The following is a 115,343-nucleotide window of genomic DNA, read 5'->3' on the forward strand; positions in this document are numbered from 1 at the left end:
ACCGGCAATTGCTGCTTATGATATCCAGCAGGATGTCATTATTAAAACGTTAATGTCGGTGCGGCAACTGCCGCAAAAATTACGACGCCATAAATCTGAAAGTGCCAGTAGTCCGTTTGGGCTACAGAGTTTCACTTTGTTGGAAAACTCGCCAACCGAACTTTGCTATGGCTTAAGAGGCCAATTCTGGCGAACCGATTTCGGCCTTGAAGATGTACCGGATATCGACGCCTATTGCGCCGCGCTACGGCCGGGTAGCGCAAAGCTGCTGCTGCGATATCAGGTACAACAACTCGCCCCCGATGAATATGCACTCTGCACGGAAACCTTCATCCACTGCCCTGACAGAGCGACGCGGTTAAAAATGGCCGGCTACTGGCTGGCGATCAGAGCGGGCAGCGGCTGGATCCGAAGAAGGACATTGAAGGCAGTAAAGCTTGCGCTCGAAAAAACGGCCAACAGCGTTTAAGCAGGATAATAATTCCCTCCATTGAGGCTGGCCGCACAGCGGCCATAAAATCTCACTGCGTACACATGCGTTGCTGGCCCGGTGATATTGGTAAAATCAAACGATTAGAAAACAAACAGTGGTTAGGATGACATTGCTGAAAGATGAAAACGTTTAGCCAGTTTCTTTTGCAGAATGATAACGACAATTGGGAACCCCGATGAGGAAATTGCACATACCGCCAGCAACTTATTCACATTTTGTGGTGCCATGCCATGATTAGGTAATAGAAAAGCGGACAGGAAAAATGCGACGGTTGTAATCAGATACATTATTGATGTTTGTAATGAAGAGAATCCAGCTCGTTGCCTGTCATCAGGAAATTGAATCGTAACCGCTGAAGATGAAACCAGACGACTGTAAGATGCACCGAGAAATAAAGTAATAAATAACGCTGCATGCTGATAACCCAGGATGGGTATTAGCAAACTCAGTATAAAGACGATGGTTGAACCTGTAGCCAGAATCAAAGCAGAAAAACGGGTGGTTAACGCGCCTGTAATTTTTGTAGACAGGTAACCTGTAACACCCCCACCGAAGAACAACCAAGGCAACAGGTCTTGCGAAGCGCCCAATTGCTGGGTCATTAGTGGTACCAGAATAGGAATGACCAGCATTGGACTAAACTGTACAAGCGCATTACTGGAGGCGAACAGTACAGTATCCACATCGAGAGACTGCGTGCGGAGCGTGTCGAAAGAGACGGGGTCTTGGGGGATGATGGATACAATCAGTGGCAATGCCAACAAACAAAGTGTACTTATTAACCACAAAGCAACATGCCAACCATAATTTGTGCACAAAAATAATATAGTGGGCACTCCTGCAATGCTTACCATCGAAAATGACGCAATCACCGTCGCCAACATTTTTCCGCGCAAGTTAGTCGGCGCGTTGTTTATCAATATGCTTATACCCACACCCATTGTCGTCCCTCCAACCAGCCCTGCACAGAATCGTAGGGTAAGCAGAAGACTAAAACTGGAGGTGAATGTAGTCAAAAGTGTCAGTAGGCCTAATAGTGCCATATTGGCGATTAAAAAACGTTTCTTATTGAAATGACCAATCCAGTAAAAGGCGATAACTCCCGAGAGGACTGCACCAGATGTGTACATACCGGACACATAGCCTGAGAATGATACGGGAACTGCGAAATCTGCTGCCATAAAAGCAAATACAGGGTTGAACACCATATATTCCAGCGCATTAGTGAACTGGATAAAAGCCATTGCAATGGCTATCCGCATGAGGGCTTTATGATTAAACGTCTGTGTGACCAGTGGCATAGCAAGCAACCTATGGATGAAAGATATCCGAGTTTAACTGCTATCAATGGTGTTCATTGCATGGTAAAAATGGCACTTATTATTATCATATATGGGATAATTGATGCGTTCGGCTCTTGATTTTAATACCCTGAAAGTGTTCATTGCGGTGGTTGAAAGAGAAAGTTTTGTTGGGGCATCGAAAGTCCTTGAAATGCCGACATCAAATGTTAGTCGTTGTATTTCTCAGTTAGAAGAAAAACTGAATCTTCAGCTCATTGAGCGCAGTACCCGACATATGAAACTCACCCAGGCGGGGCACCTCCTCTATACCCGAGCGAAGCCATTACTGGAGGCGCTTGAGCAAACCGAGACAGAATTAACGTTGCGGCAAATGCAACTCAAGGGCCCATTACGTATCTGTATTCCCAATGAAATAGGTCCTGCATTGCTGGGTTCTGTTATTGCCGATTTCGCCTGTCAGTACCCGGACCTGGAGATCAGCTGTGTCACAAATTTGTCAGGTTTCGAATCCCTGCGAGATGATCTGGATTTAGCTGTCATTATTACCCGTGGTCAGATGGATGACAGTGACTACATAGCCCGTCATCTGGTGACTATCCCTTGCACCATCGTTGCAGCCCCCTCCGTCATTCAGCGTTATGGCACCCCTTCTCATATCCAGCAACTTGAAGAATTACCCTGTATTACAACGGTAAGTGCACTGAAAGGTGCTCCCTGGCAGTTTGTCAATAAAAAGGGGGGATTCGAGACAATCAAGGTTAAAGGGCATTATCGGGTAAACAGCGGAGAGATGGCAGGACGCGCTGCGGTATCCGGTGTCGGTTTTGCAATTCTATCGAAACAAGCCTGCCAACCCTACATTAGCGATGGACGGTTAATCGAGGTTAAGTTTGAACAATCGGCAGCCCCATTGCAATTGTTCGCACTTTATTCAGATCGGCGTTACTTGCCCGCTAAAACAAGAGCGCTCATTGATTTCATACATCAGAGATTGAGTCATATACCCTCGACAGATTGTGGTTAAAAAACAGGCTTAACGTACAATAATTTTCGATATCCAAACTGCCCCCCTGTCTATAGAAGGTTCATCCACAGTGATCTTCCGGCTTCACGGCTGGGAAATTTGACATGATCGAGCCGGGATCTGGCTCGCTTCGGTGAGTTTTTACGATTCGAAAGGCTCTGACAGGTCATTGCACTCGTATATAGTTAGTTTGGAATAAATATCACTATTGATGTATTGTCATCGCTATTTCTTCTGCTAACTTCCCTTTCCATAACTACCATTAATAAATAAATTCCTAAGCGACACATTGATTACAGTGCTAACAATCACAGTAAATGGTAGGCTGCCCACCCCGTTCAAACAATGGCATTTTTCAATGTATTGATTTGATACGCTAATACGCGAATTTAACAAAAACAGAACTATCGCATCCTCTTTTTTTGATTATTTAAAAGATTTGTCATCTGTTTTTTTAACGCCGTGATTTACTTGATTATCTAGATATCAACAAAAAAATACTTCATTTATTTTTATGTGTCTGTTGATTTTTTAGTCGCCATTGCTATTGTTGAAGGTGAGTCAAGCACCGCGAAAAACCAACAAATACATTCTATTTTTATACTCACAAATGTATGAGGACCTGACTATGCCCATTAAAAAATATGTCATTCTTGACAGCGACCCTAAAGCTGTCGGGAATAATGATTTCATTCTGCTGGGTTTGAAAGCCATCGGTTTTGCCAGAGGTTGCCCAATGTTATTTGGAGGGACGGCCGATGCAAAAGACGGACCGGTTGACGGCAAGGACTTTGCCTTAAATGTGATAAAAAGAGAAACCTGGGAAGAAACCCTGGAGAATATTGAAGTCAATCAGGTTGTTCGTTATCAGACCTATCCCAATGAGATCAGCGTTTATACCAGCAACAACTTTATCTTCACCGGTCAGGTCACCCTTGGCGGTGAGTTCGCCTGGATACGCAAGGTGAGTAAAGGGAAATTAACGACCTACTTTCAAAATAAACCTTCCGCCACCAAAGATATGTTTGCTCAAGAACTTTTCAGCATGACTGCGGACTCAAACATCCAACCGACCGACGGTGAGTTTGAAGCCTATCTTGGTTCCAACAGCTTAAGCGCCCTTTATTCTTACTGCAAAGAAACCTGTAAATAAATCCGTCATTCATTTATCGCCAATTTTTTATCCGTCGATATTTTCGCACGAACGTGCCAGAATTTTATTGGGTACCTGAGATTATGATCACGCAAGATTATACCTCCGATGAAAAGAATATCGTTAAAGCGGTTATCAACCAGTATAGCAATACCGGCATATTTATTATTGAACCAGGCAATCCATTATTGGTCGACTTCTACGATATCCAATTAAGACTGGCGGGGGTCATTCCAGGCGTTTCGCCGCAATTCACCCAACGCTGGCAACAATCGAAACAGAGTAAAGGTACGGCAGGCCGGCTGAGCGAGGCCGGCAACGGCGACGCCCAGCCGGTTTACAGCATCGTGCGATTGGACTCCCTCGACGGCAGAAGCTATCGCGCTGATGCCATTGGCTCTCTGCCGGTTTCTGCCACCAATGTGACGCAAACGCTGGGTTTGTTTGACGGCGAGGCGATGAATGTTGGCCAGGTAACATTCAACAAAGCCTATATTTACGCTGCGGACTGCGCCATTACCGCGAATGGCGATTATCCGCAAAGCCAGCTCTCCGACGACTTTCCGGTCACGGTCATTTATACCTTTGCGCAAACTATTGGCCAAAATACTTTTTATGGTGCGGAAATCATTACTACGCAAAGCTACCCTAAAAGTATTTACAATGATTCGCCGCGCAGTCTCTATAACCAGGATGCAATAAAAATTTGTTTAACGCGTGACGCTGCAGATTGCGACTATCGTTATACTTACGATGGCGACGGTACGGTACGGGTTCCCATCAAAGGCAATATCACTTATTACGGTACAATAGACATTGTCGAGGGTCGGCCAGTCAATGCCAAAAACATCATTTATCTGATACGCTCGCGCGCCGGCGGCGATCCGGTGACACCTTATAACGATTTAAATATCTTCAACTCGCCCAACACGCAAATTAATAACGATACCTTATCTTGGGATCTGAACTGGTTGAAGTTCAACCAGGTCGACTTTGAATCTGGCGAATGGGTTTATTATGTATTCCGAGTCAATCTGAACGTCGAGGGACGAAACATAATCGCGTTTATTACCAACGCACCAAAAAACATTGAGCCTGATCAGCGTTTTTTAAATACTGCCTCATTAAAACCCATGTGTATCGTTTACGGTTGCCTGGGAGAGAACACGAAAATACTGATGCAGGATGGCAGCGAGAAACTCATTAGCGCCATAAGCACCGGCGAACATATACGGTCGCAACATGGCGGCGCACTCAGGGTCGACGATATCACCACCGGACATGAGCGCCATTATGTTGAAATCACAGCACAAGATGCCAGCAATAAAATACGCACGATTATCGCCAGTTTGGGACACCCTTTTATTACTCAATCGGGTGTGGTCCTCGCGCGTGAACTGTGCCAGACCAGTAAACTTCTTACGCTGGATGGCGAAGCCGAAATTATCAGCATAGTGCAAAAAGAAGGCGACATTAAGGTTTATAACCTGCAATTACCGATAGATACGCCGGCAGATAGCGCGTTTTACGACAATAACACGCTATACGCCAATGGCATATTGGTCGGCGATAACCTGATGCAAAGGCTTTATGAGGATGAATATCATCAACGACCGGTCAATATCCTGAGCAAACTGCCGCAAGAATGGCATCAGGATTACCGCAATCACCTCAACCTGGCGGGTAAATAATATCATGTACCAGGGATACCCGGATTTTCAGCAAATTATCATCAGCGATAGCCAACGGTTTATCGCCACCTATCAGCAAAATGACGCCTATTTCCTATATCCGGGATCCGTCAGTATTCTGGCGGCACATCCGCTGGCCTTCTCGCTGGATATTGTCCGCAGTTACAGTACCGACAGCATTTATGGTTGGTTAAACTTCACTACCGAGCTGCAATTTGCCGGCCTGCAAAGCCTGACGGACTTCAAACAACAATACCCGGATAAAGCCGTAAGGGTGCTGCCGGTGTTACCCGGCAGTCTGGGGTTTGACGTGCCGATCGAGTTCCACAGCCCCCTCCACGGACAAAGCTATGACGCCACCTGGTATTCGGCGCAGTGTATCCAGTTTATTATTTTGCTGAATTCGGCCAGCACCCAACTGATTGAGAAAACGCTGCTCGATGACACCCTGGGTTTTAATGCCCGGCTGGACGGCTTTGTTGAAGGGGTGTCGCCGCGCCTGGCGTATTCCGTCGAGTTTGACCCCCGGGCGCTGATGCTTGAATTGGCCGCCAGCGTTCAGGGCGCCTACCCCGTTGACGGCGGCCGGGTGGCGTTTGACTATGGCCTGTTGACGCAATACCTGTACAGCAATATCGCGCTGCTGCCGCTGAAAATCACCCCAGCATTGCCGATTAACGCCCCCGAGGAAACCTTGCTTTTCAGCCAGGCTTTTCTCGATCGGCTCTATAACCTGCTGGGCTCACCCTATGCCGGCCCCGCCACCAGCAACGCGGCACTGATTTGTCTGACGGTACCGGCGTACGGCGGGCGGGTGATCTTCCCGTTGGAGACGGTGGTGCTGAGCCGCCGACCGCTTTGCTTCATTCTGGATCCTTTCGCCGCCGCGCAGCAAATCGCCAAGGTGTCTCCCGATACCATCATTCACCGTACTACCGCGCCGCCGCTGCCGGCGGGCGAGTTGGAGATCGACGTTTTTTACGCCTTTCCTCTGGGCCTGAAAAACAATGTCTCGATCGATATTCAACTGACCGTGCCGGCCGGTGATATTTACCCTCTTGACCAAAGCCAAACGCAAGTGCTGACGCCAGATAACAGCAGGTTGATCTTCAGGTTTCAAAACAGTGCGCTGGATAATGAAGACTTCTTCTACCAAATTCGCGTCAACTATACGCAAGATGGGGTATGGAAGACCCTGAGCGGTGAACGGCAGCGGTGTGCCGAGCGCGCTCTGGTGCTGGATTATGCCGCGCTGCCCTGCCAGTTTCTGACCATCAGCATTGATCCTGAATTTGCCCGGCAAAGCCGGATTAGCGGTAGTTATCATTCTGCCGGTTGGCTACAGGATCTGGCGTTGACGGCGGCGGCGCCCTATTTCAGTTGCCCGATCCTGGGTGACGATACCTATGCCGACGCGACAGCTTACGCGTTGTCCGGCAGCGAGGCCGTACCGCTCCCGATGCCGATTGTCCAGGCCACCACCATCGGTGCCTACAGCTTCCCGCAGTTTGGTTCACAACAGGCGCGGATCACCGTTCATCTGCCCGCCGAAATGCTCAAAGCCGTGTTGACCTTTCAGGCGCAAAACGACACCCGCACTACGGAACATACCTTCACCCACCCGCAGGACAGCTTCGAATATCAATGGAATGTCACTTCTATTTTTGCTGCCGGATTTCGCTACAAACCCCCTGAGGGCCAATGGTCACCCTACGTGACCGGCGATCAAACGATTGATATCAAGGTGAAAAATAATGACTGACGCTTTGAATCCCCAACAAGGTCTGCAGAATTTTTTCCTGCTCGACAGAGCCTTCGCGTTTCACGATCAAACGCTGCCGCCGGGGCGCTACACCTACGGCAGCGCTGCCCCACAGACGGTGCTGGATACCCCGGCCGGCAAAGTTAGCGCACTGCATTTGCTGACCAGCCCCGGCGGCGGTCTGGCGACCTTTATCGCGCCAAACATGCCGGTCGATACGGCGGCGATCGCGGCCTATATCCGCCAACACTTTGTCCCGGCCCCGGGGGAAATCAGCCTGGAGCAAGGCGATATTCGCCAATCGTTATTCCTGCGTTTTGCCCACCAGCCTGAGTCAGACAGTTATAACGTCGAGTTTGAACAATCAAAAATGCCGCTGACCCACGCCGAAGCCGGCTTGCTGGACAATGCCATTCGTGGGGCCAAAAACCAGGTTTACCTGGTTACGCACGGCCAATTCAACGTCAGCAGCGGCGTCACCGCCAGCCTGGATGCAGACTGGGTCGCGTTTTTGACCCTGGCTTTCAACGAACAGGCGCGCCAACCGGACGCTATCGCCCTGTTGCTCAATCAGCAGATCGATGCCGGCGTGATCATCTTGCTGGAGCAATTTGACAATGCCCCTTCGGAACAGACCCGCGAACTGGTGAGAAACTCACTGGTGAAGACAGCGGCGCAGCTGGTCAGCAACACGTTACGCAACATCCATTCGGTAGATGAGATCCCCAACAAGATCAGCTATGACGTCAGCTACGGCAATAGCGTGCCTCAACGCTATTTGCTGGCGCAGCAGCAAGACATCGCCGTTCTGCTCGGCCAACTGCCCGCCGACAGCATCATCTCTTTTACGCCAACGCCATTGCCGGAGCCCAGCCGACCGGACAAACCGGTCAAGCACCGTCAATGCGTGGTCAGCCTTGGGTTCAATCCTAACGGTTTCAACATCATGTCCATCGAACTGCGTTGGGCGGACCAGCAAACGCCGATGCAGTGGCCCAGCTTCCCGCCGGTGACCTTAAAAACCGAATCGGCGGTCAGCGACATCACCCTCAAAGTGACGTTTTCCGACTACTCCAGCTATGAAAGCCAATTCGGCTGGCAAGACGCTGTCGCATTGACGCCACAAGAACTGGGTTTTTTCAGCGTGATATTTGAAGCAGAACATCTGAAACCCGAATTTAAAACGATTTCAGGCAATGCCACTTATCGGCCTGCAGGACAGGTTAAAAGTCAGAGCTTCAACTTTTCGTTTTCCAACCAGCAGTGGCAAGCCAATTGGTGGATCAACGCCCATTCGGCCGGGTTAAACGGCCGTATAGAGTACCGCTGGCAAGGAAAAACCTCATCGCTATTCCCCAAAACCTACGACTCTGGCCCGCAGCAGGCCAGCGCCAGCCCCATCAAACTGCAATACAACAAGTGATATACACAAGAGGAATTCCCTATGTTAACCACAGCTTTGCAGCAATCGGTCAAAATCGCCGTAACCAAATACCTCGGCATCAAGGAATATGCTTATACCTGTTACGGCGACAGTGTCGACAAGGATATTTATTACGTGGTGCCGGAAATCCCGGTGTTTGTCGCGAGGGAGCCGGAAACCCCGAGCTTTATGTTCTACAAGTATCGCGGCGAAGATACGCAAGGCGGCTATGCGCAATTTACCGTCATGTTGCCGCACCCTGAATTGGACATGCAAGAGAAGATCCGAGCCCAATTGTTTGGCAACATTCAAACGCAGCTGGAAGCGAAATCCACGTTGATTGTTCAGTATGTTAAAGCGGAACAGGCTTACGTGGCGGATCCTGAGAATCCGAGCAAAAAATCGGCTATGGACACGGCGCTGAAAAATACGGGGCTGGACGACGAGCAGGCCGCCAAATTTGTGGCGCTGTACGACAGCAGCAAAGGCAATGACCAGTTCCTCAACCAGTTAATGCCGGAAGACGCGGCTAAAATCAAACTGCTGCAACCGCGGTTTACGTCGGCGCAGGCCTCGCTGATTCTGGATAACAACGATAAATTCCATCGTCAAATCCCCACCACGCTGTCGCCCTCCGGCCTGGGGGATAACAACACCGTGTTTAGCCTGTCGCTAACCGGCGAAGGCGCCACCATGTTCGAAAAAGTGCTGCAAGGCACCGATAAAAGCTCAAGTGTCGCGGTGCGCTTTGACTTCAACCTGGACGCTTCCCTGCCGGCGGCAAAGGTTACGGTCAGTTACGACAGCGAGATCACCAAATCGGTGACGCAAGAGATCTCCTACCACACCTGGTCGGCCGATGAGAAAAAGATTGAGCGCGAATATATCGAAAAAGGCGCCATTAACATCAAATTAGAAACCGGCCTGAGCGCTGCAGAGATGGGCATGACGCCAGAGCAATACATTAAATGGAAAGACGGTCTGCGCGACTGGGGACAAAAACAGGTTGAGCAAATCCTCAGCAGCCAAACCGGGCTGGACATGAGTCTGGAGCTGCTTAATGACGTCGATGGATTTGGCAAATTCAAATCCAGCCTCGACCAGACCAAAAGCTTTACCCGGGTCTACGATGAGAACTCGGTGGTGTCGTTTTCCATTGCGCCGCAGGCCCAGCTGCCGTCGATCCAGTCCATCGTCGGCGAAGAACATCTGGACCAGTACTTTAAAGAGTACGATCTCAATGATCCGTTCTACCAATACCTGCAACCCGAATTCTTTGTCACCGACGATCTGGCGAAATACAACGTCGCCAATATCGTGGTAACCGCCATCTACGACAAGAACAATCAGAGCACCTTGCATTTTTCCCCGGGTGACAGCAAACCGAAAAAAACCGACAAATGGTTTATCAACCCCGAGTTGGGCCGTTCATATAGCTATTCCTACACCGTCAATTTTAGCGGCATGCAAGCCAAGCCCTATCATTCCGGCAAGATCCAGGTCGACAATGAGTTGGTTGTCACCATTAACGTTGCGCAGTGCGGCATCGTTTATGCGGATATAGCGACGCTGCTTGACCCTATGGGATGGAAAATCTTCAGCCAGGTGGTGGTTAAAACGCGATATTCCGATCCGGCGAACAACGTCGATCCCAAACTGGTCAGCCAGGTTGTCAAGGAGTCGTCGCCCCCCACCCCCTTTATTTATCCGATCGGCACTAAAGTCGAACAGCCGATTTATTACTCCGCCGATTACTATGTCCTGGATGGCGACAGCCTGACTTACGTGCCAAGCGACATGGAAACCAACCCGCAGTTACCTGACTATGACGGCATTCGCGGCAACCAAATCCTGATCTCCAACGCCCTGCCGAAGCAGCAGAAATACACCATTATCTTAAAACCTACGCAGAAAGATATTTCACTGATCACCTTCGATATGACGGTGTATTACCCAAAATGGGATTTCAAACAGGTCCAATCCTTTGCCTTGACCGAGTTTGATCCCAAATCGATGACCCAATACCTGACCTTCAACCTGATGCAGCCGGAGAAAGACAATGTGCCGCAAATCAACTACATCGCCGTGGTGTATTTCGGCACCGACAATGACCACAAAGAAGTCACCAAAAACGTGACGAGCAGCATCGTGGTCGTCACGTTTTGAGGGGCTGAGGCAATCCGGGGCAAGCTCGCCTTGCCCTGTTTCCACTGTCACAAACTGGGGAGGTCGCCATGGACAACCAATTGGTCGTGCAAAACATCTGTTTCATTCGCGCCGACCCGGACAGGCCAATTTATTACTACTGCGCCGCCGCACCGGGCATTACCGTGAATGACGACAACCAACCCGCCGTCCAGTTGCAGATATTCAGAAACAGCGACCGACCGGCCACGGTTTACTACGCCACGCTGTCATTGCAAACGCAGTTGGAAAGCAGCCCCGAAGCCGCACGCAAGGCCGCAGACGCCAGCCCGGATATCCCGCGCGATGCGCTGTTATTGCCGTTGCAGGCGATTGCCTGTAGCGCCACGCTGGACATTCCCGGCTTTATTGCCGGCCAAACCAGCAAAACGTCTTTGAGCAGCCAACAGTTTTGCTATCTTTTGGCTAAATTAACCTCGGGCGACGATATCGCCCTGCTGGCGAGCCTGATGCAGGCACCGGCCTCCACGCCGATCGCCGTCAGTTATAAAATCGACTACCTGCAACAGCTGCCGCCGGCAACCTTTGAGCTGGAGGCCCGCTGGGTCCAGGTTTATCAATTCCTGCAAGAGTCGATCGGTTTCAACCTGCTGATTTTTTCCGTCAATATCGAAGAAACCTCGGCGCGACTCATCAGTGAAAAAGTGGTCAGGATCAAAGTCCGGGAAACCGATCCCGACGGCCATATCGAGCAGGCGGCCGCCGAATTGACGCAGATCCTGACCAGCCAGTTTTTTACGCCGGTTTTTGCCCGCGCACCGCAGCAACCTCAGCCTGAGGCCGGTTTTTACCTGCAACGGGTGTCGATTGAAGACGTCGAACAGCGACGCTTAAGCGGCAAACTGAGCGAAACCACGGTGGTGCAGCGGTCGCTTTATCCGCAGGCCCTGTTTGCCGAACTGGTCAAAGGCACCGATTATCAGGCCGACCGGGTGATCACCAAGAGCGATCTGCAGGATGATTTTTTCGCCTTCCGCGAGGTGCGGGTCAACCTGCTGTCCACCGAGCTGGACGACAATATTCAGTTGGTGGTTGCACGCCTGCGTTATGGCGACGACAACCGGCAGTTTAACTTTCGCCGCGGCGATACCGACCCAAAACTGTTTAGAGTGGCCAGCATCCTGGATCCCAAAACCGGCAAAATGCTGTGGCCGGTCGAATATAACTTCGTCGTTTATTTCAATCAGGCGATCGGCGGCGTGACCTCCGTCAGTTCAGGCAGCCTGCAAACCGAATTGAACGATATTTATCTGGATATCGAATCCGTTTATGGCCGCTATGATTTTATGATCAAGGCGGCGAGCCAGTTCGACTGGAGCTGGTATCAATCGGTACTGGTCACGCTGCGTTGCCGTCATATGCAGCGGCCGAACAGCTCCATTTCGAAAAGTTACCAGATTAGCCAAACGGCGCAGCAAGACAGCTATCCGGTCATGCTGCCGGAACCTGATTTGTATCTGTTCGAGGTCAGCAAGGAATACAGCACCGCCACCAACTCGCCCCATATTCCCGCCGAACTCAATGAGCCGACCAGCCAGGATGTCTATCTGTTTTCAACCCTGTATCGCCAGCGCGTGCTCACGCTGTCCGCCAGCATGGATTGGCAACAGGTTGCCATGGTGATCGTTTCTGCCAACTATGCCTATTCACCTACCGATAGCCTGCAACAGGTTTTTCAGTTTACCGAATCCGATGCCGCGCCCCAGCGATTCAGCGCCGATCAACTCGACCCTGAACGGCTCATCGTCGACCTAGACATCTGGTTCACCTACCAACCGGGCCAAGGCGAGGGAAAACCCGCGTACGCTCAATCCGCAACCCTTCAAGACGATATCGACATCGCCAACCTCAATTAAGGAATCGCCATGTTATTACTCAGAGCAAGAACCGAAACCATCAAAAATATTACCTTCTTCGCCGATGACTCCGATGATAACCAGTTCTGGTATTTGCCCGGTGACATCCATATCGCGCAGCAAGGGGAAAGGCCCGTATTTTCACTGATCAAATACACCGGAGATGGCAGTGACCAACAAGGGGGATACATTAACTTTGAGGTAAATACGGCGATTGATGAAGCCGTGCTGGACAGCGCTTTCAGCGACTACCTGCGCAAACTGCACGTTGATCCGAAAAACGCCCGCAAAGCCCAGGTGCCGTATGACAAAGGCACGGTCAACTTTTTTGTGCTGGATGCGAAAAGCACCAACGGCGAGCTGATAAGCGCCCCATGTCCCAGCCTGTTCGGCAATAACAGCGCCATCTTCAGCGCAAAACTGACGCCGCAACAGGCGGTCATTCTGGAAGCCGCCTTTAATCAGGCGCAAGCGCCGGCCGCCGTGGCCTATAACCTGAGCTTTACCGGCATCACGCCGGCATTAAAGGTTGAAGTAGAAGCCCAGTTCGACAGCCTTTACAAAGAGTTCGATGTTAAATTTGGCGCCAACATTCCGATCCCGGTGGAAACCCCCGCCAGTTTTTGGCTGGGCTTTGACAGCGTGATCAAGAAGCTGCAGCAGGATCAAAAGTTGATCATCAAGGTGACCGAGAGCATGCCGAGCGAAGAGGAGGCAAAGGAAAAGGAATGGGCGCTGCAATTCGTTAAAGAGGAGATCCTGAAAAGCTTCTTCAGCGCTTCGCTCAAACCCAACGATGACAGCAATACCCAGGCGAAATCGGCGAGCGACTCGATATTGGATTCGCTGATTTCCAGCGGTAAAGACGGCGAAGAAGGCGGTAAAGGCGGTTTGTTTCCGAGCGCCTCGCTGGAAATAAAACTGGTGAGAATCGAAGAAACCAAGAGCCTGAATTTCAACTACACCTCCTCGAAGGCCCTCAGCCAGTCCGCCGTGCCGCAAAACTTTATCGGCAGCGATATTCTGCATGCGCAAAAGGTTGCCCCCTACTTTATTGAAGTCAACGTCAACGATCCCTTCTTCCAGAAAATCGACTTCACCGTGCTGGGGCCGGACAGTTTCGAGGAATACGGCATCAAGGCCGCAACCTTCTCTCTCACCTACAACCAGAAAATTTACACCGCAGACCCCTTTGTCGCCGATGACGGAAAATGGACCAAGAGTATCGCCCGCAGCAACAACAAAGATGAACTCTTTGTGATCCAAAGCGAGTTTGCCTTCAAGTCCGCCGCCTCATCCGGCTGGGAAGGCCGCAGCAGCTTCCAATCGCCGTCACAGTCGGCTTCAACCTTGCTGAACCTGGATCCCGCAGCGGTGTTGACGTTCAACGAAGTCGCCATCTTCCTCGACAGGAAATTCTCGTGGGAAAATTATAATCAGGTGATCGTCGAGTTGGACTATATCGACGATAAACAGAGCCGGAAAACCAAGAAGTATCCGTTCAGCCAAGATAATAGCGATAGCAAAACCTTTAAATATCGCTGCCCGACCGAGACCCCCTGGGTAGTTAACTACAAAATTCTCTATTTTCTTGTTGGTGGCGACATCGTCACTAAAGACGGCAGTGAAAACCCGCCGGCCATCGTTATCTCGAATCTGGCTTAAGGGGGTGGCGATGGATGAACGTAACGCAGTATTGCCGGCCGCATGGAACGCCCTGATCGGCGCCCTGTGTCGGGAAGCGCCTTATTTACAGGGCGCACTGGCCCCCGAGCTCGCCCGTTTCAGCCAGGCGCGTCTGGCTTCCGGCTGTTTGTCCGCCGCCTTTACCACCAGCCTGCTCGCCTATAACGGCTGTCCGCTCGAGTTTACCCTTTCATCGTCGAAACCCTTGGCGATCGCCTGCACGCTGGATCCTTTTTTGCCGCGCTACGCGGAAGATCGTTCGGTCGATGCTTTTTATCGTCATTACCAGCGCATCACCGCCGCACCGACAGAGGCTTTGCCGGAACCATACCTTGAGGCAGTGAAACGCATGCAGCGGCAAACGGAGGAGCCGCTGCGATTCGGCTCCTGGCTGGGCCGAAAATATGCGCCGGAGGGCGTTAAAACCAAGGTCTATTCCGAGGTACCCGCCGGTGGGTACGACGAAGCCGGCTGGCCCGGCGGCCCGGTGGTTCACCCCAGCCACGCCTGCAGGGAGATCGGGCTGGCGTTGCTGATGGTGGGCTATTATCCGCAACTGCCCGCTTCGCCGCTTGAATACTACTATCAATGGCATAGCGCACAGATAACCCACGCCGATATTGCCGAAGTGATGCTTTTCTTCGGCTGCGGGGATCTGTTTCCCGCCCTGTCGCCGTTACTGGAGCGTGCGCTGCGGCAAACCTTGCGTGATGAAGGTTTTCCTCACACCACTTACGGATTTAGCCTGGTCTACGGTCCGAACGGCGAGCTTGAGAGTTTTACGCTCTTTACCATGGCGCCCAGTTTCTTTGGCGATAATCAGCGGGTATTCCCTGGCGTGGAGGCGCTGTTGGCACCCGGCGGCCAAAGCATGCCTTTGTTGCGGCGCGTCATTGCCGAACGGGTTCCTTTGCAATTCAATGTGGTCGGCTTTTCTGTGGATCGCCAGGGTAATGAGAACATCAGTTGCACCTTCAGCCCGCAAAACGCCCGTTTCGACGCTCAGCCGGTCAGAACGTCGCCATCCTCTGAGCCCGCTGCGCGGCCCGATCTGACGGCGTTACTTGAACAGCAATGCGCCAGCGGCGCCTTTATTTCTCATGCCAGAACGCCGGATGGCCGTTGGCATCGGGATGAAAATGCCTTTGTCACCGCCCAGGTCCTGCGCACTTTGGAGTACACCCGGCAGACCGCGCCTTATATCGAGAAGGCGCTCGATTTCTTGCTCGCCTGCGAAGTCAGGCCATTCCATTTCAGCTTTTGGCCGACCGCAGCCCATCCTTCATGGATGGCGAACCAACGTATCTGCGCTGACATTGACGACACCGCCATCATTACCGAACTGCTCTACAAGTTTGGCCGCATTTCGCTGGCGCAGCTCAGGCAGACAATTTCGCACATGAACGCTTATCAGACAGGCAGGGTCGATCCTCGCCTGAAGGAGGTACAGCATCAATGGGCGGAATGCCAAAGCTTTCATACCTGGATGCAAGACGACAATGACATCCGCCTGCTGGATTGTTGCGTGAATACCAACGCACTGATTTTACTCAATGTACTGAGGGCCGAAACCGGCGTCGTGGCACCGGCCTATCTGCGCATTATTAAGATGTTGAATCAGGCGGTGCAATGGAGCGGCAACAGTTACGACAGGCTCAGTACGCTGACCCCCTATTACGCTCATCCCCACGAATGGCGCGTCGCCCTTGAATACGCCAGACAGCGCGGGATCCCGCAACTCACGCCCGTCATTGACGCATTGGCCCGCTGGCAAGGGCCTGCCGAAGGGCGGGAAAGCCCACTTTACCGCCGGCATGACGGGCGGTTCCTCTGGACCTCGGCCTGCCTGAACCCGTTCAGATCTCTGGCCCATATCCACCACACTGAGGATAGCCATGAATACCTTTCTCAATGATCTGGTCACACTGAACAAAATCATTCTGGATAACGCGCGCGAACAGTTTCCAGACGCCGGGGAAAAACGGTTGCATTACCGCGCCGCGCCGGCCACGCTGGCAGAGGATCTGGCCGCAGAGGTCTGCACCGAGATCGTTTCGGGGGAAACCCGTTACCAGATTGCCACCAGTACGGACGGCACCCACTGGAACATGACGCTGGATTTCGAACTGAGCCGACAGGTGCCGCAAATTCCCTATGTGGTGCTGACCTTCAGTACCTTCGGTAGCGTCGATGAGATGATTTTCGACAAAGTGCTGCTGACCGCCACGGAAAACCGCTACCAGGCGCAGCTTGACCTGGATCGGCTGGAACAGCGCGACGCCCTGCTGCGCGCCCTGTCGGATTACGACGCGCAAACCACGCTGGTGGTCGCCATCGTCACCGATCACGGCATTGTCAACACCATCACTGCGCCCAAAATTTTCTATTTTGCCGAAAACTACTATCCCTATATTTACCAGGGCATAGTGCCGCCACCGCCTCGCCTGCAGTTGATTCTCACTCCGTTGGCCTTTAACGACGTGTGGTACAACTACTATCAGGACTATGTCCGAAAAAATTACCTTTATTATCTGCCGGACACCTTCCTGCTCGCCACCAACGCCGCTGACGACGACAAGCCGATGCTGTCGATTTCCTTCATCGCCCCAGAAAATGCGACGTCGCTGGACGAGATCAAGGTGACATTCGATTACTTTCTGTCGCCCAAGGTGAACCAGGCGCGCGTCGCCGACGCCGCCGAGCAGTTCACGCAAACGCAACCGGACGGCAAGCTGGCGCCATTTGCCAATGCCGACACGCTGACGCTGCAATTGGGCTTGCCCGACGGCAAGACGGAGGAGAAAAATGCGCTGATCAACCTGCAAAGCGGCATCGTGGATTCCTTCACGCTACCCGTCCACCAGTTTGCGCTGATCTGGGATGCGTTATTTGACCGCTCGCCGCAAAACCTGCTGCTCAAGGGCTATCTGGCGGTGCGATTCACCGGTTTTAATCCGGACAACATTCCGGTGATGCTCGCGCTGGACGCCCGATATCAAAGTAAAGTGCGGGAATTTATCAAACAGTCCGCCCCGGTGGACATCAATAAAACCCTTGAATTCAGAAGCGACAGCGGCGCTTACGATCCCTCGGGGCCGAGGCCGATCAAGCGCATTCTGGTGAACATCGCCAACCAAACCATCGAATTGGATAAGGACCATCCTTCCCATTCGGTCAAGGTGAAAATCTCGGTGTTGGAACTGATCCTCAACCCGGACAAAAGCTTGGTTTATCATTATGATCTGCAAGTCTATTACGTCGACGGCGGCATGCGGCCCTATTACGACCAAACCTCGAGTTTTGAGATCATTTACGTTCCGTGAACGGCGCGCCTGCCGTAGGGATTTCAGGTTGTCGCCGGTGCGAACAGCAGGCTGCGCAGAAACAACATGAGCAACTTGCCGGAGGGATCGGCAGCGTTGCCGGTCCGCTGCAAAGCCAGCCCGTGCGCCATCGCCATAAAGGCCGCCGCCAGTTCGTTTTGATCCGCCGGCGGCGCCTTGCCCACCCGTTGAAACAACGAACCGATCACCGCGCCAATTTTTGCCTGATGGACGTCCCAGATATTTTTGTACTCCACGGCAAAGGCCGGACTGCGTTTCGCGTGCAACTGCAGCTCAACCGACAGCATGCACCAGTCGGCTTCGAGATTCAGGGTCGCCGTCCAGGCCTCCAGCGCCGTCAATACTTGCTCCGGCGTATCGATATCACTCTGGGTCAGCGCAGTAAGTTGCGTGGCCTCCGTCTCCATATGGCGTTGTAGCAGTTGCAGCAGCAAGGCTTCCTTAGAGGCAAAGTTGGAATAAAACGCCCCCTGGGAATACCCGGCCTGGCTGGCGATGTCCCGGATTGAGGTGCCGCCGTAACCACCGGCGACAAACAATTGGCGCGCGGTTTCAAGCAACTGCTCACGGGTTTGCTGCTGGCTTTCTTCGCGGGTTAACCGCTTTCTTTCTGTCTTCATTTTCTTCGACTTTAGGCTGTTTTGGCGTAACGGATACGCATTTAAGATATCACTTGATATTTTAAATGTGCACCACTAAATTAAGATATCATATGAACTTTGAAACTCACTTAAGATTTTAATGATGATGAACATGAAAACGGCTTTTGTCACCGGCGCCACCGGGCTGCTCGGCAATAATCTGGTCAGAGAATTGGTTGCAAAAGGCTGCCACGTCAAAGCGTTGGTGCGCTCGCTGGAGAAAGGCCGCCGGCAGTTCGGTTCCATCGAAGGCGTTGAGCTGATCGCCGGCGACATGGCCGATGTGGCCGCCTTTGCCGTGCATCTGCAAGGGTGCGACGTACTGTTCCACACCGCCGCGTATTTTCGTGACAACTACAAGGGCGGCAGCCACTGGCCCGAACTGAAAGCGATCAACGTCGACGGCACGGAACGCCTGCTGGAACAGGCATACCGCGCTGGCATTCGCCGTTTTGTTCATACCTCCTCCATCGCAGTGCTCAATGGTGAACCGGGCATGCCGATAGACGAAACCTGCCTGCGTCGTTCGGAGGATGCCGATGATTATTACCGCAGTAAAATTCTGGCTGACGAGGTGGTTCTGGCGTTTCTGCAAAGCCACCCCGATATGAACGGCAACCTGGTCCTGCCGGGCTGGATGTGGGGACCGGCCGATCTTGGCCCCACCTCTTCCGGGCAACTGGCCAATGACGTGATGAACGGCAAACTGCCTGGCCTGGTGCCGGGCAGTTTTTCGGTGGTTGACGCGCGGGATGTGGCATTGGCGATGATCCTGGCGGCCGAACGCGGCCGACGCGCAGAACGTTATCTGGCCGCCGGGCGGCATATGACCATGCAGCAACTGGTGCCGCTGCTGGGCAAAATAGCCGGGGTTCAAACGCCAAAGCGTACCTTGCCATTACCGATGCTCTATATTGTCGCCGCGCTGCAGGAAGCTTATGCCCGTCTCAGCGGCAAGCCGGTCTTGCTCAGTTTGGCGACGGTGCGTTTGATGGTCAAAGAGGCCAACCGCTCCCATTTCAATCATGCCAAAAGCGAACGGGAACTGGGTCTGACATTCAGGCCGGTAGAACAAACGATCGGCGATACGGTAGCCTGGTTGCGCAATAACGCCGCTGAAAGCTAATCGAACCAGGGGAAAGCCCTTTCCTCCGGTTTATTGCAGTATCGCCACACCCCGAGCCTGAGACAGGTGGGGTCATGCAGGTTAGCCGACCGTTGAGCGCATGGACGCGCGATACGAGCCTCCATGGACGGATTCACGGCGTGTCGGTGCTCTGCATGCTCCTCACCTGTAGTACTCTTAGGCGCGGCTATTTAGGCGGCTTGCGCTTCCACATACTTCAGCGCAGAACGCAATGTGACCTCGCTGAGCGCTATCGGCAGCAAATGAATCGACTCCCCCTGCTGCAACGTGCGTGCAATCAGGCGCTGAACCTGCTCGTCATCGTGAATGTCCACCGCCAATGCGGCCAGGCTGACCGGCAGATCCAACCGCCGGTAAAGCGCGATTAACTGCGTCACGGTTTCCCACTGCTCCAGCAAGGCGCTTTGCACCAGAATACCGTAGGCTACCTTGGTGCCATGCAAGAAGGCATCGGTCTGCGGCAAGGCGGTCAGGCCGTTATGCACCGCATGCGCCGCCGCAATGCGGGTGTAACGATCCCCCAACCCGCCCACCAGGCCGCCGCCGGCGATAATCGCCTCCAGCACGTTGAGGAAAGGCTGGCTCAATTGCCCGTGCGCCAGCGCCTGCAACGCCGCTTCGCTTTCGGTGAGCAGCACGTCGCGCAGGGTCAGCGCAGTATTCAGACCCAGTTGCACGGTCAGCGGCAAGCGTTCCGGTTGCGGGCTGAGCACCGCCGCTTCGTACCATTTCGCCAGCGTATCGCCAATGCCCGCCAGTAAATACGCCTTCGGCGCACGCAGGATAATTTCCGGCTCCACCAGGACCAGGTGATTCGCATCGTTGAAAATTTCGTAGCGCAGCGCCTGCCCCTGATCGTTATACCAGACCGAAAGCGGCGTCCAGGCGGCGCAGGTTGCGGCAATGGTCGGGATCGCCACCACCGGCAGCCCCAGCCGGCGCGCCACCACTTTGGCGGTGTCCAGCACCGCGCCGCCGCCAAGGCCAATCACCACCTGCCGACCCGCCCCCGCCTGTTGCACGATGCTTTGCACCGTGCTTTCGCTGCAATGACTGTTGAACAACACCCTGCGGGCTTCAGGCGCGTCAAACACCGCAGGCAACCAGGGCTTGGCTGCCGCCAGCGCGCGCTCGCCATAAATCCACAGCGCGTTGCCCAACTGTTGCGGCGAATAAAACTGCACCAATCGGTCAATCGCGCCGGGGAAAGCAAAATAGTTGGCGGGGCCGGCGACCACGCGGATGTGGGTATCACTCATGCTCAAGTCCTTATTTTGTTTGCTGTTGCCATCATAGAGACGGGAAAGCCGATGACTAATACTGTTTTGCATTAGCTTATGATTTTTCGTTCATTGTCATCCGACCGGCCGCCGTGGAAACTGGCTGCTTCAATTCATGCCGGTAAAAAAACCATTCCAATGGTAACGATGAATTGTCCTCCCGTTTTTAATGATGCTTGACCACGCAGGGTAAAACTTAATGAAACTGTTCAACACCTCATTACTGGCGTTAAGCCTGTTCGCCGTGTTTCCCGCTATTTCCGCCTCCACTGCCGCACCGGTTCCGGCGGCGATCGCCAACCATCAGGGGCCGATCCGCATTGCGGTGATCCGCAATCTGGGCTCGGACGACAATACCACGCAGTTCGTCACCGGCGCGGTGCAGGAAGGCCGCAAACTGGGGTTTCAGGTCAACACCTTCCTGACCAACGGTGACGACGCCAAATTCCAGGACTTCGTCAATCAGGCGATCAGCCAGAAGTACGACGGCATCATTCTGTCGCAGGGGCGCGATCCTTACTCAACCGCCCTGTTGAAACGCATCGCCGACAGCGGCATCGCGGTGGCAGCCTTTGATACCGCGGTACAGGGCGAGATCCCGGGCGTGACCGTCAGCCAGCAGGATGACGCTTCATTAACCGATCTCTCCTTCGGCCAACTGGTGAAAGACTTCGACGGCAAAGCCAACATCGTCAAACTTTGGGTTGCCGGTTTCCCACCGATGGAGCGGCGCCAGGCGCAGTACCAGAAACTGCTGCGCGACCAGCCCGGCATCAAAGAGCTTGAGTCTATCGGTGCGGTGTCTTCCGACGTTCAGGGCGATACGGCCAACAAGATCGGCGCGATCCTGGCCAAGTACCCCAAAGGTAAGATAGACGCCATCTGGGGAACCTGGGACGCCTTTAGCCAGGGCGCGTACAAAGCGCTGCAGGAGAATGGCCGCACCGAAATCAAACTCTACAGCATTGATATCTCGAACCAGGATCTGGCGTTGATGCGCGCCAAGGGCAGCGCCTGGAAGCTCAGCGTGGCGGTCGATCCCAAGCTGATCGGTGCCGTTAACCTGCGCCTGGTGGCCAACAAAATCGCCGGCGAGAAAACCCCGGCAACCTATGAGTTTAAAGCCGCCGCCATTCCGCAAGCGCTGCTGCTGAGCCACCCGGAAGCCACCAACGTCGCCTCGCTGGCCAAGGTGATCCCTGGTTGGGGCAAATCGGACGATTTCGTTGCCCCCTGGTTCGCCACGCTTGAAGCGCAACAGGCTAAAAAATAAGGAAGGTTAATGGCATCGCAACCGCTTCCCCACCCCGAGTACAGCCGCAACATGCGGCTGATCGGCCACAGCGACCAGGGCGGACGGCCCGATGGCGTACAGGTGATGGTTCACCGGGGCTACGCCTACATCGGCCATATGGTGTCGCAGGGGTTTTCCATCGTCGACGTGCGCGATGCGAAAAATCCGCGCGCCGTTGGCTTTGTGCCTGCGCCGCCCGGCACCTGGAACGTGCATTTGCAGGCGCATGACGATTTGCTGCTGGTGATCAACGCCCGTGATCTGTTTGCCGACGCCCGTTTTGCCGACGAAAAGGTGTATTACACCCGCGCCATCAGCCAGACGGTGTCAGGCAACGACGCCCGCGGCTGGAGCGCCGGGGTACGTATTTTCGATATCTCCACGCCGGAGCGGCCACAGGAAATCGGTTTTCTGGCGCTGGAGGGCATCGGCGTGCACCGCATCTGGTATGTCGGTGGGCGATGGGCGTACGTTTCCGCCCTGATTGACGGCTACAGCGACTATATTTTCCTGACTGTCGATCTTGCAGACCCGCGCAACCCGCAAATCGCCGGGCGCTGGTGGTTGCCGGGCATGCACAGCGCCGGAGGCGAGACGCCAACCTGGCCGGAGGGCAAACGCTACGCCCTGCACCATGCCATTATCAGCGGTGACACCGCTTACGCCAGTTGGCGCGACGGCGGGCTGACGCTGTTGGATATCCGCGATCGCAACCAGCCGCAGCTCATCGCCCACCGCAACTGGAGCCCCCCCTTTGGCGGCGGCACCCACACCGCGTTGCCGCTGCCGGAGCGGGATCTGCTGGTGGTGCTGGATGAGGCGGTGCTCGACAACCAGGAGGACGGCGAAAAGCTGATCTGGCTGTTTGATATCCGCGAACCCGCCAACCCGATAAGCATCTCCACCTTCCCGCAGCCAGATGAACGGGATTACGTCAGCAAGGGCGCGCACTTCGGGCCGCATAATCTGCATGAGAACCGACCCGGCAGCTTTGTCAGCTCGACGCTGATTTTTGCCACCTACCAAAATGCCGGCGTCCGCGCCTACGACATCAGCAACCCTTATCAGCCGAAAGAAACCGGCGCGCTGGTGCCCGCCGCGCCGCAGACCATGATGGATAAACGCCCGGGCCGACCGCAGGTGATCCAGTCCTGTGACGTGTTTGTCGATGCTCAAGGCATTATCTACAGCACGGATTACAACGGCGGTCTGTCCATTATCGAGTATCTGGGGTGAAAATTGGCCGGCGCAATGTCGGCTTTTTACCTGTTTGGGATAGTATGAATGAACAGGCAATGACCCCCAGAACAAGGAGAAGAGATGTTTAGCCATATCACCGTAGGCGTCAGCAATCTGGACAAAGCCGCAGAATTTTACGATGCCATTTTGCTGCCGCTGGGATTAATACAACGCCCGGTAACGCCCGACGGCGGCCCCGCCGCGCGTTGCTGGGTAAAACCGGGGCTGACCTTGCCGCGATTTTACGCCTACGAGCCGTATAACGGTCAACCCGCCGGCGCCGGCAATGGCAGCATGGTGGCATTCACCGCCGACAATGAGAATCAAGTGCTGGCAGCCTATGCCGCAGGCCTGGCGGCCGGCGGCAGCTCCGAGGGTGAACCCGGTGAGCGCGCGAATTACGGCAAAGGTTACTTTGGCGCTTACCTGCGCGACCCGGACGGCAACAAAATTCATCTGGCCTACCGCGGGGACTTGCTCTGATGAAATGTTCGGTATACATCGCCACCAGCGTAGATGGTTTTATCGCCAGAGCCGACGGCGATATCGATTGGCTGCTGCGGCCTGAATACGCCGTATCGCTGCTCAACGGGCTGAGTTTCGAGGAATTTATTGCCGACGTCGATGCCTTGGTGATGGGGCGCAATACCTATGAAAAGGTAAGCGCTTTCCCCGAATGGCCTTATGGCGCCTTGCCGGTGATCGTTTTGTCGTCACACGCGATCGACATCCCGCCTCACCTGCAAAACAGCGTAAGGCGGGAGGCTGGCGCACCTGAGTCAATCGTCGCCCGGTTGGCGAATGAAGGATACCGACATTTGTATATCGATGGCGGCAATTGCGTGCAGCGTTTCCTGCAGGCCGGGTTGATTGACGAACTGACCATTACGCGCGTTCCGCTGTTATTGGGCTCCGGCATACCGCTGTTTGGTGCCGTGGGTGCAGAGCAACGGCTGCGCCTGATCGCCGCGACGCATTCCGACAATGGATTCGTGCAGGAACGTTACGCCGTCAGCGCGCCGAATAGCGGACCCTAAGCCCCCGGCCGCCGAGGGCAATACCCAATGCGGCCAGTGCCAGCAACGCCGCCGCTCCGTAGGTGAAACGCATACCGACGGTCACGGCGACGGCATTGGCGCCGTTGATGTCGGTCGTGTTCGAGGCAAACATAAACAGTGCACCCATGGCGGAGGCACCGGTGATCAACCCAAGGTTGCGCGACAGGTTTATCATGCCGGAAATCAGCCCGCGCCGCTCGGGGGGCGCGTCTTTCAGCAGCGCGGTATTATTGGCGACCTGAAACAACGCATAGCCAAGGGTAACCACGCCAAGCGGTGCCACGTAACCCAAAACCCCTTGCCTTATCGACATCATCGACATGACTCCGGCGCCGGTGGCCAGAATAGCCAACCCCACGGCCGTCATCTTTGGCGCCCCCAGCTTGTCCACTAACCGGCCGGCCGGCACGCCGACCACCGCAGCGGTAATCGGCCCTGCCGACATCGCCAGCCCCGCCTGCGCAACCGCCAACCCCAGGCCGTGCGTCAGGTAAAACGGCCCTACTACCAGCGTGGTCATCATCACCGCCATCACCAGCAGACTCATCATCAGTCCGGCACTCAGCCCCGGCTGACGGAACATAGCCAGGTGAATCAACGGCGATACGGTGCTGTTCTCCACCCATACAAACAGCCCGATACCCAGTGCGGCGGCCAGTAACAGCAGCAGATTAAGCCAACCGAAATCGCCGCGCCCCAGCGTCATGGAGAGCGCATAGCTGGCCAGCGTCAGCCCAAGCAACAAGGTACCGGGGTAATCAAACCTGCCCCGCTGCTTTTGCGGTTCCTGAGCCGGGGTCGGCAGGTAACGGTAAGCGAGAATAAACGCCAACAGGCCCACCGGCAGGTTGATCAGGAACATCGCCCGCCAGCCAAAACCAAAAATCAACGCGCCCCCCAGCGAAGGCCCAAGCGCAGTCCCGATGGCGGACATGGTGCCGAGCAGCCCCATCGCCCGGCCGGTATTGTCTTTACCCAGGGCCTCGCCCACCAGCGCCATGCTCATCGCCATCATGACTGCCGCACCCAACCCCTGGACGGTCCTTGCTGCGAACAGCAGCCCGATGGTCGGCGCAATAGCGCACAGCGCAGACGCAAAGGTGAACAGCGCGATTCCCGCCAGCAGCAACCGCCGCCGGCCGATCCTGTCGCCCAGACGACCCAGAGCGATAATTGAGGTGGTGATGGCCAGCAGATAGGCGATCACCACCCACTGTATCGCCTGGAATGAGGTGTTGAACGCCTGTGCCAGCGTGGGCAAACCGACGTTGGCGATGCTGGTGCCCAGCGACGAGAGCAGCATCGAAAGAGAAAGGCTGGCGAGGATCCACCTTGGGTCTGCGCCGCCGGATTTAACTGTAAATTTCATGTTGCTGACTCCTGAAAGAACCTGTCAGCAGCCTATGTCATCGCCTGACAAGGCGGAAGGCGCAGCAAATGCAGTTTATTAGTGCATCAAACGCCATCTCTGGGTTGTGATAACCAGGACTGGACATGCACGTCATATTTTTCGGAAACAATTCTTTCCTGGCTATAATTAGCGCACTATAAAAAAGACTAGCAACAGAATAATAACCAAAATAAATAGAGCGACGTAGCAATTAACTGACGAACTTTATTTATTGACGAAAATAAAAGGGTTCTGTTAGCATTATTTCCGTATCCTCGCTCTATTTGAAGTTATCAAAAGGAAAGGTAATGGAATGCAATAAAAGAGTGAATGCCAGCGCGTTGGCATTGGGTTGCCTCATGCTGGCCGCATGCGCAGCAAAAAGCCCCGCCGAAAAACACGCTTCCCACTACATTTACCAAATATCAAACGAAAATGATTCGCAAATCAGGACGTTGGTTCACGACAGCATCAAGGCCAGCACGCCGACGTTTGATCAGTTCTACCAGCAGGGCAAATGCGACCGTAGTGCCCATTTGTCCCTGGTGGAGGCCAAAAACAAAGCCGATTACTTATCTAGCGAACAATTTAAAAGCAAACTGGAACTTAATAACATCGTCCTGAATAAAACCTACAAAATTGATTCAAATCAAAATATTTATTCCGTCTTTACGAAAGAAGCCACGGGCGCTTATTGGGATGGCTATAACGGTTTATAATAACCGTCTCTCGCCAGTAAAATGCAGTAAATTAATCGCCACTCTGTTACCCACAGTGGCGATTAATGATTTACCCAACCTCCCGACTCACTGCGCAATAGCCATGATCACACCATACCCTCGCTCGCCACGGCCGTTCCCCGTGGATAAAGCCCGATCTTGACCGCAATCGTCACTACCGCCAGCGCAGCGAACAGCCCCCCACAGAGAATACTGCCCTGCAGGCCCAGCGCATCGATAAACCAGCCGCTGACCACCGAACCGATCGCCACGCCCAAATTGATAAAGGCGATATACAGCCCGGTAGCAAACTCGGGGGCCTGTGGCGCTTCGGATGTCAGCCAGATCTGGGTCACGATCAGGCCGCTGGTGTGCGCGGCACCCCAGAACAAGCAGAGCGCGATCATCGGCCCTGTCTGCGCGCTGCCGTAGCGATACAGCAGCAGATAGGCAGCCGCCAGCACTATCGGGTGCAGTAATGTGGTCGCTATCCGATTTCGGTTCAGCAACTTACCGGCCAACAGGTTACCGGCGACCCCGCCTGCGCCAAAAATCACCAGCAGGATACCCACCATCGGCTCGCGAATGGCGGTTTGTCGACTCAGGTATTCGGTAGCGTAAGCATAAACGGAGAACATGGCGGCAAAAATCAGCACGCAGGCGGCAATATTCAGCCACAGCGCGCCGCTGCGCAGTATTGCCAGCTGTTTGCCGTAGCTAAGTTTTTGCGTAGCGGCGTCGGGGAGGCGAAAGAATAAACCGACGCCCGCCAGCAGATTAACCCATGCGCAAAACAGGAAAGAGGTTTCATAGCTGAACTGGCCGGCGATCCAGTGGGTCAGCGGGATGCCCAGCACCATGCCCATACCGGTGCCGACAAACGCGTAAGCGGTAGCCCGGGTCACCTGCTGTTTGGGATACAACGACGCTGCCGCCACCATTGCCAGCGAAAAATAAATCGGGTGGAACAGCGCCGGCAGGATACGCAGGATCATCAGGGTGCTGAAATTGGCCGCATAAGCCGACAGCACGCTGGCCAACGAGAACACGGCCAACGAAATCAACAGCATTCGCTTGCGGTTGAAGCGCGAAGCCAGCAGCACCAGCAACGGCCCCAGCAAAGCGATGGTCGCGGCAAACAGACCGACCAACCAGCCGGCCTGCGAGGTTGAAATCCCGTAGCGCGCAATGATCAACGGCAAAATACCCACCACGCCAAACTCGATGCAGTAAACGCCGAACAGCCCCAGCGCGATGAAAAAAATCGGCGGCAGGATCTTCATCGTGGCTCTCCCAACCCGTCATACACCGCCTGGCACAGTTCGCCGACAAACGCCCCCGCCATGCCCTCTAGCGCCGTATTGGTGAAGGCCACCACGCTGAGTTGCCGCACCGGATCGACAAACCAGGAATGGCCGTAAGTGCCGCCCATGCGCCAGGTGCCGATCGATTCCGGCGTCTGCGCCGCTTGCGGATCTTTCAGCAGGGTGATCCCCAGACCAAAGCCACGCCCCGGCCAGAACGGCATCGGCAGCTCGCCTATCTGGTTGCTGGTCATCGCCGCTACCCACTCTGTTGGCAACAGCGGCGCGCCGCCCTGGCGTAAGGTTTCCAACAGCCGCAAGAAATCCTCGGCAGAGCCCACCATGCCCGCGCCGCCGGAGGCATAGGCGTTAGCATCTAACGCCCGCGCCGGGGACAGGTTAAAACCGGCCGTATCCTCGATAAAAGGCAAACGATCGGGTTGCTGTAACCGCCGGGGTTCGGGATGGTGGTTGGCGTAAGCCACCGTCAACCGCTGCGCATCCGTGGCAGTAAAGCCGGTGTCGTGCATCGCCAGCGGCCCGGTCACCAACTGCGCCACCGCCTCCGCTAACGGCAAGCCGCTGGCCTGCTCGATCACGGCACCCAGCACGTCGGTAGCAATCGAATAGCGCCACTCGGTTCCCGGCGCCGCCAACAGCGGGGCCGAAGCGATACGCCGCAGGTTCTCTTGCAGGCTGAGCCGGTCATCATCCATACCGTCGGAGACGCCCGCCTGGGCATAGAACCCCTGTTCCGGCTGGAAAAACCGGTAACTCAACCCGGCGGTGTGGGTCATCAGGTGGCGCACCGTCATTGGCGGTTCGCGCCCATCGGCGGTGCGCGGCCGGAAATCCGGCAACCAGCGCGTCACCGGGTCCTCCAACCCCAAACGCCCTTGCGCCATTAACACCAGCGCGGCAGTGGAAACGATAGGTTTGGAGACCGAGGCCAGCCGGAACAGCGCGTTGGCAGCCATTGGCTTGCCGGCCTCTCGGTCCGCCATGCCCGCCGCACGGCGATAAACCCCTTCACCGCCCTGCGCCACCAACACCACCGCACCGACCAGCCGTTTGTCCTCCAGTGCCAGATCGACCGTTTTATCAATAGCCTCGGTAGCCAGCTTGTATTCACTCATGGGTCACGCTCCAGATAGACAGTCAATTCTGTCGCTACCGAGAATAGAGATTGGCGATTAACGGAAAAACAGGCTAGATTTCCCTTCATACCGGACACTCACATCCGTAATAGAGGTAAACATGGATAATCTGGCAGGCGTTTCGGCCTTTGTTCAGTCAGCAGAAACGCTCAGTTTTGTCGCGGCAGGCCGCGTGCTGGGGGTCTCAGCTTCTGCCATCGGCAAAAGCATCGCCCGATTAGAGACGCGTCTGGGCGTGCGGCTGTTTCACCGCAGCACCCGCAGTATGACGCTGACGGCGGAAGGCGCGCTTTTCTTGCAGCGCTGCCAGCGGATCCTCGGCGAAATGGCGGCGGCGGAACAGGAACTGAGCGACACCCGCAGTGCGCCGCGCGGTAAATTGCGCGTCAGTTTGCCCCTGGTGGGCAGCCTGCTGAATCCGGTGCTGGCGGCGTTTATCCGCCAATATCCGCAGATTGAGCTGGAGGTGGATTTTTCCGATCGCCGGGTTGAGGTGATTGAGGAAGGCTTTGACGCGGTGATCCGCGTCGGAGAAACCGAAGATTCCCGGCTGATGAGCCGCCAATTGGGCACCTTCCACCTGCAACTGGTGGCGGCCCCCGGCTATTTGCGTCAGGCGGGTATCCCACAACAGCCGGCCGATCTGCGCCAACACGCCTGCCTGCTGTATAAATTCCCCACCACCGGAAAAGTCGAAAGCTGGCCAGTGGCGGACTGGGACAAAATCCTCGGAGAGGGTCTGCGTGCCAGCGTGGTGTGCAATACCGTCGATACGCTGATTTATCTGGCGGAACAGGGCCAGGGCATCGCCTGCCTGCCCGACTTCGCCGTGAAACAGGCGTTGGCCGGGCAACGGTTGCAGCAGGTTCTCGGCGAGCACAGCCACCATACCGGCAGTTTTAAAATTCTCTGGCCCTCCAGCAAACATCTGGCTCCCAGACTGCGGGTGTTTATCGATCTGCTGAGCGAGCGGCTGTTTCCGGCTTAATCGAGCGAAATGGCTTAAGAGCAATTACGGCTTTGCTTTGCACAAAATTAGCTAAGCCAGCAACGACAGTGCCTGTCGGCGGGCCTCCGCGCGTTAGCTTCTTTCCATGATATTCCATTTTGAAATATGAAAGTCCCGTTCGTTCTTTCGGGGCAAGACAAATCACCACACAATAAAACCTGAATCGCAGGCCGGCTCATAACCGCATAAAAAATCAGGGTTTATACTCTTGTCATCGCTCATAACCGCTCAATTTACCCGTCTGGTGCTGGATACCCAGCCTGATGATCTCGCCCTGTCAGCCGCTCGTCGCGGCCTGATGGACTACTTTGCCTGCGCATTGCCGATCGTCCACGGCGCACTGATCGATACCGGCCTGGCAGCGGTGAAAACGGTGTTCCCGCCGATCGGCATTGAGAACCGCGCCCTGTATTTTGGCTACGTCAGCCACTCGCTGGATTTCGATGATTACCACCCTGCGCTGCGCGGCCACCCCACTACCGTGGTGCTGTCTGCCTTGCTGGCGCTGACCGGCCACCGCGACGATGCCGCCGCGCTGTTAACCGCCTATGCGATCGGCGTAGAAGCTGCCGGACGATTGGGGTTGGCGGCCGGAACCCAGCATTATCAGTTGGGTTTCCACAGCACCGCGACCCTGGGCGCGGTCGCCGCCAGCGCAGCCGCCGCACGCTATTTAGGATTGACCCCGCACCAGACGCAGATTGCACTTGGCCTGGCCGCTACCCAGGCCGCAGGGCTGCGCAGCCAGTTCGGTTCTGCCGCCAAACCGCTGCACGCCGGATTGGCGGCGCGCGCGGCGGTCAATGCCGTGCTGCTGGCGCAGGCGGGCTTTGCCGGCCAGCCGGAAGGCGTGATTGACAGCCTGTTCAGTTCCCACGGTGATGGCCGGCAGCGGCAGGATCTGTTAACCGCAGATTGGGGCGCGCCATGGCGCATCCTGCAACCGGGCCTGGAGTTTAAACGTTACCCAACCTGCGGCGGTACCCACAGCGCGGCCGAGGCCGCCTTCGCCCTGCGTGAACGCTTGCTCGAACAGGGTATTACCGCCGACGGCATTCCTGCCGCCATCCGCCACATTCAGGTCGGTTTTCCGCCCGGCGCGGATACCGCTCCCCATATTCGCCGCCCGGCAAATGGCGTCGAAGCGCGTTTCAGCCTGGAATATGTGATCGCCGATGCACTGTACAGCGGTGCCGTGCCGCTGATGCATTACGGTGAAAACCCCGTTGACCCGATGATTGCCGCGCTGGCGGCGCGGGTGGAACGCCACGCCGACCTGACTGCCCCGCCTGATGAGCGGGATCCGGAGCTGCGTTTCCACCGCGTGACGCTAACGCTGCATGACGGCCGTCAATTCAGTGACACTGTCACCAGAAAGCAAACCGCCGCCCGTCCAACGGACGTCGAAGCCAAGCTGCGCAGCATCCTGCAACTGCTGCCGCAACTGGATAGCGACCGCGTGGTTCGCGACTGCGCCTTGACGCAGCCCGGCGCGCCGGCACGGCTAATCGCGTTATTAAATCAATAATAAATAGAGGAATAATTATGAGTACTTCACCTTCAACACCATCGCGTCAATTACGTCTCGGCCTGTTTGTTCAGGCATTGGGTCACCATGTCGGCGGCTGGCGGGCAGAGGGCGCCAGTGGATCACCGACCGATATTGACTGGTTCACCTGGATCGCCAAAAAAGCCGAAGAAGGCACCTTCGACATGTTCTTCGTCGGCGATGCGCTGGCCACCAGCGTACACCGTCTGCCTTCGACGATGTCACGCCTGGAGCCGCTGACCTTGCTGGCCGCGTTGGCGGTCAACACTCGCCATATCGGGCTGGCGGCCACCGCCTCCACCACCTTCGACCAACCCTTCCATCTGGCGCGCGCCATGGCATCCATCGACCATATCAGCCACGGCCGCGCAGCCTGGAACGTAGTCACCTCTTTCTCCAGCGATGCGGCACGCAACTTCAGCCGTGACGACCTCCCTTCGCACGCCGAACGCTATGAAGTGGCGCGCGAGTTCCTCGAAGCCAGCTACAAGCTGTGGGATGGCTGGGAAAAAGACGCTATCGTGCGCGACAAGCAAAATGGCATCTACGCCATCGACGACAAAATTCACGCGGCCAACCACAAGGGCAAACACTTTTCGGTCCAGGGGCCACTGAATATTGCGCGTTCCCCACAGGGTCGTCCGGTGATTATCGAAGCCGGCTCCTCACCGGCCGGGCAGCAGCTGGCGGCGGAAACCGCCGAGGTGGTCTTTACCGCCGCCGCCACGCTGGAGGAAGGCCAGGCGTTTTACCGCAGCCAGAAAAAATACGTGGCCGAGGCCGGCCGCAACCCGGATCACCTGTTGATCCTGCCGGGCGTGATGCCGATTATCGGCCGCACCAAGGCTGAAGCGCAGGAGACCTGGTATCAGCTGAATCAGTTGGTGGATATCGATAACGGCATCGAGCAGCTTTCCGCCCGCTTCGGCTTCGATCTGAGCGGTTACCCGCTGGACGGTCCGGTACCGGACGTGGGCGCAACCGAAGGCGGCCAAAGCCGGGTGAAACTGTTGACCGATCTGGCCGCGCGGGAAAACCTGACGCTGCGGGAACTGGCTGCGGTAGCGGCAGGTTCGCGCGGACACCGCGTGGTGGTCGGCACCGCCGAAGAGATTGCCGATGACTTCCAACTGTGGCTGGAACAGCAAGGCGCCGACGGCTTTAACATCATGCCCGCCGTGCTGCCAAATCAGCTGGAGCTGTTCGTCGAACTGGTCATACCGGAGCTGCGCCGCCGTGGCCTGTTCCGTGAGGAATACCAGTATTCAACCCTGCGTGAAAACCTGGGCCTGCCGGAACCGGCAATCAACTTCGCCAACGTAAAATCGGCTTAATCTGCAGGGGAATACCATGAAAACTACCGTTAAACGCACTGCGCTGTCCCTGCTGTTGGCTTGCGCCACCATAGCCCCGTTGGCCGCAGGCTATGCCGCCGAAGGCGATGTGCCCTTCAAGGCTGCGCTGAAAGCCACCGCCGATCCGAAACTGCACGACAGCCTGCCTGAGGCCGTCAAAAAAGCCGGTTTTATCGTAGCGGGCACCAACCCGAACACACCGCCGACCACCTTCTACGAAGCGGACAACAAAACCTTGGCCGGGCGTGAAATCGACGTGATGAGCGCCATTGCCGATCGCCTCGGCGTCGCGATCCACTGGAAGGACACCGGCGGTTTCGACAATATCATTCCCGGTTTGAAATCCGGTCGCTACGACGTGGCGCTGGCCAACATCGACGCCAACAAGAAGCGTTTCCAGCAGGTCGACTTCGTCGGCTATTACAATGCCTCCAAGCTGGCGCTGATCGCCCGTAAAGATGCGGCGCTCGGCCCTTACACCGAGCTGGCGCAACTGTGCGGCCAAACCGTCGGCGCCGGTGCCGGCACTTCGCAGGTCACCCGTTTGCAGCAGGCCAGCGACCAGTGCGTCAGCGCCGGCAAACCAGCTATCACCATTCCGATCTTCCCGGATCGCCCGGCCGGCGTGCAGGCGACGATCAGCGGCCGCGTGCCGATGTTCTTCGGCCCGTATGAAGGCCTGCGCTACCAGGCGAGCCATGTTAAAGCGCTGGCGCTGGCCGGCGACATCAATATCGACGGCACCACGGTAGCCATCGCGTTGCCAAAAGGCTCCGAACTGGTGAAACCGGTGCAAGCTGCGCTTAACTCGCTGATTGCCGATGGCAGCTACCAGAAAATCCTCGACGGTTGGGATATCGGTTTCGGCGCGGTGAAAACCGCCGGCATCAACGAAGAGATTGCAAAATGAGTGCGCAACACCCTGCCGATGATGCCGAACTGAGCATCGTCGGTCATCGGCATTACGGGCGCTGGTTCAGCGCTCTGATCGTGCTGCTGATCGTCGGCATTATCGCCAACTCGATGCTGCACAACCCGCGCTTCGAATGGGCGGTGGTGGCGGAAAACCTTACCGAGGCGTCCATCATCAACGGCGTGATCATGACGCTGAAGCTGACGGTGATCTCGGTGATCTTCGGTTTCGCCGGTGGCGTGCTGCTGGCGCTGATGCGCCTCTCCGCCAATCCGGTGCTGGTCGCGGTAAGCTGGTTCTATACCTGGTTCTTCCGCGCAGTACCGATGCTGGTGCAACTTTTCCTGTGGTACAACATCGCCGCGCTCTACCCGCGCATCAGCCTGTGGATCCCGTTTCTGGGCGAGGTCGCCAGCGCGCCGACCAACACCATTATCAGCACCTTCAGCGCTGCGGTGATTGCTCTGGTCATGCATCAGTCGGCCTATGCGGCAGAGATTGTGCGCGCAGGCATTCAAAGCGTGGGCAGCGGCCAACTGGAAGCCGCCAAGGCATTGGGCTATCGCCGTGGGCAGATCCTGTGGCGAGTGGTTTTGCCGCAGGCCATGCGCACCATTTTGCCGCCGGCCGGCAATGAGGTGATCGGGCAGCTTAAAACCACCGCCGTGGTGTCGGTTATCGCCCTGCAAGACGTGCTGTATTCGGCGCAGATTATCTACCAACGCACCTATGAGGTGATCCCGCTGTTGCTGGTCGCCACGCTGTGGTACCTGGTGATGACCTCGATTCTGTCGATTGGCCAGCACTATGTTGAGCGCTATTTCGGTCGTGGTACTCAGGCCACGCGCGGCGGCTGGCTGTCGCGCAACCGCAAGGCTCCAACCGAACTGAACCAGGGGGCAGAACAATGAGCGCAGCCATTCATATCAACCAGGTGCGTAAGTCCTTCTCCGGCACCGAAGTGCTGAAAAACATCAGCCTGCAGATCCCGGCCGGTTCGGTCACGGTGATCCTCGGCCCTTCCGGTTCGGGGAAATCTACCCTGCTGCGCTGCATCAACCACCTGGAAAAGCTCGACGGCGGCACCATCCGCGTGGGTGAACAACTGATCGGTTATCGCCAGAAAGGCAAGCATCTGTATGAACTGAAGGAGCGTGAGGTCGCCGAACAGCGTAAAAGCATCGGCATGGTGTTCCAGCAGTTCAACCTGTTCCCGCACCGCACGGTGCTGGAAAACGTTACGGAAGCGCCGCTGCTGGTGAAAAAGGAAAAGAAAGCCGTGGTGGTCGAACGGGCGAAGGCCCTGCTGACCCGCGTGGGGCTGGAACATCGCATTAACGCCTGGCCGCGCGAGCTTTCCGGTGGCCAGCAGCAGCGCGTGGCGATCGCCCGCGCGCTGGCGATGAATCCCGAGGTGTTGTTGTTTGATGAGCCGACCTCAGCGCTCGATCCGGAACTGGTTGGCGAAGTGTTGCAAGTCATGAAGGGCCTGACGCACTCCGGCATGACGATGGTCGTGGTCACCCATGAAATCGGTTTTGCCCGCGAAGTGGCCGATCAAATCATCTTTATGGATCAGGGGAAAGTGGTCGAAACGGGGACTGCGCAGCAGGTGCTGGATGCGCCTCAACATGAAAGAACGCGTAACTTCCTGGCGACGGTACTCTAAATTGCATCAGGGGGCATTGCGCCCCCTGATCATTGAATTCAGTCGTTTTTTCTGCCGATAGCGGAGAAAACGTTAAACAATTCACCCAGGCCATAAATCGAGCCCAGCAACACGGCTATCATTACCGGCACCAGGATCACCACGGTTGCCAAACTCTCAATCATTTCTAACATCGTTGTCTCCTGGTTTTTTAAACGGAGAAAACCGTTCACAAATGGACGGGAATTTCTCCGAGATACCGCACATTTTATTGTTGGTATTTTCAATTTGTGACATAAATCACACTTGAAGGCGGGTAATGTAACTTACACAGTTACATTAAGACAATGACAAAAAATGCTCTGAGAAAGGCAGGATAAAGCAACGAAACACCGGTGGGACGCTTAAGTGTCCAAGGCGCAAATAATGGCGATAGCAGCCAAATAACGGGAGCAATGATGATAACGCTGAGAATGGCTCGGCCTGCGGATGCACCGGCGATCGCTCGTTTGCACGTACAGGTCTGGCGCAGTACCTACCAAGGGCTGGCGACGCCGGCGGCCTATGCCGCGCTGGATGAGCCAAGGCGGTTGTCCCAGTGGCAAGAAAAGCTGCAACAACCAGGTACAGCACAGGTGCTTTTGGCTGAATCGGCTGGTCAGTTGGTCGGGTTCTGTCTGGTCGACGCCCCTTCCCATCCGCAGTTTGGCGAGCATGCCGAGATAAAATCACTTTTCGTCAGCCACAAACATCAACGTCAGGGCATTGGTCACAGGTTGCTTGGTGCGGCAGCAAGAGAAATGCAAAAGCTCGGCTATAGCAGCATTGCACTGGGGGTGGTCGAAGGAAATGACGGCGCCATGCGGTTTTATCGGGCATTGGGCGGTGCTCCGGCCGGTAACTACATCGATCCCGGTCCGTTATGGCTCTCCAGTAATGTGATTTACGTCTGGCCGGATATTCGCCATCTGGCGGCCGTTAAATAATAAACAGAGCTCAAAATTAAGAATATTTACCTATTCTATTTTTTGCCGGAGGAATACATTCATCTCAACTTCTACCGAGCGATTAATTGCCGTATTTTTAGCCAAGTAATCGATCATTTTACCAGGATAATTCTTATGAACATTAAACGTGTTGCCGGCGTGTTGGTTCTCGTAATGGCTACGCTTTCTGTCACTGCATGCGGGCATATGTCTAACCGCAATCGCAACACTGCAATTGGCGCCGGCGTAGGCGCGCTGGGCGGTGCAGTATTGACCGACGGCAGCACCCTGGGCACCTTGGGCGGCGCGGCGCTGGGCGGTATTATCGGTCACCAAACCAGCCGTTAATGATAACCGAATAATAAAAATCTCAGGCCGGAATATCTGCAACAGCACAGTATTCTTGCCTGATTTAATATTATTTCATTGCGTTTAACCTCTCCCTTGTAAACTTCAGGATTAATTACCTCTCATTACCTAAACGCTCCGCTTAACCACTGGACGGATATTCCGAATGTCTGCCATCATATTGGTGTCAATTCTCTGGCATAACGGAAGAATGATGGGTGGATATTTTCCACTCGTTGCCGACCCAGGCATAGGTGAAAGTATAACGCGCCGAAACGGTTGATTTATCTTTAAAACTGAAGGTATAGGTCCCCGTATCCACGGCTTTGTTACAGCCAATACGTATCGTTCGGCTATCTATCTTGCCAACTGGCTTTTTCTTCAGAAAATGTTCAAAATAATCAATCCGCTCCGCGTCCGTCAGGCGAACTTGATTAGAAACCGTAGGAAGCAAGATGGCATCGCTCAGATAATTATCCGTAACCTTCCTGGCATCTCCAGATTGTAAATCGTCATTCCATTTATCAAATAATGCTTCAATTTGAACCCGATCAACCTTAGCGCAATCGGGGGCCGTTTTGGCCAGGACAGAGCCAGAAATCAACATCAGTATACCTACTACTCCAGGTGATTTTTTCATTTTCATTCCTTTTGTTAGGTTCGTTGCTCCCTATCAGGAATATCAGTGTCAATCTCGATAAACAATTAAATTTTAATATAGTTACTTTAATTTACTATAAATCAGGTAAACATCCCATTACAGGTATTATGGCTGATCCGATGACCGTCGCTTCCGCCCCCTGACGGGTGAAGCCAGGTGCCACCGCTACGGCCCCGGCGCTCGCGCTATCAAGGTAGGGCAGCCGCTTCGGAAATACTCTGCATATTCGCGACATGCAAATCATCATGAACAGGAAAACGGCTATCGGACCCCACGCAAGAAATACATAACTAACAAGCGGAATATGAATTTAAATCATTTACACAATTTATTAATGAATGAATCATAAAGAATTCATAATAAAATCCGCCGTAGACGATTACCGGATAAGCTAATAATCTCTCTTCGTCATTCCTTCAAAAAAAGAAATGGCATTACTGAAGGTAATGACAATACGTCGAACGGCTTCAGACAAGCTCTGATTAGGCTGACAAGTTTAATTCTATTTTCATTATTAAGGATGAGTCATGAAATTATCAAACGTAGTACTTCTCTCGGCAATTCTGGCTTCCTCGGTTGGCATGTCTGCCGTTGTTTCCGCCGCGCAACGTCCCGCCGGCGTTTGCACCTTTATCTACTCGCCGGTTCCCTACGTCACCAAAGACGGCAAAAAAATCCAGGCGCCTAATGCCTGTGTGGCAAAATGGTGGGCGGCTCAGGGCAAATAATTTGGTCTGCGTGCCAACCTATTGCATAACCTGCTAAATAAAGGAATTGGGTCAGTGAGCCCGGACCCAATTCCTGCCTTATTTACCCAATCTCCGTTATAAATAACGTCATTGGTACAGAGAAGATATTATCCCTTCACCTGAGAAACCACGTTCAGCGGTTGAGCGTCCGGCAGAATGTTCATATGCTCCAGTACCTGCGCCATGATCTTGCCGAATACCGGGCCGGCCACCGAACCGCCGAAGTGCTTGCCGGCTTTCGGGTTGTTGACCATCACCACCAGCGCCACCTGCGGATCGCTGGCCGGTGCCACGCCTGCGGTGTAGTTGATATAACCGCCGTCATATTTGCCGTTGGCGCCCATTTTCTCGGCGGTACCGGTTTTAATCGCCAGCCGGTAACCCGGCACTGCGGCGCTGACCCCGCTGCCGCCCGGCAAGGCGTCGCTTTCCATCATATGCACCACGGTTTTCACCGTCTCTTCCGGCAAGATCCGCTGCCCCATGACCGGCGGCGTCACCCGCGTGATCGACAGCGGCCGATAGACACCATAAGAGCCGATAGCGGCATATTCCCGCGCCATTTGCAGCGGTGTAACGCGTAGTCCGTAGCCGAAGGAGAACGTCGCCCGCTCGATATCGGCCCAGCGTTCACGATGCTGCGGCAGATAACCGCTGCTCTCGTTACCGATCCCCAGATCGGTCGGCAGACCCAGACCAAAGCTCTTGTAGACCGCCGGTAGCACGGTGGCGGGCAGCGCCAATGCAATATGCGACACCGCGATGTCGCTGGATTTTTGCAGCACGCCGGTAATGGTCAGTTTGGACCAGTGGCCAACGTCTTTGATCAAGTGGCCGTTGACCCTGTACGGCGTGGTATCCAGCACCGTGTCCGGCTTAATCAGCCTATGCTCCAACCCGACCATCACGACGACCGGTTTTACCGTCGAACCCGGCTCGAAGCTGTCGCTGCTGCAAACGTTGCGAATATCTTTCGCCGGCGTATTGGCATAGTTATTCGGGTTAAACGACGGGTAGCTGGCCATGCCAAGCACCTCGCCGGTACTGACTTTCACCAGCACCGCACAGCCGGAATCGGCCTGGTTGGCCACCACGCCATCGCGAATTTGCGCATAGAGTACGTACTGGATAAATTTATCGATGCTCAGCGTCACGTTCGGCGGTGGCACGGGATCGACGCTCTTGATCACGCCAATCACCGCCCCGCTGCCGTCCTTCTGGTACACCCGCATCCCGTTCTTGCCTTGCAGCAGGTGGTTGAAGCCCAGTTCAATGCCTTCAAGCCCCTGATTGTCCTGCCCGACAATCCCTATCAGCCCGGCGGCATCCTGGCCCATCGGGTAAAAGCGGCTGAAATCCTGCTCGGTGCTGACCCCGGTCAGATGCAGCTTGCTGATGTAGTTCGCGTTATCGTCTTCCACCTTGCGCGCCAGATAGACGAAACGCTTATGGGCGTTGGTCTGAATCAACTTTTGCACGTCCGTCAGCGGCATTTTCAGCACGTTGGCCAGGCTCTGCCAGCGCTCGTTGCCGGTATCGGTATGGGTGTCGAGAATATGCTTGGGATCCAGCACGATATCTTTCGAAGACACGCTCACCGCCAGCGCTTCATCATTACGGTCGGTGATCATTCCCCGGTTGGTCGGCAGCACCTGCGTGCGGATTGAGCGCTGATCCGCCTGGTCCGCCAACTGCTGATGCTCCATCAGTTGCAAGTAACCGACCCGGAACGCCAGCAGGAAAAAGCACACCAGAATACCGGCGCAAATCCAGCCAAACCTCAGTGAGGAATAATTTTTACCGCTCTTTTTTATTAGTGGCGCCACTGTTAACCCTGCGTTTTCATTCGGATTATGTAATTATTTCAGTCTACCCTGACAGAAATATTTAGAAGATTGCAGTTTGTAAGAAAGTAAAAACAAACGCGTTTACTGTTGCACATCCTCACTGTCGTTTAACTCCGGTTTAACTTCCTGACTCTCGTCGGGGTGCGGCGCGTTGGCCGGGTCAAAAATATGGTCAAGAATTGCCCGCGCGGTTGGCCCCGCCACCACGCCGTCACCGCCGCCGTTTTCCAAAATCAATGCCATCGCCACCCGCGGATTTTTATAGGGGGCGAATAACGTGTAGAAAATATGGTCACGCAACCGCACCGGGATCATCTTGGCGTTATAAGTCTGATTTTCTTTCAGACTGAACACCTGCGAGGTGCCGGATTTGGCGGCGATCTGATAAGGCGCGGTATGGAACAGCTTATAACCGGTGCCGTTCGGCAAGTTGGCCATACCGTACATGCCGTTGCGCACAATGCCCCAGTACGGTGACTTGGCATCGCCGATCTGTGCCATTTGCTGCGGCGGTTGGTAGCGACTCACCCGGTTGCCCTGGCGCATGGAATACAGCAGATGGGGCGTTTTCACCCTGCCGTTATTGATAAGCGTGGTCAGCGCCTTCACCATCTGGATCGGCGTGGCGACCCAATACCCCTGGCCGATGCCGACCGACACTGTGTCACCCTGATACCAGGGTTTTTTATGCACCCGCTGCTTCCACTCGCGGCTGGGCAGTACGCCGCGATACTCTTCGTTAAGATCGATCCCGGTCGCCTGGCCGTAACCGAACTGGCTAAGCCAGCTGTGAATGCGATCAATGCCCATTTCAAACGCCACCTGATAAAAGAAGGTATCGGCGGATTCCTCAATCGCCTTGGTGACGTTCAGCATACCGTGGCCACTCTTCAGCCAGTCGCGGTAACGGCGTTGGGTGCCCGGCAGCGTCCAGGTCGGGGCGCCAAAGAAGCTGGTGTTGGGCGTGATCACCCCGGCGAACAGCGCAGAGGTTGCCATATAAGGCTTCACGGTGGACGCCGGCGGGTACAGCCCCTGCGTGACGCGGTTAATCAGCGGTAGATCCGGGTTGGTCAATAAGGTTTTATAGGCTTTGTAACTGATACCCTTAACGAACGGGTTGGGATCGTAACTGGGGCTGGATACCATCGCCAGAATGCCGCCATCGCGCGGATCCTCTACCACCACCGCCGCTCGCTGCCCCTTCAGCACCGACTCGATATACTGCTGCAACGGCAAATCGAGCGTCAGATAGATATTTTTGCCCGCCTGCGGCGGCTGTTCTTTCAGCAGGCGTATCACGCGGCCGTGGTTATCCACCTCCACTTCCTGATAGCCGGTGGTGCCATGCAGTTCCGACTCATAGTAAGCCTCAATACCCTGCTTGCCGATGTTATGGTCGGCGGAGTAATTTTCGCCGATACCGGCTTTATCGAGCCGTTTCACATCGCCATCGTTGATTTTCGATACGTAACCCACCACGTGCGCCAGTTCGGCGCCATACGGATATTCCCGCTGCTGGTAGGTATCGATGGTCACCCCGTCAAAACGGTATTGATTGACCGCAAAACGGGCGACCTCGGTGTCGTTCAGCCCGCTTTTCAACGTCACCGGCCTATAACGGCCGTTGTGGTGCATGTCGTCGCGAAAGGTGGCGATGTCCTCAGGCGTCAGATCGACAATCGGCGTCAGCGCCTGCAACAGCGCGGCCATATTGGCGATTTTGCTGGGAATAACCTGGATCTGGTACAGGGTGATGTTACGCACCAGCGGGATGCCGTTACGATCGAATATCAGCCCGCGGCTGGGCGCAATCGGCAGCATTTTGATGTCGTTCTGATTGGAGCGCGTCTGGTAGAACGCATGTTGCTTAATCTGCAAGTGATACAGGTTGACGATCAGTGCGCCGAAGCAGGCGATCACCAACGCCATCGCCACGCAGGCACGGCGAATAAACAACATTTCCTCAGCGGAATGGTCACGGATTTTTTCTTTTAAGAGGGCCATACGCAGCGCAGTACCTGTCTGACGTCACATTTTCCCCAGATAAATCAGGGCAGTGAAAAGTCGGCAAGCATAGCGTTATTGGCTAACGGCCCCCATTAAAAGGTTGCTAATGAAATGGCATAAATGTTTCAGCATGTTGGAATGTTTCCGGGTGCCTGGCTTTTATGCCGTGCAGGGATTGAGCCTCCCTTTATCCCAATGCTACAATGTGATGCAGATCACACTATTCCATTTTTGCCCGCACTGTTCTCCGGCGCCCTGCCGGCTGCGGCTTTTCACCAAGGATCACGTTCGATGAGTACCATTGCCACGGGTTTGATTATGATGCGCTGGGAACTGCTGAGCGCCGTAATGATGTTTATGGCCAGCCAGTTAAACGTCGTTTGCCGTAAAACCAGCCGTAATGGCATGGCATTCATGTTCAGCAGCCTCGGGCTGTTCACCACCTGCTGGTTCGTGATGGGTTTGATGGGCATCAGCTTCAGCCAGGAAGGATTTCTGCATTTTTGGTCGGTGACCAAAGACGTCTTTTTCGACGTGATGAGCAAAACCCCGACCGACTGGCCAATGCCCTGAGCCGTACTTGACCGCCCTAAGCGCCAGGCAATGGCGCCGACATCTCCAGCAGTATTTTGCCGAATGCCTGCACAGCCGCGCCAGGTTCCGCACCGTTGACGATCAGGGTGAAATCGACGTCGGGTAATTCGGGTAGCCCACACTCGTCCTCGATCACTTTCATCCCCGGCTCCAGATCGCCACTCGCCATGACGGCAATGCCCAACCCCGCCAGCACCGCCGCCCGTAGCCCTTGCTGGCTTTGTGAGGTGAAGGCGGTGTGCCATTCGATGGCCTGACTTTCCAGAGCGGCGATCCCGGCCTCGCGGCTGACCGACGGCGCGGGTAACAATGCCAGCGGCAACGACGTACCCGCCAGGCTGAATGTCTCAGCCGCTACCCACACCAGTTGCGTCCGCCGCAATAGCCTGCCCTCAATGCGGTTAGCCAGCGACATCACGACGGCCAAATCCAGTTCGTTGCCCTTTACCATGCCACAAAGATCCAACCCGATACTGACGTTCACCTCCAACCTGACCGCAGGGAAAGCCCGGGCGAACTGGGATAACAACGGTGGCAATCGTTCCCCCAGAAAACTCTCCGTCAGGCCAAAGCGCACCGCGCCGGAAACGGGTGAGGATTCAAAACGCCGCTGCATGGCGTCAAGCGCCTGCAAAACTTGCCCGGCGTGGCGCAGCATATCTTCGCCGTCTTCGGTTAGCGTCAGGCGGCGCGTAGTGCGGTGCAACAACTGCCGGCCAATCTGCTCTTCGAGCCGACGGATCTGGTGACTGATCGCGGATTGGGTCAGATTCAGTTGCTGCGCCGCGCGCGTAAAGCCGCCGGTTTCGGTAACCGTAACGAAGGTGCGCAGCAGTGTCGGATCAATGTTCATGGCAGACTTACATGATGAAAGTTAATTAATCACGATAAATTAAATCATTTCTATCATGCAACTCATTTATCCAGAATGGCTGTTCGTTTCCATCACCCTCTTTTGTGGAAAAAACTCATGACGCTCTCTCACGCCAGTAAAAACCGACTGGCATTAACGGCAATTTGCCTCGCCGCGCTGATGTTCGGCCTGGAAATCTCCAGCGTACCGGTCATACTGCCGACGCTGGAACGGGTATTACACAGTGATTTCAGCGATATGCAGTGGATTATGAATGCCTACACCCTGGCCTGCACCGCCGTGATGATGGCCACCGGTACGCTGTCTGACCGTTTTGGCCGCAGGCGCGTTTTCATCATCGCCATTCTCGCTTTTGGCCTTACCTCCTTACTCTGCGGCCTGGCCAACGGGTCGACGATGCTGATCCTGGGCCGCTTTATGCAAGGCATGGCGGGCGGTGCCATGTTGATTTGCCAGGTGGCTGCATTGTCGCATCAGTTTCAGAGCGGCAAACAGCGTGGTCAGGCCTTCGGCATTTGGGGCGTCGTTTTTGGCATTGGGTTAGGATTTGGGCCGGCGATCGGCGGCGTTATCGTGGCGCTCGCCAACTGGCAGTGGGTATTTTTGATTCATGTGGTCATCGCCGTTCTGACATTGTTACTGGTGATTTTCAGCGTACAAGAATCCCGCGATCCTCAGGCGGCAAAATTGGACAGTCTGGGGATCGTCACATTGTCGCTGTCGGTTTTTGGGTTGGTCTATTTTATCACTCAGGGAGCCGTGTTCGGTTTCACCAACGTTCGCGCGGGCGGTATTTTTCTTGCGGCAACCCTCAGCCTGCTGCTGTTTATTTGGATTGAGAGACGCAACCCCTATCCGATGATTGAGTTTTCCGTGTTCAGGAATCGGCATTTTTCCGGGGCGCTGATGGGATCCATCGGCATGAATTTCAGCTTCTGGCCCTTTATGATCTACCTGCCGCTCTATTTTCAAATTGGGCTGGGCTATGACAGCCTGACCACAGGTTTGTCGCTGCTCGCTTATACGCTTCCCACGCTTGTCTTCCCCCCGGTGGGCGAGCGATTGGCTCTGCGTTATCGCCCAGGGGCAGTGATCCCCGCCGGATTATTCACGCTGGGGCTGGGTTTCCTGCTGATGAAAACAGGCAGCGGCAGCGAACAGGCCGGCGGATTGGCTATGCTGCCGGGGTTGCTCATCGCCGGCATCGGCCTGGGCATCACCAATACCCCGGTGACCAACACCACCACAGGTTCGGTGTCAAACGCCCGCGCCGGCATGGCGTCCGGGATAGATATGAGCGCCAGAATGATCGCGTTGGCTATCAATATTGCGGTCATGGGGTTTATCTTGCTGGCGGGGGTTTACGCTTACCTGCAACAAACGCTGCCCGAGTCATTGGTTAGCTTGCCACTGCGTTCGGTGGCGGAGCAGATAGTGGCGGGTAATCTCACCGCGTTGAAAACACTCCCCGGATGGGATGCCTTGGCGCCCCTTGCTCAGGCTGCGTTGACGCAAAGTTTTGGCCTGGTGATGCTGTACGGCGGCTTCGGTGCCTGGGCATTGGCTGCGGCCAGCCTGACGATTTTCGCCCCCTGGAAAACCGCAGCCGTAATCCCCAGGTAATCACATTCCGTTATTACTGAATGGTTCATAAAATAAATAAAATATAATCGGGTGGTCTGAGCGTAGCGAGGGCTTATGCTGACCTCAGACAACTTTGTTGCACCCGGCCCAGAGGCAAGCCCTCATGCCCGCACTTTCTTGTTTTTCCCCTGATTAATCCAGAATCCGGCTTAATAGTTAACCGATGTCTGGCCTGGCTGAAGGATACGCCACGCGCCGCCATCAGGAAGCCCCATGATTTCTCCTTCTGCCCGTATTGCCGCCAGCAGCGTCATTGAACCTGGCGTGATTATCGGTGCGCGCGTGCGCATCGGCCCTTTTTGCTTCATCACCGCCGGCGTCGAAATCGGCGAAGGCACCTCTATCGCCTCCCACGTGGTGATTAACGGCCTGACGCGCATCGGCCGCGACAACGTCATCGATCAGTTTTCCTCGATCGGCGAAGCCGGCCAGGACCTGAAATACGCCGGTGAACCGACCACGCTCACCCTCGGCGATCGCAACCGTATCGGCAAATACGCCACCCTGCATCGCGGTACCGTACAAGGTTGCCGCCACACCGCGATCGGCGATGACAACCATCTGCGGGATAATGTGCATATTGCCCATGACTGCATCATTGGCAACGCCACGCATATCGGCAATAACAGTGGTCTGGCCGGGCATGTGGAACTGGGAGACGGCGGTTGGGTCGGCGCGCGTTGTGCGGTGCATCAATTTTGCATTATCGGTGCCCACGCGCGCTTGGCCGACGGCACCCTCGCGGTGCAGGATCTGCCGCCGTTCGTCCAGGCCGGCGGCAACCGCGCCAAACCGGACGGCCTGCATCTGCTGGCCCCGGCCTTTCTGGCCGCCGACGAGCAACAGCAGCGGGTTATACATTCGCTTTACGCTATGTTGTATCACCAGACGATGGCGCTGGAAGACGTGCGGCAAGAAGCCGCCCGTCTCAGCGTGGAATATCCGTTACTGCGGCTGTTCACTGATTTTTTTGCCCGCTCTGTGCGGGGCATCATCCGCTGAACGATATGACCGTCACGCCACTTTATGGCAGCGCACCGCCGTGCCACCCAGATTCACCCGCAGCGATTGCGGCATCTGGCAGCCTTCCCCGGCATACGGACAACGCTCGCGGAAAAAACACCCCAGCGGCAACTGCCGATTGCCCGGCAACTCCCCTTTGCGATCTTCAATAGCGCTGTCGCTCAGCGCACGCCCGGCGCGCGGCACCGAATCCAGCAGCAGCCGGGTATAAGGATGCTGCGGCTGGCGCAATACCTGCGCGGTTGGCCCCAGCTCAACGATCTGCCCCAAATACATCACCGCCACCCGATCGCTCATGTGCTGAACCACCGAAACGTTATGCGAGATCAACACATAGGTCAGATTGCGCTGACGTTGCAGCTCCACCAACAGGTTGAGGATCTGCGCCTGCACCGAGATATCCAGCGCCGACGTTGGCTCGTCCAGCACGATGATATCCGGTTGCGAGGACAGCGCACGGGCGATGGAGATACGTTGGCGCTGACCACCGGAAAACTCATGCGGCAGCCGGTCAATAGACTCCGGACGCAGACCAACCTGTTGCACCAGTTCTGCCGCCAGCGCCCGCCGCTCTGCCACGCCGTTATGCTGCTGCACGTAGACCGGTTCGGTAATAATGCGCCATACCGGCAGGCGCGGGTCGAGCGACGACTGCGGATCCTGAAACACCATCTGCATGCCGCTGCCGAACCAGGAGCCACCAGAACGAGCGCGCAGCAGCTCACCGCTGCTGGGCTTCAACAATCCCATCAGCAGTTGCGCCAAGGTACTTTTGCCACAGCCGGATTCGCCGACGATCCCCAGAGTCTCGCCGCGCATGATGTTGAGATCCAGCCCGTTAAGCGCATGGACATACTCTCTCGGCTTACCGCGCCAGTTATAGCTGGCGGGAAAGCGCAGCCGCACGTCGCGCAGTTCCAGTAGCGCTTCAACGTTCATTTTGCACCTCCAGATCGATAGACTGCGGATGCCAGCAGGCCACCCGTTGCGTCGGGTCAGCGGCTAATGGCGCCAGCTGCGGCGTTTGTCGGCATTGGCCGCTGGCGTAGCTGCACCTATTGCTGAATGCGCAACCCGGCGGCAACGCGCTCAAATTGGGCACCGTACCGGGAATGGCCCGCAGCAGGCTGCGCGGTTCGGCGCGTTCCGGCGCCGCCAGCAACAACCCGATAGAATACGGGTGGCTCGGGTGGTCGATCACCCGCGCCGTAGCGCCGCTTTCAATCACGTGGCCGGCGTACATGACATACACCCGGTCACAAAGCTGCGACACCACCGCCATATCATGAGTAATAAACAGCACCGCCGTGCCGCTGGCGCGAGCCTTCTGTTGCAGCAGGCGCAGCACCTGTCGCTGCACTGTGACATCCAGTGCCGTGGTCGGTTCGTCGGCGATAATCAGCTCCGGTTCGCAGGAAAACGCCATGGCGATCAGCACCCGTTGGCGCATGCCGCCCGACAGCTCAAACGGGTAGCGCTCCATCACCCGTTCCGCATCGGCAATTTGCATTTCACGCAGCAACTGGATCGCCTTGTCACGCGCCTGCCGCGCCGACAGCCGCTGGTGCAGGCGGATCACCTCACACATCTGGCGACCGATTTTCCTCGTCGGGTTTAGCGCACTCATCGGCTCCTGAAAAATCATCGACACCCGGGCACCGCGCAGTTGGCGCATTTGCCGCTCGCTGGCGCTGAGCACGTCGGTGCCCAATACCTCCAGCTTGCCGCCGGTCAGGTTGTAACCGTCCTCGGCCAGCAGGCGCAGGGTCATCATCGCCGTTACCGATTTGCCGGAACCCGATTCCCCCACCACGCCGACGATTTCGCCGGCCTTGACCTGCAGCGAGACGCGGTTGAGCGCTTTGACGCTGCCGCCGTAGACCGGAAATTCCAGTTGCAGCTCATCAATCGATAGAACCGTCGTTTCACTCATCAACGCCCCCGGGTTTTAGGATCCAGCAGGTCGCGCAGACCGTCGCCGAACAGGTTGAAGCCGGTGGCGGTGATCAGGATCGCCGTACCGGGAAAGGCCGAATACCACCACTGGTCGAGCACATAGTTGCGGCCGTTGGCCACCATGGCCCCCCATTCGGCGGTCGGTTGTTGGGCACCCAGGCCGATAAAGCCCAGCGTCGCAGCCATCAGGATGGCGGTACCGATATCCAGAGACGCCTGCACCACCAACGGCGGCATGACGTTACGAAGCACATGCCAGCCGATCAGGTGCCAACGCGAGGCGCCAAAGGTACGCGCCGCCTGCATATAAGCCTGATGCCGTAGCGTCAGCGTCTGCCCGCGCGCCAGCCGCACGTAAAACGGAATGCGCACCACCGCAATCGCCAGCATGGCGTTGAACAGGCTTGGTCCGAGCGCGGCCGCCAGCGCCATGGTCAGCACCAGCGAAGGCACCGACAGCATGATGTCCATACAACGCATGATCAACGCATCCACCGTGCCGCCCATCACACCGGAGAAACAGCCGAGCAGCGAGCCAATTCCGCCCGCCAGCACCACCACCGCCAGCCCGGCGGCTACCGACTGCCGGCTGCCGACCAGTACCCGGCTGAACAGGTCGCGGCCCACTTCGTCGGTACCGAACCAATGTTCGGCCGAAGGCGGCAGCAGCCGTGCGGTCAGGTCAATGGCGTCGGGATTGTGCGGCGCCAGCCAGGGTGAAAACAGCATCAAAAACAGCACGCAGAACATGATGGCGGCGCCCAACAGCGTCAGCGGGCTGCGCCGCACCCGATACCAGGCGCGCCGCGCGCCGACAAAGCGCAGCACAGGTGCCGCAGCCGGCGGTTGTTCGATTTGAGCTGGCGGTTGTTCAAATTGAGACATAGTCATTAGCCCTCGCGCCCCATTCGCGGGTCGATCCACAGATAAAGCAGATCGACGATCAAATTAACCATCACATAGGCGAAAGACACCACCACGGCGAAGCCCATCACCGCGGGGAAATCCAGCGCCTGAATGGAATCCACCACGTAAGCGCCCATGCCTGGCCAGGCGAATACCGTTTCGGTCAGCACCGCGCCGTACAGCAAATCCCCCAACGCCAACCCCAGTACCGTCACCGAAGGGATCAACGCGTTCGGCAGCGCGTGGCCGAGTACCACCCGCCAGTGCGAAAGGCCGTTGGCGCGTGCGGTGCGGATATAGTCTTCGCCCAGTTGTTCAAGCATCGCCGAGCGGATTTGCCGCGCCACCACCCCGAGGTGCACGAATGCCAGGGTCAGCGCCGGCAGGATCAGGTGCTGCAGGCTGTTCCAAAACGCTTCGCCGTTGCCGGTCAGCAACGAATCCAGCAGGTAGAACCCGGTAATATGGGTGGGCGGATCCAGCCAGTCGTCCAGCCTGCCGCCGCCGGGCAAGACGTTCAGTTGGCCGTAAAACAAAATGATCACCCCCAACCCCAGCCAGAACGCCGGCGTGGAGATGCCGGTCACCGACAGCAGGCGCACCAGATGATCGGGCCATTTATTGCGGTAAACCGCCGACAGCACGCCGAGCGGCACGCCCAGCGCGATCGCCAGCAGCAAGGCGCAAAACGCCAGCTCCAGCGTAGCCGGGAAGAAGGCGCGCAGGTCGTCCAGCACCGGCCGCCCGGTGCGGATAGACGTGCCCAGATCGCCGTGCAGCAGATCCAGCACATAGTGGCCAAACTGCACGTACAGCGGCTGGTCCAGCCCCAGTTGCTGGCGAATATGCTGGACGATTTCCTCGCTGGCGCGATCGCCGGCCAGCAGGCGCGCCGGATCGCCGGGGATCAGGTGCGAGATGGTAAAGGTGATGACGCACACCCCGAACATCACCAGCACCAGCCCCCAGCAGCGCTGGCGGATAAGGCTCCAAACGTTCATAGTCGTTTCCCGTGGCGCAAGGGGGCAGCCAAACGGCTGCCCGAATTTGATTGCACAATTGTCTTTATGTCCCAGATACCCGGGCCTAGCGCACCGAGGGGCGCTCCGGCGGCAAGCCGCTACGACCCCTTCGGCACGCTCTCCCTAATAATGGGCTTTGGCAATCCTCTGAATAATTACCCGAAAGAGAATTACTTGCTCATCTGTCCAACGTTGAACACCTGTTCCAGCATCGGGTTATACACAAAGCCCTTCACCTCTTTGTTCATCGCCACCTGATAGTTTTTCTGGAACAGATAGACGTAGGCCGCCTGGTCGATGACGATTTTCTGCGCCGCCTGATAATCGGCGGTACGCACTTGCTGATCGGACACCGAAACCGCCTTTTTCAACAGCGCATCCACCTGCGGATCGCTGTAGAACGAGCGGTTGCCCGGCAGCCCTTTTTTGTCGGATTCGAACCAGTAGTTCATGAACATGTAGGGGTCGGCGAAGTCCGGGCTCCAGTTGCCGATGGCGATGTCGTAATTGCCCTGACCGATGCGATCGCGCATGGTGGCGTTAGCCAGCTTCTCCAGTTTGACGTTAATGCCGACTGTCGCCAGGCTGGCCTGCACCGAGAGCGCTATCGCCTCCCAGTTCGGATCGCTGACCGAATAGAGGAAACTCAGCGACGCCGGCTTGTCTTTCACCGCCACCAGTGCGGCCTTGGCCTTGTCCGCATCCAGGCTGTACTGCTGGGCGGCGGCGTCGTAACCCCACATGCCTTCCGGGATCGGCCCGCGCATCTGTTTGCCGTTACCGCCGAGAATGCCCTTCACCATGCCCTGATAATCCACCGCATAAGAGATGGCGCGGCGCAGATCCACCTGATTCAGCGGCGCCTTGCCGTTATTCAGGTACAGATAAGTGACGCGCAACGAAGGAAACTCATTAACCGCCACCTTGTTTTCGCTTTTCAGCGCCGTGAGCTGGTCGATGGGCAGAGATTCGGCGATGTCCAGATCACCGCGCGTCAGTTGCAGGCGGCGGGTGGCGCTTTCAGCGATGATTTTCACCGTTACGCGTTTAAACGCCGGTTTGACGCCGCCGTAATGCGGGTTTGGCACCAGCACCAACTGCTGGCCCTTCTGCCAGCGATCCAGCTTGTAAGGGCCGGAACCCGCGCTGTGATTCGCCAGCCAGGCTTTGCCTTCGTCGGCCGGATTGGCTTTGGCGATCGCCGGGTTGACGATGCCGGCACCGTCATTGGCCAGCGTGTAGAGGAACGGGGCAAACGGCGTTTTCAGCGTGAAACGCACCGTCAGCGGATCCACCACCGTCACCTGCAGATCTTTCGGGAAGGCTTCTGACGGCCCCTGACCGATCTTCATCAGCCGTTCAAACGACCATTTCACCGCCTCGGCGTTAACCTCGCTGCCGTCGTCAAACCTGTTGCCCGGCTTGAGCTTAAAGGTCCAGACCCGTTGATCGTCCGAGGCGGCCCAGCTTTCCGCCAGTTCGCCTTCAACCTGGGTGGAGCCTTTGCCGCCTTCGGTTTTGTATTGCACCAACCGCTGGTAGGCAGGGTAAGTTACCGTCCAATCGTTGTTATCGATGGTCACGGCCGGATCCAGCGTCTGCGGATCGGCCGCTTTGCCGATCACCAGCATATCCTTGGGTACCGCCGCCTGCGCCGGGGCCAAGGTAGCCAGGCCAATAGTGACTGCCACCGCCAGCGCGGCATAGTTAACTTTGCTCATAAACTGACTCCTGGTGTGTTGAGGATGTTTTGTTTTAATCGTAAGAAAAACAGCCGAAGCGATCGGCCAACAGTGGATAGTCACCGGCGTTGGGCAGCTCAAAATGCCACCACTCGCTGGCGATGCCGCAAAACCCCCCGGCGGCCATCACCGCATTCAGCAACAGCCGATTGCGCTGCACCTCGGGAGGGAAGTCGGGGTAAAACGGATGGGAACGCTCGCTCATCTCATCAAAGCCGGTCCCCATATCCAGCGCCGTGCCTGCCGCATCCAGCAGCGTCACGTCGATAGCCACGCCGCGGCTGTGGTGCGAGCCGGTTTGCGTGCTGGTGACATATTGCGGATCCGGGCATGCCAGCCACAGCAGCGCCTGCGCCTGTTGCGGCCGATAGGCGTCAAACACCTTTAGCGATAAACCGGCGAGCCGCGCAGCCCGCAGGCAGCGTGTCAGCCCACGCGCTGCATCGGGGTGCAGCAGACAACGGCTTTCGCGGTAGATAGGCCGGCCGGTCAGGTTATCGGCACCGGCGTATTTCAGCTCTATCGGCAGATCGGGAAACGCCTCGGCCAGATCAATTAACGTTACATTGTCACTCATTACCTATTCCCATGCGGTTAAGATTCAAATTGCCCCAGCTCTTTTTGCAGGATGCGGTTGTTGGCCAGCCGTTGCTCCACCGCTGCGCCGCCCTGTTCCAATACCGAGGACAGCAGAAGGTTGAACAGGCAACTGAGCGGCGCGAGCGAATCCCAAAACTGGCCGGTGTCGGTTTTCACCTGCAGCAGGTCAATCGGGTAATCCCGCGCCCACGGGCAGTAAATGTCGGTGATCAGCGCCAGCCGCAACCCGCGTGCGCAGGCCGCCTGGCAATACTGCCGGGCGATGGTCGAGTAGGCGCGAGTGTCGGTCAGCACCAGATAGGGTGCGCTAAATTCCGAATTGAGCGATTCCACATAGGTACCGGACAACCCGTCGGCGTAATAGACTCTGGGCCGCAGATACTCCAGATGGCTGTAAAAGGCGTTGGCGATGCCGCGCGTCGACTGGATACCGACCACAAACACCGCTTCAGCCTGCGCCAATTGGCGGCTGACGTGGTTGAACGCCTCCCCGTCGGCCAACCGGTAAACGTGTTCTATCGCTTCCAGCTCCAGAGTTAACGCCTGGCGCAACTTTTGCGGCTGTGGCTGATCGCGCCGCCTGCGGTAAGCCCCCAGACGATCGGTGACGCCCCAGGGTTGGTACAGCGCCGTCCCTTGTTCACGCAGCGTGCGTTTCAGATCGTCGAGATTGCGGTAACCCAGGCTGCGCAGATAGCGGCCGACTGAAATGCCGCTGGTCGCCGTGCTGCGGGCGATGCTGTCGGCGGTTTCAAACGGCACCTGCGCCAGATTGGCCAGCAGATAACCGGCAATACGCTTGCCGGTCGGGGTTTGTACCGCGAATGACGCTTCTATCTGTGCGATCACATCAGGATGGTCTGCCATAGTTCGCCCGCTGTTGTTGAGTTGTCATCAAACCGCTGTCTGTTACTCAGATAACAAAGACTGATGATGACAATGCATGGCCTGTGCCAATTGCGGACTTCCTGGGGATATTTCACGCGCGGCGGCGTACGGCGGCGCAGAAACGGCGAAACCAGCGGTTACAACAGAGTCATCAGTTGATAACTATTGCACAACAATTGGGCAATGCATCTGGCAATGCACCGCCATGAACCCGGGATTTTCAATTTTATGACAGCGCTTGCGAAACCAATGCAAAAGTCTGCACGCTCGCAGGATCCGGTCTATGAGGCGCGCCGCGCACCATGATGGCGGGCGTGTCCACGCTGGGCAAACCGCGCTCAACCAGCCAGGGGCCGAGGCTGTTGGCCTGCGGCGTGTCGATACGCACAAACTGGCCGGTGCAGGGCCGGCACAGGGCATCTATTAACGCGACGGCGGAGGCAATATCGGGTGCGATTACCGGGCCGACCATGTTGCCATGACCAAAGCGGCGACGCACCGCGAAACCGACGACAATCCCCTGCTGTTCCAACACCAGCGCCTGCGCGGCACTACTCAGCAAGGTTTCCAGCAGCGGCTGGCGCCGCATGCCGCAAGCGGCGAAATCCAGCTCGGCCAGGGTCGATAGATCCTGAGGCAATGCCGGGCGCAGGATGACGCCCTCCGGCAAAGGCTCGGCGTCGCGGGCGGGCAACGCCCGGCATTGATGCTGTGCCAGCCGCCCCTGTTCGATAAACCCCAACTGCCGATACAGCGGCTTGCCCTGTTCGGTAGCCACCAGGTGCAGCTGATAGTCGGCCAATGGCGCCATCAGCGTCTGCATCATCGCCCTGGCGATGCCTTGCCCGCGATGCCGTTCGTCGACAATCACCAGGCCCAGCGTGGCGCGGTTCTCCCCCCACAACCAGCGCAGAGCGGTGCCGACCGTCTCGCCGTTGGCCACTGCGACCACTCCCGCCCCCAATGCCCACGCCTGCTGCCAGTCTTCCAGGCCGTGAGGCCAACGCGCTTGTTGCGACAGCCCAAACGCCGCCGACAGATCCCTTTCGATCATCGGCCTCAGGTGAATGCTTTGCTTTTCCTCGGGCACGTTTGCCTCCTGATTCAATAGGGATAACTTTGCCGGGTGGCGAAAACCGCCGCCCCGCAGAGTAGCAGATTCGGTTCTGCGTGGTGCATTGCTTAGGCAGCCAAAACTTGCACCCCCTGCGATAAGCCGTTAGGGTAAATTGTGATTCGCATCACAATTTTCACTTAGGGGAGTCACGGCGTCGACGGCAAGCACCCTCTACAACGCCACGCACCGTTTCCCCGTCGGTCTAGATGACAACAAAGTAATCAACCTATTTATCAGTGAATTGTGCACGATACAATGGAGATGAAATGCTGAAGCCGAGCCCCAACCTGTTAATTTTCACCGATCTGGACGGTTCGCTGCTGGATCACCACAGTTACCGCTGGCAGGCGGCGCAGCCCTGGCTGGAGCGGCTGGCGCACACCCAGACACCGCTGATTATCGCCACCAGCAAAACCGCCGCAGAAGTCGCCCCGTTGCAGCGGCAACTCGGGCTGAGCCACTGGCCGTTTATTGCCGAAAACGGCGCACAGATTGTCTTCCCCGCGCAATGGCGCGATCGCCCCGACTATCCGACCAAGCACCTGGGGGCAGATTACCCCAGCCTTTGCGCCACGCTGCGGGAACTGCGCAGCCAGACCGGTTTTACCTTTCAGGGATTTGCCGATGTGGATGACGCAACCGTCGCGCAATGGACAGGTTTAACGCTCGATCAGGCGCATCTGGCACGCCAGCGCGCCGGTTCTGAACCCCTGAAATGGGCCGGTAACGATGAGCAACTTGCCCAGTTTCGCGCGCTGCTCGCGCAGCACCACCTCGAGTTAACCCAGGGCGGACGCTTTTATCACGTGATGAGCGCGGCCGTCAGCAAAGGCAATGCCGCCCGTTGGTTAACCGCGCGTTACCAGTCAATGCAGGCGCGCCCTTTCACCACCCTCAGTCTGGGCGACGGCCCCAACGATATTTCCCTGCTGCAAGCCAGCGACCTGGCGGTGTTGATCCGGGGTCAGCAGGCTAAACCTCTCGATTTACCGGGCTGTTTCTCCGGCCAGCTGTACCGTACGCGCCTGCAAGGCCCCCAGGGCTGGTGCGAAGGATTGGATCATTTTCTGATTAACGGGAGATCTCACCATGAGTGATTTTTATCAAGATGGCATCATCACCAACTTTCACCATCTCGCGCAGCGCGAATTGTCCGAACTGGAATACGAGTTGCAGGTCTTTTCCGGCCGCAACACCATGGGGCTGATTCTGCCTTCGCTCTATTCCGAGCTGGAAGGCCCGGCGCTGGACAAGATCGTCGATGTTTTGGCGCAGGTGCCCTATCTGGAGGAGATCGTCATTGGCCTGGATCGCGCCGGCCATGAGCAATTCCTGCATGCAAAAAGCTTTTTCTCACGCCTGCCGCAGCGCCACCGCATTTTGTGGAACGACGGGCCGCGCCTGACGGCGATTGCCGACCAGCTCAGCGCCGAAGGGCTGGCGCCCAACGAGCCGGGCAAAGGCCGCAACGTGTGGTTTTGCGTCGGCTACACTCTGGCTTCGCGCCGCTCCAGCTGCGTGGCGCTGCACGACTGTGACATTGTCACCTACGATCGCCGCATGTTGGCGCGCCTGTTGTATCCGGTGGCTAACCCGCATTTTCATTACGATTTCTGCAAGGGTTACTATGCCAGGGTGGCTAACGGTAAGCTGAATGGTCGGGTTGGCCGGTTGCTGGTGTTTCCGCTGTTGAAATCGCTGCAGAAAGTGTACGGCAATTCGGATTTTCTCGACTACCTGCGCAGCTACCGCTACCCGCTTTCGGGCGAGTTCGCCATGCGCACCCACATTCTCAATAACCTGCGTATTCCCAGCGACTGGGGGCTGGAGATCGGCGTATTGTCGGAAGTCCACCGCAACACCGCCACCAGCCGTATCTGCCAGGTGGATATCGCCGATAATTACGATCATAAGCACCAGCCGATGTCGGAACAAGATCCGCATAGCGGCCTGCAGCGTATGGCCGGCGATATCACCAAGGCGCTGTACCGCAAATTGGCGATCCAGGGGGTACCGATCACCAGCGATTCTTTTCGCGTACTGCGCGCCACCTACTATCGCACGGCGTTGGATATGATCGACGCCTTTGAGCACGATGCCAAAATGAACGGTCTGGATTTCGATCGCCACAGCGAAGAATCAGCGGTCGAACTGTTCTCTCGGGTGATTTCGCAGGCCGGGCAAGCCTTCAGCGAAAACCCCGGCGATAAACCCTTTGTACCAAGCTGGAACCGCGTACAATCCGCCTTCCCGGATATTCTCCAGCGGCTGTATGACGCCGTAGAACAGGATAACCAGAAGTAACTGCCAGCACCCGCCGCACGGCGGGTTTTACTTTTCCTCACTCATTTCCCCCCATGCCTGATAACCGGTGTTATTATTATTCTGCTCAATAATGTCTTCTTAATTCAAAGTGGTACGACAAGTTGATGGAAGCGTGGAAACTCAATCTGATTTCGGTCTGGCTCGGCTGTTTCTTCACCGGGCTGGCGATGAGCCAGATCCTCCCTTTTCTGCCGCTGTATATTGAACAGCTCGGCGTCAGCGGGCACCAGTCGCTCAGCATCTGGTCAGGGTTGGTGTTTAGCGGAACTTTTTTGGTCTCTGCGCTGGTATCGCCGCTATGGGGCAGCCTGGCGGACCGCAAAGGCCGCAAGCTGATGCTGCTGCGCGCTTCGCTGGGGATGGCGATCGTCATTGTGTTGCAGGGTCTGGTGACCCACGTTTATCAGCTGTTTGCGCTGCGCGCGCTGATGGGCCTGACCTCCGGTTATATTCCCAACGCTATGGCGCTGGTGGCCTCACAGGTGCCGCGTGACAAAAGCGGCTGGGCGCTGGGCACTCTGTCTACCGGCCCGGTTTCCGGGGTGATCGTCGGCCCGCTGCTGGGGGGCCTGATGGCTGACCATCTGGGCCTGCGCGTGGTGTTTTTCGTCACCGCCGGGCTGATGTTCGTCAGCTTCCTCATTACCTTGTTCCTGATAAAAGAACGCCGCGTCGAGGTGAAAAAGGCCGACCGACTGAGCGGCAAGGCAGTATTCCAGTCGCTGCCTTATCCGGCGCTGATCGTCACGCTGTTCATCAGCACGTTGATGATCCAATTGGCGAACTCCTCCATCAGCCCGATCCTGACGCTGTTCATCAAGGATTTGTCCGGCGACAGCGGCAATATCGCCTTTATCAGCGGCATGATCGCGGCCGTTCCCGGCATTGCCGCGCTGGTTTCCGCACCGCGTCTCGGCCGGCTTGGCGACCGTATCGGCACCGCTCGCATTCTGATGGCGGCATTGGGGTTGACCACCCTGCTGTTCGCCATCATGGCCTGGGTGCAGACGCCGCTGCAATTGGGGATTTTACGCTTCCTGCTGGGCTTTGCCGACGGCGCCCTGATGCCTGCGGTGCAAACGCTGCTGCTGAAGTATTCCTCCGATCAGGTTACCGGCCGCATTTTTGGCTATAACCAGTCGTTTATGTACCTCGGCAACGTGGTCGGCCCGCTGATAGGCTCCAGTGTTTCCGCCTTGATGGGTTTCCGCTGGGTGTTTGCGGTAACGGCGGCGCTGGTGCTGATCAATTGCCTGCTACTGCGCAGCCAGTTTAGAAAGGTGGAAAGCGTACGCAAGTGAGTAACACTGTGGTTCAGAACAGGGAAAGTGCCGTTAGCGGCACTTCCCGATTGACGTTCCGGTTATTGCCTTAACTCTATTTGGACAGGCTAAACCCGCATCGCATCCAGTGCAGCGTTGCTGATTGTCAGTACAGACTTGATGCTTTGCTCAATCCTTTCGATAATCGCCGCTCTCGGGCCCGTTCGCCAGGCATCGCTTTTGTAGAATTCATCCTGGGCGTTTTCAAGATGTTCGACACTGTCAAAAGCTCGGATCAAAAAGTACGAATCTGCATCGTGCAAAGAGTTTCCAAAGCGGACGACGTCGATCCCCACCTTAAGATGCAAAGGGACGCTGGTTTCCGTCATGATTTTGTGAAAATCGCGGCCAGTCCCCTTCTTGAGGGTGTAGGTGAGTATCTCTAGGGTTTTGTTTTCCATCCATGATCCTTCATAAACCAACAGCAAAATTCCCTAACGGGCCATGATTGTAATTCAGTCACGCAACCAGGGCGTGAAAGTGACGCCGATCAGCAATCCTTCCGGGCTGAGGAGACGGGTGACGCTCTGGCCCCAGGGCTCTTCGCGGTTGGCGACCAGCAGGCGGTAACCCTTGTCGAGCAACCCTTGGGTGGCCAGCGCCATATCGGCGACGTCAAACTCCATCCATGCCTGCGGCACCGGCAGATCGGCCGGCCATCGTTCGCTGCCGAAGCAGGATTGCGCCGCCTGCGCCAACGGCCACAAGGCAAAGTGCTTCCCCCCTTCCAGCGCGCCATGCTCGGCCAGCAGATAATCGGCATTGCCGGGCATCGGTTTGAGCGGCAGCCCCAGCGCGTCAACATAAAACGCCTTGCTGTGCTCCGTTTGCTGGGTAATTGGCCCAAATCCGGCGATAAACAACACGCCAAGCCCTGCGAACTGCTGTTCCATGTTCTCTCCTGTTAGGGTTAACGCCCTTGCCGCATCTGCATAGGGGAAAATCCATAAGCTGCTTTGAAGCGGTTGCTGAAATGACTGGCGGAGCTGAAGCCGCATTCCAGCGCAATCTGCGTCAGCGGCAACAGGCTGTGGCGCAGCAATTTTTCCGCCCGTTGCAGTCGCATGCACATTACAAACTGATGTGGCGCCAGGCCGGTGTCATGTTTGAACATGCGGGCAAAGTGGTATTCGCTCAGCCCGGCCTGCGCCGCCAGATCCGCCAGCAGCAGCGGCGTGTCGAGATGCTATTCGATATACTCTTTCACTCGCCTGGCTACCGCCGGTGCCAGGCCACCGCGTACCCTCGGCAAAGCCCATTGCAGCTGGCTGTAGCGCTGAACCAGATGCGACATCAGTAAGGTTGTAGCGCTGCTGAGCGCCAACTGATTGGCACGTTCCTGCCAGTTGCAATTAAGCAAAAACTGGCGATACAGCAGCGTAATTTGCGGATCCTCGGCGAAGGCGCGCGGCTCGAGAGTGATCGCCGCCGGGCTGCGATCCCAGGTTTGCTCCGCCACCTGCCGCAGATGCCGGTCGGTGCAATAAACATGCACGAAAGACAAATCGCTGCGCACATCCCAGGTGGATTCATACTGGCGAGGCATAATGCAGAAACGGTCCGGCCCGCCGCCGTTCTTCCAGCCGCCGGGCACTTTTTGATAGCACTCGTAGCCATCGGCGACATAGAGGCTCAGGGTATGGTGATCGGCGCTTTCCTGGGTAATGCGATCGTCACGGTTGGACCAGGCGGCCAATTCCACGCCGGAACCCAGCTGCACGCTGTTATGCAACCGCGCTTTATGCTCCCGCAGTGTTTCAAACGCCTTGTATCTGGACATCGCCGGCCCCGCTTCGCTGAATTGTCTTCAGTGTAAAGAGTGACGCCATACCGCACCAGCCTACGCCCCGCGCTTTTGCTAAAAAAAGCGCAAGAATATGCAATTGTTCGCAAAGCGCTGAAAGCGCGACAGCGAGCAACGACGGATACTGCGACAGTCTATTTTGCCGGAGTCATTCATGAACGTGCTGTTGTACCTTGCCGTGGTGCTGATTTGGGGCACCACCTGGATTGCGATTACCCTGCAACAGGCAGGACCGGTAGCCATTCCGGTGTCGATCAGTTACCGCTTCGTGGTTTCCGCCGCGGTGATGTTGCTGATCCTGCTGTTGGCCCGCCGCCTGCGCCGCATTGCGCCGCGTGATCACCTGTTTTGCATCCTGCAAGGCTGCTGCGTGTTCGGCTTTAATTTCTACTGTTTCTACCATGCGGCGGCCTATATCAGCAGCGGGTTGGAATCGGTGATTTTTTCGATGGCGGTGTTGTTCAACGCCGTCAACGGCATGATCTTCTTTCGTCAGCGCCCCAGCCCAAACTTGCTGCCTGCGGCGGTACTGGGCCTGACCGGGATCGTCGCCCTGTTCTGGCAGGATCTGGTTGCCACGCAAATGGCGCCGGAACTGTTGAAAGGCATCGGACTGAGCGCGCTCGGCACCTACGGTTTTTCGCTCGGCAATATGATCAGTTCACGCCATCAACGACGCGGGCTGGACATTCTTTCCACCAATACCTATGCCATGAGTTATGGCGCAATCCTGATGGCACTGATCGCTTTGGCCCAGGGCGCATCCTTCCAGATTGAGTTCAGCACCCGTTATATCGGCTCACTGTTGTATCTGGCGATTTTCGGGTCGGTGATTGCCTTTGCCGCTTACTTCAGCCTGCTGGGCCGCATCGGCGCAAGCGCTGCGGCCTACAGTACCCTGCTGTTCCCGCTGGTGGCGCTGAGCATCTCGACACTCTATGAAGGTTACCAGTGGCACCTCAACGCGGTGATCGGCCTGTGCCTGATCCTGTTGGGGAATCTGGTGATGTTTGCCAAACCCGGCATGTTCGCGGCGTTATGGCGGCGGGCGGCGTAAGGAGAAACTGCAATACAGCGACGAATCTTACAAGCGCCCCCATAGAATTAACCGGGCTGTGCCATGTACCGCAGAGTAGATAATCAGCCAAGTTTAATTAGGCCTTAATAGACTGGAGGTGTTCATTGGTCACCGACAAAATGATCATACTGCAACCGACAGGCCCTGTCGTCTGCATCAGTCGCCAAACAGAGATCAACGTCTGCGGCGAACCCGCGTTCAATCAACTCCCGCGCTGAGCTGCACTGGCGCAATGCGGTCGCAGGCAACGCATGGAAGCTTGCCGCCGCCGCCAGTGCTTCCGGCGACGGGTTTCTTTCTGACAGTTGGGCGATGACCCCGCCAGCAACCAGCCAGTCCTCAAGTGCTGGTCGCAGGCTACCGTCCGGCCATTTTTCACCGCTGGGGACCACCAATATGTTTCGATACGCCGCACAGGCAATGGTTGTCGCTTTAAGGTTGCGCAGGCAAGCGCAGAATACCGCAGCCCCTGAGTCTCGAGCCTTAAAGGCCAACGAGGAGCCATTGGGGGACGGGAGCACCAGCTTGGTCAGCGCAGGGATAGTGACCAACGAGAGTGGGGAAAGAGAATACACTGCGCCATCAAAACGCCGGGTGTTGCTGGCCGTTACCGCGCCTAACTTGCTTGCATAATCCTTGGCCGAGTCATCTTTCCAGACATAGGGATAGACGCTGGCTCCCCGTTTGGTTGCCACGCTGACACAGGTTGAAAACGACATCACATCGACAATGATGACGCAATCAACGTCGCCCGCCATGTGCTCGATGGCGTTTGATCCCCACTCAAGACGAACATCGAATGGAAGTTGCGAAAAATAACCCATCTACGGCTCCATAACGAAAAAGATTTCGTGGCGCTGAGCATCTCGACACTCTATGAAGGTTACCAGTGGCACCTCAACGCGGTGATCGGCCTGTGCCTGATCCTGTTGGGGAATCTGGTGATGTTCGCCAAACCCGGCATGTACGCCGCGTTATGGCGGCGAGCGGCGTAAGGAGAAACTGCAATAACAACGGTCGATCTGGCATGCCGCCTTACCATCTTGGGGCATTCTATCAACTCGTACACTCTAGGCCGGGAACGGGCGCTGTACCCATTCCCGGTCATAATGTCTGGTAATCAGTGCGTTATTGCCACACCTAAATGTGCAACCAGCCATTAATCAGCGTGCAACTCTGTCCACCAATCCATGGCTCGTCGTGAATAAAACGAACGCTAACCCGGCCTTCTCGCTGCAGTTGGGTCCCTTGTCGAACCTGATACCCCTGTGCCGTCGAGCCACCGTCGGGGAAGTTATTGGCCTTCAACAAACGGGCCAGGCACGCATTAGCGCTGCCAGTCACGGGATCCTCAACCAACTGATCCCATTCAACCAAAAACGCTCGCATTTCGTAATCTGCGGGACCACCTGAAGAATAGGCACCATAAATCACCACGCCATCAACATGACAGGCAATTTGCAGCTTTTTAATCATGGCATGATCCGGTGTCACCCTCAGGCAGGATTGAGCGTTTGGCATACGTACCATGAGCCAGCGAATACCCATATCGGCAATCACCGGCATCGTATCTGTTTCAATAACCGCCTGCTGAAAAGCGGCCTTTAGCAGATCCCTTTCTCCAACCGCCGGCGTTCGAAACGTTACCGCCGGTGCGGCAAACGCCAGGGTTCCGTCAGGTAAGATATTGACCGCAACCAGACCAACCCCGCATTCTTGCATCACTATCCCCGGCTGTTTGGTCACCAACCCCGCCTCCAATAATGCATGGGCCGTACCCAATGTCGGATGTCCGGCAAAGGGCAACTCTTTTTCGGGGGTGAAGATACGCACCTGATAATCTGCAACCGGATTGGTCGGTTTGAAAACAAACGTCGTTTCCGAAAGGTTGGTCCAGCGAGCCAATGAAAGCATCTGCATTTCATTCAACCCCTCAGCCTCCAGGATCACCGCCAAGGGATTCCCCTGCAATGGCGAGGTGGTAAATACATCCACCTGCTTGTAAGCGCGTGGTATCACATCATCTCTTTGGAGCATTTGCCGTAATCCGCTATATACAAGCCTTGATGATAGCTCTGTTAAATGGCTTACATCAATTTATCAATCTGCCGCTATTTGAAGGGGCCACATGGCAACCGTTACTGTTCCTTCCCCGCTAACCATTGACGGAAGGCTCGTCGACCATGGAGAGATTAAAACGGCGTCATCACGTAGGTCCTTGAGATGCTCTGAGTGACGATACTGCCGGGAAGAAACCGTGGTATTGCAGGATTGTCTGGAAGGCGCTGCGTGCATTCCGCCGCTGATGTCCACCACGCTAAGGTGCACGGCCTGCTCACTCAACCATTGGCGAAAACCTTCCTCTCCTTATCCTCACATATTTAAATATCGATCAGATGAATCATCGGTTCCCTCTGTTGATGCAGGAACCTGATGATAAATATATCTTGGTCACGAACACGATAAAAAATTGCATGCTGCTGATGATCAAATCGACGTATGCCGGGTTTTATCTCTGCATATTCACGCCCCATACCAGGAGCCATAATCAGAGTTTGCAGGCAGTTTTCCATATCATCAGTGTAACGATCAGCCTGCTTTGTACCGAAGTTCACCAAGGTATATTCGTAGATCCCGGCGAAATCATCGGCAGCCAGGTTCGAAAGCTTATACATTGTGCTCACGTTTCTTTTTAGCCGCGATCTCGCGCAAGCTTAACGCGCTTTCCCCACTACGCTCACCATTTTCAAGAGCAAGCCGTAAAGTTTCAATGTGATATTCTTTTTGCTCAAGCAGACGTAATGCAGTTCGCATCACTTCACTGGTGGAGCCATAGCGGCCGCTGTCAACGAGTCGACTGACAAAGGCATCCAGTTGTTCACCAATGGTTACGCTGGTTGTTCTAGGCATAACTCCTCCTGTGTGAATTACTAACACAAATTATCCCCCCCGCAATGCCAGACGTCAACGCCGGCAACTTTGCTATCATCATAGACACAGAAGATGTTTCCGCCCGGCCACAAAAGCGACAGTAAGGAAACCGATGATCAACCTTTACCCCTTTACCCCGTTGCGCGCATTACGCCGCATTGCCCTGACAGGAGCCGTTATGAGCCTATTGTTATGCAGCAATACCTTCGCCAGTTCGTTGCCGCTGCTCGCCCCTTCCGCGCTGAAAGGGCACTGGCAGTTGACCGACATCGAAGGCAAGATCGCCGCCTGCGACGTTGAACTGAGCGATGAACGGATCGAAAGTACCAACGCCTATCGTTTCACCGCCTCATCGCAGTGCCTGCAACCGCTGGCGCTCACCGAGTTGCCGGTAGCCTGGCGCCCGACGCCGGACGGTATGACGTTGACCAACGCCGACGGCAGCAGAGTGGCGTTTCTGGCACTGACCGCCCCCAAACGCTACGAAGTCATGAACCACGACGGTAAAGCCCGCTTTGTGCTGACGCCGCGCTGATCAGGCTACCAGCAGCCCGAGCAGCGCACCGCCCGCCAGTACCCACAGCGGGTGAATGCGTTTGTTCATGCTCAGCAGCGTGGCCAACGCGATGATCGCCGCCAACGGCCAGCTCGGCGCAGAGGCTTCGGCAATCAAGACCCCGCTGGCCGCCACCAACCCGACGGTGACCGGCACCAGTCCGGTCTGCACGATGCGCCGCCAGGGTTTGTCCTTGAAGCGCCGCCAGGCGCCCATCACCAGTAAAGTCACGATCGATGACGGGCCGAACTTGGCGACGGAGGAAACCAGCAGCCCCGCCCAGCCGGCCACGTGCCAGCCAATCAGCGGCACGATCATCATATTCGGCCCCGGCGCGGCTTGCGCCATGGCGAACAGCGCGCTGAACTCCTGTGCGCTCATCCATTGATGAACCTCCACCACCTGACGCTGCATTTCCGGCAGGATAGTCATGCCGCCGCCGAACGCCAACAGCGAAAGCTCGGTGAAAATAATCGCCAGCGAGATCAATACGCCCATCATGAGGGCTTCCTCCACCACAGCAACAGGATGCTCAGCGGCGCCAGCACCAACATGGTCGGCAACAGCGGCAGGCGCAGCCAGGCGATGGCAATCAGGCACAGCGCCACCATCCCCAGCGCCAGCCATTTACCGCGCAACGGCCACAGCATTTTTATCCCGGTGGACAGCAGCAACCCGGCCGCAGCGGCCGCCAGCCCGGCAAACACGTGCTGCACATGCGCATCATTCTGGAAGCGGGCGTAAACCATCCCCAACCCGACCACGATCGCCGTCGGCGCGCTGATCAACCCCAGCAACGCACAACAAGCGCCACGCAGGCCGCGGAACTCCATCCCCACCGCGACCGAAAGATTGATCACGTTGCCCCCCGGCAGAAACTGGCATAGCCCGAGCAGCTCGGTAAACTGTTCACCGCTCAGCCAGCGCCGATCCTCCACCAGCATATTGCGCGCCAGCGGCAGCACGCCGCCAAACCCCATCAACCCCAGCATCAGAAAGCCCCAAAACAGCTCCCCATTGCCCGGCGGTGCCGCAAGCCGGGTGTTGTTTTTTACCGCATCCGATTCAGACATTGGTCGTTCCACATCGCTTATTTTGATGCCTGGTATGATGCGCGCCGTCATGCCATGATGTCTAATGCATTTCGGAATCAATAAGGATACCTTTCAGGTATGTCAATGATCGAACTTCGTCGTCTGCGGGCGTTCGTTACGGTAGTTGAAGAAGGCAATATCACCCGCGCCGCCGAACGGTTGTTTATTCAACAGCCGCCGCTGACCCGCCTGCTGCAGGGGCTTGAGGATGAGCTGGGGGTAAAACTGTTGCTGCGTCTGCCACGTGGCGTGCGTGCCACCGAAGCGGGCAGCGTGCTGTTCAATGAAGCGCGTGCTCTGTTGGCACGCGCCGAACTGTTGACCGAAGCGGTGCAGCGTGCAGCACGCGGTGAACAGGGGCATATCGCCATAGGTTTTACCAGCTCCGCCGCGCTGCATCCGTTTGTTCCTAACCTGTTGCGCCGTTATCGCGAGATCCTGCCGGGCATCACCACCCAGCTGGAAGAGGCCGGGAGCGGCGAACTGTTGGATGCGCTGGTGGATGAGCGGCTCGACGTGGCTTTTGTGCGCTCGCCGGTCAGCGGCATTCCAGGCCTGACCATTGAGCCGGTGCTGCGCGAACCGATGCTGGTCGCCCTGCCAATCGGTCACCCGCTGGCTTTCGACAGCGAGCAGCCTTTGCCACTACTGTCGTTGGCTAACGAAGCCTTTATTCTCTACCGCCGCCCTGCGGGCCAGGGCTTGTACGATGCCATTTTAGCCGCCTGCCACCGTGCCGGGTTCAGCCCGCGCGTCATTCAGGAGGCCCCGCGCCTGCCCGCGACGCTCAGCCTGGTGGGGGCCGGTTTGGGGCTGTCGATAGTACCGGCCTCGATGCGGCGGTTGGGCGGCGACGGCATCGTCTACCGGGCAATCAGCGACGAAGCCCAGCTCAGTGCGCCGCTGTACCTGGCGCTGCGCAGCAACCGCACGTCCCCCCTCATCCAGCGCTTTCAGGCGTTGGTCGCCGAGGCGGTCAGCGCACAACATTCCGGCTAGTCCTGCTGGTCGGCGATACGCGTCAGGTGAATCACCAGATACAGCAGTTCATCGTTCGACATTTCCATCTCCAGCAAATTCTTCACATAGTCGCGGATCAGCAGCGCGCCGCGATAGGCGTTCGGGTACTCCCTGGTCACCTGGGCAAAGATGAAGTCGTCTTTCGACGCCATCTGTTGCCCTTCGATCATCCGCTGAATAAAAAACTGCATATGTACCAGAAAACGCGCGTAATTGAGCGAATCAGTATCGATATTGACGCGAAAGTGGTATTTGATGATATTGAAAATGTCTTTCAGCATCTTGACCGACAGCAGGGTATGTTCCATGTTCTGCACGTCGGTCTGTCCGTTAACCAGATGGAACGCGATATTCCCCGCTTCTTCTTCCGGCAGAGTAATGTCAAGCCGCTGATTGATGTTCGCCAGCGCCTTTGCCGCCACCGCGAACTCCTGCGGATAAAAGCGCTTCACCTCGTACAACAGCCGGTTTTGGATCGCGATACCCTTGTGATAGCGCTCAATGGCAAAGCTTATGTGGTCCGCCAGAGTGAAGAAAATCTGCTCATTAATGCGGCCATTGAGCTGCCGATTGGCCTCGGCGAGGATCATCTGCACAATCTCCAGATGCTCCTCCGGCGTGTTTTCCATCAACCGCAGGTAATCACGGCCCTTTTGGCTGTTTTGCACCACATACACTTTCTCAATAGCGGCCGGGTCGAGAACGTCACCCACTTTGCTGTTAAAGCCAATACCCTTGCCCATGACGATAGCTTCGTTGTTATCGCTGTCTGTTGATAGCACCAGGCTATTATTGAGTACCTTAATGACTTTCATCGTCGCGGCCATCACCCTTTATTTTTATTAGCGTTGCCGGCCATGAGTGGCAATCAGCCGTTGATACCAGTCAAAACTGCGCTTTTTGATACGCCGCAGATCTTTCAGATCCTGCTCACCCCGGTTTACATAGATAAACCCGTAACGCTTGGCGTAGCCCTGATGGGTGCTGACCACGTCTATCGCCGCCCACGGGCAATACCCCATCAGTTCAACGCCGTCGTTGATCGCCAGTTGCATCTGTTCAACGTGCTGGCGCATAAACTCAATGCGGTAGTCATCATTAATTGTACCATCGGCCTGTAACTCATCCGGGGCGCCTATGCCGTTTTCAGTAATTAATATCGGCAGGTGGTAGCGTTCGTAGGTTTTGCGCAGCGTCAGGCGCAACCCGACCGGATCTATCACCCAACCGTAACGGGTTTTGCCGACGAACGGGTTCTCCGCCGCGCGATACACGCCCGGTTCCCCCAGCATGATTTGCTGATCGCCGGCGCGGGCACTGATGTCCGAAGCATCGCCCCGGCTGGCGGCGATGGTGGCGGTGGAATAGTAGTTTATCGCCACGTAATCCGGCTTGCCCTGCAGCAACAGCGCCGCATCGCCCGGTTCCATTTGCGGCGCCAGGTCGCGATCCTGCAAATATCGCCAGGCCAGCGCGTTGTAGCGCCCATGCACCGCCACGTCGAGGAAACTCCAGCAGCGCAGCGTTTCCCAGTTGTGCGCGGCGATGGCGTCCAGCGGATGGCAGGTTTCCTGATACATCGAGGTGGTGTTAATCGCCGGGCCAATTTTGCCGGAGGGGCAGCGTTGGTGGCACAACGCCATCACCCTGGCCTGCGCCACCAGCATGTGGTGGCTTTGCTGATACAGCACCTGTTTGGACGGCAACTCGCCGCCCTTCGGCATGCCAATCGCGCCCGGATGCAGGATCATCGTGTTCTGTTCATTGATGGTCAGCCAATATTTTACCCGATCGCCAAAGGCGTCAAACAGCACCGCCGCATACCCGACAAACGCATCGATAGTGGCGCGATTGGACCAGCCGCCCTGCTGTTCGAGCACGTAAGGCAAATCGAAGTGATAAAGCGTCACCACAGGTTCAATGCCGTGATGCTGCAGTTCATCGATCAGTTGCCGATAGAACGCCAGCCCGGCGGCGTTAACCTCGCCGGTGCCGTTGGGCAGCACCCGCGTCCAGGCGACGGAAAAGCGGTAGGCCTTCAGCCCCAGCTCGGCGAACAGTTTCACGTCTTCGCGGAAACGGTGATAGTGATCGCTGGCAACTTTGAAATCGGCGGTTTCTTCAGGATGATCGAGCATATCGACAATCGACGGGCTTTTACCGTCTTCATCCCAGGCTCCTTCCACCTGATAGGCGGAGGTAGAAGCCCCCCACAGAAAATCTGCGGGGAAATCGTCCAGGCGTTGATAAATCATGCCGGCTCCTTGGGGGTATTGAGGGCGATGATCGTCTCGCCAAAGCCCACGCTGCCCGGCTGACGGCAGCTCAACTGCGGGAAGGATTCGCTGTTGATCACCAATACCGGCGTAGTGATGTCGTAACCCAACCCGGTTATCGCCGCAATATCAAAACGCACCAGCTCATCCCCCACCTTGACCCGATCGCCAATCTGCAAGTCGGATGCAAAATGCCGGCCAGCCAGATTGACGGTGTCGATACCGATATGCACCAGCAGTTCGACGCCGTTGTCGCCCTTGATGCCCACCGCGTGCATCGACGGCAGGAATGTCGCCACCTCGCCGTCCAGCGGCGCGCGCAACACCCCTTCCTGTGGCCTTATCGCTACACCCTGTCCCAATAACCCCTGCGAGAACACGTCGTCGTTAACCTGCTCCAGCGCCACCAGTTGGCCTGACAGCGGGCTGAAAATCTGCTGCTCATCACCGCCGATGGGGGCCACGGCCGGTGCGGTATCCTGCTCTTGCTCTTCAACCGGATCGTCAAAGCCGAGGATCCAGGTCAGCGCGAAGGTCACCACGATGGCAATGGCGCAGGTGATCAGCGCATGGACGATATTCATCGGGTTTTCACCGATAAATGCCGGCAACGCCGCCAATCCCGGAGAGACGAAGGCATAGCGCACCAGCCCGCTCAGCCCGGCATAGATACCGGCGCAACCGCCGCCGATCATCGCCGCAATCAGCGGTTTGCGCAGCTTCAGCGTAACGCCATACAGCGAAGGCTCGGTGATCCCCAGCAGCGCGGTGAACCCGGCGGAAGACGCCAGCTGGCGCAGATTTTTGTTTTTGGTGCGGAAAGCCACGCACAGCGTCGCCGCGCCCTGCGCGATATTGGACGCCAGCATGCCCGGTCCGTTAATCATTTCGAAACCGTTTTTGCTTAACTGGCCGGTGGCGATAGGCGTCATCGCCCAGGCGGTGCCGGTGATCACCAGGAAGGGTTGCAGCCCGCCCATCAGCATCGGGATCAGCCAACTGGCCTTGCCGTCGACGATGGCCGCGCCTGCGGCGACCAGGTCGTTAAGAAAAATACCGAACGGCCCGACCACCACCAACGCCAGCGGCGCCGTAACCAACAGGATAATCATCGGCTTGGTGAAAAACTTGATCATCGTCGGCGACACTTTCTCCGCAAAACGCTCGATATAGGACATCAGCCACACGGTGAAAATAATCGGCAGCACCGAACCGGCGTAGTCCGCCAGGCGCACCGGAATACCGATAAAGTCAATCGCGGTGCCCGCCGCCAACATCTGCGCCAAATTGGGGTGCAGCAAGGCACCGGCGATGGTCATCGCCAGTATCGGGTTGCATTCGAACTTGATCGAGGCGCCGTAGGCCAGCAATACCGGCAGGAAGAAGAAGGCCGCATCGGCGATGGTGTCCAGCAGACGATACGTCGGGCTGGCAGCGTCTATCACACCGGTCAGTTTGAGGATCGCCAGCAACGCCTTGATCATCCCCGCCCCGGTGATCGCCGGGATCACCGGCGTGAACGTGGTGGAGATGACACTGATGATCCGCGAAAACACCCCGCCCCTGGCCTGCTGTTTCTTCTCGCCCTGTCGGCCACTGAGATCGCCAATCTCTTTTTGCAGCGTGCGGAAGGTTTGCTGCACGTTATTGCCGACCACGATCTGAAACTGGCCGCCGCGCTCCACCACGCTTATCACCCCCGGCAAGGCCTCAATGGCTTTCGCCTGTACCTTGCTGTCATCGTTAAACTCCATGCGCAGACGCGTGGCGCAGTGCGTCAGTTTGCTGACGTTAGCTTTCCCGCCCACCCGCGCCAATATTTCCAGGCCCAACTGTTTGTAATCCATCGATTTTCCCCGGTAAAAAAGCAAAAAAAAAGACCAAAATGAAAATGCGCCTCATCATGATGAGAGGTGCATTCCTATTTTGGTCTTGCCTGCCTGAGCAGTAACACGCCGTAATAAAAATGTCTGGCGACCACGAAGATCGCGACGGAAGTATCGCCATAGTTGCGATTTTTCAGCAACTGCCTTCGTCAAACTTTGCGAGCGACATCACTCTTCGCCGAAAATGCACTGCAATGTCGCCCGTTGCCCCCTGCCATGCTCTTTTTTGGCGCAGGCCGTCACGGATGAACGGCGAAGGGGAGAAACTCCCCCTTCGCCGTTCGTTACTGTTTGCGTTGTTCCGCGACCTGTTTCGCCGTGACCTTCCCTTGCTTCTCGCCAAACTGGCCGACCACATAGTTGGCCACCGCCGCCACTTCTTCGTCCGAATATTGGGCGCCGAAGTCAGGCATGACCTCATGCTGCTCCCCGATGCTGATGCGGGTGCCTTTGAGGATCGCCTGCACCACGCTACGGCCCTGCGGATCGTTCACCGCCGTGCTGCCGACCAACGAAGCGTATTTACTTTGGCGGCCAACGCCGTTCCACTGGTGACAGCCGCTGCAATCACCGGCAAACAACCTGCGGCCCAACGAATCCTCTTGCCCGCCCGGCAGCACTGCACTGGAGGACAACGCGCCCTTCGGTTGCAGGTTCACCGCACTGGCACTGTCGCCGGCAATAGGTTCTATGTTGCGCAGGTATTTCACCAACGCCTGATTATCCTCCGGCGTCAGATACTGCAGGCTGTTTTCTACCGCCTCCGCCATCGGGCCGGCGGCACTGCTGCGCCCCTCTGCGTGGCCGGTCGCCAGATACTGCGACAGTTGTTGCTCGCTCCAGCCGCCGATACCGGTCTGTGCATCCGGGGTGATATTGCCGGCGAACCAGCCCTGGATCACCTCACCGCCGAGGTTCTTGCTCTGGTTAATGCCAAAGGCCAGATTGCGCGGCGTGTGGCATTCGCTACAGTGCCCCAGCGCGGTCGCCAGGTAGGCGCCGCGATTCCACTGTTCATCCTGGTTGAGATTCGGTTCGAAGCGTTTTTCATGGAAGAACGCCAGATTCCAGAACTTCATGCCCCAGCGTTGATTGAACGGGAATGGCAGATCGTTTTGCGGGTTGGCCTGTTTCACCGGCGGCAGGCTGAACAGATAAGCCTTGATCGCCAGCACGTCGTCGCGGCTCAACGCAGTGTAAGAGGTGTAAGGCATCGCCGGATACAGGTTACCCTGCGGACCGACCCCCTCACGCACCGCGCGCACAAACTGCTCGTCGCTCCAGTCGCCAATACCGGTTTCTTTGTCCGCGGTAATATTGGTGCCGTAAATCGTGCCGAACGGCAGTTTAAACGCGAAACCGCCGGCGAAAGGTTTGCCGCCCGGCGCGGTGTGGCAAGCCACACAGTCGGCGGCTCGCGCCAAATATTCACCGCGCGCCAGTTTATCGGTAATGCCGGCCGGCGCGCCGGCGATAGGCGCGGCAGGCTCCGGCCCGACCGGCCGCAGCAGGGTAAACAGCGCATAGCCGCCGGCTATCACCACTACCGCGACAATCAGCCATAACAGCCATCTCAGGGCGTTGCTCATGAGTTTCTCCCTTAATCCAACGCCTTGGCGGCCTGGTGGATGGCGGCGCGAATGCGCACGTAAGTAGCGCAGCGGCAAACGTTGCCGCCCATCGCCGCGTCAATATCCGCATCGCTCGGGTTTTTGCTCTGGGCGAGCAGCGCGCTGGCACTCATGATCTGGCCAGACTGGCAGTAGCCGCACTGCACCACGTCCAGATTTACCCACGCGTCCTGCACCGCTTTACCCGCCGGTGTTTCGCCGATCGCCTCGATGGTGGTGATTTTCTTGCCGACCGCCGCCGAAACCGGCGTCATGCAGGAGCGTACCGGCACGCCGTCCAGATGAACGGTACAGGCGCCGCACATGGCGATACCGCAGCCAAACTTGGTGCCGGTCAGCCCGGCTTCATCGCGCAAAAACCACAGCAGCGGCATGTGGGTATCGCCATCAAACGTCAGCGATTGGTCGTTAACGGTTAAAGTAATCATGATGGTCTCCTTGGAGGGACGCTGGCGTCGCTGTTGGGACGGTGTAAGGGCAGACTAAGCGAGGTACGGGGCCGCCCGAGTAGCGCCAGCGCATTGCCGACCGCCGGGCCGATAGTTGGCACGCCCAGTTCGCCCACGCCAGTGGGTTTCTCGGTTGAAGGCACGATAATCACCTCGATTTCCGGCATTTCATCAATCCGCAACGGGCGGAAATTGTTGAAGTTGGATTGTTCGATCCTGCCGTCTTTTAAGGTGATGTTGCCGTACAACGCGATACTCAGGCCGTAGCCGATACCGCCCTCAATCTGCGCGCGGATCACGTCAGGATTCACCGCCACACCGCAATCCACCGCACACCACACCTTGTGTACGCGCGGAATGCCGCCTTCGCCGATAGACACTTCGGCAATCTGCGCTACCCGGGTGTCGAACGCCTTGGCGACGCCAACGCCGCGCGCCCGGCCATCCACCACCTTCGCACCCTGCCAGTTGGCGGCTTTCGCCACCGCTCGCAACACGCCGGCTTCGCGTGGCGCATCCCCCATCAGCGCCAGCCGCCCTTCCACCGGATCCTGCCCGGTTTCCTGCAGCAACTGATCGATAAAGCTTTCCACCGCATGGCCGGTATGGGTGCTGGCAACCGATCTCAGCGAGGTGGTCGGCACCTTGCCCGGCACGATATGGGTATCGCAACGGAAACTTTCGAAGGTATAAGGCAGTTCGCTGGCACCTTCGATCATCATCTGATCGACACCGTTGACCACCAGCGCCGCCATGGCGCTGTTGACCGTCCAGGAGTGGCCGACGACGGTATCGGTCCAGCCCACTACCTTGCCGCCCCGGATCGCCCCGCGTAGCCGGTGCAAAATCATCGGACGGTACCAACCGTTGCGGATGTCGTCCTCACGCGTCCACACCACCTTCACGCCATGACCGGGCCCTATAGCCTTGGCGGCGGCGGCCATATCCGCCGCCAGATCCGGCCCCAATGTGGGGTTGCCCAGATCGATGCGTCGGCCGAAACTGCCCCCGGCCAGAATGGTTTCGATTTGCACTTTTTCCGGCGGCAGCTGGAACAGATCGCACAGCTGTTTATGGTCGAGAGTTTGGATCTGGCAGCCGTAGCGCGCCTTGACGCTTTCGCCGTCCCAGAACAGATAACCGTCGAGCGGTTCCATCGGCGCATGGGCCACATAGGGGAAGGTATATTCCGCCTCGATCACCTTGTCGGCCTTGTCGAAAACTTCGTCCGGCTTGCCGCGGCTGGTCGCCACCAGGCCGGTTTTTTGCGCCACCTGGCGGAATTCGGCAAAAATTTGCTCGGTATTGCGCCTTTCAGCCTGGGAATCGTCCCACTCTACCTGCAATTTTTCGCGGCCCTGGATTGCCGCCCAGGTATTCTTGGCGTAGACCGCTACGCCGGTGTCGGTCTGCTTCACATCCACTACGCCGGGCACCTGCAGCGCCCGGCTGGCGTCAAATGACGCCACTTTACCGCCAAAGCGCGGCGATTTTTTTATGGTGACGGTCAACATGTCCGGCTCATGAATGTCCTGCGTGAACTGCGCGCTGCCGTTGGTCTTCGCCAACGAATCCACGCGGTGCAGGCCGCTCACTTTGCCGATCAGGGTAAAATTGGCCGGGTCCTTCAGCGTCAATCCTGCGGGATCCGGCGGCGGGAGTTTAGCGGCCAATGCGGCAAATTCGCCGAAGCCCGCTTCGCGGCCGCTAGCAGCATGACTGATCTTGCCGGCCTGTACGGTGATCTCCTGCGCTGAGGTTTTCCAGCTCTGAGCGGCGGCCTGAACCAGCAACGCCCGCGCCATGGCGCCCATGCGCCGCATTTGATCATAGGCGTTGGCCACCGAACTGGAACCGCCGGTGCCCTGGAAACCGAATGACAGGTTTTTGTAGACGCTGGTATCCACCGGGGCGGCGACTACGCGCACCTGCGTCCAGTCTGCGTCCAGTTCCTCTGCGACCAGCGTCGCCATGCCGGTATAGACGCCCTGGCCCACTTCGGTGTGTTTGCTGATGACGGTGACGATGCCGTCTTCGCCGATCTGTACGAAGGCGTTGGCTTCAAATGCGTTGCTTTCTGGCACGGTGGCGGGAGTGGCGCGTGCCAGTGCACCGGTCGACGGCAGATAGGCGCCAATCACCAGCGCGCCTGCGCCGACGATAAACCGCCGCCGCGTAAGCGGAACTTGCGATATTGTCATTGCTCATAGCTCCAAAATGTCGCTCAGGATGATTCCTTGCGATGAGATCGTTTTTTTTATGTGAAATGTCGGCTGCGTCCCTGACGGGATGTAGAACAACAGAACAATAATTAGCGTAGCCTATTATTCAGTCAGCCTGATGTGAGGCGAGCATTTTCTGTTGTGGGATCGTGCTCTGTATCCCGCCGAGGCAAGAAAGCGCACCTGTGCTATAAAAAAGATCTTACCGGGACATCTATGGGCATTAAGGCTATGTCGCAAAACAAGAGATTTCGTTTATATCGTCCATTACATGGGTTAAACCATACTTTTGGCGATCAGTGGTTTGCTTTGAAGGCCGAGGCTTTCGCCCGTTTCTTCGGCACCCCGACCTTTTTGATGGGGCAAACGCTGCTGGTTGGCGTCTGGATCTACCTCAACCAGGCGGGCTTCGCCAAGTTTGACCCTTACCCTTTCATCCTGCTCAACCTGGCGTTCAGCCTGCAGGCCGCCTATGCCGCGCCCTTGATCTTGCTGGCTCAAACCCGCCAGACCGAGCGTGACCAGGCGCATGCGTTGGCCGACGCGCAGCACCGGGAAGATTTGGATGAGGCGATGGCGCAGCGGCAAACCCTCGTCGAACAGCAATCCGAACAGCTGCTGGCATTGTTGAAACAAAACACCGAATTAACCACCCTGACCAAACAGATGGCCGAACGCATTGAAAATCTGGCCATCCAGTTAACCCAGCGCGAACGCCTGTAACTACCCGATCGGCGACCATCAGCTAATTCGCCAAGCGATCGAGCAGCGGCCCCAGCGCAACGCGTGAATGCCGGTGGAAGCCGCTGACGCCCTCGGCGCTCAGCAAGGCGTCCAGCACCGCGTATTCAGTGGCGTCCGCCGCCGCGGCGAACAGCGGTTCCAGCCGTTCATCCGGCAACGCGGTTCCCTGCAGGCGGGTGGAGAACGCCAGCGCGATATCGCCGGAACCGTGCCCCCAATGGCTGCCCACGCGCCCCAACCCAGCCCCGGCGCGTTTGGCGATGCGGCTGAGTTGCCGGCTGTCCAGCACCCGGTCGCAGGCGATAATGATGATGACCGAACCGGCCTCTACCTGCGGCGGCGGGTCCGCCAATTGCGCAGTCAATGCCGGCCCGACGCGCACGCCGCTCAGCGTGAGGGACTCCAGCGTGCCAAAGTTGGCCAGCACCAGCACGCCCAGGGTGGCCCCCAGACCGGGGCAATAGCGCGAAGCGGTGCCGATGCCTCCTTTCAGGCCGAAACTGCTCATGCCGCGCCCGGCGCCGACGCTGCCGCGCGCGAAGCCGATCCCGTGATTGTCCAGCGCGCTGAACACGTGCTCTTCGCGCACCGGCATTGCCTGAATATCGTTGAGATAACCGTCGTTGCATTCCAGTACCACGGGATTGATGGTGGCGCTGTCGCGGCCGATCTGCGGGTAAAGCCGGCAGCTGCGCCGCACCATGGCGTTGAATAAGGTGCCGACGGCGAAGGTGTTGCTCAGCAGGATCGGCGTTTGCAGCACCCCCAGTTCGTTGAGCTGCACCAGGCCGAGCGGTTTGGCGAAGCCGTTCAACACCGCACTGCCGCAGGGCAACGGCTGATTGAACAGGTCGCCCGGCGGCATAATGGCGGTCACGCCAGTCTGGCACTCGCCGCTGTCCAGCGTGTGATGCCCCACGGTGACGCCGCTCACGTCACACAGGCTATCCGTCGGCCCGGGTAAATAACGCGCCCCCGGCAGGCGACGGTGGCGCCGCCAGTAACTCAGCAGATTATCCAGGCTCTGTCGTTCAAAGACTTGGCTGTCTGTCATAGTGACCTCGTCAGGCGCAACCCGTTTGTAAAACAGCATATCGCGCAATGCGGCACCCCGTAAATTGAAAGCCGAAGCCGACGAGAAAATATTCTTTTTCGGCTTCGGCCGGGCATGCAAAGGGTCTCAGCGTGCCCGCCCCAGCCTGGCAGCCCAATATGGCAAGCAGGCAGGATACGAAATATTTAAGCGTGTCACTGCCAATAAGAACGAATGATGGCGAGTCGATTTTGGGGATGGAAATCGTCGTTTTGATGCTGTGATTAACGCCGCAAGTTATCATCTGCCGTATTTTTTCATGACCGGCAAGGCAGTCTTAACATTGATGTTCAGGGCGGTCATATGAAAGACGCCAGATCAACACAGGGCAGGTTCATGCCCCGCCATGGCACATCGGCGCACCAATTTGCATCATCGTTCCTCCGCCACCCCGCTCACCGCCCCCTTTCGCGGGCTGGTACGGAAATTGCTTCTCCCTGTTATGGCGACAAAGGAGAAGAAGAACATGAAAGCAATCATCATAGGCGGCGGTATCGGTGGGCTGTGCGCCGCCATCGCATTGAAGCGCTGCGGGATCGAGGCCGAGGTTTTTGAAGCGGTTAAAGAGATCAAACCGGTGGGTGCGGCGATTTCCATCTGGCCGAACGGCGTTAAGTGCCTTAACTATTTGGGGATGAAAGAACCCCTGCGTCGGCTCGGCGGCCCGATGCACTATATGGCCTATCAGGAATATCTGCACGGCCAGACCCTGACGCGTTTCAGCCTGGATCCGCTGATCGCCAGCGTCGGCGAACGCCCCTATCCGGTGGCCCGTGCCGAACTTCAGGCCATGCTGCTGGAGACCTACGGCCGTGACAATGTACGCTTTGGCAAGCGCGTCAACGGCCTTGAAGAGACCGAGGATGGCGTCACCGCCTGGTTCGAGGACGGCAGCCAGGCCAGCGGCGATTTCCTGATCGCCGCCGACGGTACCCATTCGGCAATCCGCCCTTACGTGCTCGGGCATGGGGTGGATCGCCGTTATGCCGGTTACGTCAACTGGAACGGGTTGGTGGCGGTTGATGAATCCATCGCCCCGGCCGATCAATGGACCACTTTTGTCGGTGAGGGCAAGCGGGTTTCATTGATGCCGGTCTCCGGCAACCGTTTCTACTTTTTCTTCGACGTTCCGCTGCCTACCGGGCTGGCGGAAGATCGCAGCACCGTGCGCGCCGATCTGCAGCGCTACTTCGCCGGCTGGGCCGAACCGGTGCAGAAACTGATTGCCGCACTCGATCCCGACACCGTCAACCGCATTGAAATTCACGATATCGAGCCCTTCGAACAGCTGGTGCGCGGCCGAGTGGCGTTACTGGGCGACGCCGGTCACAGCACCACGCCGGATATCGGCCAGGGCGGCTGTGCGGCGATGGAAGATGCGGTGGTGCTGGCGATTGCGTTACAAACCAACTCGCTGGGCATCGAAGATGCGCTGCTGCGTTATCAGGAGAAACGCAGCTACCGGGTAAAGGATTTGGTGCTGAAGGCGCGCAAGCGCTGTGACGTGACGCACGGCAAAGAGATGGAGATCACCCGCAGCTGGTACGAAGAGCTGAAAACCGAAACCGGCGAACGCATTCTCTCCGGCATGAAAGAGACTATTCTGGGCGGGCCGCTGGCCTGATCCGCACCCCTTCTCCGGCCAGGAGAAGGGGCAATTCTCAGGGCCTCAGCGTACAAATACGCCCCGCCGACAGCTCAATGACCCTGTCCGCCGAGGCGATAGTTTCCGGCCGATGAGCGATCAGTAAAATCGGCAGGCCAAGCCGGCGCAAGGTGCGGCTGACCAACATTTCGTTGGCGACGTCCAAATGGCTGGTCGCCTCGTCCAGGATCAACAGCTTCGGTTCTTTATACAGCGCCCTCGCCAACAGCAATCGCTGTTTCTGCCCGGAAGACAAGGTCCCGCCCATTTCACTGATTAACGTCTGGTAGCCCATCGGCAGTTGCTCAATGTCCCGATCCAGCTGCGCCAACCTGGCGCACTCGCCAAGTTTGTCTTTGTCCATTTTCGGTGAGAAAAACGTAATGTTGTCGGCAATGGAACCACGAAACAGCTGATCTTCCTGCAGCACCGCACCGATATGCCGACGAGTCTGTTGATAATCGGTACGCCGGTGTTCAACGCCCAACGTGCGTATCACCCCCGCAGAGGGCGGATATAATCCCAGCACCAACTTGGCCAAGGTGGTTTTGCCGCTGCCGGACGCCCCCACCAACGCCACCACCTCGCCGGGCATGATGTCCAGCGAGACTTGCGACAGGATCTCCCGTTCGGTTCCTGCGTATTTAAAGCTGACCTGCTCCAGGCTCAGAACCGGCAAATCGGCCGGCCAGACGCCGGCCGGGGACACCGGGCCCTGGTTGCCGGCCTGTGACGCTGCCGCGCCTTCACGCGGAGTCAACAGGATATCGGCCAACCGCTCGTTGTAAACGTCCAGCATCCGATAGGCGACCACGTTGTCTATCAACCCGTTTATGCTGGCCGAAAATCGCCCCTGAAAAGACATATAGGCCACCAGCATCCCCACCGAGAACTCGCCGGCCAGCACCGAGCCGGCCCCCAGCCACAGCACTGCCGCTGCAACTACGCTGCCGATAACGGTCTGCATGATGCCGTACACCATCATCAGTTTGCTTTCGCGCAGTTGGGCATTGCGTCGGGCGACGTTCAGGTTACGCCAGGCAGATTCCCGCGGCATCAGCGCGCCATTCACCCGCAGGCTCAACACGCCGCGCAGGCTTTCCAGAAAATGGCTGGACTCCTCGGTGCCGGCATTCCCGCTGTCCTGCGCCGCTTTCCGCAGCGTGCTGAACCAACAAAGGCGCAACAGGCCGTAAACGGCGGCGGCGGCCAAGGCTACCAGGGTCAACTTTGCGCTGTAGAAAAACATCATGGTCAGCGTACCCACCACCAACAGCACGTCCAAAAAGGCTTCGAGCAACGTTGTGGTCAGGGTGTCCTGTATGGTGTCGACGGCATCGAATTTGGCGCTGATATCCCCCATGTTGCGTGCCTCGAACCAGCCTATCGGCAGGCGCAGCAGATGGTGAAACACGTTGGCCGTCCACTGCATATTGAAGTTGACCGCCATGGTCAGCGTCGCCCACTGCCGCGCCAGTTCCAGCAGCATCTGGGTGCCGGCCATCAGCAGCATGGCGATGACGATCAACGTCAGCAGGCTGGCGTCCAGCGCCACCAGCACCTCATCGATCACCAGTTGGTTTATCAGCGGGCCGATCAGCGCTAGCACCTCCAGCGCCACGGCGAAGCAGAAGATCCTGGCCAGCGCAGGTTTTAGGCCGTGCGTTTTGCCAATCAACATTGTCAGGCGGATCTTTTCCCTGCGATCCTGAGCTTCAAACCGGTGGTTGGGCGTCAGCTCCATCGCGATGCCGGTAAAATGACGGTTCGCCTCTTGCAGGCTCATTTTCACCTGGCCGCGCGCGGGATCGTGCATTTCCAGCGTTTGCCCCCGTACCCGTCGCAGAACGGTAAAATGATTCATGTCCCAATACAAAATGCAGGGCACGGCCAGCAAGTGCAGTTCGTCCAGCTCCAGCCGAATGACGCGGCCGCTTAAGTTCAAGCCTTCGGCGTACTCCATCAGTTGCGAAAACGTCATGCCAAGCTGCGAGACATGACATTCCGCGCGCAGCGTTCGCATATCGACCCGGTGCCCATGCCAACCGGCTATCATCGCCAGACAGGCCACCCCGCACTCCGCCGATTCCGTTTGGCGGATCAGCGGCAGGCGCTTTCGCCACCCCCAGTTAATCATCTCTGTTACGTCCATGCTTACATCCTCCCTTGCAGGCTCCATAACGGCTCCAGTAGCCATTCGTACAGGCGACGGCTGTCCAGCTCAATGTCAGCGGACACCGCCATGCCGACGCGCAGCGGTTCCTGCCTGCCGTAAGCCGTAATGGTGGTTTTATCCAGCGCCACGATCACGCGGTAATGCCCTTCGTTTTCCTTCCAGACCAGCGGATTTTGCAACAGCGCGTCGCCGGCGCTGAGGCTGGCATGCGTGATGGTGCGGGTAGAACCGTACTGCACGCCAAACTTTTCATAGGGGAACGAGGCAAAACGCAGGCCGACGCGCTGGCTGGGTTTGATAAAGCCCACCGCCTTGCTCGGGGCAAAAAGCTCTACCTGCAACTGCGCCCCGTCCGCCACCATCATCAATAAAGGATCGCTGGGTTTCACCGTCTGCCCGGCGCGGGCCAGCACTACGGCGACATACCCGTCTACCGGCGCAGTCAGCGTATTGTCGCGCTGGGCGCCGAGCTCTATTTTTTGCTGATCGATGCCCTGCAACTGGCGTTCAAGCTCGGCGTCCCGCCCCTGCTGTTGTTGCTGGAGAGTTTGCAGTTCCGAGCCTGCCGCCGCCAGTTCGCGCTTTAACCTCAGCTGCGCCTGCCGTTGGATTTCGACCTTTTCCCGCATCGTCGACAGTTCCATTTGCTTTTGCTGGAATTCGATTTCGGACACATAGCCTTTGGCTATCAGCTTGCGGTAACGCGCCATCACCGAATGCGAGAACGCCGCCTGTTGTTGAACCAGCGCCAACGCAGAACCCAGGCTGGTCAGTTCGTCATTCAGCTGCGCGATACGCTGTCGCACGCCGGTTTGCCGCAGAGCGCTGGTCGCCCGCTCTTGTTCGCGCTGGTGTTCCAGCATGCGGTATTGCTGATCCAGTGACGCAGCCACCGACGCCAGCGCGCCAACGCCCTGCCCGTTGAAATGCTCGCCGCTGAGCCGATAAAGCGGCTGGCCGGCCTTAACCGCCGCCCCTTCTGCCACCAGACATTCAGTGACCTGCCCGGCGTTGCGGGCAACCACTTTGATCAGCCCGCTGGAGGGCATGACCACACCTTCCAGCCGCGCTTTACGGGTATATTCGCCCAGCATCAGAAATAGCAGGATAGCCAGCACCAGCACACCGCTGGCCCAGGCATAGGCGGTTAAACTGAGGCTGGGCGGAATAACGACTTCGCCCTCGGCCTTTGTCGCTTGTGCGGCGAAATAGCCCTCTCGATAAAGCTGGGGCGGACGTCCTGTCATGGGGATTACACCTTAAGGCCCGTTTATAAACCGGCGGTTATTTTCCTTTTCCCGCACTTTTCCCCATGCGGATACACCAATGTAGCGCAATAGAAAGGCATTTTATTGTAGCAATCATGCCCACCGGCACGCAGAAAATAATAATACACTTCGCCCACCCATCAGGGATATCGATATTAAACCAGCCACCAGACTGGCTTAGCCCCACAGCTCTGAATAAATCATGGGACAATGAAAAGACGAGAAATATGCCAACAAAAATCGCCACACCTTTGCTTTTCAACGATTAACCCCACCAAAAACAATATAACTCAACCACGCAGACTATATTGCATTAAAAATTACCGTTTAGGATAAAATTACCAACGGCAGGTTCCACCATTATAACTACCAGACCTTTTTTCCGATGCGCCCTGCGTCCATTTTCCGCCGCCAATCATATCTATCTCTGATTTTGTTAATATTCCCACAACTCCCTCCAACGCCATTTATGATATTTTTTACGAACCACACATCTAATCATTTTGCTAATTGTATAAACACAAAAAACAACCAAGTCAACAATAAACAAAGGAATAAATAAAATAATTACATATCAATTAAAGGTATAACTTAATTAAATCATCAAAATATTTTTATACCTTCACTTAACATCAACAACTAAAAAAACCGCCCAAATTAATTAAATGAACAACCAGGATAAAAACTGAAGTCATCACGAAAAGCGATTCGATTTATGCAACTGAACGCCAAACAATCTCAATATTCAGGATTAATAACCCGATGAAGAAAAGATGGCGAAACAGCGGCGGGCGGCAATGGCGGCGCGCAAGCTGGCGCCGTTGCCGTTGCCGTTGCAACGGCGGGTGGCGTTCCTGCAGCGGCCATAACGCCGCTAATGGCTGCCCGGATTGGCGCGCAGCCTGGCTACCTGAGCTTCCACCTCTCGCCATGCCGGTTTGTGGCCGGCATAGCGTTGACGCAGGTAATTCACCAGATCCGCTACCTGCCGATCGGAGAAGCTGTCCTTGAAGCCCGGCATAAAGCCCAGATCCGCGGTGGCCGGTTTGGCAATGCCTTGCAGGATCACTTTGATCAGGTTATCCGGCCGATCGCTGAAAATATTGGTGTTATTGGCCAAATCAGGACTGACGCCAAACAGCTGCGGCCCACCGCTGGCGGCGCTGTGGCAAGCCTGGCAAGCGCCCTGGAACAAACGTTCGCCGGCCTGTTGCGCCAGTGCGGGTTGCAGACTTCCGGCCAGCTGTATCTGCGGTTCCACGTTTAACGTTGTCGGGGTGCTCAGGGAGATAAGATAGCCGGCCATCGCCCGCACGTCCGATTCCGGCAGCGTAGCCAGTTCGCTGACCACCGGCCCCATCGGCCCGGCCGCCACGCCGTGTTCGGCGGAGTGGCCGCTGCGCAGATACCGGAACAGCTGTTCTTCGCTCCAGGGTTTGTCCGCATTGGCCAGTTGGTTCAACGCCGGCGCTTCCCAGCCGTCCACCATCGCCCCTGCCAGGAAACCGGCGCCGCCCTTTTCCGCCCCCATCAGGTTACGCGGCGAATGGCAGGCGGCGCAGTGGCCCAACCCGTTGACCAGGTAAGATCCGCGATTCCACTGCGCAGTTTGCGTGGGGTCCGGTTGGTACTCGCCCTGACGTAGAAACAGCGCATTCCAGCCGGCCATCAGCGGGCGCAGATTAAACGGGAAACGCATCTGGTTAGCCGGGTTGCTTTGCGCGACCGCAGGCTGCGACATCATGTAGGCATACAGCGCTTGCATATCGCCGTCGGTCATTTTGCTGAACGAAGTATAAGGAAACGCCGGATACAGATGGCGGCCGTCGCGACTGATGCCCTGGCGCATCGCCCGATCGAAAGCGGTAAACGACCAGTTGCCGATGCCGGTTGCCACGTCCGGGGTGATATTGGTGCTGTACAGGGTACCGAACGGGGTTTCCATCGCCAGGCCACCGGCGTTGGTCGCCCCCTCCGAGGCGGTATGACAGACCGCGCAATCCCCGACGGCGGCCAACTGGCGGCCTCGTTCCAGGGTCGCGGCGGACCAGGTGCCTGCGCCCGGTGTGGCGACCGGTGCAATCGCCGTCCGCCACGGCAGCGCCGTAGCCGCGACGCCCAACAGAGCGCCGAGAATACCCGCCGCGCTACCGAACCACCATTTGCTGCGCCTGGGTTTGGTCGCCGGTGCAGGCTCTTCCCGGGCGCTATCCGGGCCGTTCAACGCCTCGCGCAGTCGATCGGAGGTGATCGGCAATTCGCGAAAGCGAATGCCGGTGGCGTCAAACACCGCGTTGGCGATGGCCGCCGCGCTGGGTACCGACGCGGACTCACCGGCGCCCAGCGGCGGATCGTACGGCCTCGGCATCATCACCACATCGACCTCCGGCACCTCCGGGAAGGTCAATATCGGGTAAGCGCCCCATTCCTTGCTGGAAATCGTCGATTCTTCGAAGGTGACGCGCTCTTTCAATACCCGGCTGGTCGACTGGATCACGTTGCCGTGGATCTGGTGACGCACCCCGTCCGGATTGACCATCATGCCGGCGTCATGCCCCACCACAATACGCGTGACCGCCACTTCGCCGCTGGCCTTGTCGATCGCCACGTCGGCGACCCAGGCCGCCCAGGCGGCGCCAAAACCGGGAAACTTGCTGTGTATATAGCGCGCATAAGCGAAACCGCGCCCGCGCAGTACGCCGTCTTCCGCCGGTGTCTGCATCGGTTCGGTATGGGGTGTCCAGCCGGCGCGTTCAGCGGTGCTGCGCATCAGTTCGGTGGCGCGCTCATCGTTGATGTAACGCAGCCGATACTCCAGCGGATCGACGCCGGCGGCGTTAGCCAGTTCGTCGATATAAGACTCGTGCGCAAAGGTATTCGGCAACGCCGACACGCCGCGCATCCAGGAAGCGCGCACAATCGGTGCCATATCCTCAATGCTGACGCGCAGCGCCGGGTAGTCATAAGGCGGCACCGAGGTGCGGTCGCCCATTTCATAAGCCACCGGCACGGGTTCCACCCTGCCGGTCAGCAGCAGCGCCAGCGTCGGCGCGCCATTTGAGGGGTAATAGGTGCGAAAATCGTAGGCGACGGGATGGCCTGCGGCGTCCAGCCCGCCATCGACTTCCATCAGCTGTGCAGTGCCCTTCGGTTCCCACAGGTGTTCCTGCTCGCGCGTCAGTTGCACCCGCACCGGGCGGCCCACCGCCCGCGACAGCAACGCCGCATCGGCGCATACGTCGTCGGCGCAGTTGCGGCCATAACAACCGGCGGCTTCCATGCGGATAATGTCAATCTGCGCTTCCGGGTATTCCAGCAGCCAGGCGAGGTCGGCGCGCAGCAGGTGCGGATTTTGAGTGCCGGACCAGACTCGCAGTTGCTGCGGCTGGTAGTCCGCCAACGCGCAAGAAGGGCCGATAGAGGCATGCAGCTGGTACGGCCACAGATAGCTGCGGGTGAAACGCCGATCGGCGGACGCCAGCGCCGCATCGACGTTACCGGTGTCATGCACTACCCGCGTCGAATGCGGATTATCGCGCAGCGCCTGTGCCACGTCGGTCATCTGCGGCAGATTGCGTCGCCAATCCTTCCAGCTCACCTGCAGCGTCTGCGCCGCCTTGATCGCCTGCTCCTCGCGCTCGGCGACGATACCGATAAAGTCGCCGATCACCACCAGTTTGACGATGCCGGGAATAGCGGCGATCGACTGCTCATCCACTGCCAGCAGGCTGGTGCCGACGAACTCACCGCTGTCGTAACCGGCGTACGGCGGTCTGATCACCCGGCCATGCAACATATTCGGCAGGCGCATGTCGTGCACATAGGTCGTTTCGCCGGTCGCCTTGGCCGGAATATCGACCCGCGCAGTGCCGGTGCCCACCAGCCGGTATTCGGCCTGCGGTTTGAGCGGCGCGTCGCCGGAAATCGGCAACTCGACATGCACGCCCGCCACCAGCTCGCCGTAGGTCAACGTCTGCCCTTGCGGGCCCACAATAGCGCCGTCGCTCAACGTCAGTTGATCTACCGCGCTGTTAAAACGCTGCGCCGCCTGTTGCAGCAGCCAGCGGCGCGCCTCGGCGGCGGCATTTCGCAGCGGCACGGCGGAAATCTGCAGCGTGGCGCTGGCGATGGTCGCCCCCTGGTTTGGCGTACTTTCGGTATCACCCAGCACCATGCAGACCTGTTCCATTCGCAGATACAGCTCTTCGGCGACGATCTGCCCCAGCGCGGTGCGCACACCGGTGCCGAGATCGACATGGCCATTAAAGGCGTAGACCTCACCGCTGTCGCAAATGGCGATAAACAGCCCCTGCTCTTTGGGTTTCAGGGTAGGCGTTTGGCCTTTCGGTACCAGACCCGGCGGCGGCTGGATCTGATCAATAACCAGTAGCGTGCCGTTACGTTGCAGTAATTCGGCCTGGCTCGGCAATGAGAAACGGGCGTCAGTCATGCGGGGTTTCCTCACTGCGGCAGAGAATAATGGCGCGCTGAACCGCGCGCAGGATTTCGATATGGGTGCCGCAACGGCACAGATTGCCGGACAGCGCCTGGCGGATTTCGCCGTCGCTCGGCGAAGGGTTGCGATCCAGCAGGGCTTTGGTGGTCATGATCATGCCGTTCAGGCAATAACCGCACTGCGCGGCCTGCTCTTCAATAAAGGCGCGTTGCACCGGGTGCAGGTGATCACGATCCCCCAGCCCTTCCAGCGTGGTGATCGCTCTATCGGCCACGCCCAGTGCCGGGATCACGCAGGAGCGTGCGGCAATGCCGTCTATCAGCACAGTGCAGGCGCCGCATTCGCCGAGGCCACAGCCGTATTTCGGGCCGTTTAGCGCCAGATCGTTGCGCAGCACCAACAGCAGCGGCGTGTCCGCCATGACCTGGGTATGAATGTTTTTTCCGTTCACCGACAGCATCAACGGATGCTCCGTCAGCGTTTTTACCGCCCCCTCCCTGGACGTTGGCACTTCAGATATCGCCATTCTCGCGTCTCCGCCTGCGCTCCGGTTATACCCGTCATCTTTCAAGCCGCAGCGTTGTTACCTGCACTTACGCATCCCCAGTCACTTACCGGAATAAGCTCCTGAGGATGCGCAAGCTGGGTGCCTGGCTGCAACTTGAAAGCTATAGGGTATGTATTGTGGGCCGTGACCTCGCCGCAGGCCACTCACCGGACAACCGCAGTTACGGGGAGCCAATCAGCCTGGCGGCTGGTCTTCCAGCATTTTATTGAGCAGGAACATCAAAGCTACACGTTCGGCCGGATTGAGCGTACCGAAGGTTAATTCCGTGATCTTCGCCGCATGCGGCACCGTTGCCGCCAGCAGTCCGACGCCGGTATCGGTCAACCCGACCACCACTTTGCGCCGGTCTATCGGATCCGGCATTACGGTGATCAGCTCGCGCGCCTTGAGGCGCTCGACGATACCGCGAATGGTGGCCTGATCGACCGCCGTCACCTGCACCAGTTCGGTCAATGAGCTAGGCCCCATGTCGCGTACCGCACACAGAGTAATAAACTGCACGGCGGTCAGTTGCGAATCCCCGACGTTCTGCTGGAATATCGCCACGTGGCGTTGATAAACCTTGCGCAGCAGGTGCCCGACTTGTTCAGTAAAATGGTAGTTTTCGGCTTTGCCGTCATCGGCGGCCGAGTATTCGGGGGGCGTCATTGCGTTACTCTCACCATCTATGGAAACTACCGAGAATAGTACAAACCCCCGCGGTTAACAGCAACGGTTAACCCTGGCGCACCCGTGATGCCTCCGGCGCTACCACTTCCCCTTCAGCCACTACCGTCAGGCCATCCAGGCTGATGTCGCAGCGACGCAACGCAATATCCATGTGGCACGGCGTTTTTCGCGTACCGCCGACTTCGGTATTCGGGCCGGTGGAGAACAGGAAGTTGCCGTAAAATGCGCGCGCATCCATGCACATACCGTCGTTTTTATCGTGCAGGCCCATTGCCGTCCATTGGGCGCGCGGTTGCAGGCCCCAACCGATATGCGAGATGCCGTACACTTCCGGATCCTTGAAATACTTCATGTATTCACGCAAATATTCCGCTTCGAAGCCGCCGTGAATACCCGTCACGAAGCCTTTTTCAATCTCCAGCGTAATGCGTTCACGGGCATAGCTCTTGAACGGCAGCAGGATATCGCCGACGTCCAGCACCAGCACCCCTTCCGCCTGCTCTTCATTCGGCCAGGTGAACAGAAAACCGCTCGGCCAGTGATCCCAACGTCCCGGCTCGTCGGCATAACCGTATTCGGTCACCGTCGGATATTGCCCCAAGGGTGCATGAAAATCGCTGCCGGCGGAGGATGTCACCCGCATCAGCTTCGCCTGTTCCAGCACCGCAGCCGCCGCCAACACTCGCGCCTTGTCTTCTGAGTCAGGCAACATCCGTGCCAACACCTCCGGCGGCTCGACCGCCAAAAGTATACGCGTGCCGGTTTTCAATATTTGCTCCTGCTCCGGCGAGTGCAGCAACATCATGGTGTCGACGATCAAATCGGCGGCTTCCAGCGCACGCTGCGCGGCAGGGTTGCCGGTCAGCGCCGTGTCGCCGCAGTAAGCGGTCATATCATTGCCCATCGCCCGCGGATGGTTGAACGAGGGGAGCTCCACCGTATAAACCTTGGCCCCCAACCGCAGCGCGGCATCGGTGGCGGCGCGCACCGTACGCGCATCGGAATAGTGGCTTTTCAGGATGGCTACGCTCTGCGAAGCATCCACTTTCGACAACCTAAGCACCTGCTCGAACAGTTGAACCAACTGACTCTCATTGACCGCCATGGTGTATCTCCCGTCTCGCTAATGAATGACCGACGCACTTGGCGCTGGTGAGGTTATTTTGCACAAATTAAAGTGAACACACTCTTTTAATCATCTAAGACTAAAATTCAATGAGAAGCAAGCCGCTAACGCCACCCATAAGTAAATCCTATTTTATGCCTGCAACAGGCTGTGATTAACATGAGTTTACCAGCAAGTTGCGTCCCATTAGCGTGAGCGAGATCTAAATTAACACTTGTGCAACTTTGCGATATTAAGTGTATACACTATAAATTACTCGTCCGACATTGTTGCGGACAACGCGTAAAAAGACCAACAGTCAGGGGAAAAACGATGAGCAAACAACAACGCATTGCCGTAGTTGGCGCAGGCCTGGGTGGCGCTGCCGCCGCCGGTCTGCTGCAAAAAGCCGGCTTTACCGTCGATTTGTATGAGCAAAGCCCGGTGTTTTCGCGGCTCGGTGCCGGTATCCACATGGGCCCGAACGTACTGAAGATTTTCCGCCGCCTCGGCATCGAACAGCCGCTGGAGCAAATGGCTTCGCACCCGGATTTCTGGTTCAGCCGCGATGCCGAAAGCGGCGATTATCTGTCGCGCATTGAATTGGGGGCATTTGCCCGCAAAGAGTACGGCGCGGCATACGTGACCGTGCATCGTGGCGATTTACAGGCGTTGCAGATGGCCGCTCTGCAACCGGGCAGCGTGCACTTTGGCAAATGCCTGAGCAAGATTGAAGATCGCGGCGACGAGGTAGTGTTGAATTTCGCCGACGGCACCAGCGCCACCGCCGATATCGTGATTGGCGCCGACGGCATCAATTCACGCATTCGCGAACACCTGTTAGGCGTCGAAGCGCCAACCTACAGCGGCTGGGTGGCCCACCGCGCACTGATCCGCGGCGAGAAACTGGCCAAATACAATTTGAGCTTCGAAGACTGCGTGAAGTGGTGGTCGGCGGATCGCCACCTGATGGTTTATTACACCACGCAAAAACGCGACGAATACTATTACGTCAGCGGCGTACCCCACCCGGCGTGGGATTTTCAGGGCAGCTTCATCGACAGCAGCCGCGAAGAAATGTACGAAACCTTCGCCGGTTATCACCCGATTGTACAAGCGCTGATCGAGTCCAGCGAGCAGGTCACCAAATGGCCGCTGCTGAACCGCAAACCGCTGCCGTTGTGGAGCGAAGGCCGTATGGTGCTGCTCGGCGACGCCTGCCACCCCATGAAGCCGCATATGGCGCAGGGCGCGGCGATGGCGATCGAAGATGCCGCCATGCTGGCCCGTTGCCTGCAGGAAACCGGCCTGACCGACTACCGTACCGCCTTCCAACTGTATGAAGCCAACCGCAAAGAGCGCGCCTCTCGCGTGCAGGCAGTGTCCAATGCCAATACTTTCCTGCGCACGCAGGAAGATCCGGCCTGGGTGTACGGCTATGACCTGTACGCACAGGCGCTGAAATCGGAGAACGCCGCATGAGCCGTTTCCTGTATGGCGCCAACGTGCAGGCCAACAGCATCCGCCAGCACTATCTGCGCTACGGCGGCCAGGGTCCGACGTTGATCCTGATCCCCGGCATCACCAGCCCGGCGATCACCTGGGGGTTCGTCGCCGAACGGCTGGGAGAAAGATACGACACCTACGTGCTGGATGTGCGCGGGCGCGGCCTGTCTTCCAGCGGCCCGGATTTGGCTTATGACGCCGAAACCTGTGCGCAGGACGTCAACGCTTTCGCCGCCGCGCTGAAGCTGGACAGCTATTCGCTGCTCGGCCACTCCATGGGCGCGCGTTTTGCCCTGCGCGCTGCGGTGCTGCAACCGGCCGGCGTGCGCCGGTTGGTGCTGGTCGATCCGCCGGTTTCCGGCCCCGGCCGCCGCGACTATCCCGGTAAATGGCCGTGGTACGTCGATTCCATCCGCCAGTCGCTGCCGGGGATGGATGCCGAACAGATGCGCACCTACTGCCCGAGCTGGAGCGAGGAGCAGCGTCAGTTGCGCGCCGAATGGCTGCACACCTGCTATGAACCGGCCATTCAACGTGCCTATGAAGATTTTCATCAGGTAGACAGCCACCGCGACTATCCCGACCTGAGCATGCCGACGCTGCTGATGGTCGCGGGCCTGGGTGGCGTGATACTGCCGGAAGATGAGGCGGAGATCCGCGCGTTACAACCGGAAATCACCCTCGCGCACGTGGCAAACGCCGGGCATATGATCCCGTGGGACGATTTTGACGGTTTCTTCCGCGCCCTGGGCGATTTTCTGGATTAACTTAGGAGCATTTTCCATGACCAAAAATTACCGTATCGGCCAGATCGTACCCAGTTCCAACACCACGATGGAAACCGAAATTCCGGCGATGTTGACCGCGCGCCAGTTGATCCGCCCTGAGCGTTTTACCTTTCATTCCAGCCGCATGCGCATGAAGCATGTGAGCAAGGCGGAACTGGCGGCGATGGACGCCGAATCAGATCGCTGCGCGCTGGAGCTTTCCGACGCGCAGGTCGACGTGCTCGGCTATGCCTGCCTGGTGGCGATCATGTCGATGGGGCTGGGTTATCACCGTGAATCACAGGCCCGGCTGGCAAAGGTTACCCAAGACAACAATGCTGCCGCACCGGTGATCAGCAGCGCCGGCGCGCTGGTCAGTGGCCTGAAAGTGCTCGGCGCCAAACGCATCGCGCTGGTGGCGCCTTACATGAAGCCGCTGACCCAAATGGTCGTGGACTACATCGAACACGAAGGCATTGAGGTCAAGGTGTGGCGCGCGCTGGAGATCCCGGACAACCTGGCGGTGGGCCGTCACGATCCGGCCAAACTGCCGGGAATTGTCGCCGAGATGGATCTGAGCGACGTAGACACCATTGTGTTGTCCGCCTGCGTGCAAATGCCGTCTTTACCTGCGGTATCCACCGTTGAAGCGCAAACCGGCAAGCCGGTGCTGACCGCCGCCATCGCCACCACCTACGCCATGCTGACCGCGCTGGAGCTGGAGCCGATCGTGCCCGGCGCCGGTGCCCTGCTGTCCGGCGCCTATTAAGGAGGAAAAATGGCATCCGCAGCCGATAACTCTCTCATCGATAACTACAGCGGCGTCTGGGGCAACCGGATCGGTTTCGGCCGCCGCCCGGCGCTGCTGGTGGTCGACTTTATGCAGGCTTACACCACCGAGGGCGCACCGCTGTTCGCCCCCGGCGTGGTCAGCGCAGTCGACGAAAGCATGGCGCTGTTGGCCACCGCACGCCAGGTGAGAATTCCGGTGATCCACACCAATATCCGCTATCATGCGGGGCATTTTGCCGATGGCGGCATCTGGGTGAAAAAAGCGCCGGTGATGAAAGACATGGTCGAGGGCAACCCGCTGGCGGCGTTCTGCCCCCAGGTTGCGCCGCTAGCGACCGAGGTGGTGTTGACCAAACAATACGCCAGCGCCTTTTTCGGCACGTCGCTTGCGCCGATGTTGGTGGCGCTCGGCATCGATACCCTGCTGCTGGCCGGGTGTTCCACCAGCGGCTGTATCCGCGCCAGCGCGGTGGACGCCGTGCAACACGGATTTCGCACTATCGTGGTGCGTGAATGCGTGGGTGACCGTCACGCCGGCCCGCACGAAGCCAATCTGTTCGATATCGACAGCAAATACGGCGACGTAGTGACGAAAAAGGAGACCCTCGATTATCTGAACCGGCTGTAACCCAGAGTTTCACCTGCACGGAGAGCTGAACAATAAAGAAGGCGCGGAAAGCGCCTCAAAAGCAAACACACAACGCTCCTCCTCCGGAGGCCACTATGCACCACCTGGAGACATCATCATGGCCATTGTTGAAACCCCGTTAGCGGGGAAAGCGGGAACAGAATCGCTGCTGTACCGCAAAATCACCTGGAAGCTGATCCCGTTTCTTTGCCTGTGTTATCTGGCCGCATACCTTGACCGCATCAACGTCGGGCTGGCCAAGCTGCAGATGGCCGATCAACTGCAACTGAGCGAAGCCGCCTTTGGGCTGGGTGCCGGGCTGTTTTTTGTCGGTTATATCCTGTTTGAAGTGCCGAGCAACCTGATCCTGCAACGCGTCGGCGCCAAGGTGTGGATTGCCCGCATCATGATCACCTGGGGCCTGCTTTCCGCCGGCACCCTGTTCGTCACCACCCCGAATCAGTTTTACGCCATACGTTTTTTGCTGGGCGTGGCGGAAGCCGGCTTCCTGCCCGGCGTGCTCTATTACCTGACGCTATGGTTCCCCACCTATCGTCGTGGCCGCATCATTGCGCTGTTCATGATCGGCCTGCCGCTGTCGAGCGTAATCGGCGGCCCGATCTCCGGCTGGATCATGGGGCATTTCGATATGCGCCACGGGCTGCACGGCTGGCAATGGCTGTTCCTGCTGGAAGGGATCCCCAGCGTGCTGCTGGGCGTGATCACCTTCTGGGTGCTGCCCAATAATTATCGGCAGGCAAAATGGTTAACCGAGGACGAGAAAAAACGCATTGAGCAGGATCTGGCGCATGACGATGCCGAAGCCAGCCACAGCAAGCACAGTTTCCGCGACGGTTTCTTTAACCTCAAGGTGTGGATGTTGGGCGGCATTGATTTCTCGATCCTGCTCAGCGCCTATGCGATGGGGTTCTGGATGCCGACCTTCATCAAAACTGCCGGGGTCACCGACATTACCACCATCGGCCTGTTGACCGCGCTGCCGAGCGTCGCCGCCCTGTTGGGCATGCTGCTGATTGGCACCAGTTCCGACCGCATGCGCGAGCGACGCTGGCACATCATAGTGCCGTTTATCGTCGGCGCGATGGCGATGGCCGGCAGCACCTTCTTCACCCATAACGTGATCGCCACGGTGCTGTTGTTCTCCATCGCCCAGGCGGCGATCATCGGCGCGGTGCCGGTGTTCTTCAGTCTGCCCGCCACTTTTTTGCGCGGTACGGCGGCGGCAACCGGCTTTGCGCTGGCCTGCTCGCTGGCGAATATCGCCGGGTTGGTGAGTAACTCGCTGATGGGTTTGGCGCTGGACTTGACCGGCAAAAGCGGCGGCGCGCTGTGGGCCTTTGCCGGTTGTCTGCTGCTCAGTTCGCTGTTGGTGATCGCTCTGCCGGCCAAGGTGGTTAATCGCTGAAGAGGTTGGGCTCCGTGCGCGGAGCCCGGCTTATTGGCAGGTAAAATGCCTGTCCGCAGCTTCCCCCATGCGCTGCAACAAGCGGTGGCCGATATTATTGGTCCAGTTAAAGCTGTTTTGCAGAACCACCACCGCCGTCTTATGGCGCAAGTCCAGGCCGATATAGCTGGAGTAGCCGCCGATAAACCCCACTTGATAGGTAATTTGCTGGGCACCTACGTCATCCACTACCCAGGCGATGGCCGCCGCCTCTTTACTGCGTGCAAAGCGCACGGTCAGCGAGTCTTTCAGCGCCTTGTCCAGCGCCGCCGACCCGGTAGGCTCGACATGCGCCCGCGCATAACGCAGTAAATCGTCGGCATCGGTATAGAGCCCGGCGGCGCCGAGCATATAGGAAGAAAAACGCCAGTCGGGCACCGGCTGCCCACGGCGGATAAACTTGGGCTGATCGCCGGCATGGCCAATGGCGCGTTGCGGGTAGCCTGGCAACTGCTGCGCATCGTAGCGGGTATGGGTCAGCCCCAGCGGCTGGAGGATGTTTTCGGTGGTCAGACGATCCACTGTTTTGCCGGTGCGCCTTTGCAAGATGTAATCGAGCAGCGCATAACCCAGGTTGGAATAGCGTGGCTCTTCCACTGTTGGCGCATCGAAATGCGCCAGATAATCGAGAAATTTTGGCGTATCCAGCGAGCGATAGAAATTATCGCCGGTAAACAGATAACGTGCGAAGGCGCCGAGCATATCCGGCGTCATCATCTGTCGCGGCAGGCCCGAGGTATGAGTCACCAATTGCAGCAAGGTGATTTTTGCCGCATCCGGGCTGAGCGGCGTGCCTGCCGGCAGCAGCGTCGCCAGCGTATCGTTCCAATGCAGCACGCCTTTGTTGACCAGCACCACCGTCACTTCGGCAATAAACCCTTTGCTGACCGACCCCACGGCAAACAGCGTGTTGCCGTTCATCGGGTAGCCCTGCCGCGTATCGGTTACCCCGTAGCCAAAGGTGCGCGCTTGCCCGTTCGGCGTAAGGATCCCCACTACCAACCCCGGCGTTTGATGGCCGTCGATCATCGGCCGCGCCAGGCTGTCGACTTCAGCCTGCAGATCGCCGCTGCATGCCAAACGCCGGCTTTCCAGCGGCGAAACATCGGTCGGCATGCGCGACAACGAACCGCAGGCGGAGATCAGCAAAGGGATGCCAAGGGCGACACAGCACTTGAGGGGGATTTTTATCTTCATTGCTCACAGGCCAAAATTAACCGGCGCATGATAAACCATTGCACCAGCAATGCCTCGACTTTCTGCCGGCGTTTTTACCGGCCCACTCGACAGTGGCTAGCGGGCTGTGTCGTTTATCCCCTCAGAACCATCAAGCTGCCAAATAAAACAGGGGCGCAATTTCTTGCGCCCCTGTTCGCCGAACAGACATCACAATATTTTATTCGTCTTTCAGCCCGCGGTTAATCAGCATCGGCTCGATACTGGGCTCTTTGCCGCGCCAGTCGACGTACAGTTTTTCCAGATCCTGGCTGTTGCCGCGTGATAGCACCATGTCGCGGAAACGCTGGCCGTTCTCCGCCGTCAAGCCACCGTGCTCGGTGAACCACTGGAAGGCGTCATCCGCCAGCATTTCGGTCCACAGATAGGCGTAGTAACCGGCGGCATACCCGTTGCCCCAGATATGCTTGAAGTAGCTGGAGCGATAACGTGGCGGCACGTAGCTGAGATCGATTTTATCCTTCAGCAGCGATTCGGCTTCGAACTTGTCCACGTCCTGCTGCGGCTGATCCGCGCTCAGCATGTGCCAGTGCATGTCCAGCAACGCGGCAGACAGCAGCTCGGTCATGTCATAACCTTTGTTGAACTTGTCGGCCTTTTTGATTTTGTCGACCAGTTCCTGCGGCATGGCTTCGCCGGTTTTATAGTGTTTGGCGAAGTGCGCAAAGACTTTGGGATCGCTGGCCCAGTGTTCATTGAACTGTGAGGGGAACTCGACAAAGTCGCGCGCGGTATTGGTGCCGGACAGGCTTGGATACTCCTGATCGGCAAACATGCCGTGCAGCGCATGGCCAAACTCGTGGAACATGGTGATCACGTCATCGTACGACAGCAGCGCAGGCTGGCCCGGCGCAGGTTTGGTGAAGTTGGCGACGTTGTAAATCACCGGCTTGGTGCCTTTCAGCTTCGACTGTTCAACGAAGTTGCTCATCCAGGCGCCGCCGCCCTTGTTGTCGCGCTTAAAGAAGTCGGTATAGAACAGCGCCAGCGATTTGCCGTCTTTATCGAAGACCTCATACACGCGCACGTCCGGTTGGTAGACCGGGATGTCCTTGCGCTCTTTAAAGCTGATGCCATACAACAGGTTGGCGGCATAGAACACACCGTTGTTCAGCACGTTATCCAGTTCGAAGTAAGGTTTGATCTGCGACTCATCCAGATCGTATTTCGCCTTGCGGACTTGCTCGGCGTAGAACTGCCAGTCCCAGGCTTCAACCTTGAAATCGCCTTTCTGCTGATCGATTACCGCCTGAATGTCTTTGGCTTCTCGTTCGGCGCGCGCGGTGGCCGCCGGAACGATATTGCGCATAAAGCTCAGCGCCGCATCCGGGGTTTTGGCCATCTGGTTTTGCAGTTTCCAGGCGGCATAGTTCGGGAAGCCCAGCAACTTGGCCTGCTCGGCACGCACTTTAGCCAGGCGCGCGATGGTCTGGCGGGTGTCGTTGCCGTCGCCCTTTTCCGCCCGGTTCCACGAAGCGTCAAACAGTGCCTTGCGGGTATCTCTGTCTTTCAGGCTCTGCAACTCCGGCTGCTGGGTGGTGTTTTGCAACACCAGCAACCACTGTTTGTCCAGCTTGCGCTCGCCGGCAGCCTGAGCCGCCGCCGCCAGTTCGCTTTCCGACAGGCCGTCCAGCTTGCCTTTGTCGGCGATCGCCAGCGCGCCGTCTTTGGTCGCCGCCAGCAGCTTGTTGGAGAACTGGGTGCTCAGCGTCGCCGCTTCCTGATTCAGTGCTTTCAGCCTGGTTTTATCGGCATCGGACAGGTTGGCCCCCGCCAGTTCGAAGTTCTTGTAAGTCACTTCCACCAGGCGGCGCGATTCCGCATCCAGCTTCAGCGCATCGCGCTGCTGATAAATCGCCTTGATGCGCGCGAACAGCTTGCCGTTAAGCATGATGGCGTCATCCAGCGCCGCCAGTTTCGGCGAACTTTCCTCATCCAGCTTTTGCAGCGCGTCGCTGGTATTGGCCGAGGTCATGGCGCCAAATACGTTCATCACCCGCGTCAGCAGCGCGCCGGCCTGCTCCAGAGCCACAAAGGTATTTTTAAAATCAGGCTTGGCCGGGTTATTGGCGATCTTCTCCACCTCCTCCAGCTTTTGCTTGATACCGGCGTCGATCGCCGGAGCGTAGTCGCTTTCTTTAATCAGATTGAACGGCGGCGCCTGGAATGGCAGACGGCTCTGATAGAAGAACGGGTTCTCGTTCTTTTTGTTCTCGTGCTGGTTGGCTTCACCGGTCACGTTAGCCTCCTTAGCCTGGCCGCTGGGCAACGCGCTATGACTCGCGTGCGGGTTGGTTTCTGCTGCCTGTGCCTGCGAGCCCAGCGCCATGCCGATCGCCAGCACCAATGTAGATAAACGCATCAAATCGAAACTCCTCCATGTTCACAGAATAAAGTGCACGGGGAACCCAGTCCCCAGGCCACATCCTAGCTTAGGCGCAGTTGGCAGTTTGAGCAAAAACAAGTGATTAGAATGGGGTGTCCCGTTACAGGACACCGCGTTGCTGAATGCAGTCTGGACTATATCTGAAGGATTCAATCAAACAGGTAACCACTCTGAAAGGGTTATTCGATTTCTGTGCCTGCCTCTTATCTCAACATCATCGATTCTTTGAAATCACGCCACTCATGTATTGATTCAAATCGCGCAGATCCTGAATCCGCCAGGAGAACGGCGGTAGCTTTACCCCATTCTCTCGCAACGTTTTTGGAATCAGGTCTCCATTTGGACGAAGTATTATCGACGATACAATAACGCCCGGATAATCATTGAGGCGTGCTTTGAAAGCGGGGGTTGTCAGATCAGGTGGAGGCGGATTGGTTTTATCAGCCAATGGCCCCGTGCCTTTGAGATCGGTTCCGTGGCACATGCTACATCTCTGTGAATAGATGTTTTTCCCATTGGCATTATCCGCGAAGGAGAATGAGGCTTGCATTAACGATAAAGCGCCTAGCGAAGCGATGAACAATGCTTTCATTTCCATATGGCCTTGTTGTATGAGTCAGTGCTGAATCGAGGGCAGTCCCCGGCGGTGCCACTGCAACACCCCATTCTCACGATAACATTTGAGCCGCGATAAGTTGCCTCTGATTAATAATATGCATAACCGGTTTTTTCAAGTCCGTAAACCTACCTATCCCATTATTAATAAAAGTCAATCTGCTGATACAGAAAGAGCAAAAAGGCGGGGTTATAAACCCCGTCCCCCCCTCCCGTAACAAGCAATAATCTCCCCGGCCACCGCTACCGCGATCTCCGCAGGCAGTTTGCCTTTGACATCAGGCAAACCCAGCGGGCAGCGCATGGCGGCCACCGCCTGTTCGCTGATGCCACGCTGGCCAAGCTTGTATTCGAAGCGTTTACGCTTGGTCAGCGAACCAATCAGGCCAAAGTAACCGGCATCGCCGCGGCGCAAAATACGCTCTGCCAGCGCCAGATCCAGCGCGTGATCGTGGGTCATCACGATGAAATAACTGCCCGGCGGCATGGCATCGACGATCTCCAGCGGCTCATCGCAAATCTCTTGCTGCACGCCCGGCGGCATCGCCGCAGGGAACTCCGCCGCACGGCCATCTACCCAACGCACCCGGCACGGCAAGGTGGCGAGAATGCTCGCCAGCGCACGGCCCACATGCCCGGCGCCAAACAGCGCGATGTGCGGGCGCGGCGGGATCAAGGGCTCGAACAATACGCTGGTGGTTCCGCCGCAACACTGGCCCAGTCGCGCCGCCAGCGGGAAACGCTCCAGCCGCAGCGTGGTGCCCCCCTGTTGCAACATTTCACGCGCAATCGCCAGCGCCTGGAACTCCAGGTGCCCCCCGCCGATGGTATTGACCGCCCGTTCGGCGGTCACCAGCATTTTGGTGCCGCGGTTGCGCGGCGTGGAGCCCAACTCGTCCACCAGCGTCACCAGCACGCAGGGCTCGCCGCGCCTGCGTGCCTCTGCCAGCGCCTCAATCCATTCGTCCATCGCCGTTCTCCCGCGTCAATTCAGTGACAACGTCACTTGCCAGCATCTGTTGCACGCCCCACAGCACCCGTTCCGGCGTGGCCGGTGCGTCAATGTTGGGTTGCAGGCGGTAATCCGCCAGGCTGGCGACCGCGTCCTTGATCGCGCACCAAACCGAGATCCCCAGCATAAACGGCGGCTCGCCCACCGCTTTGGAATGGAACACCGTATCTTCCGGGTTTTTGCGGTTCTCCAGCAGCGTGACGCGCAGATCGGCGGGCACATCGCCAATCGCCGGAATTTTGTAGCTTGCCGGGCCGTTGGTCAGCAGCCTGCCCTGTTCATCCCACACCAATTCTTCGCTGGTCAGCCAACCCATGCCCTGCACAAAGCCACCCTCAACCTGGCCGATGTCAATAGCCGGGTTCAGCGAGTCGCCCACGTCGTGCAAAATATCGGCGCGCAGCAGTTTGTACTCGCCGGTCAGGGTGTCGATCAACACTTCCGCACAGGCCGCGCCGTAGGCAAAGTAATAGAACGGGTGGCCGCTGGCCTTGTCGCGATCGTAGAAAATTTTCGGCGTGCGGTAATAGCCGGTGCTGGCGAGCGAAACCTGATTGAAATACGCCTGTTCAACCACCTGCTCGAAGCTGAAATAACGCTCGCCCACCCTGACCTGGCCGTTACTGAAGGCAATTTGCTCGGCGCTGACCTGGTGCTGTTTGGAAAGCATGTCGATCAGCCGCTGTTTAATGATTAGCGCGGCATTTTCCGCCGCCTTACCGTTCAAATCGGTACCGGACGACGCCGCCGTCGGCGAGGTGTTCGGCACTTTTCCAGTATCGGTAGCGGTGATCTGAATACGTTCAATATCCACCTGGAACACTTCGGCGACTATCTGCGCCACCTTGGTGTTCAGCCCCTGGCCCATCTCGGTGCCGCCGTGGTTGAGCTGAATGCTGCCGTCGGTGTAAACCAGCACCAGCGCACCGGCCTGGTTGAGGAAGCTGGCGGTAAAAGAGATGCCGAACTTCACCGGCGTCAGCGCCAGCCCTTTTTTCAGGATCGGGTTTTCGGCGTTGAAACGGCGGATAGCCTCGCGCCGTGCCTGATAATCCGCGCTGTGTTCCAGTTCGGCGGTCATTTCCTGCAGCAGGTTCTGCTCCACCGGCTGGTGGTAATGGGTGATGTTGCGTTGGTCCTTGCCGTAATAATTGGTCTTGCGCACCGCCAGCGGATCAAGCACCAGATAGCGCGCAATATGGTCCATAATCTGTTCAATCGCCATCATGCCCTGCGGCCCGCCAAAGCCGCGATAGGCGGTGTTGGAAGCGATATGGGTTTTGCAGCGATGGCCGGTAATCAACACATCTTGTAGAAAATAGGCGTTATCGGCGTGGAACATGGCGCGATCGACGATTGATCCGGAGAGATCGAGCGAATAGCCGCAGTTGCCGGCCAGGCTGATTTTTATTCCGTTCAGCAGCCCGGCATCATCAAAGCCAACGTCATAGTGAATATAAAACGGGTGCCGTTTGCCGGTGATCAGCATGTCGTCATGGCGATTGAGGCGCATTTTGACCGGCCGCCCGGTCAGGTGCGCCACCACCGCACACAGGCACGCCGGGCCGGCAGCCTGGGTTTCCTTGCCGCCGAAACCGCCGCCCATGCGGCGCATGTCGAGGGTGACCTTGTGCATCGGCAGATTGAGCACCGAGGCCACCAGTTTCTGGATTTCGGTCGGGTTCTGGGTGGAGGAATACACCAGCATGCCGCCGTCCTCGGCGGGCATCACTGACGCGATCTGGGTCTCCAGATAAAAATGCTCCTGGCCGCCGACGTGCAACTCGCCCTGTATGCGGTGCAAAGCCCGCGCCAGCGCGCCGTCGGCATCGCCGCGCCGATGATGGTGCGCCTCCTGTACCACGAAGCCTTCGCGCAGCGATTGCGTTACGTCCAGCCGCGCCGGCAAATCCTGATACTCCACCTTCACCGCTTGCGCCGCCCGCCAGGCGATCTCCGGGTCTTCAGCCGCCACCACCGCGATCACCTGCCCAACGTACTCGACCGTTTCCTTCGCCAGCAGCGGATCGCCGTGGGTCAGTGGCGCAATATCCAGCTCGCCCGGCACGTCCTGCCAGGTGATCACCCGCACCACGCCGGGGAAAGCGTAGCAGGCCGACAAATCCAGCTTGATGATGCGCGCATGTGCCCGCTCGCTCAGCTTGGCCGCCAGATGCAGCTGATTTGGGAACTCCAGCCGATCGTCAATGTATTGCGCCTCGCCGCTGACGTGTTTGTCGGCGCTTTCATGTTTGCGGCTGCGGCCCACCCCGCTGGTTAACGGCTGGCGGAAACGTTCGGCCAGTTGTTCCTGCGTCGCTTCAATGCGTTTGTTATTACTCATGAGCCGTCACCTCGATCGCCAACTGCGGCGCGGTCAGCGCAATGAAATAGCGGCGCAGCAGGTTTTGCGCCACCAGCAGGCGATAACCGCTGCTGGCGCGAAAATCGCTGAGCGGCGTAAAGTCCTGCGCCAATGCCTGCACCGCACGTTCAACGGTGGCGCGTCGCCAAGGCTGCCCCACCAGTTGCCGCTCGCATAACAAGGCGCGTTTTGGCGTCGCTGCCATGCCGCCAAACGCCAGCCGGGCACTGCAGATAATGCCGTGTTCGATCCTCAGGTTAAAGGCGCCGCACACCGCCGAAATATCGTCCTCCAGTCGTTTGGAGACTTTCCAGGCGCGGAAATCCGCCGGTGCGGTGGCCGGCAGCACAATGCTTTCGATAAATTCCCCCGGCTGCAACGCGGTCTGGCGGTATCCCAGGAAGAAATCGGTCAATGGCAACTCACGCCGCACATCGCCGCAGCGCAGGTTCAGCATCGCATCCAGCGCCAGCAGCATTGGCGCGCCGTCGCCAATCGGCGAGGCGTTGGCGATATTGCCCCCCAAGGTGCCCTGGTTGCGGATCTGCTGCGAGGCGAAACGCGCCAGCAGTTCGCCGAAGGCCGGGTGATATTTTTCCAGCAGCGGATACAAGTCGCTCAGTGCCGCCCCGGCACCGATCGTCAACCGTTCGCCCTGCCAGCTGACTTGTTTCAACGCCTCAATCTGTCCAATGGCGATCAGCAGCGGCAAATCCTGGTGACGCTGGGTGACTTCCAGTGCCAGATCGGTGCCGCCGGCCAACAGCTTGGCCTGCGGGTGTTGCCGATACAGCACCGCCAGTTCGTCGATCGTTTGCGGCATCAGGCAGCGTTTGCCCGCCGCTTCCAGCGGCGTCGCTGCGCGGATGGCTTGCAGGCGCTGCAAAGTTTGCTGTTGCTGGCGATCGAAACTGTCCTCATCCTTGATGCCGCAGGCTTGCTGCGCCGCCGCCAAAATCGGCCGGTAGCCGGTGCAACGGCACAGGTTGCCCGCCAGCGCCTGCTGCGCCTGTTCACGCTGATATTCTCCGCCGCTCTTTTGCAGGCAGAACATCGACATCACAAACCCCGGCGTGCAAAAACCGCACTGCGAGCCGTGGCAATCGACCATCGCCTGCTGCACGCTGTGCAAATGGCCATTGTGTTTCAAATCCTCCACCGTGATCAGCTGTTTGCCGTGCAGGGCGCTGACGAACGTCAGGCAAGCGTTAACGCTGCGGTAACGCAACTGCCCGTCTTCCTGCTCCGCCAACACCACGGTGCAGGCGCCGCAGTCACCGGAGGCGCAACCTTCCTTGGTACCGCAGCGGCCCAGGTTGCGGCGCAGATAGTTCAGCACCGTAGTGTTGGGATCGAGCGCGCTTTCACTTTTCAACGTTTGATTGAGCAAGAACTGGATCATGCAGCCTCCTGGTGTGCGGCCATGCGGTAAACCACCTTGCCATCAACGTAGGTGCGATAAACGTTGCGGTCGTCCCCCAGCGTCATCAGCAAAAATAGCTGGTCCGCCAGCTCGCGGCTGTTTTCATGACGCAGCTTCTGCAACGGTGACACCGCCGGATCAAGGACCACAAAATCCGCCTCTTTACCGACGGCGAAATTGCCAATTTTGTCATCCAGCGCCAATGCGCGCGCACCGCCCAACGTGGCGTGATAGAAGGCTTCGCAGGCAGAGAGTTTATAGCGCTGCAACTGACCGACTTTGTAAGCCTCGCCCAACGTTTGCAGCATATTGAAGGTGGTGCCGGCGCCAACATCGGTACCGATGCCCAGTTTCACCTGTTTTTGCCAGGCTTTTTGCAGGTTGAACAGCCCGCTGCCGAGGAACAGGTTGGAGGTCGGACAAAAAGCGATTGCCGAACCGGTCTGGCACAGGCAATCCCATTCTTGCTCTTCCAGGTGCAGACAGTGGGCGAATACGCTTTTCTCGCCGGTCAGGCCGTACCGGTGATACACATCCAGATAGCTGCGGCTCTCCGGGAACAGCGCTTTCACCCAAGCGACTTCATCCAGATTCTCGCTCAGGTGGGTATGCAGCCAGGCGTCGGGAAACTCTTCACGCAGCCGCTGCACCTGCGCCAACAACGCTGGCGTGCTGGTGGGCGCGAAACGCGGCGTTATCGCATAGCCCAGACGTTGTTTGCCATGCCAGCGTTCTATCAGCACTCGCGTTTGCCGGTAACTTTGCTCCGGCGTTTCCAGCAATTCGTCCGGTGCATGGCGGTCCATCATCACCTTGCCGGCGATCAGGCGCATGTTCAGCGCCGCCGCCTGGCTGAACAGCGCTTCAACCGACTGCGGATGTACCGTGCCAAACACCAGCGCCGTGGTGGTGCCGTTACTTAACAGCTGTTGCAGGAAGAACGCCGACATCTTGCCGGCGTGCTGTTCACAACAGAACTGGCTTTCGGTCGGGAAAGTGTAGTGTTTCAACCATGCCAACAGCTGATCGCCATAAGCGCCGATCATTTCGGTTTGCGGATAATGAATATGGGTGTCGATAAACCCCGGTACGATCAGCTTGTCCCGATAATGTGTCACCTCAAAACCGGGTGGCAGCAGCGGTTCGCCCTGCTGCCAACTGCCTAACCAGGCAATGGCACCTTCATTTAGCAACATTAATCCGTCGGGAATATGCCGCAGTTGCTCATTCAACTGCTGCGGGCTCTCCACGCAGGCAGCGATATCGAAAAAATTGCCACGAATAGCCGTGGTGAATTGCATGCTCATGTTGCCGTTCCTTTTCTACCGACCCACGTAATGCACCCTGCTGAATGAACTCAGCCCGGTGAAAGACGGCGGTCTTTTTTATCGTTTGCAGATGTTGATTTAAGGATAGCAAAGGGTGTGCCACATGCCGCGACAATTACAACAACCCTTTTAAAAACAATAAATTAAAATAATAATCATTTATTTTAAAATTCACGAAAAATAACATGAAGAATAAGCAACCGATTGCCTGCGGATTTAAAAAAACGGTTGCACCAATGCCGGGCATTGATGCACGTCACCTCAGACAGATGATTCTCACTCCGATGTTATTCAATCGCATTAATACTCACTTAAATCATTCAGATAAAAACGGTTTCAAATGGCGATAATTTAATTTCTCAGCCATTTAACTCATTAAAAATATTTATAGAACAGTATTGATCTATATCAACATGTGCGCCATTATCGTATGGCTTTTTATTAATCAGCGCTATTATGGAAAGGACTCAAAGATGCTCGCAACCAAATAAAATAATACCTCTCACCTAAAAAATAAACGGATTGCAATGAACTGCGGTTGAAAAACGTTATGCCTATATTTTATGAGCATGACGCGTACATTAACGTTCAATTTTCACACTGAACCATCACGTTGTAATCACACAAGGAAAAGTATTTATGCTTAACCCTACCGTTTTACATCAATATAAAAACAAAACCCGAGATTCCGCGTCACTGATGCCCGATATGTCAGGAAAAAATATCCTGATGGGATTCTGGCATAATTGGGCCCCCGAACCGGGGCAAGGCTATAAGGGCGGCATGTTCACTGAAATGTCGCTGACGGAAATCCCTCAGGAATACAACGTGGTAGCCGTGGCATTTATGAAAGGCAGCGGTATCCCGACGTTCAAACCTTATCGCTATTCCGATGCGGAATTCAGGCAACAAATCAATGCGTTGAATGCACAGGGTCGTGCCGTGCTCATCTCCCTTGGCGGCGCTGACGCACATATTGAGCTCTACGCCGGCCAAGAAGAAATGCTGGCCTATGAATTGATCCGGCTGGTGGAAACCTACGGCTTTGATGGGCTGGATATTGACCTTGAACAATCGGCAATTACCTTTGCAGACAACCGCACGGTTATTCCCGCCGCGTTACGCATGGTTAAACAGCATTACGCTCTGGAAGGTAAAAACTTTATTATCAGCATGGCCCCGGAATTCCCTTACCTGCGCGATTCCGGCAGTTATCTGGCTTATCTTAAAGCACTCGAAGATATTTACGATTTTATTGCGCCGCAATATTACAATCAGGGCGGAGATGGCGTTTGGGTCGATGAGTTAAATAAACTGGTTAAACAAGACGACGACGCCATGAAAGAGGATTTTCTTTATTATCTCACCGACAGCCTCACTCACGGCACCCGTGGTTTCACCTCAATCCCGGCGGATAAATTTATTATCGGGCTGCCCGCCAATATTGATGGTGCAGCTAATGGTTATGTTATTAACCCGCAAGACGCCATTAATGCGCTTGAACGCCTGGATAAAGCAGGCAACCCGATCCGTGGCCTGATGACCTGGTCGGTCAGCTGGGATGACGGCGTTAACAAGTCCGGGCAGCCCTATGATTGGGAATTCGTCACGCGTTACGGCTTTTTGACCGGCGGCGGTAGCGGCGAGAAACCTTCTGCACCCGCCAACCTTGTTGCCACAGCGCAAACCCAGGACAGCATTACCCTTTCCTGGAGCGCATCCAGCGGCGTTTATCCCATTGCCTACTACTCCGTCTTGCGCGATAACCAGAAAATTGCCCAGCCTACGGCAACCCGTTTTACCGACAGTGGATTGACCGCAGGCACCCAATATCGTTACACCGTTAACGCGACCGATACCGAAGGTAACACGTCCTCAAACAGCGCCCCGTTGATTGCCGGTACCCTGCCCGGCGCTGCACCACAATGGCGCACAGAGCAATGGTATAACCGTGGCGAGCGCGTCAGTTATGCCGGCAATACCTATTTGTGCATTCAGGAACATACCTCTAACCGATTCTGGCTCCCTTCTCTGGCCGACATGCTTTGGCAGATCGAAACGCGTCGATAATCTCGCACGGCTTTTACCGAAAATTATTACTATCTCATTGAATAAATGGAGAAATATAATGGCTAACGCACGACGTAATCGCCCGCGTCATGGGCATGTGTTTTCCCCCGAATCTCGCGCCATCTTCGCCTATCAAGAAGGCAAATTGACGGATACCGATCCGAGCTCTCTGGAGGCAGGAAAATTCTTCCCCGCCACCGCAGGCGGATTGCATGATCCGATCGCGCCAACCGACGATATCAGCAATGTGCCGGCGGCAGATGGACAAATTGCCAGCGGCGGCTGGCCGGGTGCACTGTTCCTCGACGAGCCCGGCACTCAATGGCGTCAACATGAGGTCAAAGCGGGCCAGCCCCTCACGGTGTCCTGGGCATACCATGCTCTGCACCTCACGCGTCGCTGGAACTATTTCATCACCAAGGTCGATTGGGACCCGCAACGCAAACTCGCGCGTGACCAGTTCGAATCGGCGCCCTTCTATAAAGCAGAGCTGTCCGCTCAGCCGCATTGGGATCACCAGGCGGCATTAACACCGCCAGAGCCGACAATTCATCAGCTGACGCTGCCGGAAAGAAGTGGCTACCATGTGTTGCTCGCCATCTGGGAGGTCGCCAATACCGGCAATGCGTTTTATCAGGTTATCGATCTCAACTTCACCGATGCCGGCGGGAACGATCGTCCGACCCCTCCGGGTGGATTGCATGCAACCAACGTGACCACAAACTCGCTTGAGTTAGCCTGGTCCGCTTCCAACGGCACGCACCCCATCACCAGCTACTCCGTTTTTTGCAACGGCGATCTGTTGGTGAAACTTGACGCGCCGACGCTCGGCTATACCCATAAAAACCTGGCCCCGGACACGGACTACACCTATTTCGTCTCCGCCACGGACAGTGAAAATAATCAATCGCTGCCGGGGAATTCAATCGTTGCTCGTACGCTCGTTGAAGGGGGTGAGGACAATCCGCCTGCCGCACCGGGTAACTTGCACTCAATGGGCGTCACCGCCGATACGGTGCGTTTGATGTGGTCAGCGTCGACAGGCGGCCATGCGCTTAAGCATTATTATGTGTATCGTAACGGTATTCAGGTAGGTACCACGTCGCCGACACAGCATGAATATACGGATGTCGGGCTTAGCGCAAACACCGAATACCGCTATTTTGTCGCAGCAATAGACGTGCGGGATTACCTGTCCCTGCCCAGCAATGTGTTGATCCTGAACACCAGCGGCGGTGGCAACATTCCGGAATGGGCGCTCAATACGCGGTATGAAGTGGGTGACAAAGTGCGTTATCAGGGGAAAGCCTACCAATGTATCCAAGCCCACATCTCAAACGAGGGGTGGAACCCGGCGGAAACCGTCACTGTTCTTTGGAATGAAATCAGTGCATTAGCACGGTAATTTAGCCTCACGCCAAAGGCTCCTTTCAGGAGCCTTTTTTACGGCTATTTCAACAGCACTTCATAACGTGGGTTAAACTCGTCGAACAACGGCAGCGCCGCCGCCCCCAATGCTGCGGTATCCGCACCGGTGGTCCCCAGCCGCACGCGCAGACCGTCGAGGTATTTGCTGCGCACCGAACGGTGCAAGGGCGCCAATCGTTTGATCAACTGTTCCACAATGCTTTCCGGCATCAGCCCGCCAATAATCACCGCTTCGGCATCGAACATGCACTCTATGATGTTGATCGCCTGGCGCAACGCAGGCACCGCAGAATCCAGCCAGAGGTCGATCTGCGCCTGCGGCAATGCCAGCAGATCCTGCGGCATGGCGCGCATCGGATCCAGACCGCAGCTTTCGTACGCCGCCTGCAAGGAGACGTAACGCTCGAGGCAACCCTGGTTGCCGCAATAACAGACACGCCCGCCCGGTTGCACAATCATGTGGCCTATTTCACCGGCATTGTGCGCATGGCCGGTATAAATGCGCCCATCAGTGAAGATCCCCGCCCCAAGGCCGGTACCGAGATACAGATAAATAAACGAATTGAGTTGCCTGGCCACGCCGTGCAAACGTTCGCCGATGGCGGCGACGGTGGCGTCGTTCTCCAGCGTCACCGGCAGGCCGCTTTGCGCGTTAAGTTCAGCCACTACATCGATATTTTCCCAACCGTTGAGGGTAGTCGGCCCGACGGAGGAGATCCCTTCCACGCCAAACGGCCCCGGCATCACCACCCCGATGCCCAGCATTTTTGCCCAGGCCATCTCCGGCTGTTGGCGCATTTCTTGCAGTACATCACAAATCAGTTTCAAGGTCGCAGCAGGTTGCGGCTTTTGCACCATAATCAGCCGATGGAAACGAACGCTCCCTGACAGATCAACGACGATGATCAGAAGCGTCTGGTGATCCAGATGGATGCCGATGGAATACGCACTGTCCGGGTTCAAGGTCAACGGCGTCGCCGGTTGGCCTCTCCCTCCGGCACGGCGCGGCAGGTGCGAGGAGAGAATCCCGGCCTGTTCCAGCTCTGTCGCGATGTTTGAAACGGTTTGCGGCGTCAGTGAGGTCAGCCGGGCTATTTCGGCACGGGTCAGTTCGCCGTGCAGACGGATCGCCTCTATCACTACGCGCCGGTTGTGTGCACGAGCATGTTCAAGGTTAGTGCCGGATGTCGTCATAACTGCCTATGCAGAAAGGGAAATCGGTGTTTGCAGTATGGTGCCCTCCATTAAAGCAATCAAATTGATTTAAGAATCTTTTTAACACCGGAGAACGCACAATGAAAAGCCCTACCCGCGCCGTCAAGGCCGCCTGTACCCTGTCTGCCCTGGCGTTTTGCCTCTCAAACGCCTTTGCCGCACCTACGCAAATCAACGCGCTGTTTATGACCCAGGCTGCTTATAGCGAAAACGATATCCGCGCCATGACCGCAGATTTCACCCAACAGCACCCGGATATCACCGTTAATCTCGAGTTCGTCCCTTACGAAGCGCTGCACGATAAAATCGTCGCGGCACGCGGTGCAGGCAGCAACGGCTACGATGTGGTGCTGTTCGACGCCATCTGGCCGGCCGAATTCGTTAAGTTCGGCCTGTTGCAAGACGTCACCTCGCGCATCAGCGCCGACGACAGCGGCAAGATTTTCGACGGAGCCATGACCACCGTCACTTATAAAGACAAGCGTTGGGGAATGCCGTGGATCCTCGACACCAAATATCTGTATTACAACAAAGCCATGCTGGCCAAGGCCGGCATCAGCGCTCCGCCGAAAACCTGGCAGGAGCTGGCGCAGCAGGCAGAAATCCTGAAACAGAAAAACGTGGTCAAATATCCGCTGGTATGGAGCTGGTCGCAGGCCGAGGCGCTGGTTTGCGACTACACAACGCTGGTGTCCGCCTTCAAGGGCCAGTTCTTCCAGCAGGGGAAAATCAACTTCTCCACCCCTGGCTCGTTGCAGGCTGCCGGCTACATGAAAGACTCGCTGGACAAAGGGCTGACCAACCCGAACTCACGCGAATATCTGGAAGAGGACGTGCGTAAAGCCTTCTCTAACGGCGACGCCGCCTTTGCGCTCAACTGGACCTATATGTACAACATGGCCAACGATCCGAAGCAGAGCAAAGTGGCCGGCGATGTCGGCATCGTGCCGGCACCGGGCTCGGTTGAGGGGCAGGTTTCCGCCGTCAACGGGTCGATGGGCCTCGGCATCGCCAAGGCCAGCGCCCACCCCGATCAAGCCTGGCAGTACATCAGCTACATGACCTCCCAGCCGGTGCAGGATAAGTACGCCAAACTGAGCCTGCCGATCTGGAAATCCTCCTACGACGACCCGGCGGTGCAGAAAGACCAGGAGCCTTTGATCGCCGCCGCCAAACAATCGCTGAACGTGATGTTGTCGCGCCCTGAAACCGCCGATTACTCGCGTCTCTCCAATGGGTTGCAACAAGATTTGCAGCAGATTCTGCAAGGCAAGGTGACGCCGCAAGCGGGCCTGGACGCAGCCACCAAAAGCGCTGCGCGGCTGCGTTAAGGGATGACGATGCTCACTTTGCCCCAACGTGAGCGGCGTCAGGCATGGGTGCTGCTGGCACCCATGCTGCTGATGATGCTGCTGTTAACCGCCTGGCCGCTGGGCCGCACCCTGTGGCTGAGCTTTACCGACGCCGCATTGGTCGGTGACGGCGTAACGCCGGCCTGGGTCGGTACCGATAACTTTCTGTATGCCCTGACTGACCCGGATTTCCAGGCTGCGCTGTGGCGCACGCTGTATTTCACCGTGGTTTCGGTGGCGTTCGAAGGGGTGATTGGCGTGTTGGTGGCGCTGCTGCTTAACCAGCAATTCCACGGCCGCAACCTGCTGCGGGTGCTGGTGATTTTGCCCTGGGCGCTGCCTACCATCGTCAATGCGACAATGTGGCGGCTGAACTTCAACCCGGATTACGGCAGCATCAATGCGCTGCTGACTCAGCTTGGGGTCATTGATCATTACCGCAGTTGGCTGGGCGATCCTGCCTCGGCGATGAACGCGGTGATGTTGGCGGATATCTGGAAAAACTATCCGCTGATTACCCTGCTGACGCTGGCGGCACTGCAATCTATCCCGGAGGATCTGTACGAGGCGGCCCGGCTGGACGGTGCCTCCGCCTGGCGGCGATTCCGTGCCATCACCCTGCCCGCCATTCTGGCACCGCTGGCGGTGGCGCTGGTGTTACGCACCATCGACGCTTTCAAGGTGTTCGACATCATTTACGTGATGACCCGCGGCGGGCCAATGGACAGCACCAAAACCCTCAGCTTCTTCGTTTATCAGGAATCGTTCAGCTATCTGCGTGCCGGCAGCGGCGCCGCCTACGCAGTGCTGATGACCTTGCTGTGCGGCTTGCTGATCGCTCTCTACATGCTGATGCTGTTCCGCCAGCGCCGCAGGAGCCTCGCCGATGAAGCGTAAAATCCGCCTGATACTGCGCTACGGCGCCGCGCTGCTGCTGGCGCTGTCGATCCTCGTGCCGATGCTGTGGCTATTCTTGATGAGCGTCAGCTCTTCCGCCGATCTGACCCGCATACCGCTGGAATGGCTGCCGCGCCGCTGGGACTTTTCGCGCTACGGCAGTTTATTGTCGCTGCAGGCCGGCCAGCCTGGAGCGCTGTTCCTGCACGCGCTGTTCAACAGCCTGCTGGTGGCCTGCGGCGCCACGCTGATTTCGCTGCTGCTGGCGATCCCGGCGGCGTTCAGTTTTTCACGCTATCCGGGCCGGGACGGCTGGCTGTTCGCCAGCCTGGCGATTTACATGGTGCCGCCGGTCGCCTTCGTGCTGCCGCTGTACTTTATTTTGCAACAGCTGGCGCTGCTGAACACCCATCTCGGCCTGGCGCTGGTCTACTGCTCGCTGATCCTGCCGTTCCTCACCTGGATGCTGAAAAACCAGTTCGACGCCCTGCCGATCGATATCGAACAGGCGGCGCGGCTGGATGGGCTGCGTCAGTGGCAGGTACTGCTGCGCATTACGCTGCCGCTGGCAAAACCCGCGCTCGGGGCCTCGGCGCTGTTCGGCTGGTTGCTGGCCTGGGACGAATTTTTCTACGCGCTGCTGTTTACCAGCAATATTCAGGCACAGACGCTGCCGGTGACCATCGCCGGTTTCACCGCCGGGCGCGCCACCGATGACGGGTTGATCGCCGCCGTCGGAATTTTGGCCGCCATACCGCCACTCTTTATTGCCATTTGGCTGCAAAAAACGCTGGTCAGCGGCTTAACCAGCGGCGGCAGCAAGGGCTGACTTAAAAGGGAAAGAATTGACATGATGAATACCAACACCAGACCCACTTTGTACGTGGTCGGTAATATCAACGTCGACGTAATCATGAGCACCCTGCACCAGTGGCCGCAGAAAGGCACCGAGGCAATGCTGGATCACAGCGAACTGCGCCCCGGCGGCTCGGCCGGCAACTGTGCGCTGGCTTTGGCGGCGCTGGAGACGCCTTATCGGCTGGTGGCCAATCAGGGCAACGACTATTTCAGCCCCTGGCTGGCGCACCTGTTTCCGGAAAGCTCGCTGTATTGGCCGACCTACAGCTGCGAAACCTCGCTGACCTTCGGCGTGACGCACCCCGACAACGAACGCACCTTTTTCAGCAATCAGGGGCATATTACCCGCCTGAGCCAGGACGACGTGCTGCACCAGATCCCGCTGTTCGCCGGCAACGGCGACACCGTGCTGTTATGCGGCACCTTCCTGTGTACCACCTTGCTGACGGATTACCCGGCGCTGCTGCAAACCCTGCGCCAGCGCGGCTACCGCATTGCAGTGGATACCGGCTGGCCGCCGCAGGGCTGGAGCGACGCGCTGCGCGGGCAGATCGCCGACTGGTTGCCGTTCTGCGACATTCTGCTGCTGAATGAGGTGGAAACCTGCGGCATGGCGGGCCATGAAGATCTGTACACCGCCGCCCGTACCCTGAACCGCCAACAACCGGCCGATGCCGCCTGCGTGGTGAAATGCGGCCCGGACGGCGCACGCATGTGGTGCGGCGAACGGCTGCTGCAGGCGGCCGCGCACCCGATCAAGGTGGTCGACACCATCGGTGCCGGCGACAGTTTCAACGCCGGGTTTCTGACCGCCTGCCTGCACGGCCATTCGGCCACGGTGGCGCTGCGCTGGGGTATTCGTGCCGCCAGCCACGCCATCAGCAGTTCGCCGCGTCAATATCTGGACTGGAATACCCTGAAAACCTGCGCCGGAGAGATGATCTGATGGCAAGCGTAGAACTGGTGAAAGTCGCCAAATATTATGGCAAACAGCGGGTGCTTAACCCGCTGGATCTGATCATTCCCGACGGTAGCTTTACCGTGCTGGTCGGCCCCTCCGGCTGCGGCAAATCCACGTTGCTGCGGTTGCTGGCCGGGTTGGATACGCTATCCGATGGCGCCATCCTGCTGGATAAAAAGAAGATTAACGATCTGGACCCCGCCGATCGCGATATCGCCATGGTGTTCCAGAGCTATGCGCTCTATCCGCATCTGACCGTGGAGGAAAACATGGCGTTTCATATGCAGGTCATGAAAGTCAGCAAAAGCGAGCAGCAGAGCAAAGTGCAGCAGGCGGCGCGCATTCTGGCGATCGATCACCTGTTGCAGCGCTATCCAAAGGAGTTGTCCGGCGGTCAGCGCCAGCGGGTGGCGATGGGCCGTGCCATGGTGCGCAATCCGAAGGTCTTTCTGTTCGATGAGCCGTTGTCCAACCTCGACGCCCAACTGCGCATGGAGCTGCGCGCCGAGATTAAATCGCTGCATCAGCAGTTCAAAACCACCACGGTGTACGTCACTCACGATCAGATAGAGGCCATGACGCTGGCCGATCAAATCGTGGTGATGAAAGACGGCAATATCGTGCAACAGGGCCGGCCGCTGGAGATCTACGACGCGCCCGCCAACACCTTTGTGGCGCGTTTTATCGGTTCGCCGCCCATGAATCTGTTGGACGGCATCGTCACCCCGCACGGCGATCGCCCCGGCGTAACCTGCGGTGAGTTGTGGTTGCCGCTGCCCGACAAATGGCGGCAGGCGGTGCCGGGCAGTAACGTGATCCTCGGGCTGCGCCCGCATGATTTTCTGCTGGTGGAGGTCAGCGAACAGCCGCCCGCCCAGCTTCGGCTGATGGAGATCACCGGTGATGTCAGTCTGTTGCACCTGACCTGGGGCGGCTACCGGTTGCATGTGCAGTTCAACGGCAGAATCAACGCCGAAAGCGGCCAGCCACTGTGGTTGGCACCCAATATAGACGCAATCCACTTGTTCGACGCCGCCAGCGGCCAGCGGTTAAGCGAAAGTTGAGTATTGATTATCAGTGGGTTCGGCCTGAAAAGGCCGGGCTAAAACAGGCTGTTCCCCTCTGAGAGCGCAGATCGCTGCGCTCGCTAATCATCACCTGCTTAACCTCTTTTTAACCTGTGTACGATGCGCTATGCTCGAAAACTCGTCCGGATTAAATTTTTTTGAAACGGGGTTTCTTGTCATGCCTGCATCCTGCCTGTGTTCCACCCGACGCGCTTTACCATGAGCTGGTTTTCACGTGCCAGTGCGCTGCCGTTATTGGTGGCCGGCGCCTTCTTTATGGAAAACCTCGATGGCACGGTGATTGTTACCGCGATGCCGCAGATGGCGGCCGCTTTTGGCGTGCGAGCGGTGGACATGAACATCGGTATTTCCGCCTATATTCTGACGCTGACGGTGTTTATTCCGGCCAGCGGCTGGATCGCCAATCGCTTCGGCGCGCGCAATATCTTTGCCGCTGCGGTAGTGATTTTTACCCTGGCCTCGGTGCTGTGTGCCGCCAGCGTTAATCTGCCCACTTTCACCGCCGCCCGCATTTTGCAGGGCTTTGGCGGCGCGCTGATGGTGCCGGTCGGCCGGCTTGTGGTGCTGCGCAACACCGCCAAACCGGACCTGATAAAAGCCATCGCCACCATTACCTGGCCGGGGTTGGTGGCGCCGATCCTCGGCCCGCCGGTCGGCGGTTTCATTACCACCTACGCGTCATGGCACTGGATTTTTCTTCTCAACGTGCCGCTGGGCGTCGCCGCGCTGTGGCTGGCCTGGCGGTTGATCCCACAGGAGGCACCGCAGAAAGGCGTGCCGTTTGACGCCACCGGCTTCATGCTGACCGGCATCGCCTGCTTTGGGCTGATGTTCGGCCTGGACCTGATCAACCACCCGCAGCTCTCCTGGCCAGTGCCGGTACTGTGCATCCTCGGCAGCCTGACGCTCGGTGCGCTGGCGGTGCGCCACGCCAAACGCACCGCACACCCGTTGATCAATCTGTGGGCAATGCGGATAAAAAGTTACGCCGTCACTATTTGGGGTGGCGCCTTGTTCCGCAT

Annotated in this window: 100 protein-coding genes and 2 pseudogenes (2 of these 102 only partly in view); 52 read left to right on the plus strand and 50 right to left on the minus strand. The window is 57.3% G+C overall.

All coding sequences use genetic code 11. From position 1 onward, the window contains the following. A protein-coding gene (locus QZQ97_RS06105; protein ID WP_311993882.1) for a hypothetical protein crosses the window boundary here: on the plus strand, positions 1-469 show its 3' portion. The gene continues 128 nt to the left of window position 1, outside the view; 469 of the gene's 597 nt are visible here — the last part of the coding sequence; its start codon lies off the left edge, out of view; the stop codon is at positions 467-469. 122 nt (positions 470-591) lie between these two features. On the opposite strand, the gene QZQ97_RS06110 is transcribed toward QZQ97_RS06105, so the two are convergent. Further along, entirely contained in the window at positions 592-1,794 is a 1,203-nt protein-coding gene (locus tag QZQ97_RS06110; protein WP_311992702.1) for an MFS transporter, read from the minus strand. A gap of 103 nt (positions 1,795-1,897) precedes the next feature. Between QZQ97_RS06110 and QZQ97_RS06115 the strand changes: the two genes are divergently transcribed. The 10 genes from QZQ97_RS06115 to QZQ97_RS06160 all read left to right on the plus strand — a co-directional run bounded on the left by QZQ97_RS06115 (position 1,898) and on the right by QZQ97_RS06160 (position 17,920). Next, positions 1,898-2,821: a LysR family transcriptional regulator gene (locus QZQ97_RS06115; protein ID WP_311992703.1), complete on the plus strand. Its 924-nt coding sequence runs from the start codon at positions 1,898-1,900 to the stop codon at positions 2,819-2,821. Between the two features lie 628 nt (positions 2,822-3,449). Continuing rightward, a complete protein-coding gene (locus QZQ97_RS06120) occupies positions 3,450-3,974 on the plus strand; it encodes a hypothetical protein (protein WP_311992704.1) in 525 nt (174 codons plus the stop codon). An 83-nt stretch (positions 3,975-4,057) separates the two neighbouring features. Next, on the plus strand, positions 4,058-5,665 hold the full coding sequence (locus QZQ97_RS06125; protein WP_311992705.1) for a hypothetical protein: 1,608 nt from the start codon (positions 4,058-4,060) through the stop codon (positions 5,663-5,665). A 4-nt stretch (positions 5,666-5,669) separates the two neighbouring features. Continuing rightward, positions 5,670-7,427, plus strand: coding sequence for a hypothetical protein (locus tag QZQ97_RS06130; RefSeq protein ID WP_311992706.1), 1,758 nt, complete (start codon positions 5,670-5,672; stop codon positions 7,425-7,427). Beyond that, entirely contained in the window at positions 7,420-8,850 is a 1,431-nt protein-coding gene (locus QZQ97_RS06135) for a hypothetical protein (protein ID WP_311992707.1), read from the plus strand. The genes QZQ97_RS06130 and QZQ97_RS06135 overlap by 8 nt, the downstream gene beginning before the upstream one ends. Positions 8,851-8,871: 21 nt before the next feature. Next, the gene (locus QZQ97_RS06140) at positions 8,872-11,016 is read left to right on the plus strand and encodes a hypothetical protein (protein WP_311992708.1); all 2,145 of its coding nucleotides are present in this window, start codon (positions 8,872-8,874) and stop codon (positions 11,014-11,016) included. Positions 11,017-11,084: 68 nt separating this feature from the next. Beyond that, positions 11,085-12,911: a hypothetical protein gene (locus tag QZQ97_RS06145; protein ID WP_311992709.1), complete on the plus strand. Its 1,827-nt coding sequence runs from the start codon at positions 11,085-11,087 to the stop codon at positions 12,909-12,911. 9 nt (positions 12,912-12,920) lie between these two features. Then, positions 12,921-14,576: a hypothetical protein gene (locus QZQ97_RS06150; RefSeq protein WP_311992710.1), complete on the plus strand. Its 1,656-nt coding sequence runs from the start codon at positions 12,921-12,923 to the stop codon at positions 14,574-14,576. Positions 14,577-14,586: 10 nt separating this feature from the next. Then, entirely contained in the window at positions 14,587-16,512 is a 1,926-nt protein-coding gene (locus QZQ97_RS06155; protein ID WP_311992711.1) for a hypothetical protein, read from the plus strand. Next, on the plus strand, positions 16,493-17,920 hold the full coding sequence (locus QZQ97_RS06160) for a hypothetical protein (protein ID WP_311992712.1): 1,428 nt from the start codon (positions 16,493-16,495) through the stop codon (positions 17,918-17,920). Before QZQ97_RS06155 ends, QZQ97_RS06160 begins: the two co-directional genes overlap by 20 nt. A 23-nt stretch (positions 17,921-17,943) precedes the next feature. On the opposite strand, the gene QZQ97_RS06165 is transcribed toward QZQ97_RS06160, so the two are convergent. Continuing rightward, the gene (locus QZQ97_RS06165; protein WP_311992713.1) at positions 17,944-18,561 is read right to left on the minus strand and encodes a TetR/AcrR family transcriptional regulator; all 618 of its coding nucleotides are present in this window, start codon (positions 18,559-18,561) and stop codon (positions 17,944-17,946) included. Between the two features lie 121 nt (positions 18,562-18,682). Between QZQ97_RS06165 and QZQ97_RS06170 the strand changes: the two genes are divergently transcribed. Next, positions 18,683-19,708 (plus strand): SDR family oxidoreductase, encoded by a 1,026-nt coding sequence (locus tag QZQ97_RS06170; RefSeq protein ID WP_311992714.1) that lies wholly within the window; start codon positions 18,683-18,685, stop codon positions 19,706-19,708. 191 nt (positions 19,709-19,899) lie between these two features. Here the strand turns inward: QZQ97_RS06170 and QZQ97_RS06175 are convergent, their stop codons facing one another. Continuing rightward, positions 19,900-20,988 carry an oxidoreductase gene (locus QZQ97_RS06175; protein ID WP_311992715.1) on the minus strand — a complete coding sequence of 363 codons (1,089 nt, stop codon included), beginning with the start codon at positions 20,986-20,988 and terminating at the stop codon, positions 19,900-19,902. 220 nt (positions 20,989-21,208) lie between these two features. On the opposite strand from QZQ97_RS06175, the gene QZQ97_RS06180 reads away from it, so the two are divergent. From QZQ97_RS06180 to QZQ97_RS06195, 4 genes are all read left to right on the plus strand, one after another. Next, entirely contained in the window at positions 21,209-22,282 is a 1,074-nt protein-coding gene (locus QZQ97_RS06180; RefSeq protein ID WP_311992716.1) for a sugar ABC transporter substrate-binding protein, read from the plus strand. Between the two features lie 9 nt (positions 22,283-22,291). Then, positions 22,292-23,539 carry an LVIVD repeat-containing protein gene (locus QZQ97_RS06185; RefSeq protein WP_311992717.1) on the plus strand — a complete coding sequence of 416 codons (1,248 nt, stop codon included), beginning with the start codon at positions 22,292-22,294 and terminating at the stop codon, positions 23,537-23,539. An 84-nt stretch (positions 23,540-23,623) separates the two neighbouring features. After that, positions 23,624-24,025, plus strand: a complete 402-nt coding sequence (locus QZQ97_RS06190; RefSeq protein ID WP_311992718.1) for a VOC family protein — start codon at positions 23,624-23,626, stop codon at positions 24,023-24,025. Next, the gene (locus QZQ97_RS06195; RefSeq protein WP_311993883.1) at positions 24,022-24,579 is read left to right on the plus strand and encodes a dihydrofolate reductase family protein; all 558 of its coding nucleotides are present in this window, start codon (positions 24,022-24,024) and stop codon (positions 24,577-24,579) included. The genes QZQ97_RS06190 and QZQ97_RS06195 overlap by 4 nt, the downstream gene beginning before the upstream one ends. Here QZQ97_RS06195 and QZQ97_RS06200 read toward each other — a convergent pair. Beyond that, positions 24,554-25,969: an MFS transporter gene (locus QZQ97_RS06200; protein ID WP_311992719.1), complete on the minus strand. Its 1,416-nt coding sequence runs from the start codon at positions 25,967-25,969 to the stop codon at positions 24,554-24,556. The two genes, QZQ97_RS06195 and QZQ97_RS06200, sit on opposite strands and share 26 nt — an antisense overlap. Before the next feature lie 329 nt (positions 25,970-26,298). On the opposite strand from QZQ97_RS06200, the gene QZQ97_RS06205 reads away from it, so the two are divergent. Next, positions 26,299-26,709: an Exc2 family lipoprotein gene (locus QZQ97_RS06205; protein ID WP_311992720.1), complete on the plus strand. Its 411-nt coding sequence runs from the start codon at positions 26,299-26,301 to the stop codon at positions 26,707-26,709. Positions 26,710-26,816: 107 nt separating this feature from the next. On the opposite strand, the gene QZQ97_RS06210 is transcribed toward QZQ97_RS06205, so the two are convergent. Together QZQ97_RS06210 and QZQ97_RS06215 are read right to left on the minus strand one after the other, a co-directional pair. Continuing rightward, the gene (locus QZQ97_RS06210; protein ID WP_311992721.1) at positions 26,817-27,992 is read right to left on the minus strand and encodes an MFS transporter; all 1,176 of its coding nucleotides are present in this window, start codon (positions 27,990-27,992) and stop codon (positions 26,817-26,819) included. Further along, a complete protein-coding gene (locus QZQ97_RS06215; RefSeq protein ID WP_311992722.1) occupies positions 27,989-29,149 on the minus strand; it encodes a serine hydrolase domain-containing protein in 1,161 nt (386 codons plus the stop codon). The genes QZQ97_RS06210 and QZQ97_RS06215 overlap by 4 nt, the downstream gene beginning before the upstream one ends. A gap of 121 nt (positions 29,150-29,270) precedes the next feature. Between QZQ97_RS06215 and QZQ97_RS06220 the strand changes: the two genes are divergently transcribed. The 6 genes from QZQ97_RS06220 to QZQ97_RS06245 all read left to right on the plus strand — a co-directional run bounded on the left by QZQ97_RS06220 (position 29,271) and on the right by QZQ97_RS06245 (position 35,665). Next, positions 29,271-30,158, plus strand: a complete 888-nt coding sequence (locus tag QZQ97_RS06220; RefSeq protein ID WP_311992723.1) for a LysR family transcriptional regulator — start codon at positions 29,271-29,273, stop codon at positions 30,156-30,158. Positions 30,159-30,387: 229 nt separating this feature from the next. Continuing rightward, positions 30,388-31,707, plus strand: coding sequence for an MmgE/PrpD family protein (locus tag QZQ97_RS06225; protein WP_311992724.1), 1,320 nt, complete (start codon positions 30,388-30,390; stop codon positions 31,705-31,707). 17 nt (positions 31,708-31,724) lie between these two features. After that, positions 31,725-33,062 (plus strand): LLM class flavin-dependent oxidoreductase, encoded by a 1,338-nt coding sequence (locus QZQ97_RS06230; RefSeq protein ID WP_311992725.1) that lies wholly within the window; start codon positions 31,725-31,727, stop codon positions 33,060-33,062. Positions 33,063-33,078: 16 nt separating this feature from the next. Further along, positions 33,079-33,993 (plus strand): ABC transporter substrate-binding protein, encoded by a 915-nt coding sequence (locus QZQ97_RS06235; RefSeq protein WP_311992726.1) that lies wholly within the window; start codon positions 33,079-33,081, stop codon positions 33,991-33,993. Further along, positions 33,990-34,907, plus strand: coding sequence for an amino acid ABC transporter permease (locus tag QZQ97_RS06240; protein ID WP_311992727.1), 918 nt, complete (start codon positions 33,990-33,992; stop codon positions 34,905-34,907). The genes QZQ97_RS06235 and QZQ97_RS06240 overlap by 4 nt, the downstream gene beginning before the upstream one ends. Next, the gene (locus tag QZQ97_RS06245) at positions 34,904-35,665 is read left to right on the plus strand and encodes an amino acid ABC transporter ATP-binding protein (protein ID WP_006318796.1); all 762 of its coding nucleotides are present in this window, start codon (positions 34,904-34,906) and stop codon (positions 35,663-35,665) included. The genes QZQ97_RS06240 and QZQ97_RS06245 overlap by 4 nt, the downstream gene beginning before the upstream one ends. Positions 35,666-35,703: 38 nt before the next feature. Here QZQ97_RS06245 and QZQ97_RS06250 read toward each other — a convergent pair whose 3' ends face one another. Beyond that, positions 35,704-35,838: an AcrZ family multidrug efflux pump-associated protein gene (locus QZQ97_RS06250; protein ID WP_006318794.1), complete on the minus strand. Its 135-nt coding sequence runs from the start codon at positions 35,836-35,838 to the stop codon at positions 35,704-35,706. A 264-nt stretch (positions 35,839-36,102) separates the two neighbouring features. Between QZQ97_RS06250 and QZQ97_RS06255 the strand changes: the two genes are divergently transcribed. Together QZQ97_RS06255 and QZQ97_RS06260 are read left to right on the plus strand one after the other, a co-directional pair. Next, complete coding sequence (locus tag QZQ97_RS06255) at positions 36,103-36,630, plus strand: GNAT family N-acetyltransferase (RefSeq protein ID WP_311992728.1); 528 nt, start codon at positions 36,103-36,105, stop codon at positions 36,628-36,630. A 135-nt stretch (positions 36,631-36,765) separates the two neighbouring features. After that, a complete protein-coding gene (locus QZQ97_RS06260; protein ID WP_004944210.1) occupies positions 36,766-36,978 on the plus strand; it encodes a glycine zipper 2TM domain-containing protein in 213 nt (70 codons plus the stop codon). 187 nt (positions 36,979-37,165) lie between these two features. Here the strand turns inward: QZQ97_RS06260 and QZQ97_RS06265 are convergent, their stop codons facing one another. Next, entirely contained in the window at positions 37,166-37,618 is a 453-nt protein-coding gene (locus QZQ97_RS06265) for an SgcJ/EcaC family oxidoreductase (protein ID WP_311992729.1), read from the minus strand. Between the two features lie 548 nt (positions 37,619-38,166). Between QZQ97_RS06265 and QZQ97_RS06270 the strand changes: the two genes are divergently transcribed. Further along, positions 38,167-38,367, plus strand: coding sequence for a hypothetical protein (locus QZQ97_RS06270; RefSeq protein WP_311992730.1), 201 nt, complete (start codon positions 38,167-38,169; stop codon positions 38,365-38,367). 128 nt (positions 38,368-38,495) lie between these two features. On the opposite strand, the gene QZQ97_RS06275 is transcribed toward QZQ97_RS06270, so the two are convergent. Both QZQ97_RS06275 and mrdA read right to left on the minus strand, forming a co-directional pair. Beyond that, a complete protein-coding gene (locus QZQ97_RS06275; protein WP_311992731.1) occupies positions 38,496-40,214 on the minus strand; it encodes a penicillin-binding transpeptidase domain-containing protein in 1,719 nt (572 codons plus the stop codon). A 102-nt stretch (positions 40,215-40,316) separates the two neighbouring features. Next, the gene (mrdA, locus tag QZQ97_RS06280; RefSeq protein ID WP_311992732.1) at positions 40,317-42,242 is read right to left on the minus strand and encodes a penicillin-binding protein 2; all 1,926 of its coding nucleotides are present in this window, start codon (positions 42,240-42,242) and stop codon (positions 40,317-40,319) included. Positions 42,243-42,536: 294 nt separating this feature from the next. On the opposite strand from mrdA, the gene QZQ97_RS06285 reads away from it, so the two are divergent. Further along, positions 42,537-42,818: a YjcB family protein gene (locus QZQ97_RS06285; RefSeq protein ID WP_004944199.1), complete on the plus strand. Its 282-nt coding sequence runs from the start codon at positions 42,537-42,539 to the stop codon at positions 42,816-42,818. Between the two features lie 16 nt (positions 42,819-42,834). On the opposite strand, the gene QZQ97_RS06290 is transcribed toward QZQ97_RS06285, so the two are convergent. Continuing rightward, the gene (locus tag QZQ97_RS06290) at positions 42,835-43,692 is read right to left on the minus strand and encodes a LysR family transcriptional regulator (RefSeq protein ID WP_311992733.1); all 858 of its coding nucleotides are present in this window, start codon (positions 43,690-43,692) and stop codon (positions 42,835-42,837) included. 117 nt (positions 43,693-43,809) lie between these two features. Here QZQ97_RS06290 and QZQ97_RS06295 point away from each other — a divergent pair, with 117 nt between their 5' ends. Continuing rightward, on the plus strand, positions 43,810-45,336 hold the full coding sequence (locus QZQ97_RS06295; protein ID WP_311992734.1) for an MFS transporter: 1,527 nt from the start codon (positions 43,810-43,812) through the stop codon (positions 45,334-45,336). A gap of 234 nt (positions 45,337-45,570) precedes the next feature. Continuing rightward, positions 45,571-46,359, plus strand: coding sequence for an acyl-ACP--UDP-N-acetylglucosamine O-acyltransferase (lpxA, locus tag QZQ97_RS06300; RefSeq protein WP_311992735.1), 789 nt, complete (start codon positions 45,571-45,573; stop codon positions 46,357-46,359). A gap of 12 nt (positions 46,360-46,371) precedes the next feature. On the opposite strand, the gene QZQ97_RS06305 is transcribed toward lpxA, so the two are convergent. The 8 genes from QZQ97_RS06305 to QZQ97_RS06340 all read right to left on the minus strand — a co-directional run bounded on the left by QZQ97_RS06305 (position 46,372) and on the right by QZQ97_RS06340 (position 54,584). After that, positions 46,372-47,319, minus strand: a complete 948-nt coding sequence (locus QZQ97_RS06305; RefSeq protein ID WP_311992736.1) for an ABC transporter ATP-binding protein — start codon at positions 47,317-47,319, stop codon at positions 46,372-46,374. After that, positions 47,309-48,313: an ABC transporter ATP-binding protein gene (locus tag QZQ97_RS06310; RefSeq protein ID WP_311992737.1), complete on the minus strand. Its 1,005-nt coding sequence runs from the start codon at positions 48,311-48,313 to the stop codon at positions 47,309-47,311. The genes QZQ97_RS06305 and QZQ97_RS06310 overlap by 11 nt, the downstream gene beginning before the upstream one ends. Then, positions 48,313-49,227, minus strand: a complete 915-nt coding sequence (ddpC, locus tag QZQ97_RS06315) for a D,D-dipeptide ABC transporter permease (RefSeq protein WP_311992738.1) — start codon at positions 49,225-49,227, stop codon at positions 48,313-48,315. The genes QZQ97_RS06310 and ddpC overlap by 1 nt, the downstream gene beginning before the upstream one ends. After that, entirely contained in the window at positions 49,227-50,243 is a 1,017-nt protein-coding gene (locus tag QZQ97_RS06320; RefSeq protein WP_311992739.1) for an ABC transporter permease, read from the minus strand. Before QZQ97_RS06320 ends, ddpC begins: the two co-directional genes overlap by 1 nt. Positions 50,244-50,434: 191 nt before the next feature. Then, positions 50,435-51,985, minus strand: coding sequence for an ABC transporter substrate-binding protein (locus tag QZQ97_RS06325; protein WP_311992740.1), 1,551 nt, complete (start codon positions 51,983-51,985; stop codon positions 50,435-50,437). Between the two features lie 34 nt (positions 51,986-52,019). Continuing rightward, positions 52,020-52,583: a D-alanyl-D-alanine dipeptidase gene (gene ddpX, locus QZQ97_RS06330; protein ID WP_311992741.1), complete on the minus strand. Its 564-nt coding sequence runs from the start codon at positions 52,581-52,583 to the stop codon at positions 52,020-52,022. A 17-nt stretch (positions 52,584-52,600) separates the two neighbouring features. After that, the gene (locus QZQ97_RS06335) at positions 52,601-53,473 is read right to left on the minus strand and encodes a MurR/RpiR family transcriptional regulator (RefSeq protein WP_311992742.1); all 873 of its coding nucleotides are present in this window, start codon (positions 53,471-53,473) and stop codon (positions 52,601-52,603) included. Positions 53,474-53,720: 247 nt separating this feature from the next. Beyond that, the gene (locus tag QZQ97_RS06340) at positions 53,721-54,584 is read right to left on the minus strand and encodes a GNAT family N-acetyltransferase (protein WP_311992744.1); all 864 of its coding nucleotides are present in this window, start codon (positions 54,582-54,584) and stop codon (positions 53,721-53,723) included. Positions 54,585-54,877: 293 nt separating this feature from the next. Here QZQ97_RS06340 and QZQ97_RS06345 point away from each other — a divergent pair, with 293 nt between their 5' ends. The 3 genes from QZQ97_RS06345 (at position 54,878) to QZQ97_RS06355 (ending at position 58,237) form a co-directional block, all read left to right on the plus strand. Beyond that, positions 54,878-55,708, plus strand: a complete 831-nt coding sequence (locus QZQ97_RS06345; protein WP_311992745.1) for a mannosyl-3-phosphoglycerate phosphatase-related protein — start codon at positions 54,878-54,880, stop codon at positions 55,706-55,708. Then, the gene (locus tag QZQ97_RS06350; protein ID WP_311992746.1) at positions 55,701-56,915 is read left to right on the plus strand and encodes a glycosyl transferase; all 1,215 of its coding nucleotides are present in this window, start codon (positions 55,701-55,703) and stop codon (positions 56,913-56,915) included. The genes QZQ97_RS06345 and QZQ97_RS06350 overlap by 8 nt, the downstream gene beginning before the upstream one ends. Before the next feature lie 125 nt (positions 56,916-57,040). Beyond that, on the plus strand, positions 57,041-58,237 hold the full coding sequence (locus QZQ97_RS06355; RefSeq protein ID WP_311992747.1) for a multidrug efflux MFS transporter: 1,197 nt from the start codon (positions 57,041-57,043) through the stop codon (positions 58,235-58,237). An 89-nt stretch (positions 58,238-58,326) separates the two neighbouring features. Here QZQ97_RS06355 and QZQ97_RS06360 read toward each other — a convergent pair whose 3' ends face one another. The 3 genes and pseudogenes from QZQ97_RS06360 to QZQ97_RS06370 all read right to left on the minus strand — a co-directional run bounded on the left by QZQ97_RS06360 (position 58,327) and on the right by QZQ97_RS06370 (position 60,038). After that, a complete protein-coding gene (locus QZQ97_RS06360) occupies positions 58,327-58,659 on the minus strand; it encodes an NIPSNAP family protein (RefSeq protein ID WP_311992748.1) in 333 nt (110 codons plus the stop codon). Positions 58,660-58,713: 54 nt separating this feature from the next. After that, positions 58,714-59,151: a glyoxalase gene (locus tag QZQ97_RS06365; RefSeq protein ID WP_311992749.1), complete on the minus strand. Its 438-nt coding sequence runs from the start codon at positions 59,149-59,151 to the stop codon at positions 58,714-58,716. 17 nt (positions 59,152-59,168) lie between these two features. Further along, a pseudogene (locus tag QZQ97_RS06370) lies at positions 59,169-60,038 on the minus strand (helix-turn-helix domain-containing protein). Between the two features lie 178 nt (positions 60,039-60,216). On the opposite strand from QZQ97_RS06370, the gene QZQ97_RS06375 reads away from it, so the two are divergent. Further along, positions 60,217-61,119: a DMT family transporter gene (locus QZQ97_RS06375; protein ID WP_311992750.1), complete on the plus strand. Its 903-nt coding sequence runs from the start codon at positions 60,217-60,219 to the stop codon at positions 61,117-61,119. Between the two features lie 122 nt (positions 61,120-61,241). Here the strand turns inward: QZQ97_RS06375 and QZQ97_RS06380 are convergent, their stop codons facing one another. Further along, on the minus strand, positions 61,242-61,964 hold the full coding sequence (locus QZQ97_RS06380) for a 2-phosphosulfolactate phosphatase (protein WP_311992751.1): 723 nt from the start codon (positions 61,962-61,964) through the stop codon (positions 61,242-61,244). 27 nt (positions 61,965-61,991) lie between these two features. Between QZQ97_RS06380 and QZQ97_RS06385 the strand changes: the two are divergent. Next, positions 61,992-62,135 (plus strand): annotated as a pseudogene (locus QZQ97_RS06385) (DMT family transporter); the annotation flags it as partial. 145 nt (positions 62,136-62,280) lie between these two features. Here the strand turns inward: QZQ97_RS06385 and QZQ97_RS06390 are convergent. The 3 genes from QZQ97_RS06390 to QZQ97_RS06400 all read right to left on the minus strand — a co-directional run bounded on the left by QZQ97_RS06390 (position 62,281) and on the right by QZQ97_RS06400 (position 64,050). Further along, the gene (locus tag QZQ97_RS06390) at positions 62,281-63,177 is read right to left on the minus strand and encodes a PhzF family phenazine biosynthesis protein (RefSeq protein WP_311992752.1); all 897 of its coding nucleotides are present in this window, start codon (positions 63,175-63,177) and stop codon (positions 62,281-62,283) included. A 344-nt stretch (positions 63,178-63,521) separates the two neighbouring features. Then, positions 63,522-63,815 carry a type II toxin-antitoxin system RelE/ParE family toxin gene (locus QZQ97_RS06395; protein WP_311992753.1) on the minus strand — a complete coding sequence of 98 codons (294 nt, stop codon included), beginning with the start codon at positions 63,813-63,815 and terminating at the stop codon, positions 63,522-63,524. Continuing rightward, complete coding sequence (locus tag QZQ97_RS06400; protein ID WP_197912673.1) at positions 63,808-64,050, minus strand: type II toxin-antitoxin system ParD family antitoxin; 243 nt, start codon at positions 64,048-64,050, stop codon at positions 63,808-63,810. Before QZQ97_RS06400 ends, QZQ97_RS06395 begins: the two co-directional genes overlap by 8 nt. Positions 64,051-64,249: 199 nt before the next feature. Between QZQ97_RS06400 and QZQ97_RS06405 the strand changes: the two genes are divergently transcribed. Beyond that, on the plus strand, positions 64,250-64,606 hold the full coding sequence (locus QZQ97_RS06405) for a protease inhibitor Inh/omp19 family protein (RefSeq protein WP_311992754.1): 357 nt from the start codon (positions 64,250-64,252) through the stop codon (positions 64,604-64,606). On the opposite strand, the gene QZQ97_RS06410 is transcribed toward QZQ97_RS06405, so the two are convergent. Together QZQ97_RS06410 and QZQ97_RS06415 are read right to left on the minus strand one after the other, a co-directional pair. Beyond that, entirely contained in the window at positions 64,607-65,128 is a 522-nt protein-coding gene (locus QZQ97_RS06410; protein ID WP_013812811.1) for a chromate transporter, read from the minus strand. It lies immediately after the preceding gene. Next, on the minus strand, positions 65,125-65,700 hold the full coding sequence (locus tag QZQ97_RS06415; protein WP_311992755.1) for a chromate transporter: 576 nt from the start codon (positions 65,698-65,700) through the stop codon (positions 65,125-65,127). The genes QZQ97_RS06410 and QZQ97_RS06415 overlap by 4 nt, the downstream gene beginning before the upstream one ends. Before the next feature lie 99 nt (positions 65,701-65,799). On the opposite strand from QZQ97_RS06415, the gene QZQ97_RS06420 reads away from it, so the two are divergent. After that, positions 65,800-66,720, plus strand: a complete 921-nt coding sequence (locus QZQ97_RS06420) for a LysR family transcriptional regulator (protein WP_311992756.1) — start codon at positions 65,800-65,802, stop codon at positions 66,718-66,720. Here the strand turns inward: QZQ97_RS06420 and licT are convergent. The 6 genes from licT to QZQ97_RS06450 form a co-directional block, all read right to left on the minus strand. Continuing rightward, the gene (gene licT, locus QZQ97_RS06425) at positions 66,717-67,556 is read right to left on the minus strand and encodes a BglG family transcription antiterminator LicT (RefSeq protein WP_311992757.1); all 840 of its coding nucleotides are present in this window, start codon (positions 67,554-67,556) and stop codon (positions 66,717-66,719) included. The genes QZQ97_RS06420 and licT overlap by 4 nt on opposite strands. Positions 67,557-67,583: 27 nt before the next feature. Further along, the gene (locus QZQ97_RS06430) at positions 67,584-68,996 is read right to left on the minus strand and encodes a glycoside hydrolase family 1 protein (protein ID WP_311992758.1); all 1,413 of its coding nucleotides are present in this window, start codon (positions 68,994-68,996) and stop codon (positions 67,584-67,586) included. Beyond that, positions 68,993-70,864 (minus strand): beta-glucoside-specific PTS transporter subunit IIABC, encoded by a 1,872-nt coding sequence (locus tag QZQ97_RS06435; protein WP_311992759.1) that lies wholly within the window; start codon positions 70,862-70,864, stop codon positions 68,993-68,995. The genes QZQ97_RS06430 and QZQ97_RS06435 overlap by 4 nt, the downstream gene beginning before the upstream one ends. A gap of 323 nt (positions 70,865-71,187) precedes the next feature. Beyond that, the gene (locus tag QZQ97_RS06440; protein ID WP_311992760.1) at positions 71,188-72,492 is read right to left on the minus strand and encodes a c-type cytochrome; all 1,305 of its coding nucleotides are present in this window, start codon (positions 72,490-72,492) and stop codon (positions 71,188-71,190) included. An 11-nt stretch (positions 72,493-72,503) separates the two neighbouring features. After that, positions 72,504-72,962, minus strand: a complete 459-nt coding sequence (locus QZQ97_RS06445; RefSeq protein WP_126482551.1) for a (2Fe-2S)-binding protein — start codon at positions 72,960-72,962, stop codon at positions 72,504-72,506. After that, the gene (locus QZQ97_RS06450) at positions 72,959-75,184 is read right to left on the minus strand and encodes a xanthine dehydrogenase family protein molybdopterin-binding subunit (protein ID WP_311992761.1); all 2,226 of its coding nucleotides are present in this window, start codon (positions 75,182-75,184) and stop codon (positions 72,959-72,961) included. The genes QZQ97_RS06445 and QZQ97_RS06450 overlap by 4 nt, the downstream gene beginning before the upstream one ends. A 237-nt stretch (positions 75,185-75,421) precedes the next feature. Here QZQ97_RS06450 and QZQ97_RS06455 point away from each other — a divergent pair, with 237 nt between their 5' ends. After that, positions 75,422-75,928: a DUF1003 domain-containing protein gene (locus QZQ97_RS06455; protein ID WP_311992762.1), complete on the plus strand. Its 507-nt coding sequence runs from the start codon at positions 75,422-75,424 to the stop codon at positions 75,926-75,928. Between the two features lie 22 nt (positions 75,929-75,950). On the opposite strand, the gene QZQ97_RS06460 is transcribed toward QZQ97_RS06455, so the two are convergent. Further along, positions 75,951-77,003, minus strand: a complete 1,053-nt coding sequence (locus tag QZQ97_RS06460) for a P1 family peptidase (protein WP_311992763.1) — start codon at positions 77,001-77,003, stop codon at positions 75,951-75,953. 505 nt (positions 77,004-77,508) lie between these two features. Here QZQ97_RS06460 and hpxO point away from each other — a divergent pair. After that, positions 77,509-78,666: an FAD-dependent urate hydroxylase HpxO gene (hpxO, locus tag QZQ97_RS06465; RefSeq protein WP_311992764.1), complete on the plus strand. Its 1,158-nt coding sequence runs from the start codon at positions 77,509-77,511 to the stop codon at positions 78,664-78,666. A gap of 37 nt (positions 78,667-78,703) precedes the next feature. On the opposite strand, the gene QZQ97_RS06470 is transcribed toward hpxO, so the two are convergent. The 7 genes from QZQ97_RS06470 to QZQ97_RS06500 form a co-directional block, all read right to left on the minus strand. Next, positions 78,704-80,839: a peptidase domain-containing ABC transporter gene (locus tag QZQ97_RS06470; protein ID WP_311992765.1), complete on the minus strand. Its 2,136-nt coding sequence runs from the start codon at positions 80,837-80,839 to the stop codon at positions 78,704-78,706. A 2-nt stretch (positions 80,840-80,841) separates the two neighbouring features. Further along, positions 80,842-82,110, minus strand: a complete 1,269-nt coding sequence (locus QZQ97_RS06475; RefSeq protein WP_311992766.1) for an HlyD family secretion protein — start codon at positions 82,108-82,110, stop codon at positions 80,842-80,844. 37 nt (positions 82,111-82,147) lie between these two features. Further along, complete coding sequence (locus tag QZQ97_RS06480) at positions 82,148-82,393, minus strand: hypothetical protein (protein ID WP_311992767.1); 246 nt, start codon at positions 82,391-82,393, stop codon at positions 82,148-82,150. 612 nt (positions 82,394-83,005) lie between these two features. Then, the gene (locus QZQ97_RS06485) at positions 83,006-86,581 is read right to left on the minus strand and encodes a molybdopterin cofactor-binding domain-containing protein (RefSeq protein WP_311992768.1); all 3,576 of its coding nucleotides are present in this window, start codon (positions 86,579-86,581) and stop codon (positions 83,006-83,008) included. Beyond that, the gene (locus QZQ97_RS06490; protein ID WP_311992769.1) at positions 86,574-87,113 is read right to left on the minus strand and encodes a (2Fe-2S)-binding protein; all 540 of its coding nucleotides are present in this window, start codon (positions 87,111-87,113) and stop codon (positions 86,574-86,576) included. Before QZQ97_RS06490 ends, QZQ97_RS06485 begins: the two co-directional genes overlap by 8 nt. Positions 87,114-87,329: 216 nt before the next feature. Then, the gene (locus QZQ97_RS06495) at positions 87,330-87,803 is read right to left on the minus strand and encodes a MarR family winged helix-turn-helix transcriptional regulator (RefSeq protein ID WP_311992770.1); all 474 of its coding nucleotides are present in this window, start codon (positions 87,801-87,803) and stop codon (positions 87,330-87,332) included. A 67-nt stretch (positions 87,804-87,870) separates the two neighbouring features. Continuing rightward, a complete protein-coding gene (locus QZQ97_RS06500) occupies positions 87,871-88,929 on the minus strand; it encodes a 2,5-dihydroxypyridine 5,6-dioxygenase (RefSeq protein WP_311992771.1) in 1,059 nt (352 codons plus the stop codon). Between the two features lie 333 nt (positions 88,930-89,262). Here QZQ97_RS06500 and QZQ97_RS06505 point away from each other — a divergent pair, with 333 nt between their 5' ends. The 5 genes from QZQ97_RS06505 (at position 89,263) to QZQ97_RS06525 (ending at position 94,048) form a co-directional block, all read left to right on the plus strand. Continuing rightward, the gene (locus QZQ97_RS06505) at positions 89,263-90,411 is read left to right on the plus strand and encodes an FAD-dependent monooxygenase (protein WP_170865708.1); all 1,149 of its coding nucleotides are present in this window, start codon (positions 89,263-89,265) and stop codon (positions 90,409-90,411) included. After that, on the plus strand, positions 90,408-91,202 hold the full coding sequence (locus QZQ97_RS06510) for an alpha/beta fold hydrolase (RefSeq protein WP_311992772.1): 795 nt from the start codon (positions 90,408-90,410) through the stop codon (positions 91,200-91,202). Before QZQ97_RS06505 ends, QZQ97_RS06510 begins: the two co-directional genes overlap by 4 nt. A 16-nt stretch (positions 91,203-91,218) precedes the next feature. Then, entirely contained in the window at positions 91,219-91,971 is a 753-nt protein-coding gene (locus tag QZQ97_RS06515; RefSeq protein ID WP_442995133.1) for a maleate cis-trans isomerase family protein, read from the plus strand. A 9-nt stretch (positions 91,972-91,980) separates the two neighbouring features. After that, a complete protein-coding gene (locus QZQ97_RS06520; RefSeq protein ID WP_311992773.1) occupies positions 91,981-92,622 on the plus strand; it encodes an N-carbamoylsarcosine amidohydrolase in 642 nt (213 codons plus the stop codon). Positions 92,623-92,740: 118 nt separating this feature from the next. After that, on the plus strand, positions 92,741-94,048 hold the full coding sequence (locus QZQ97_RS06525; protein ID WP_311992774.1) for an MFS transporter: 1,308 nt from the start codon (positions 92,741-92,743) through the stop codon (positions 94,046-94,048). A gap of 30 nt (positions 94,049-94,078) precedes the next feature. Here QZQ97_RS06525 and QZQ97_RS06530 read toward each other — a convergent pair whose 3' ends face one another. The 7 genes from QZQ97_RS06530 to guaD form a co-directional block, all read right to left on the minus strand. Next, entirely contained in the window at positions 94,079-95,284 is a 1,206-nt protein-coding gene (locus QZQ97_RS06530; protein ID WP_311992775.1) for a serine hydrolase domain-containing protein, read from the minus strand. Between the two features lie 199 nt (positions 95,285-95,483). Further along, entirely contained in the window at positions 95,484-97,685 is a 2,202-nt protein-coding gene (gene dcp / locus QZQ97_RS06535) for a peptidyl-dipeptidase Dcp (protein ID WP_311992776.1), read from the minus strand. 238 nt (positions 97,686-97,923) lie between these two features. Further along, a complete protein-coding gene (locus QZQ97_RS06540; RefSeq protein WP_311992777.1) occupies positions 97,924-98,301 on the minus strand; it encodes a c-type cytochrome in 378 nt (125 codons plus the stop codon). A 213-nt stretch (positions 98,302-98,514) separates the two neighbouring features. Continuing rightward, a complete protein-coding gene (gene xdhC / locus QZQ97_RS06545) occupies positions 98,515-99,294 on the minus strand; it encodes a xanthine dehydrogenase accessory protein XdhC (RefSeq protein WP_311992778.1) in 780 nt (259 codons plus the stop codon). Then, a complete protein-coding gene (gene xdhB / locus QZQ97_RS06550; protein WP_311992779.1) occupies positions 99,278-101,680 on the minus strand; it encodes a xanthine dehydrogenase molybdopterin binding subunit in 2,403 nt (800 codons plus the stop codon). Before xdhB ends, xdhC begins: the two co-directional genes overlap by 17 nt. Continuing rightward, positions 101,673-103,103: a xanthine dehydrogenase small subunit gene (gene xdhA / locus QZQ97_RS06555; protein ID WP_311992780.1), complete on the minus strand. Its 1,431-nt coding sequence runs from the start codon at positions 103,101-103,103 to the stop codon at positions 101,673-101,675. The genes xdhB and xdhA overlap by 8 nt, the downstream gene beginning before the upstream one ends. Then, positions 103,100-104,431, minus strand: coding sequence for a guanine deaminase (guaD, locus tag QZQ97_RS06560; protein ID WP_311992781.1), 1,332 nt, complete (start codon positions 104,429-104,431; stop codon positions 103,100-103,102). The genes xdhA and guaD overlap by 4 nt, the downstream gene beginning before the upstream one ends. A 206-nt stretch (positions 104,432-104,637) precedes the next feature. Between guaD and QZQ97_RS06565 the strand changes: the two genes are divergently transcribed. The 3 genes from QZQ97_RS06565 to QZQ97_RS06575 all read left to right on the plus strand — a co-directional run bounded on the left by QZQ97_RS06565 (position 104,638) and on the right by QZQ97_RS06575 (position 107,927). Beyond that, positions 104,638-104,802, plus strand: a complete 165-nt coding sequence (locus QZQ97_RS06565) for a hypothetical protein (RefSeq protein ID WP_311992782.1) — start codon at positions 104,638-104,640, stop codon at positions 104,800-104,802. Between the two features lie 289 nt (positions 104,803-105,091). Beyond that, on the plus strand, positions 105,092-106,522 hold the full coding sequence (locus tag QZQ97_RS06570; RefSeq protein WP_311992783.1) for a glycosyl hydrolase family 18 protein: 1,431 nt from the start codon (positions 105,092-105,094) through the stop codon (positions 106,520-106,522). A 58-nt stretch (positions 106,523-106,580) separates the two neighbouring features. Beyond that, positions 106,581-107,927 carry a lytic polysaccharide monooxygenase gene (locus QZQ97_RS06575; protein WP_311992784.1) on the plus strand — a complete coding sequence of 449 codons (1,347 nt, stop codon included), beginning with the start codon at positions 106,581-106,583 and terminating at the stop codon, positions 107,925-107,927. A gap of 44 nt (positions 107,928-107,971) precedes the next feature. Here the strand turns inward: QZQ97_RS06575 and QZQ97_RS06580 are convergent, their stop codons facing one another. After that, positions 107,972-109,144 carry an ROK family transcriptional regulator gene (locus tag QZQ97_RS06580; protein ID WP_311992785.1) on the minus strand — a complete coding sequence of 391 codons (1,173 nt, stop codon included), beginning with the start codon at positions 109,142-109,144 and terminating at the stop codon, positions 107,972-107,974. A 101-nt stretch (positions 109,145-109,245) separates the two neighbouring features. Between QZQ97_RS06580 and QZQ97_RS06585 the strand changes: the two genes are divergently transcribed. From QZQ97_RS06585 to QZQ97_RS06610, 6 genes are all read left to right on the plus strand, one after another. After that, on the plus strand, positions 109,246-110,496 hold the full coding sequence (locus QZQ97_RS06585) for an extracellular solute-binding protein (protein WP_311992786.1): 1,251 nt from the start codon (positions 109,246-109,248) through the stop codon (positions 110,494-110,496). Positions 110,497-110,505: 9 nt separating this feature from the next. Then, a complete protein-coding gene (locus tag QZQ97_RS06590; RefSeq protein WP_311992787.1) occupies positions 110,506-111,414 on the plus strand; it encodes a carbohydrate ABC transporter permease in 909 nt (302 codons plus the stop codon). After that, positions 111,404-112,243, plus strand: a complete 840-nt coding sequence (locus tag QZQ97_RS06595; protein WP_311992788.1) for a carbohydrate ABC transporter permease — start codon at positions 111,404-111,406, stop codon at positions 112,241-112,243. Before QZQ97_RS06590 ends, QZQ97_RS06595 begins: the two co-directional genes overlap by 11 nt. Before the next feature lie 21 nt (positions 112,244-112,264). Further along, a complete protein-coding gene (locus QZQ97_RS06600; protein WP_311992789.1) occupies positions 112,265-113,218 on the plus strand; it encodes a carbohydrate kinase family protein in 954 nt (317 codons plus the stop codon). Beyond that, positions 113,218-114,297 (plus strand): ABC transporter ATP-binding protein, encoded by a 1,080-nt coding sequence (locus tag QZQ97_RS06605; RefSeq protein WP_311992790.1) that lies wholly within the window; start codon positions 113,218-113,220, stop codon positions 114,295-114,297. The genes QZQ97_RS06600 and QZQ97_RS06605 overlap by 1 nt, the downstream gene beginning before the upstream one ends. A 222-nt stretch (positions 114,298-114,519) precedes the next feature. After that, a protein-coding gene (locus QZQ97_RS06610; protein ID WP_311992791.1) for an MFS transporter crosses the window boundary here: on the plus strand, positions 114,520-115,343 show its 5' portion. Its footprint extends 631 nt past the window's final position; 824 of the gene's 1,455 nt are visible here — the first part of the coding sequence; it begins with the start codon at positions 114,520-114,522; the stop codon falls past the right edge of the window.

It is taken from the genome of Serratia sp. root2, assembly GCF_031931805.1.
Taxonomy (GTDB): Bacteria; Pseudomonadota; Gammaproteobacteria; order Enterobacterales; family Enterobacteriaceae; genus Serratia; species Serratia inhibens.

Excerpts from the sequence above, each read along its gene's own strand:
- QZQ97_RS06110 (WP_311992702.1), bottom strand. The coding sequence starts at position 1,794 with ATGCCACTGGTCACACAGACGTTTAATCATAAAGCCCTCATGCGGATA.
- QZQ97_RS06115 (WP_311992703.1), top strand. The coding sequence starts at position 1,898 with ATGCGTTCGGCTCTTGATTTTAATACCCTGAAAGTGTTCATTGCGGTG.
- QZQ97_RS06120 (WP_311992704.1), top strand. The coding sequence starts at position 3,450 with ATGCCCATTAAAAAATATGTCATTCTTGACAGCGACCCTAAAGCTGTC.
- QZQ97_RS06125 (WP_311992705.1), top strand. The coding sequence starts at position 4,058 with ATGATCACGCAAGATTATACCTCCGATGAAAAGAATATCGTTAAAGCG.
- QZQ97_RS06130 (WP_311992706.1), top strand. The coding sequence starts at position 5,670 with ATGTACCAGGGATACCCGGATTTTCAGCAAATTATCATCAGCGATAGC.
- QZQ97_RS06135 (WP_311992707.1), top strand. The coding sequence starts at position 7,420 with ATGACTGACGCTTTGAATCCCCAACAAGGTCTGCAGAATTTTTTCCTG.
- QZQ97_RS06140 (WP_311992708.1), top strand. The coding sequence starts at position 8,872 with ATGTTAACCACAGCTTTGCAGCAATCGGTCAAAATCGCCGTAACCAAA.
- QZQ97_RS06145 (WP_311992709.1), top strand. The coding sequence starts at position 11,085 with ATGGACAACCAATTGGTCGTGCAAAACATCTGTTTCATTCGCGCCGAC.
- QZQ97_RS06150 (WP_311992710.1), top strand. The coding sequence starts at position 12,921 with ATGTTATTACTCAGAGCAAGAACCGAAACCATCAAAAATATTACCTTC.
- QZQ97_RS06155 (WP_311992711.1), top strand. The coding sequence starts at position 14,587 with ATGGATGAACGTAACGCAGTATTGCCGGCCGCATGGAACGCCCTGATC.
- QZQ97_RS06160 (WP_311992712.1), top strand. The coding sequence starts at position 16,493 with ATGAATACCTTTCTCAATGATCTGGTCACACTGAACAAAATCATTCTG.
- QZQ97_RS06165 (WP_311992713.1), bottom strand. The coding sequence starts at position 18,561 with ATGAAGACAGAAAGAAAGCGGTTAACCCGCGAAGAAAGCCAGCAGCAA.
- QZQ97_RS06170 (WP_311992714.1), top strand. The coding sequence starts at position 18,683 with ATGATGATGAACATGAAAACGGCTTTTGTCACCGGCGCCACCGGGCTG.
- QZQ97_RS06175 (WP_311992715.1), bottom strand. The coding sequence starts at position 20,988 with ATGAGTGATACCCACATCCGCGTGGTCGCCGGCCCCGCCAACTATTTT.
- QZQ97_RS06180 (WP_311992716.1), top strand. The coding sequence starts at position 21,209 with ATGAAACTGTTCAACACCTCATTACTGGCGTTAAGCCTGTTCGCCGTG.
- QZQ97_RS06185 (WP_311992717.1), top strand. The coding sequence starts at position 22,292 with ATGGCATCGCAACCGCTTCCCCACCCCGAGTACAGCCGCAACATGCGG.
- QZQ97_RS06190 (WP_311992718.1), top strand. The coding sequence starts at position 23,624 with ATGTTTAGCCATATCACCGTAGGCGTCAGCAATCTGGACAAAGCCGCA.
- QZQ97_RS06200 (WP_311992719.1), bottom strand. The coding sequence starts at position 25,969 with ATGAAATTTACAGTTAAATCCGGCGGCGCAGACCCAAGGTGGATCCTC.
- QZQ97_RS06205 (WP_311992720.1), top strand. The coding sequence starts at position 26,299 with ATGGAATGCAATAAAAGAGTGAATGCCAGCGCGTTGGCATTGGGTTGC.
- QZQ97_RS06210 (WP_311992721.1), bottom strand. The coding sequence starts at position 27,992 with ATGAAGATCCTGCCGCCGATTTTTTTCATCGCGCTGGGGCTGTTCGGC.
- QZQ97_RS06215 (WP_311992722.1), bottom strand. The coding sequence starts at position 29,149 with ATGAGTGAATACAAGCTGGCTACCGAGGCTATTGATAAAACGGTCGAT.
- QZQ97_RS06220 (WP_311992723.1), top strand. The coding sequence starts at position 29,271 with ATGGATAATCTGGCAGGCGTTTCGGCCTTTGTTCAGTCAGCAGAAACG.
- QZQ97_RS06230 (WP_311992725.1), top strand. The coding sequence starts at position 31,725 with ATGAGTACTTCACCTTCAACACCATCGCGTCAATTACGTCTCGGCCTG.
- QZQ97_RS06235 (WP_311992726.1), top strand. The coding sequence starts at position 33,079 with ATGAAAACTACCGTTAAACGCACTGCGCTGTCCCTGCTGTTGGCTTGC.
- QZQ97_RS06240 (WP_311992727.1), top strand. The coding sequence starts at position 33,990 with ATGAGTGCGCAACACCCTGCCGATGATGCCGAACTGAGCATCGTCGGT.
- QZQ97_RS06245 (WP_006318796.1), top strand. The coding sequence starts at position 34,904 with ATGAGCGCAGCCATTCATATCAACCAGGTGCGTAAGTCCTTCTCCGGC.
- QZQ97_RS06250 (WP_006318794.1), bottom strand. The coding sequence starts at position 35,838 with ATGTTAGAAATGATTGAGAGTTTGGCAACCGTGGTGATCCTGGTGCCG.
- QZQ97_RS06255 (WP_311992728.1), top strand. The coding sequence starts at position 36,103 with ATGATAACGCTGAGAATGGCTCGGCCTGCGGATGCACCGGCGATCGCT.
- QZQ97_RS06260 (WP_004944210.1), top strand. The coding sequence starts at position 36,766 with ATGAACATTAAACGTGTTGCCGGCGTGTTGGTTCTCGTAATGGCTACG.
- QZQ97_RS06265 (WP_311992729.1), bottom strand. The coding sequence starts at position 37,618 with ATGAAAAAATCACCTGGAGTAGTAGGTATACTGATGTTGATTTCTGGC.
- QZQ97_RS06270 (WP_311992730.1), top strand. The coding sequence starts at position 38,167 with ATGAAATTATCAAACGTAGTACTTCTCTCGGCAATTCTGGCTTCCTCG.
- mrdA (WP_311992732.1), bottom strand. The coding sequence starts at position 42,242 with ATGGCCCTCTTAAAAGAAAAAATCCGTGACCATTCCGCTGAGGAAATG.
- QZQ97_RS06285 (WP_004944199.1), top strand. The coding sequence starts at position 42,537 with ATGAGTACCATTGCCACGGGTTTGATTATGATGCGCTGGGAACTGCTG.
- QZQ97_RS06290 (WP_311992733.1), bottom strand. The coding sequence starts at position 43,692 with ATGAACATTGATCCGACACTGCTGCGCACCTTCGTTACGGTTACCGAA.
- QZQ97_RS06295 (WP_311992734.1), top strand. The coding sequence starts at position 43,810 with ATGACGCTCTCTCACGCCAGTAAAAACCGACTGGCATTAACGGCAATT.
- lpxA (WP_311992735.1), top strand. The coding sequence starts at position 45,571 with ATGATTTCTCCTTCTGCCCGTATTGCCGCCAGCAGCGTCATTGAACCT.
- QZQ97_RS06305 (WP_311992736.1), bottom strand. The coding sequence starts at position 47,319 with ATGAACGTTGAAGCGCTACTGGAACTGCGCGACGTGCGGCTGCGCTTT.
- QZQ97_RS06310 (WP_311992737.1), bottom strand. The coding sequence starts at position 48,313 with ATGAGTGAAACGACGGTTCTATCGATTGATGAGCTGCAACTGGAATTT.
- ddpC (WP_311992738.1), bottom strand. The coding sequence starts at position 49,227 with ATGACTATGTCTCAATTTGAACAACCGCCAGCTCAAATCGAACAACCG.
- QZQ97_RS06320 (WP_311992739.1), bottom strand. The coding sequence starts at position 50,243 with ATGAACGTTTGGAGCCTTATCCGCCAGCGCTGCTGGGGGCTGGTGCTG.
- QZQ97_RS06325 (WP_311992740.1), bottom strand. The coding sequence starts at position 51,985 with ATGAGCAAAGTTAACTATGCCGCGCTGGCGGTGGCAGTCACTATTGGC.
- ddpX (WP_311992741.1), bottom strand. The coding sequence starts at position 52,583 with ATGAGTGACAATGTAACGTTAATTGATCTGGCCGAGGCGTTTCCCGAT.
- QZQ97_RS06335 (WP_311992742.1), bottom strand. The coding sequence starts at position 53,473 with ATGGCAGACCATCCTGATGTGATCGCACAGATAGAAGCGTCATTCGCG.
- QZQ97_RS06345 (WP_311992745.1), top strand. The coding sequence starts at position 54,878 with ATGCTGAAGCCGAGCCCCAACCTGTTAATTTTCACCGATCTGGACGGT.
- QZQ97_RS06350 (WP_311992746.1), top strand. The coding sequence starts at position 55,701 with ATGAGTGATTTTTATCAAGATGGCATCATCACCAACTTTCACCATCTC.
- QZQ97_RS06355 (WP_311992747.1), top strand. The coding sequence starts at position 57,041 with ATGGAAGCGTGGAAACTCAATCTGATTTCGGTCTGGCTCGGCTGTTTC.
- QZQ97_RS06360 (WP_311992748.1), bottom strand. The coding sequence starts at position 58,659 with ATGGAAAACAAAACCCTAGAGATACTCACCTACACCCTCAAGAAGGGG.
- QZQ97_RS06365 (WP_311992749.1), bottom strand. The coding sequence starts at position 59,151 with ATGGAACAGCAGTTCGCAGGGCTTGGCGTGTTGTTTATCGCCGGATTT.
- QZQ97_RS06375 (WP_311992750.1), top strand. The coding sequence starts at position 60,217 with ATGAACGTGCTGTTGTACCTTGCCGTGGTGCTGATTTGGGGCACCACC.
- QZQ97_RS06380 (WP_311992751.1), bottom strand. The coding sequence starts at position 61,964 with ATGGGTTATTTTTCGCAACTTCCATTCGATGTTCGTCTTGAGTGGGGA.
- QZQ97_RS06390 (WP_311992752.1), bottom strand. The coding sequence starts at position 63,177 with ATGCTCCAAAGAGATGATGTGATACCACGCGCTTACAAGCAGGTGGAT.
- QZQ97_RS06395 (WP_311992753.1), bottom strand. The coding sequence starts at position 63,815 with ATGTATAAGCTTTCGAACCTGGCTGCCGATGATTTCGCCGGGATCTAC.
- QZQ97_RS06400 (WP_197912673.1), bottom strand. The coding sequence starts at position 64,050 with ATGCCTAGAACAACCAGCGTAACCATTGGTGAACAACTGGATGCCTTT.
- QZQ97_RS06405 (WP_311992754.1), top strand. The coding sequence starts at position 64,250 with ATGAGCCTATTGTTATGCAGCAATACCTTCGCCAGTTCGTTGCCGCTG.
- QZQ97_RS06410 (WP_013812811.1), bottom strand. The coding sequence starts at position 65,128 with ATGATGGGCGTATTGATCTCGCTGGCGATTATTTTCACCGAGCTTTCG.
- QZQ97_RS06415 (WP_311992755.1), bottom strand. The coding sequence starts at position 65,700 with ATGTCTGAATCGGATGCGGTAAAAAACAACACCCGGCTTGCGGCACCG.
- QZQ97_RS06420 (WP_311992756.1), top strand. The coding sequence starts at position 65,800 with ATGTCAATGATCGAACTTCGTCGTCTGCGGGCGTTCGTTACGGTAGTT.
- licT (WP_311992757.1), bottom strand. The coding sequence starts at position 67,556 with ATGAAAGTCATTAAGGTACTCAATAATAGCCTGGTGCTATCAACAGAC.
- QZQ97_RS06430 (WP_311992758.1), bottom strand. The coding sequence starts at position 68,996 with ATGATTTATCAACGCCTGGACGATTTCCCCGCAGATTTTCTGTGGGGG.
- QZQ97_RS06435 (WP_311992759.1), bottom strand. The coding sequence starts at position 70,864 with ATGGATTACAAACAGTTGGGCCTGGAAATATTGGCGCGGGTGGGCGGG.
- QZQ97_RS06440 (WP_311992760.1), bottom strand. The coding sequence starts at position 72,492 with ATGAGCAACGCCCTGAGATGGCTGTTATGGCTGATTGTCGCGGTAGTG.
- QZQ97_RS06445 (WP_126482551.1), bottom strand. The coding sequence starts at position 72,962 with ATGATTACTTTAACCGTTAACGACCAATCGCTGACGTTTGATGGCGAT.
- QZQ97_RS06450 (WP_311992761.1), bottom strand. The coding sequence starts at position 75,184 with ATGACAATATCGCAAGTTCCGCTTACGCGGCGGCGGTTTATCGTCGGC.
- QZQ97_RS06455 (WP_311992762.1), top strand. The coding sequence starts at position 75,422 with ATGGGCATTAAGGCTATGTCGCAAAACAAGAGATTTCGTTTATATCGT.
- QZQ97_RS06460 (WP_311992763.1), bottom strand. The coding sequence starts at position 77,003 with ATGACAGACAGCCAAGTCTTTGAACGACAGAGCCTGGATAATCTGCTG.
- hpxO (WP_311992764.1), top strand. The coding sequence starts at position 77,509 with ATGAAAGCAATCATCATAGGCGGCGGTATCGGTGGGCTGTGCGCCGCC.
- QZQ97_RS06470 (WP_311992765.1), bottom strand. The coding sequence starts at position 80,839 with ATGGACGTAACAGAGATGATTAACTGGGGGTGGCGAAAGCGCCTGCCG.
- QZQ97_RS06475 (WP_311992766.1), bottom strand. The coding sequence starts at position 82,110 with ATGACAGGACGTCCGCCCCAGCTTTATCGAGAGGGCTATTTCGCCGCA.
- QZQ97_RS06485 (WP_311992768.1), bottom strand. The coding sequence starts at position 86,581 with ATGACTGACGCCCGTTTCTCATTGCCGAGCCAGGCCGAATTACTGCAA.
- QZQ97_RS06490 (WP_311992769.1), bottom strand. The coding sequence starts at position 87,113 with ATGGCGATATCTGAAGTGCCAACGTCCAGGGAGGGGGCGGTAAAAACG.
- QZQ97_RS06495 (WP_311992770.1), bottom strand. The coding sequence starts at position 87,803 with ATGACGCCCCCCGAATACTCGGCCGCCGATGACGGCAAAGCCGAAAAC.
- QZQ97_RS06500 (WP_311992771.1), bottom strand. The coding sequence starts at position 88,929 with ATGGCGGTCAATGAGAGTCAGTTGGTTCAACTGTTCGAGCAGGTGCTT.
- QZQ97_RS06505 (WP_170865708.1), top strand. The coding sequence starts at position 89,263 with ATGAGCAAACAACAACGCATTGCCGTAGTTGGCGCAGGCCTGGGTGGC.
- QZQ97_RS06510 (WP_311992772.1), top strand. The coding sequence starts at position 90,408 with ATGAGCCGTTTCCTGTATGGCGCCAACGTGCAGGCCAACAGCATCCGC.
- QZQ97_RS06515 (WP_442995133.1), top strand. The coding sequence starts at position 91,219 with ATGACCAAAAATTACCGTATCGGCCAGATCGTACCCAGTTCCAACACC.
- QZQ97_RS06520 (WP_311992773.1), top strand. The coding sequence starts at position 91,981 with ATGGCATCCGCAGCCGATAACTCTCTCATCGATAACTACAGCGGCGTC.
- QZQ97_RS06525 (WP_311992774.1), top strand. The coding sequence starts at position 92,741 with ATGGCCATTGTTGAAACCCCGTTAGCGGGGAAAGCGGGAACAGAATCG.
- QZQ97_RS06530 (WP_311992775.1), bottom strand. The coding sequence starts at position 95,284 with ATGAAGATAAAAATCCCCCTCAAGTGCTGTGTCGCCCTTGGCATCCCT.
- dcp (WP_311992776.1), bottom strand. The coding sequence starts at position 97,685 with ATGCGTTTATCTACATTGGTGCTGGCGATCGGCATGGCGCTGGGCTCG.
- QZQ97_RS06540 (WP_311992777.1), bottom strand. The coding sequence starts at position 98,301 with ATGAAAGCATTGTTCATCGCTTCGCTAGGCGCTTTATCGTTAATGCAA.
- xdhC (WP_311992778.1), bottom strand. The coding sequence starts at position 99,294 with ATGGACGAATGGATTGAGGCGCTGGCAGAGGCACGCAGGCGCGGCGAG.
- xdhB (WP_311992779.1), bottom strand. The coding sequence starts at position 101,680 with ATGAGTAATAACAAACGCATTGAAGCGACGCAGGAACAACTGGCCGAA.
- xdhA (WP_311992780.1), bottom strand. The coding sequence starts at position 103,103 with ATGATCCAGTTCTTGCTCAATCAAACGTTGAAAAGTGAAAGCGCGCTC.
- guaD (WP_311992781.1), bottom strand. The coding sequence starts at position 104,431 with ATGAGCATGCAATTCACCACGGCTATTCGTGGCAATTTTTTCGATATC.
- QZQ97_RS06565 (WP_311992782.1), top strand. The coding sequence starts at position 104,638 with ATGAAGAATAAGCAACCGATTGCCTGCGGATTTAAAAAAACGGTTGCA.
- QZQ97_RS06570 (WP_311992783.1), top strand. The coding sequence starts at position 105,092 with ATGCTTAACCCTACCGTTTTACATCAATATAAAAACAAAACCCGAGAT.
- QZQ97_RS06575 (WP_311992784.1), top strand. The coding sequence starts at position 106,581 with ATGGCTAACGCACGACGTAATCGCCCGCGTCATGGGCATGTGTTTTCC.
- QZQ97_RS06580 (WP_311992785.1), bottom strand. The coding sequence starts at position 109,144 with ATGACGACATCCGGCACTAACCTTGAACATGCTCGTGCACACAACCGG.
- QZQ97_RS06585 (WP_311992786.1), top strand. The coding sequence starts at position 109,246 with ATGAAAAGCCCTACCCGCGCCGTCAAGGCCGCCTGTACCCTGTCTGCC.
- QZQ97_RS06590 (WP_311992787.1), top strand. The coding sequence starts at position 110,506 with ATGCTCACTTTGCCCCAACGTGAGCGGCGTCAGGCATGGGTGCTGCTG.
- QZQ97_RS06595 (WP_311992788.1), top strand. The coding sequence starts at position 111,404 with ATGAAGCGTAAAATCCGCCTGATACTGCGCTACGGCGCCGCGCTGCTG.
- QZQ97_RS06600 (WP_311992789.1), top strand. The coding sequence starts at position 112,265 with ATGATGAATACCAACACCAGACCCACTTTGTACGTGGTCGGTAATATC.
- QZQ97_RS06605 (WP_311992790.1), top strand. The coding sequence starts at position 113,218 with ATGGCAAGCGTAGAACTGGTGAAAGTCGCCAAATATTATGGCAAACAG.